We start from the raw sequence: 115,343 nt of genomic DNA on the forward strand, positions 1-115,343 counted from the left end.
AATGATCTACTTGTCGTTTGACGACTTGATATATACTATAGTAATTAAATCACCTTGTCAACACCTGTTTTATTAAATCTTTTTACCAGGTATTTGTATATATCTTTGAAACAACTTAATTAATATTACAGAAGTTATCTCAATTTGTCAACAAGTAATTTATTTGCCTTTAAATTCAAATATCTTGCTTGTTACGACTTGATATACATTACACTTGATTACTAATATGTGCAATTCCTTTTACCATTTCTTAACTACTTATCATGACAAGCCTGCCTTATCATGATATTCTAAAATTAATCTATACGAATATAATTAAAGAAGGCAAGTTACTATGAGTTCAAAACCAGAAAAAGTTGCCGGCGAAACATTTCTAGCAATGCTATTACAATACAGCCGGGACTTCCATTACAATCACATCAATTTCTCAGTTCGTCTCAATCGCAATCCAGCCTATACTCGGCAAGTAATGAATGTAACCTTGAAGCGAATTTCAAAAAAATATGGTAATGATGAGCGCCTATATGCATCAATGAATGCTGACCAAGCTACTGCTATCTTAGCTTTAGTCAACCAACTAAAAGAAGCAATGTTTGCTGATTCAGCTAAAAAAATCAGTTGGTCAACTGATTTACTTGCTCGTAAGACCCAAGAGTTTGGCTATCATCAAATTCGCGAGCGTGACCAATACAATAATTTAGAGTTTGAATTATTGCTCTAACAAAAAACGCCAACCATTATCTGGTTGGCGTTTTTTGTATTTTATCACCATTGAGTTTAGTTATTTGTGCTGTTATCCTTATTTCTTCGCCTGAAAAGCAAGATGATTAACCCAATTATAATTAAAATCAAAAGAGCAATTAGTGAGTACAATAACCAATTAGGATTAGTTTGACCAACCGCCTTGCCATTGTAGTACTTGGCATCCTTAGCTGTGATTGTAAAGTCCTTACTAAAATGCCACTTACCTTTATTTGAATCGACAGTCATATCTAGATGATATTTACCAGCCTGAATCGCTTGATCCTGTAACCCAATTGAATAATTGAAATTTGAATTAGGTGCAATTGACATATCGCTATTTGAGCTTTTAAACAAAACTTTCTTTTGGTCAGCGCGCCTAACCTCTGTCTTAATCTTTACCTCACCAATCGTATTAGCTTTAACATTTTGTAAGTTAGCTAAAAGTGCTGTATGACCATTACGCAAACCTGCTTGGACTTGGTTTAACTTTAATTCAGGTGCTGGCATTGTATCAGAGCTAGTTAATTGAATCCCAGTAACGTATGAAATTTGGTTTGTTATACCAACTGCTTTATCCTTTTGCAAAGGAGTGTTTGTTTGCTTATCTAATTGAGTAACATAAAAGCCACCAAGAATTTGTCCGCTAAACGTTTCTTGTGGTGCTTTCAAGGTGAAGCTAACTATTTTTTTACTATTTGCATCAACCGTAATTGTTTGTGCTCCTGAAAAAAGTTTATTCAAAGGGTATTGCAAAGTCTTATCTGGCTTCTTGGTACTATTACTATAATCAATATTACCGTTGTCATTTGTAATGGCCGCATTTGGTGTAATTTTCAACCGGATTTTTTTATTATCCGTATTTTGAATTGCTAGTTGGACTTGTTCTTCCATTCCAGGCGTAACCTTGAGCTTATAGTAACCAGCGGCTGAATCAATCTGATTACTAGGATAAATTGGCGTAACTGAAAACTTTACATCCTCAGCATGCACCAGACTGGTCGTTTTTAAAAGTAATCCCAAAAAGGTGACCAAACTCAATATTCCAAATAATACATACTTTTTCAAATTCTTTGTCATTAATTATTACCCCATTTTAATTAAGGACTTGGTACGCTAGCCAAAGTCCATTTAATTGTCCCAGTGTATTCACCTGAATAGGCACCCCCGCTATATTGCAGCATAATACCCGCATCCTTTGACCAATTAACCGCAGTCTCATCAAAATCTGTCGTTGTGACTTTATTAGCAACGACTGTCGCAGTATTTGTAATATTCGCTGTTTGCTTATTTGCTACGTAAACCAGATTACCATCGAGTTGTTTATTATCACTTGTTCGTACTAAAGGACTGGCCTGCGCCATTAAGGTCCAGCTAGAACCTTTCCCCCGAGTGTCGCGAACTGTTGGTGCCCAATTATCACTGTTACGGCCTAATAACTGATTCTGTCCAGTTATCCCATCTGAAAAACCAATATCTGAATTTATTTGACTAAAACTTAAACTACCACCAGTAACATAAGTCGTTACTACATTAGATTTTTCATTATAACCAGCATTTGAAATATAGGCTGATACTTTATGGACTTGACTCATAGAAACACCACTTAGGTCTATTTTTTGCGTAAAGTCGCCTCCAATACTATTCAAGGCCACCGTTTTATTTGGTCCATCATCGATACTATAGTTCAAAGTACCAACTGCCTTGCTATCATTACTAGGCTGCTGCCACTTACCACTAAGTGTTAAAGTATTATCACCAGTTATAATTGTGGGACTATTTGCAGTTGCTTGACTGTCAAGACTCATTGTTGGCACACTCGTTACATAAGCCTTTAGCATAGTTTCTTCGCTCGCCGTAGTACCGTCCAATCTAATGTCCATTTCTGAACCTAAATTACTCTTACCATCCGTTGGCGTTGGACTTCCCGCTTTGAAATTCACTTTAGTAGTAATTGTGGAGCCCATAGCAATGTCACCTAAATTAATACCAGTGCCATAATCACCCAATTTCGTACTAAATAAATCTGTATCCTTAGCATTACGCACTGTTTGTGCATTGCCATTTAAATCAACTGCTGGTGTTTGGTAATTACTACTACCATCAAGTTTCTTACCATTGATTGTTATCCCAGCACCACTATTATATAAATAACCTTGATTACTATCAGTCCCCATCTTCTTTCCACGAATTGCAACAGACTTCCAGCTTGTATCCGTCGTATTTGATGTATTCGTACCATTAATCACACCCAATAGGTCTTCATTTGGTTTTGCGGGATTAGCTTGCGTAACTTCATTACCTTGTGAACCATCAGCATTTTTATGGTAGGTCTTGAAATCTTGTTTCGTGGTTGGAATATTTGAAATTGACTGAAAGGCTACTGCATTACGTTCAAAAAAGGTTCCTGTTTTACCCGTAAAGCCCCAATATACCGAATTTGAGCCAAAGGTTTGCATTGGATTAATGCTAACTACCGTTGGCTGGGCTTGATTATCGAAACTGTAAGTTAAGGTTTTATTTGCCGCTGACCAGGAAACTTTAAACGTATGCCAACGTCCATTAGATATGGTACTTGAAAAGGTCTGTAGGCCTTGATGCTTTAGAGCACTGGAGTATTTGGTCGTCAAACCAAAAATCCCTGATGATGTCTGGCCAACATAATAAGATGAAGTCTGGCTTGGAAAGCCATAGGCAATATGACTTTGTCCTGAAATCTGCGTCTCATTAATACTATAACGTCCCCACGACTGTTCTTGTGAAAAATCACTGACGTCCCAGTTATTATTTTGATAAGTATCAAATTCAACAGCAAAGCTGTTTTGAATCGCTTTGTTTACCTCAACATTACTTGAACTAGCATCAGTTAATTGCGGTGCCCATACCCCTAATTGGTTACCCGGAGTATTACTGGGCTGAATTGCACCGGTTTTACTACTATCATTATGCATAACAAAGGCCATCCCATCAGCTGCTGAAGCTGCTGAATCACCAAAATTCAAAAGCATTGTTGATGTAAAATCCTTGGTTAGATCAATTTTATTAGCCTCCTGAGACCATATCGCTCCTGATTGATTTGGCAAAGCATTATTAACCACCGTTACACCTTTATCCGGTAGGACACTATCAGATCCGCTAGGTAAAGCAAATAAATGGTCAATATTAGCGATATGATCTGGCACTGGATCAATTGTCGCAAAGGCCACTTGTCCACTAAGGGTAACTGTTCCCAAAGTAATCGCAATAGATATAACTGGCCTTAGCCACTTTTTTACTAGGCTACGAATTTTCAACCTCATCCCCCCCTTGTATATCCATTCATAATTAAGCTGTTACATTCACAAACTTACTCGCACAAATTTTCAAATGTAACAGCTCATTGAAGAGCTGTCCAAGCTAAACTAATTATGCCTTTGGTGTTGAAGCTAAAGTCCAAGTAAGTTGTCCTTTGTAGTTGCCCGCATACATACCTGGCAATACATGCAAGTTAGAACCGCTAATTGTATAATTCCAGTTACCCAAGCCTTGATCCTTAGCAGCTGTAATGATTGTTTGAGCTGAACTATCAGTCAAAGTTGCACTTGTCTTATTCGCAATATCAGCACCGCTATCAGCACTCATTGCGTCAACATTATTCAATGTTAAAGTTGAACCGGCTAAGGTATGTGAACTTGCATCCTTAAAAGCACCGGTCAAGGCTACTGTGACAGTGTAGCCAGCACCAGTTCCTCGTGAATCAGAAACGGCTACCTTACTATCACCTACCTTGGTTGTTTGAGCTAAATCAAGCGCAGATGCTGTAATTTCTTTTGTACCAAAGTCTAAATCAGGAACCTTATTTAAGGTAAGAGTTTGATCTTCTGGCTGCTTTGGTGCTGTCAAACTAGCCGAAACATTTGAAGTTCCCACCTGTGTGCTTGTTGCTGCAAAGACTGAACCACTAGCCAAGATAGCAAAGCTTGTTGAAACTACCAAACTACCCGTTAAAATTGTTGCGATTTTCATTCACTTATTTCCCCCATGTATTTGAGATTACATAACAGTATTTTTGACGTTTGATTAATTGAGTAAAATAAGACTGAAACTCTCTCTTAGCTTAGAATGACTAATCTAACTAAATTGCACAAAGCAGCAATTAAAATCAATTAGTCGATTTCTTTCAAACTGGCTAAAGTATTCACTTACTATTTCTCAGCTATCTCAAGGCCAATGATATTTTATATCATACAGGCTATACTTTACAATCTTTTTATTTGACTAATTTTTATTATTTTTAATAGCTATTTGCATAATATGCACAATTCTTTATACATACATATTTTTTTGTCCTATTCAAGCCATTAAAATGTACAAATTTATTATTTAAAAATATTTATATATCTTTGGTATACTCCAATTACCAAAAGAATTAATTTTTAGTAGTCCTAACTGAAATTATTTTATTATTTATAAAATAGAAAAGCCCCGTAAGCTAAATCAACTTACGGGGCTTTTCTATTAAGTTTTAATTATTCGCCAATAATCTTCTTATCAGCAACTTTCATATCAGCATCAAAATCATAAATCCAAGGTTGACCATTGGCAATTTCAACCTTCAAAATATCATCATCAGAAATATTTTCAATATGCTTTACCAAAGCACGCAATGAATTACCATGGGCTGCAATAATTACGTTCTTACCAGCCTTCAAATCAGCTTCAATATTTGAAGCCCAGAAAGGCAAGACACGCTCCAAAGTAACCTTTAGGTTCTCACCGAATGGTAGCTCACCTTCAGGTACATCTGCGTAACGACGGTCAAAGGCAGCATAAGTCTTACCTAAGACTTCAACTGTTTCTGTTTGCTCAGTCAACAATGGAGGCAAAACATCATATGAACGGCGCCATTGCAAAACTTGATCAGCGCCCCACTTTTCAGCAGCATCAGCCTTGTTCAATCCTTGCAAAGCACCATAATGCCGTTCGTTCAAACGCCATGACTTAGCTTCAGGGATGAATAGTTGGCCAGCTTCTTCAAGGGCCAAGTGCAATGTTGTGATTGCACGAGTCAAAACAGATGTATAAGCTTGGTCAAACTGGATTCCTTCAGCAGCTAACATCTCACCAGCTTTACGTGCTTGTTGGATTCCTTGCTCGCTCAACTTAGTATCAACCCAACCGTTGAATAAGTTCAATGCATTCCATTCAGATTGTCCATGACGAATCAAAACTAACTTTGCCATTGAAAAAGTACCTCTTCTTTTATAAATATTGTAAGTTCATTGTATCACTTTTTTTCTTTAGTGGACTTCCTCTATTTGATTGTATCCGCTTTCATACACAGAAATCAGCGTTTAACCTGACCTTCTTCAATAACAATGCTTGAAGAATGCTCTGGTGCCGTCTGCCGTTCTGGATAGAGCCGACGAATCACAGCATTAATTGCCGTAGGAACTTCACCAAAGCCCGTTGCAATTAATTCGGCCTTACCGCCATAACCAGCTACATCACCCACTGCAAAAACCATTGGCTCCGAAGTCTCCTGCTCAGCATTCACAACAAACTTTAATCGTTCAGTTGATGGCTGAACTTCCCAACCATCAATAATCTTATTTTCTGAAATGAAGCCGTAGGAAACAACAATATCATCAACGATAATTGTCTTAAGCTCCTCAGTCCGTACCTTAAGTAAATCAACAGCCAAGGAGCCATCTAAATTCTTTTGAATCGCCTTTATATTATATGGAGTTTGTAAAATAATATCAGATTGCTCTAAAGTCGTTACTGCACTTTCCATGGCTCTAAAGGTTTCACGCCGGTGAGTTAAATGAACTTCACTAGCTAACTCATTCAACATTAAAGCTGTATCTACTGCTGAATCGCCACCACCAGCAACTAAAACTCGCCGGCTAGCATATTGCTTTAAATCACCCAAAAAGTAGTGGATTCCTTTTCCCTCTAAATCTTGTTCAATCTCAGCCGGTAGTCGGCGCGGCTCAAATGCCCCACGGCCAGTTGCAATCAAAATCGCAGCTGAATGGAAACTCCCTCGGTTTGTTTGCACAATAAATCCAGTTTCTTTTGCGATAACATTTGTTACGGTTGTTTTTAAATATAAATGCTGTGGAAATTGCTCCATTTGCGTTTTTAGACTTCCAACCAAATCCCGCCCAGAAGTCTTCACATAACCAGCTACATCGAGAATATTTTTTTCTGGGTACAAATTAGCGACCTGACCGCCAACACTGGCCAAAGACTCAATTATCACAGTATCTAACTCTCTTAACCCAGCATAAAAACCAGCAAAAAGGCCAATTGGTCCAGCACCTATAATCGTTAAATCTGTATCCTTTAGCTCGCTCATTTTTCTACCCCATCTCTAAAACTTTAAAGGTTTCTAGTGTATTTAGCTCTAAATTCTGTCAAATCAAGACCCAGGTCACTTTGCAAAATCATATCAACAGCTGATTTACCTTCAGGTGCGAAGTTACCAAAAGCCCGTGCGAATTCAGGGAAGAAAGCTCTAAGCTTCTCTGCATCCGGACCATCAATTACCAATAAATAATTAGCCACTTTGGTTTTGTTGTTGGTTAGCCAAAGCAAATACATCGTTTGAATTTCACCATAACTATCGTCAGCAATACCAATCAACTCGGCCATTAGTGGCGTTGGCAGACTCTTGTCATCAGTATCTTGAATATCTAACTCGGCATCCTCAGACCCTTGAGCTGCAGTTTGTCCACCTGGCTGTGGGCTATGCGTACGGTCAGCAAACAAATAGTTGAGATTCTCACGTGAAATTGGCATTCCATTAGTAAAGGGATTTAGGGCTAAGCCGGCTAACTCATCACCAGCTTGATTTACAACTGGTAAATATTCTTCTAAAGTCATTGGCCAAGTATATAAATCCTCATCTGCCGCCATGTCGCCGGCTGCCATGGCTTCCATATCAGTAAAGATTGGGAAGACGCTTTGCCCCTCTTCGGTCTGCAAGGCTACTAAGCGTGTTTCGGTGTTTTCAGCTAAAGCCACTGAACCGTCATCATTAGTAATTGGCGCTTGGCTAAAATTAACTGGTGCTAAAAAGGTCGCCGCTTTTAACTCAGCAACAAAATTAGCTTCATTTTCAGGATTTTCTTCAATTCTAAATTGCTCTAAAGCGCTTAAAAGAGCACTATTTTCAAATTCTTCTGGATTCATATTATCTCCTCTATACGTTCTATCTAATTAATCAGTCTAGCAAGGTAAGTCTCAGAAACAAAGCCTTTAATTCCATTCATAATCCGTTTAGCGCGGGAATGCTTATCTGTAATGCCAAAAACCGTTGGACCAGTTCCTGACATTTGTGCTGCATCTGCACCAAACTGCAACATTTTTTCCTTTAGCTTAATAATCTCTGGAAAACGCGTTGCAGTTAGTGGTTCTAAGACATTAAACATTGCTTTATAAGCTTGATTAAAGTGGCTTGTGTTCACTGCTTCCATTAGTTTGTCCATATCACCATGTTCAACTTGTTCGTAATCAATCAACCTTAAAATTTTCGGTGTTGATACAGAAATTGCTGGTTTGGAGACAACTAACCAAAGGGGCGGAAGCTTTGCTGTCAACGGTTCAACGCGCTCCCCCCGTCCAGTAACCCGTGCTGGCCGCGAATATACACAAAACGGAACATCTGCATCAATTTGCAAGCCAAGCTGTGCCAGCTCTTGTTCAGATCGGTTTAATTTCCATAAACGGTTTAAACCGCGTAACACAGCGGCCGCATCAGAGGAACCGCCACCCATTCCAGCAGCAACTGGAATGCGCTTATCAATATGAATTTCGACACCTTCACTTACTTGCGCTTCATTCCGCATTAGCATGGCTGCTTGAAAGGCTAGATTTTTTTCATTCAATGGTAGAATCCCGCTTGTTGACTCAACAATAATATCATGGTGTTTAGTCGTGGTACGAATTGTTAGGGTATCCGCTAAATCAATTGCAACCATTAACATGTCCCATTCTTGATCACCATTCGGATGAACAAAAGGTGTATCAAGACTGATATTTAATTTTGCATAGGCACGTTCCAATACTTCCATTGGCTTTTTCCTTTCATGATAATCTTAAGTCATATTATACCAAGGTTAGGCTAAAGAATAATAATCTATCTACTAAAATCTTCGAGCAAAATAAAAAGACCCAATGATGTCAAAAGTAAATTGACATCATTGAGCCATACTATTTGTTATTGACCAAACTTACTGGTTTTCCTAAAGCCCACTGCCATAACAATTGCAATACCGATTAACGCAACAAAAGACATTCCTGCGGCTGTATCAAACAGTACTTTATACCCGTCTAATTCAATTAAAGCCCCACCGGCAACAGGTCCGATTGCCCGACCTAAACTAGGCGCTGCTGACAATACGCCTTGATAACGCCCCTTTAAATCCATCGGGGTAATCTCATTAACTAAGACGGGAACCATTGGAAAGGCAATCGTTTCACCCAATGTCGTAATTGCCATTGCCACTGCAAAAGCTGCAAAGGTCTTTGCAAAAGGTAAGACTAAGAAAGCTAAGCCAAATAGGCCAAGTCCGACTAAAATCTGCATAATCATTATTTTCCGACTAGCCGACACATTCAAAACGTTAATCATTAATTGAAATACACCAATCAAAACGCCATTAATGGTCCACAGAATCGAATACTGCCAGAGTGGTAGTCGTAAGATACTAGACATATAGACTGATAAGTTACCTTGCCACTGAACATAAGCCGTATGCAAAACGACCAAGGCGACCACCAGCGTATAGATAATGATTAAGTTCCAAGCTGGCATAATTGACTTAAACTTGTGATTACGCCCTTCAACGTGTTCCAACTGTGGAAACTCCATTCCTAAGAAACGCCAGGCGACAATTAACATCACTGTATATAAGATTAAGGCTGAGATAAATAGCCATTGCACACCCCAACCATAGATAAAGCCGACTAAGGCCGTACCAAAGGCCATTCCAAAGTTCGCAATAAAGTAGAGCATGTTAAAAACAAACCGACCATCATGCGAGTAGACCCTTGTACCATAAGAATTTATTAGGGCTGTCAGCCAACCAAATAAGAAACCAGTTGCTGATAAAAGCACTGGAAAAATTGGCCAACCGTGCCAAACAACCAATAATGATAAAAAGACCATCATGGCTAAAGCGCCAGCGCGAAAAAGCTTATAGGGCTGAAATTTATCAAATAATCTTCCCGCCAAAAGGGCTCCAATCATTTGCAAAAGCGCATTTACAAACAATACCCAACCAACGGTCACCATATCTTGACCCAGTTGCTCATGAATATATACTGATGCCAATGGCCAAAGAAAATCAAATCCAAAACTATTAATAAATGAAACTGTTAGGAGCCACTTCAATGGTAGCCCAACTCGTCTTGCTTGCATTCCAACCCTCCTAAAAGAAAAACAGCTGAAAGGTTGCCTTCAGCCATCTTATTTTTGTTTTTACCCAAATCCAGCCGTCATATCAGGCCGGTAATCAATACTAGAAAACTTATTATATGATTTTACAAATAGCAGTCGCGCCGTTCCCCGCGCTCCCCGTCGGTTTTTCTCTAAAATTATTTCGATTTCGCCGACATCTGCATCCTCACCTTCACGAGGATCACTTTGGTTATCTGTGTCATCATTATCTCGTTCGTAGTAGTCTTCGCGGTACAAAAAGGCAACAATATCCGCATCTTGCTCAATTGATCCAGATTCACGAATATCTGACATCACGGGGCGTTTATCTTGACGTTGCTCAACGCCACGCGATAGTTGCGACAGTGCAATGACTGGCGTGTTTAATTCCATTGCCATTTTTTTAATTGCTCGTGAAATCGCTGAAACTTCCTGTTGGCGACTCTCCGAACCAGAACCTTCAATTAGTTGCAAGTAATCAATAATGACCATACCTAACTGACCTTCTTGTTTTTCTAAGCGTCGCAATTTGGAACGAATCTCTGTTACTTTAATTCCTGGAGTGTCATCAATAAAAATTTTGGTATTAGCCAATGACCCCATTGCAATGGTCAATTGCTGCCACTCATTATCGTCTAATTCACCAGTTCGCATATGTTGTGAATTAATGTTTCCGGTTGAGGCTAACATTCGATTAACTAAATCAGTATCACCCATTTCTAAAGAAAAAATCACAACCGGCAAAGCGGGATTATTAATTGCTACATTCCGTGCAATATTTAAGACGAAAGCCGTCTTACCAACCGCTGGTCTGGCAGCCACAATAATCATTTCACCGCCACCAAAACCGGTTGTCATATTATCCAAGGCCGGGTAACCGGAAGCTAATCCCGTAATATTTCCCTCAGTTCGCGCATTTAACTCTAACTGTTCAAAAGAGCGGTTTACTACATCGGCAATCCGTTTAAAATCACCACCAGCACGGTTGGTGGTAATTCCATCTAAGCCTTGACTAATCTTGGCTAGCGCATCTTCAACTGCATCAGTTTCACCATAAGCTTCTTGCGTTGCGCCCTGCAAAAGGTCAATCATACTGCGCCTTTGCGCCTTATCTTTAACAATTTTTGCGTAGTACTCTGCATTCGATGCGATTGGTACAGCCAAAGCTAAGTCAACTAAATAGGCCTCACCACCAGCATTCTCTAATTGATTCATTGCATTCAATTGATTGACTAGTGTTACCTGATCAATTGGCTGTTGTTGGTCATCTAAGGCTAGCATCGCCGCAAAAATCACCCGATGAGCCGTTCTAAAGAAATCATTGGGTTGAATAATTGGGCTAATTGTTGCCATTGTGTCAGTTGGGTCGGTCGAAATCAAAACAGAACCTAAGACTGACTGTTCAGCAACATTATCTTGTGGAGCTTGTAAACTCATTGTTTGCGTATCGTCTGCCATATTAAATCTTCCCCTTTAATTAGAACCGACCCGCTTTGCTGTCAGTCCTACCCTTTATTGCTCCTGGAGCTATTGTAAACAAAAAAGGACCTGCATACAACACAGGTACCTTGTTTTTTTAATGCTTGTGCTTATTGTTCATCCGTATGGATACGTAATTTTGCTTCAACCTGACGATGAAGCTTAATCGTAACCGTCCGGTAACCTAGGGCCCGGATCGGCTCTTTCATGTCCATTTTACGCTTATCAAGTTTCAATCCATACTGCTTTTCAGCAGCTTCAATCACTTGTTTAGAAGAAATTGCTCCAAATAAACGACCATCTGTTCCAGCTTTAGCCTTCAACTCGATTACTGTATCGTCAGCTTCAACTTTTTCTTTCAAAGCTTGTGCTGCTGCCAATTCTTCAGCAGCCTCACGTTCAGCAGCCTTCTTTTGACCGTTTAGAGCGGAAATGTTGGCGTTAGTTGCAACCTCGGCTTTATGATTTTTAATCAAAAAATTATTTGCATATCCATCGGGAACATTCTTTATTTCCCCTTTTTTACCGCGACCCTTAACATCCTCTAAGAAAATCACCTTCATTTTCCAAGACCTCCACTATTCTATATTACTATTTTTTGCTTTAATTTCTCTGATGGCCTCAACTAACTGTAGGTAAACCTCATCAGTTGTTGCATCAGTTATCTGCGTTGCCGCATTGCTCAAATGACCACCACCGCCCATGGCTTCCATCACCAGCTGAACATTTTGTGCGCCAGTTGACCGTGCAGAAATACCAACCGTATGGTTATCACGCCGAGTAATTACGTAAGAAGCATCAACACCAATTAACTGTAATAGTGCATCAGCCGTCTGAGCGGTTACGACACTATCATAGTTGACATTGTTTTCACCAATCACAATTGCTGAACGATCATGAATCTGTACTTGTTCAATTAAATGTGAACGATCACGATAATCTTCAACCGTTTCTTTCAAGAAATCCTGAATCATATCGCCATCAGCACCAACTGAACGTAGATACGATGCAGCATCAAAGGTACGAGTCCCAGCTCTGAGCGTAAATGACTTAGTATCAATTTGAATTCCAGCGAGTAATGCTGAGGCTTCTAAGCGTGTCAATCCCTTAGTTCTTCTTGGCTGGTATTCAAATAGTTCTGTAACCAACTCCGACGTTGACGACGCATAAGGTTCAATATAGGTCAACAGCGAACTCTCTGGGAACTCTTCACCCCGCCGGTGATGATCAATGATAATTAGCCGGTCTTTCAGACGGTCATAAAAATCCCGGTCCTCACTCAAAGATGGTTTGGAATGATCTACCATTACCAAGAGCGAATGATCTGTTGCACGCAACATCGCTTCATTTGGCGTCAACACCACACCATCACCTTGTTCATTAACAATTTGATTTAGTAACAGCTTAATATCCGTGTGTGCCTTACCTGTATCTTTATAGACAACCCAAGCTGGCTTATCCATCATCATTGCCAAACGACGGATACCTAAAGCTGCACCAAATGAATCCATATCTGGCCGAGCATGGCCAATAATGAAGACTTGATCAGCCTGGCGAACTAGTTCAGCCAAGGCTTGTGAAATCATACGAGCCCGCACTCGAGTTCGCTTAACCATTGGATTAGTATTCCCACCATAAAAGCGAGCCCGACCTTGTTCAGAACGTACTACTACTTGGTCGCCACCACGTCCAAGGGCCAAGTCCAAATTAATCTGAGCGTTACCAGCCAACTCAGTAATGTTTGCCTCATCATATGCGATTCCAATTGATAGTGATAGTGGCGTATTTTGCGCTGAGGTCATCTCTCTGATTGTATTTAAAATATTAAATTTATCATTTTCGGCTGCCCGCAAACCACTGCGGTAACCAATTAAAAGATAGCGCACTGAAGTTAAGCGTCTCACATAAATATCACGTTCTTGCATCCAATCAGACAAAGTTCGCGTTACGTAAGAGCGCAAAGATGATGTATCAGCATCAGACATTCCTTCAGTCACTTCATCATAATTATCAATTGAAACCTGACCTAAGAATAGCCGATGAGTTTCATAATTAGCCTGGATTTGTGCACTCTTGGTCGCATCTTGTAGATAAATTACGCCAAGTTCCGGTTGAACTTGTACATCAAAAACGCGATGAAGCCAGTTTAAGCGCGTCACCCGACTCTCCTCATCATACCAATTCTTAACCAAGGCCGCTAAATTCTTATTTACTTCACTAAGCTCTTTATTAATAATGATTTCATCAGCCAAAATCCCTTGAATAAAAGGATTGACCCATTCGACTACATTATTGTCATTATTATATAAAATCACTGCAATCGGCATTTGCACGACTGCTTCTTGCTCCGCTCGGTTTATCCGTGTTGTTAATCCCCGAATATAGGTTGTTGTTTCCTCACCAATTGCGCGTAAAGTTCTAAAAGTAACTACCAAAGCAACAATTACCAATAAAACCCAGATTATTCCAATAATCCAATGAACTAAAAAGGCTACAACCGTGCCAATCACAGCCATTAGCGATACGATAATGGCTACGCCGCTTAATTGTTTGTTATGAAAAACCGCGGAGAAGGAATTTTCACCTTCCATGTGGTCACCTACTCTCCAATAATTTTATGCACTGCCTAAATTATACCATGAATTCAACGCTTCCTAAGATTGATAAAGAATTAAGTCACATCCCCGCGTCTGCAAGAAAAAAACATAGGACTAATTGGGCAGATCCCAAATCCTATGTTTTTAAATAAACTTACTTACGTTTATATGCAATTTCAACATGCAAGCTGTATGGTTTACTTTCTTCCGTTAGGCCTGCCCTTCCTCGAACATGACCTAAACCACCTTGCAAAACCGCAGTTGCAATAAAGAGTTCATTTTCCTTTAGTGCTTCGCTAACCGGCATTAAGCCCACTGTTGCAATACGTCCCAAACGCTTAGCAAACATTTCATTAACTCCACCATAAAGAGCTAAACCACCACGTTCGGCTTGTAAGTGTGAGTAAGGTAAGGCCGTTCCAGGATGATTAGCATAAATAATTGGTTCATTTGTCAAATAGTTCAGCTGCTCTGCTTCACTTAAACCACCAAAATCTTTTTGCATTAAACCATTAGCCTGTAGTTGCTGTGCAACCAAGTCTAATTCGGCTTGCATATCTTCATCTGAAATAATGCTAGCCGGCAAAACATCCTTTGGATTATAAATTCCATTTGCAGGTATAAAAGTGCGCTGATTACGGCGACTATTATCTTTGACTTCCTGTGTACCCAAATATTTTTCAATTTTTGGTGAAATGTCCCATTTGACCGTCTTATTGGTAAAATAGTAAATCACATTTAAAATGGCAAAATACAGAATCACTAGGAAAGCTAATACAATTGAACTACCACGCAGATAAGCTGCGTTTTTGAAAAATTGAGTTGCCAAATATAATAGATAAAAATCACCTACCAAGGCTAAGAGTGAATAGACGCGGCCTTTCCAACGTGTATTAACATTAAAAAAGCCAAGATAATGATTTAACATATCAAGAATTGTTAACATAATTACTCCCTCCTAGCTTAATTATTATTAGCACTACTTGCACCACTTGAACTAGCAGCTGAGCTGCTAGTAGTAGTCGCTGCCGAGGAAGCATTCGTGTTATTATTCGTGTCGTTTTCCCCACTAGTTTTGTTCGTATCATTATTATTGGTTGCTGAACTACTTTGTGCATTGGTATTAGTAGTATTATCACTTGTTGCTGCTGAACTCATCGTATCAGTTTTAGTTGTACTGGTAGCTTGGCTATCAGACGTACTCGTTTTATTTGTTACCGGCCTATCCTCACTACTTACTGAGCTAACTAATGAAGATTGCGTTTTTGACCTACCATTATTAGTCCCTGTTGAAACATTTACAATTGCATTTGTTGCACTTAAGGCCAAAATTAATGAAACTAATGCTACTGGCGTAATAATTGGTGGTGTTCGATATGCCATAAAGCCCCTCCTATTCTTCAATTGCAGCCTGTACCACTTGATTTATTGCTGTACGGGTTTCCTCCCAGTCATCATTTGTAACGACAACTGCTTTACCTACTAAAGCTTTTGGCAAAACATTATCCCGTTCAAATTCATTTGAGGCTAAGCGCTGCTTCATCATGGTGACATTATCCCCACGGCGCTCCAGCCGATTTAACAATTCATTAGGTCGGCTAACCGTCAGATAAATCACTACTGCCTTATCGGCCAATTCTTCAGCGTAAGTAATTGCCCCTGCCGTATCTAGAACAATTGTAATTAGCGGATTTTTCTCCCAAGCCCGCTCCAAACCTTCCCAAGATGAACCATACTGTTGTCCATCATAAAGAACTGTCTCTAAATAATGATTATTTTTAAAACTATCGGCATTTTCAAAATAATAATCAATTTGATCCATCTCGCCATCTCGCGGTAGGCGTGTCGTATGAGTAATTACTCTTGGCATCTCATAAAAATCCTGCAAGTAATTGGCAACTGTCGTCTTACCAGTTCCCGTATTACCTGTTAAAACAAAAACTTTCCGCTTCATTATAATCAAACCGTCCCAGTTCCGGCACATTTTGTCGACCGGTTCTTTTTATATTTTTAACCCCAGTGGGAGTGCTAGGCGATGCTTGATTAAAATCACTAATAAGCTTACCAAAGCAACCTTAATCAAGGCTGGAATTAGAAAGGCTACAAACCCAGCTAAAAGACCAGCGCTTAGTGTCATATTGGCCACGTGAGCCAACCATAGCGCTCCCACAAATAATTGTAAGCCTGCGGCAATAAAATTTAAAAGCGTCAACCAAATAATTGATTGATTTTTTAACATTCCAAAAGATATTACCAAAGGAAAAATTAGCATTCCCACTAAATATCCGCCGGTTGGTCCCAAGAAAGGCGTCAAACCACCTTGCCAGCCTGCAAAAACGGGTAAACCAAGTAAACCTAATACTAAGTAAACTAGGACCGCAGATAAACTAATTCTAGGTAAGGTAATACTAGCAATCAATGGAATGATTAACGTTTGTAGGGTTAATGGGATTGGACCTAAAGGAATTGATATTGGGGATAATACAGCGATAATAGCCGCGAAAACTGCTGCTAAGGCTAATGATTTTGCTCTCATGATACCGTCCAATCTGTCATATATAATTTAGTGATTTCACCCGCATAAAGCGTTTTTTCCTGACCTGTGCTCGTTTCGATAACTAAGCCGGCTTGATCATTAATTGCCTTGACCCGACCTTTTAATTTTTCCTGACCCAATAATAGCTCAACGTACTCCCCAATCACTAAAGAGCGAGCTCTATAGCGAGCTAAAATAGCACTTGAATCACTTTCAAAATAACCGATAAAAGCTTCAATCAAGGCCGCAGTTAGACTGGCCCGATTGACTTCAACATTTGTCAGCAAAGCACCAGCTTTATTAGCAAGGCCTTTAGGAAAGGTATTAGTTAATAAATTAAGGCCAAAACCAATTACCAAATAACTAGTTGTTGCATCTTCAACTTGTTCAACTAAAATTCCAGCAACTTTTCGTTCTTGATAATATAAATCATTGACCCACTTGATTCCAACTTCAACTGCTAATTGATTGCTCAATGTTTCAGCCGCAACTGTGGCAATCCCGGTCGTAATTAATCCAGGGCTAGCTTTTATTTGCTTTAATGGCTGAATAACCGTTAAATACAAACCAGTCGCATCTGGTGAATAAAAAGAACGCCCATGCCGGCCATAGCCAGCACTTTGCTCATTAGCAATTAATGCATTAGTACCGGTAATTTCACCATTTGCAATCAAACGTTTAGCTGCGGTATTTGTAGAATCAATTGTATCAAAAGTTAATACTTCAATGGCTGGTGTTGTTAGATATGCTGTAATTTCTTTTGCATTCATTTTACTAGGTCATATCGGCTAAAGATACCTAAATATTATTATCGATTAACTAACATTAAGCCAAGCCGCTCCTCTTAAGTTTTAATTCTTTGCTAATAGCTTTTTCTGCGTCTTAATTACTACTTTGGCCAAAGATACTCTGGAACCAACTTACAACCGGGTTCCATACATTAGCAATAAACCAGTTTGCAGCTTGTTTTACGTCTGCTGAATTTGCAAAGTCCTTTGCTTGGGCCATGATATTACCAACTGATCCGCTTAAACGCCCAGCCAAGTTTTTAGCCTGTGATACGAACGCTGATGAATTTGAAATTGGTGCATCAGCAACTCCTTGTAGCGCGGTTGCAATGCTTTGCACCTGAGCATCTGAAGTTTTATTCGCAATCCCTTGCTTTTGCAGATTGATATTTAATTGATTGATAATAATGTTTACATTGATTGTTTGTCCGTCTTGTTTCTTTTGAGCAACCTGCCCCGCAGTTTGTGTAACCGCTGAAGTCAACTTTCCTGCATAACTCTTATCGTTAGGATTTGCGTTAATAGCTGATTGGGTTGCACTCATTACATTATTTGCAGCTGTCGTATTAGTTGGATCGATGGTAGCCCCATCAGTTGATAACGCTTTATACACACCAGCTAAGGCTGCCTCACCTGAAACTGGTTGATTAGCTGACACCGTAATAATGACATCTTTTACACCGGCCATTGTTGCAGCCATTGAATATTGCTGTGATGTTACCTGTGTAATATTATTTTGACCGTTAAAATCTTTGATATTAACTAAAATTCCCGTACCAGGTTCAGCCGGGGCAACCGCTACGGATGAAATCATTGCAGAATCAGCAACACCACTTAAACCTAAGTATTGGGCCGCATCAGCACCAGTCGTTGTCAATTGTTGATAATTATTAGTCACACCTAAAATCGTACTCAACGTACTTTGTTGTGATGCGCCTGCTCCATATACTACATAAGATTTCGATAGCGTATGCACCTGACTACTTGTGGCACTCGTGGCGCTACCTGTGTCTTGCGTGGTCGTATTTGTGTCTGCCCAAGCGCTTGTTAGCGTTGGCTCACTAATGGTTACGACTGTTGTAACTGCAGTCGTTACTGTACCTATAACTAAGATACTCGCAATTAAATTTTTACTTTTCATTTTAAGCTTCCTCCGCTATGCCTTCATTATAAAGAAAGGGAGCTCAGGTTACCATAAACGAACCCTAACTCCCTCGCAATTAAATTTGTGCTTCAAGCCTATTTTGTCGATAAGTAATTACAAACATAATAACTATCCAACTACTTAGTGCCAACCCTGCAATCAAAAGCATTGCGGGATTCCAATTGATATGATAGATGTCCGAATTAGGTAGCATTTCAGCTAAATTCTTCGCCTTCACATACCTTTTATTTTCCGTCTTATAGATTATTGCCGACTGATTCTCACCACTTATAGTGCTACTTGGTGTCCGCAATAAGTTGGTTTGTGTTTCGGGATTCGTGACTGTTGTGTCTGGACTAGCAATGACCGACTCAATCCCGGCCGTTTGTACGCCTGAACCCACTGAATTACTAGCCAAACTAGGTGTAGTTGCAATTACATTATCAGCTTGCTTAGTGGCTGAAGTCGTATTAACTGTACTTGATTCACTAGTGGCAACTTGATTACTACTGCTTGCATTGTCGGCTGGATCAGGAATTGGAGCAATGTTTCCAGATGCTTGCTCTGCTGATGAACTATCAGCACTAGTTGCTTCATTCGGGTCTGATATTGGTGTAGTATCCCCGGATGTTTGACTAGCTGATGAGCTAGCACTGCTAATCGCTGGGTTTATTTCTGCTGTACTAAGACTTGCATTTTGAATAGTAGCGTCTTGATTTTCTGATGGTTGCGCCATTTCTGGTAAATTAGTGCTTGCTACTGGTGCACTAGCCACGCTAGCAAGGTTATTAGCATAACTAGGACTCAAACTCAGTAAGCCTAGCGCCAAGCTAAAGAATAATAAGCTTATTCCTTTAAATTTAACCATATTTCTCTCCACTTATTTCATTAACTGTGTAATTTACTTAAGCGATTATACCCTAAATTATCTGAAAAAGTGCAGAATTGGTCTAGTTTGGGTTATTATTCACAGAATTATCTTTTTTTGTTCGTAATATCCGAACAAAACCATACTAATTCCCAGTAAATAAAAAAATCAATTTACCTGCGGCAAGTAGCCTAACAAGTAAATTGATTATCATTAATTACTGTTTACTTTAATTGTTTGCTAAACGTTCCATTGCATCCGCAAAGATTGCCATTGAACGAGTCAAATCAGCAACTGGGTAGAACTCGTTAACTTGGTGCATTGTATCAGGTACACCCTCAAACATTGCGCCAAAGGCTACTCCACGCTTCAACAAACGACCAAAAGTACCACCACCGATAACTTGCTCAGAAGCTGGCAAGCCAGTGTGATCACGGTAAGTTTGCAAAAGCGTTTGTACTAGTGGATCATCACCTGACACATAGTGAGGTCCCATTGCATGGCCTTCGTTGACTGCTTGGGCATCAAAGCCAGCTGGCAAAGCGGCCTTAACAAAGCCCTCAATTGCCTCAGCAGTTGTATTTTGTGGGTAACGGAAGTTCAAATTAATGAAGCCGTCTTCGCCAGCTGTGAAGCGTTGAATACCAACGTTCATTGATAGATCACCCATCAAATCATCGTGCTTAGCTGCCCCAATCTTTGTAGCCTTTGTATCATCATGAGCAGCATCACCTAAGAATGCCAAGTAACCCTTAGCATTAGCAGCAAAATCAAAGCCCATCAAGAAGTTAGCCAAATACGTTCCAGCATTTAGACCGCTTTCTGGGAAAGCACCGTGAACTTGCTTACCATTCAAAGTGAACGTTACTTGGTTGGCTGAAATTGTAGCACTTCCACTGATTTGTGGATTTTCAGATAAGTATGCATTAAATGCTTCCACTAAATCAGCTGCAGCTTCAGTTTCAACAACTGCGGTTGCAACACCAGGTACCATGTTTGGTCGCTCACCGGCTTCAAAGTTGACCAACTTGTAAGTTCCACCATTAGTTCCGGCAAAACGTACAACCGTTGAAACATTACCCTTTTCACCGTTAATGATTGGGAACTCTGCATCTGGTGAGAAGCCCATTGTTGGCTCACCCATTTCAGCAAAGAAGTCATCCATTCCAGTCCAGTCAGACTCTTCATCAATTCCCATTACAAAGATCAACTTACGCTTCAAAGGAATATTTAATTCCTTGAGCATCTTCATTGCATAGTAACCCGCAAATGAAGGTCCCTTATCATCAGATGCACCACGTGCATATAGACGACCATCTTTAATAGTTGGTGTGAAAGGATCAGTATCCCACTTTGTAAGATCACCCGCTGGCATTACATCCAAATGACCAATAATTGCAACTGATTCAGCTGCATCTTCTGGTCCAATCTCAGCATAAGCGACTAAGTTTTTGTAATTTCCTGTACGGAAACCATCACGCTTTGCAAACTCTTCAAATTTTAGCAAAGCTTCCTTTGGTCCAGGACCCAAGGGCGCGTCAGTTGTTGCTGCTGCATCGTCACGCACAGACTTAATTGCCAACATTTCCTTTAAATCCGTTAGCAAAGCATCCTCATACTTTAATGCTTGTAAACGCCATTGTGTCATATTCACGGCCTCCGATTAATTAAAAATTATCACTATTATACAACTCTAATCACACTACAAGCAAAGATTTCTTGTTTTCTCATAATTGTTTAGGCTATCAGCCGACTTGTAAGGTCTTACAATCAAGTAACTCTTTGTTTATTAGTAACGCACTTTTTCTCATAATCTTTTAAAACTACTGCTTTATTGAATTTGCCTGATTAATTTAATAATTAAAAACCGCCGAGTCAATTAAATCCTCCGCGGTTGGTTTTCACTAAGCCACTACGACTCAGCTAGGGCTACCAGATGGCCTCCCTAATATTCAATTGTTAAAGAATTTATCAGAAGTTTAGTCTGCAGGCCTAAACGTCTGTCACTGATAAATCCGACCAAATCATCTATATTAAACATTAACAAACGTTACCCACATTATCCGTTCATGACTGAAAGTCACCGCGCTTATCACTAAGCCCTGAAAAAGCGAATCGTGTCGGGTTAGGTAAATAGCTAAGATTTCTGCTTTCATCACTGAATTACCGTGACTATCAAATCTTGTACTTACACTAATTGCTAATAACACCAAGAGTTGTCAACATCAAGACATATGTTTATCGAATAAAATTCAGATACTTTCGTAGATCTTGGGTCATTACTGTGACACGCCCATGTAGGTTAAAGTGTGCAATGTAATAGCTGAAGTTGAGAATGAATTTTCTACCAAGCTCATTACCACCTTTCCTTTGGTACACCATTATACTAACACCAATTGTAATCGCTTACAAGATAAAGGTATCGAAAATTTGCTTAGTTGATACTTAATCGATTATTGATTAAATTTGTTATGCTTACCAAAGTGCCTTTTAGGCTTATAATAGAAGTATCTAGCAAAATAGGGAGACACCAAATATGACTGAAGAACTTACATCAACCATTGTCCATGAAATTATTCAAAAAAGGCCAGTAGCGGCCCATAAGGGAAACTTTGGTCGAGTTTTGGTAATCGCTGGGAACCCCCAATTTGGGGGCGCCGGCATCATGGCAGCAACCGCGGCAATTAATGCGGGTGCTGGCTTAGTTACTTTAGCCACTGATCCAATTAACTTCACCGCTTTACATAGTCGTACACCAGAAGCTATGGTTATTGATTGGCATGATGATGCTCAACTAGCTTTAGCAATTGAACAAGCCGATGTAATTCTAATTGGGCCTGGCCTAGGAACTGACGAATTGGCCGTTCATTTAGTTAAAAAAACCTTTACGACAATTAAAACCGCTCAAAAGCTAGTTGTTGATGGTTCAGCCTTAAAAGTTATGGCCGAGAACAATCTAGTTTTCCCCCTAAATATCTTCAGCGTGGCCACCCCGCACCAAGGGGAGTGGGAAGTGCTTTCTGGCATTAAGTTATCTTATCAAGACAACCTATCACTCAATAATGTTCAACGTTCAATTTTAAATATCAATGTGCTTGTATTAAAACAACATCACACTTTAATTATGTCTGAACTTGGTGAATTTCACTTAGGCATTGGTGGACCTTATATGGCAGTTGGCGGTATGGGTGACACTCTAGCTGGTATCATCGCCGCCTTCATCGCTCAATTTCCAAATGCAATTAAAGCAACTGAAGCCGCTGTCTATGTCCATTCGGCAATTGCCGATCAAATGGCCCAGCACTCTTACATTGTCAAACCAAGTATTATCGCAGATTTCCTACCAAATTATATGGCACGGATTAAAAATAATCTTGTAGAACCTGAAAACCCAACTAATTAAAGTTAGCGGGCTGATTTTTTCAAATAAGTAAATAATGGAGGTATAAACATGAAAGCATTAATTACAGGTGCAAATAAAGGTATCGGCTTTGGTATCGCCGAAGCACTTGGTAAGCGTGGAATTGAAATTTTAGTTGGTGCACGGAACGAACAATTAGGTAATCAGGCCGTGACAGAGCTAGAAAAGACTGGCATCACTGCTTCATTTATCAAAATTGATCTAAATGATTTTACAAGTATTCATCAGGCAGCTGATCAGATTAGTGATTTAGATTACTTGATTAACAATGCTGGCATAGCTGGTAATCTTGCAACAGAACGTGGGCCATTAGATATGGAAAAATCACCTTTTGACTACACAACCGCTGATTTACAACAAACGATTGAGACAAACTTTTTAGGTACGCATGAGGTAATTAAAAGCTTTTTGCCTAAGTTGACTCCAACCGCAAAAATTTTAAATGTAACCGTCCCAGTTACTGCTACTTACTGGCAGCCACTGGCTTATGTAACTTCAAAGGCGGCCCAAAACGTAATGACGATGGCGTTTGGTCGTGAATTTGAAAAACAAGGTAGTCAGCGTCAAATTTTCGGTGTAATGCCTGGTGCCGTTGCAACTAGCTTAAATGGTATGACAGCTACCAATGATTATAATAAGTTGGCAATCAAAACTCCTGGTGAAGCTGCTGAAAATATTGTTAGTTTCTTATTTGATGGTAAAAATCATAACGGTCATATCGTTGAATTTGATGGTAAAGAAGTTACCACATATGAAGGCCAACTTTTTGACTAATAACTGAACCACAGCTTTTAAAAATTAATATTATAAAAAAGGTAGGTCAACACTTCTTTGGAAATGTTTGCCTACCTTTTTTGAAAATATATGAATCACTTATACCTAAAACCGTTTATGACCAATAAATGGCACCTCAATGTTCAAAATGTGCTAACTACCATTTATCTAGCTCAGGCTTACCAACAATTTAGTTCGCGTAAGATTTTTACCAAGCTTGTGGATTTTCACGCCAACGATGCAATAATGCCAACTCTTCAGCGTTAATATCACCGTTTTTCTTGGCAACTTCAATCAAAGTCGAATAGTTTGTTACCACATAAAATGGTACTTGCGCACTGGCAAAGTTGATTTCTGCTGCTGCTAACTCATATGAAAAGATTGCAACGACACCCAAGACTGTTCCACCAGCGGCACGTACCGCCTCAACGGCACCCAAAACTGAACCACCAGTTGAAATCAGGTCATCAATTAAAACCACAGCCTTGCCAGCTACATCAAGCCCTTCAATTTGCTTACCAGCACCATGATCTTTAGGTTTCGAACGAACATAAATCATTGGCTTGACCATTACATCAGCCACCCAAGCTGCATGCGGAATCCCAGCTGTAGCCACGCCACCAATTATATCAACCGTTGGAAAATGCTGATTAATTAATTCGCTTAGTCCCTTGGCAATTGCTTGCCGGACTTTTGGGTAGCCAATGGTTTGACGATTATCAGTATAAATTGGGCTCTTGATCCCTGAGGCCCATGTAAAGGGCATCTTTGGTTGTAGTTTCACCGCCTTGATGGCTAATAAATTTTCAGCAATTTCACTTGCAACTGTCATCATATTCCCTCACTAAATTCTTGAATCACCCGCTCATAAGCAGCAACCGGGTCTAGCGCTTGCGTAATTGAACGACCAACAACCAAACCGGTTGCACCCATTTGCGCAGCTTTACCCGGCGTCATTACCCGGGCTTGGTCATTCGCATCATCGCCAGCCAAACGTATTCCTGGTGTAATCGTTTCAAACCCTTCTCGCGTCAATGTTTGAATTGCTTGGGCTTCATGTGCTGAACTAATGGTGCCAGCCACGCCAGCAACATCCGCTAATTGAGCCAAATGTTTAACTGAATCCAACAAGGAAACTGCCAGTTGTTGGGTTGCAATTAATTCGGCTTCCCCAAAAGAGGTTAACTGGGTCACAGCTAAAACATGTGGCGTTGGATGCCCGGCCTCTTGGGCACCAGCCTGGGCACCACGTTGAGCAGCCTCTAACATTTTTTGACCACCCGCCGCATGGACTGTAAAGTATGTCACCCCTAAACGCCCCATATCACGGGCGGCAGCTTCAACTGTATTAGGAATATCATATAGCTTTAAATCTAAGAAAATATCCGTGATTCCCTGAGCGTGCAACTGGTCAATTAAGACCGGCCCGGCTTGATAAAACAATTCCATACCAACCTTAACCGCCGGTTGTTCATCAACATTTGCAAATTGATTTAAGAATTGCGTCATTAAGTTTGCATTTGCAAAATCTAGTGCAATAAATATTGGTGCTTTCATTAGAAGTTCCACTCCAAACTACCTGTGGCGGCCTGAACTGAATCAAAACCATACCGTTTTAGCGCGGCTGGAAGTTCATCAACCAATTCTTCCATAATCTTTGGATTAACATGGTTCATCCGACCAACCTGAATGGCACTGGCCCCACAAATTAAGAAATCAATCACATCATCAACGTTTTCAATTCCACCAACCCCAATTACAGGAATGTCGACTGCTTGACTAGCTTCATAGGTAAAACGTAGTGCAATTGGCTTCATCGCTGCACCAGACAACCCACCAATCCCACGATACAAGAGTGGACGGCGACTATTACGGTCAATGGCAAGTCCTTTGACTGTATTAATCAAGACAATTCCATCCGCCCCTGCTGCTTGTGCTGCTTGCGCAATTGGTGCAATCGCCGTGACATTTGGCGTCAACTTAGCATAAATTGCCTTATCTGTGACGCTTCTGACGGCACTAAGCACAGCAGCTACTTGGCTTGGTTCAGTCCCGAATTCTAGTCCGCCATGTTCAACATTAGGACAAGATAGATTAACTTCAATCGCACTAATATTTGGCACCTTATCAAAGGCAGCCGCTAAACTTTGATATTCAGCCACGGTTGTACCAGCAATTGAAATCATCTGCGGTAGGTCTGGCAATGCACTTGCCAAAGCTGGCATAAAATCATTTACAACATTTACAACGCCTGGATTGGCTAGCCCAACTGAATTAAATACTGAATCGCCTTCAACCGTTAGAATCGTTGGTGCCGGATTGCCTTGCCGTGCTTCTACCGTCGTGGTTTTTAGGACCAAGGCACCTAATTTGTTCAAATCAAAATCATCTAGGTGGTCTAAACCATAATAGAAAGCCCCTGATGAAGGCATAATTGGGTTTTTCAAGGCTAATCCAGGCAGTTGTACTGCTAATGTTGCATCCATTTTTGTTATTCTCCTACTATTTTTTAGCTTGGTAGACAAGTTGTCCGTTGACAAAGGTAGCTTTGGTCATCCCGTAGACTTCACTACCGATAAAGGGAGTATTCTTACCTTTTGATAAAAATTCATCAGCCTTTATTTCATGCGCATGTTCTAAGTCAAAGAGGGCCAAATCGGCAATCATCCCGACCATGATTTGACTAGGTGCATTCAAATTAAAACTATCAATGGCATTGCGATTCATCCAATTTAACAATTGTTCTAAGGTCGCGATACCGGTCTTAACAAATTTGGTGTACATCAATTGAAAACTGGTTTCAATTCCTGTAATTCCAAAAGCTGCTCCCACAAAACCACCTTGCTTCTCGCTTTCACTATGTGGCGCATGGTCGGTTGCAATCATATCAATTGTCCCGTCTAATAGACCGGCCAAAACAGCTGCTCGGTCTGTGGCCGTACGCAATGGTGGATTCATCTTAAACAAGGCATTGTCAGCCGTAATCATTGATTCATCAAGCAATAAATGGTGTGGTGATACTTCAGCCGTCACATTTACGCCTTGTGCTTTGGCAAGCCTAACTAAAGCCACCGATTCCTTAGTTGATAAATGCGCCACATGATAGTGCACACCTGTAGCATAGGCTAACATTAAATCACGTGCTAATTGTGCTGACTCGGCTAAAGGCTCAATGCCAGGTAGTCCCAATTTTTGTGCTTGCGTCCCCGCATTCATCACCCCGCCCTTGACCAGACTTTCATCTTCCAAATGAGCAACCAACGGTTTGCCTAATTTTGCGGCCGTTTGCATTGCTAGCAACATCGTACTAGCCTTTTGTACCCCTTTACCGTCATTTGAAAAAGCAATTGCCCCCGCTTCAGCTAGTGCAGTTAAGTCGCTAACTTCAACTGAAGTTAATTCAGCTGAAATTGCCCCATATTGTTCGATGTGTACCTGCCCATCTTCCAAATTCTTAGCCTGCACAAATTTAAAAGCTTCAACAGTCGCCGGTACTGGATTTAAATTGGGCATTGCTAACACGGTGGTAAAACCACCCCGGGCAGCCGCTTGTGACCCAGTTAAAATTGTTTCTTTATAGGCAAAACCGGGCTCACGGAAGTGCACATGCACATCGACTAATCCCGGTGTGAGCAAAGCGCCATCCGCATTGATTACTGTGTCCGCAGTTTCTTGTAGCGTTTCAGCCAAGGCAACTACACGGCCTCCTTCAATCAAGACATCAACTAATTGTGTTTGATTGTCCCTGATTAAAATACGCGCATTCTTAATAAGCACGGCCATAATGCACCTCAGCTGTATCAACTTCTTCCATTGCATCGTCATAAAGCTTTGTCAAAATCGCCATCCGCGCATAAACCCCGTTTGTCATCTGTTTGAAAATCCGTGACTTAGCTGCTTCAACCAAACGATCGGCAATTTCTACATCACGATTTACTGGTGCTGGGTGCATAATGATTGCATGGTCATTCAAGCGGCTATAACGAGCCTCACTTAACCCAAAAGTTTCGTGATACTCTTGCTTTGAAAATTGCCCATTTTCACGGGGCGCCATCCGCTCATGTTGTACCCGTAGCATCATCATTACATCAAGTTGTTCAATATCTTCGTCCATATCAACCCAGTGACCAAAACGGTTAAATTCCGTTGGATACCATTCGGCTGGTCCGGCAAAAGTTAAGTTTGCCCCCAGACGTTGTAGAATTTCGGCATTTGAATGAGCTACTCGTGAGTGACTCAAGTCACCAACGATTCGGATATTCAAACCTTCAAAGTGACCAAATTCTTCATAAATCGTAATCAAGTCTAATAGTGATTGTGAGGGATGCTGTCCAGAACCATCCCCACCATTAACTAACTTTGGCAACAATGCTGAACGCTCGGCTAGGAGTGGTGCATACCAGTCATTTTGTGAATGCCGCATTACGACCACTTCAACGCCAATTGCCCCTAAGGTCTTAAGCGTATCAGCAATGGTTTCACCCTTACTAGTTGATGAAGTTGATGGATCAATCTGGATTGTATTCCAACCTAAACGTTGCTCGGCCATTTGGAATGAACTCTGCGTCCGCGTTGAATTTTCAAAGAAGAGGTTCGTTACATAATGCCCCTTCGTTGGTAGTTCAATTTCGCCATGCTTGTATGCCAAGGCCGTATCAATTAAATCAGCGAGTTCCTCATTTGATAGTAGGTTCAAGTTAGTAAAGTTTTCCATGAATATATCTCCTCTTACAGATGCAAGCCGATATTTGGACTACCTACGCATAAAAAAATCCGGAATACCAAAAGAGTACTCCGGAAGTCACACGTATTTTTTGATTTCTAGCACCCCCAACGGGTGAAAATCAGCAGGTGTTCCTTTCAAGTCTCTCGGACTCAATTAAAGGGCTTTAGTTGTTGTTAACATAATACGCTTTTTTACCAAAAAAGCAAACTGTTATTTTGCAAATACATCAGTAAAAGCCGAATAATATTGATGCTTGCCTTGCAATTGTTAACATGCTATTGTGAATAACAGTAAATTAAGCCAGCCTGTGATCTGGCATTTGGAGGATAATTTAATATGGATTTAGCAAGTAGTAACTTAGCTCAGCAGCGTGGCTACCAAACCAAAGCGGTGTCGCTAACCGCGTCTGGCTTTGGTTTAGAAATGATGGACGTGATGTTTTTATCATTCGCCCTATCATCAATCATCGCTGAATTGCATTTAACTGCGACCCAAGCTGGTTCAATTTCAACCGTTACTAACTTAGGGATGCTCTTGGGTGGTGTAAGTTTTGGTATTTTAGCTGACCGCGTTGGCCGCGTTAAAACCTTTGCCTTGTCAATCTTGATTTTCGGTATTGCGACTGGCATGATGTTTTTTGCCCATAGTTTAACTAGTATCTATGTTTTCCGCTTCATTGCCGGCATTGGTGGTGGTGGTGAATATGGGATTGGCATGACGATTCTAGCCGAAAGCTTCGCTAAAAAATCTCTCGGCCGGGTTTCTTCTTGGGTTGCCGTTGCCGGTCAAGTTGGTACCTTGGTTGCTGCAATGTTAGCAATGATTATCCTACCAAAACTTGGTTGGCATTACCTCTTCCTCTTTGGTTTTATTCCGGTAATTTTGGTCCTCTTTATTCAACGGAATTTAACAGAAAGCATCCCCACTCAAACAACCAGTAAGGTACAGCCTGGTAAGTTAAGCGCTTTGTTCCAAACCCCTGGGCTTGCCTATCAAACTGTTGCTTTGATGTGGATGGCAATTGTGCAAATTGCTGGTTACTTTGGCCTAATGAACTGGCTACCAACTATTATGCAAACCAAGCTTCATCTGACTGTAGCTGGTAGTTCAACTTGGATGATTGCGACAATCATCGGGATGTGTGCTGGAATGCTAACCTTTGGTCAGATTCTCGATCGCATTGGCCCACGCGTTGCCTACGGAATTTTCTTATTAGCTTCTGCTATCTCAGTTTATGTGCTAACACTACCAACTAATATGGTTGCTTTACTCTTTGCGGGTGCTCTAGTTGGCTACTTCTCAAATGGAATGTTTACTGGCTTTGGTGCCATTGTAAGCCGGCTCTACCCTGCTGAGATTCGTGCAACGGCCAATAATGTAATTATGAATACTGGCCGTTGTATTGGCGGTTTCTCATCACTAATCATTGGCTTTATTCTAGACCGTTACAATATCATGACCGTCATGCTTTTCATCTCTGTATTGTATATCCTAAGTTTCTTAGTAATGTTGACTATTAAAAACTTGCGGAATAAAAATTACTCTGCACTTTAAAAACTAACAAAAAAAGGCTAAGTCAAAACTCATCTATAAATGAGCATTGGCTTAGCCTTTTTAATATCATTAATGCTTTTGTAACTGATATTCTCGTAAAATACCTTCACGAACACCCGATGCTGAAAAAATAATTTGTTTAGCTCCGGTTTGTTTGATTAATTCAACCAATGGTAGTAGTCCCGAGATGATAATATCAGCCCGATTAGCTTCGGCACCCAAGAGTTTAGCTCGCTCAGCCTTAGTTAGTTCGACCATTTCATTAAAGGTTGCTAACACTTCACTTGCTTGCATTTCATAGCCATGAAAATTATTTGTTGCATCAAGCTGATGTTGTTGCCGATTTAAACGTGCTAAAGACCGGTTAGCCCCACCTAAAACAATAATTGGTAAGGTTAAAGCCTCGTCTAGCCAAGGCAAGCGCTCAAATTGCTGGCGGACACACTTTTGTGCTCGCATAATGTTGGCTGGTGTGATGAGTTCGTCACAATTTAAATTGAATTTCTCAGCCAAATTGACCGCACCAATTGGCAGAGAAATAAAGTTAGCGGCCATACAATCTTCGATACCGACTAATTCAACTGAAGCGCCACCAGTATCCAGTAGCCAAGCATCGTTAATTTCTAGTGCAGAAAGAGCTCCTAAATAATCGTAATAAGCCTCTTGATCACCAGTTAAGACCCGGATTTCAACCCCAACTGTATGATAAATCCGATCTAAAAACTCAATTTGATTACTAGCTTCACGCACAGCCGCAGTCGCAATTCCCAAGACTTTAATATCAGCATACTCAATATAATCAGCTTGAAATTCGACTAAAGCAGCCAGTACTCGATTCATCGCAGCATCAGTGAGAGCACCATCATTTTGTCCCATCCCCTCAGCCAAACGAGTATCTAATTTACGTCGCTTTAATTCTTGATAGCTACCATCGGCTTGCAATTCTTCAACTACCATCCGAGTTGAATTAGAGCCTAGATCAATAATTGCTAAATACTTCATAATTTTCCCTCAAATTAACGCCAGTAATTAATGCCCATTGCATTACGCACTTCATCCATGGTTGCTTGTGCTCGCTGACGTGCCTTAGCAGAACCATCGGCTAGCATTTGCAAAACTTGATCACGGTCAGTAGCAAACTCAGCCCGACGCTCTCGCATTGGTGCAAATTCTTGGTCAAGCACTTCAAAAAGGTACTTCTTGATTTTCATGTCACCAAGGCCACCAGCTTGATACTGCGCCTTCAAGGCTGCAACTTGCTCTTTATCCTGGTCAAAAATATCCAAATAACTAAATACCATATTGCCTTCAACGTGGCCTGGATCAGTTAATTTAATATGGGTTGGATCAGTATACATTGACTTTACCTTAGTCCACAACGTATCAGCGTCATCGCTAATATAAATTGCATTACCAAGTGACTTTGACATCTTAGAATTTCCATCAAGGCCTGGAATACGTCCCTGACCCTTTGGTGGGAAAACGCCCTGTGGCTCAACTAAAATATCTTTATCATCCCCATAATAACGATTAAAAGTGCGAATAATTTCGCGTGTTTGTTCCAACATTGGTTCTTGGTCATCACCAACTGGCACAACCTGCCCTTTGAAGATTGCAATATCAGCCGCTTGCGATACTGGGTAAGTAAAGAAGCCAGCTGGGATACTCTCACCAAAGCCCTTTTGTTGAATCTCAGCCTTAACCGTAGGGTTACGTTGTAGGCGCGCAACAGAAACTAGATTCAAAAAATACTCAGTAAGTTCTGATAGTTCTGGTACGGCTGTTTGTACAAAAATGGTCGACTTACTTGGGTCAAGGCCAACCGCAAGATAGTCCAATGCAACTTCAAGTAAGGAGTTGTGAATCTTTTGAGGGTCACGGGCATTATCCGTAAAGGCTTGCTTGTCGGCAATCATGATAAAAGGATCATATTCGCCAGAATTCTGCATTGCCACCCGGTTTTTCAAAGAACCAACATAGTGACCAATATGTAACTTACCTGTTGGTCGATCACCAGTTAAAAGAACCGCTTTATCTGTCATAATTAACTCTTTCTAGCAGCTAACACATCTGCTCTTGTTTAATGCCTTTAGCATTTGATTTGTCGATTATTATTGTAAGCATTTTTGACCTTTATAACAACCTTCTTCGCTATTTCCAAACCAAGGTTTCAGCAACCCGGTTAATTGCTTCGGTAGCCGGACCAACACTTAGCAAAACTAATTCGTGCATTGCTCTTGATGCTAAGGTATAGAGCAGGCCATTCGCAATTTGATTTGGATAGTTAGCTTGCGAAACATCAAAGCCAATTACGGCATCAAATTCTAAGCCCTTAGCTAGATAAATTGGCATAATCAACACTGGTGCAGTTCGCGTCCGATCATCAGCACTTAACAATTGATAATCAAGCTTGCTATCAGCCAATAGTGTAGCAACTTGGTTTGCTTGAGCCTGGGTCTTGGTTAAAATTGCCACTGTACCCCAATCATTCATAGCACTATCAATTGCACTTTCAAGCACACTCGCCTGATTTACATGATTCGTTACTAAGATGCTTGGCTGCTTACCTGAACGTGTAAAGGCGGTAATCTGCTGTCCATCAGGTAAGAGTGCTTTTGCAAAAGCCATAATTTCCTGAGTTGACCGGTAAGCTTTATTCAACACAACCATGGCTGGATTTTTTGCAGCAAAAGCCCGGCTATACTTAGTTAATAAGGCCTGCGGTTGTTCAATCTCACGAAACAATGCTTGTTCGCTGTCACCAAGTAGCGTGAATTTAGCTGTCGGGAAGGCATGTTGTAGATACAGTAGTTGTGCCATTGAATAATCTTGCATCTCATCTACAAAGACATAACGCATTTGTTGGTTTGTTCCTGCACCGCTTAATAAATCACGTAAGTATAGCAAGGGGCTAGCATCCTCTAAATCAATTCGGTGATACTCTAACTCTCGCAAAAAGCGCTCTTGCTTAGCTAACCACCAGTCGGCTGGTAACTCACTGTGCTTTGCCATATAAGCAAGAAAATCACTGTATTGTTCATAAATATCAAAGAAAAAGCCATTATAGATTGCATCAGCTACACTTTGCAGACTACGCTCTAAGAAATGGTGGCTGGCAATTGCCATTGTTGCTGGCATATTTTCTTCGTCAGCAATCGTTTCATCTAATTGACCAGCCAATAAATCATTATATTGATAACGATCCATATTATTCAACGCTTCCACGACCCAATCATCATTAATCATGCGATTAATTCGCCGTAATAAGCGTTCATCTAATCGCTTTTGCGTTTGCGCTACTCGCTCACGGACTGAATAAGCCTGTGGTAGTTCACTGAAAATTTTAACCATTGCTTCCCGCCCGAAAAACACATTGCCTTGAAAATTAATATCTGTAAAATGAATGGTTTCGGCCGTTAATTGGTCAACATATGCAGCCAAGTGTTTTAAAATACTTGCCGCCTCTAATTTAGTTTGAATTGCCTGACTGGCATGCCCACCTTGATGATTGCCCTGTTCATAACGTTCAAAGATGGTTTGTACTTTTAAGCCTTCTAGACGAGCCGACAAGAATTCAGCTAAGGTTACTTGCCGCATATTGCGCTCGCCCAAAGATGGCAAGACATCCGCAATATAACTTGAGAACAGCCGGTTGGGTGAGAAAAGGACAATTTGATCACTGTTTAATTCTTCCCGGGCATGAAAAAGGAGAAAGGCAATTCTTTGCAAAATTGCCGATGTTTTTCCTGAACCTGCAACTCCTTGAACTACTAATAAGTCACTATGGGTGTCACGAATAATCATATTTTGTTCTTGTTGAATCGTTGCAACAATGTTACGCATTGTGCTATCGCTAGCCTGACCTAAAGCGTATTGCAGCATCTCATCTCCAACTGTTTCATCGGTATCAAACATATTTACAATCTGACTATCTGTAATATTAAATTGACGTTTCTTTAAAAGCTCCACAGTTTCTTCACCGGCGGGTGTTTCATAGTTGACCGGTCCCAGCGTTCCGTTATAATAAATCCCACTAATTGGTGCACGCCAATCATAAATTAAAAAGCCCTGCTTTTCATCTTGTAAGGAAGCCAAACCAATGTATAGTGTGTCCCTATCCTCTTCCATAATATCGATTCGACCAAAATAAGGACTTGGTCGCAAATTGGTCAGTGTTTCGACATTTTTTCGCATAATGGTTTCTGTTTCAACCACACGAGCAACAATATTACGCTGTTGCTGCACTTCAGCGTTGGTTTCCATGGCATCATCAAGTTCAATGGTGTTAATCGAAATATTATCTAAATAGTTCCCCTCAACAGCGCGGGTTTCGGCATGTGCATCAGCATAGACCTCTTTGGCAGTTTCTAGCTGATCATCAATTACAGCTACAACCTTGTCTAAGCGCGCCTGTTCTTTTACTTTTTCTTCATCCATCTTATTTTCCTAGTTTCTAATTTAATTTGGATAGTCAAAATAAACTACGCCCGTTAAATGACTTTCACCTTTTTAAAGATATATTTCATCACTATTGTACAGGTTCAACTCTGATTTACTCAAACAAAAAAGTGACCGCTAATATTATTCCTAATATCAACAGTCAGCTTAAATTCTTAGTCCATTGCTGCCCCTAAAAAGGTCGTTATATCCGAACCAAGTGAGGGATAAGCATACATTTCACTACGCAAATCTTTTTGATTTTGCCGCCGATTAATAGCGACTGTCAGATAATTAATTAACTCATCTGCATGACTAGCTAAGACACTTGCTCCAACAATCACGCCGGACTCATTCAACACAATGTGCGCTTGCGCTAATGGTTCAAGATTTCGGTAATACCCCATCCACCTAGTCATATCAAATTCTGTAACTTGGTAGCCTTGTTCAATGGCTATATCTGGGTTCACCCCCACTTGGGCTAGCTTTGGTGCACCAAAGACGACTACTGGTGTCGCTGGGAAATGAATTTGCTCAGTATTAAGGCCTAAAATATGTTGGGCAACATAGCGACCTTGAGTCGAAGCCGTTGGCGTCAACTTTGGCACTGCTAAATTAGTTACATCACCCGCAGCGTAAATATTGTCAGCTGTTGTCTTTAAATAACCATCAACTTTAACCAGACTATCTGTAAGCTCAACATTAGCAGCTGCCAGATTTAGAGCATCAGTATTTCCACGACGACCAATCGCGACAAACCCACTATCAGCACTAACAATCCGACCATCATTGGCAAGTAGCTCAATTCGCTGACCCTGCTTTTGCACGGCTTGCGTCATAAAATTATCATGGAACGTGATACCTTTAGCCTGCATGGCCTGCTTCAATTTTTGAGTCAAAGTTTGATCAAACTCAGTTAAGATTGCCGTCCCTTTTAAAATAATATGCACTTTTGTCCCAACTGCGGCCGCTAAATTAGCAAATTCGATTGCGATAAAGCCACCACCAACCAAAACAATTTCGGCTGGCATCGTTGTAAGATTTAAAAAGTCTTCATTATCTAATAGGTATTGATCCCCAGGCACATCTAATCTAGCCGGCTGCGTACCAGTAGCAATTACCCAGTTATTTGCCGTAATTGTCTGCTCGGATAATTTTACAGTTTGATTATCGATAAAGCTCGCATGACCATAACGGTGAATTATGCCAGCTTCATCTAGACCGACAATTTTACGTGCTGCAACTGGTTCAGTAAAAGCCATTTTATGGCGCATCAAAACTGACCAGTCCAAGTCTAAACTACCTGTTAAGCCAGCGGGCACTAATTGTTCAGCCTGTTGTTTGGCTTCAACGGCCCCTAATAACATTTTTTTCGGATCGCAGCCATAATTAGGGCAAGTACCACCCCAAAGATACTCTTCAATGATAACAACTGACTTACCAGCTGCTTTTAATGCAAAAGCGGCTGATAAGCCGGCTGGACCAGAACCAATAATCCCTACATCAAAGTGTTCATTCATCATCGTTCAATCTCCCTTAGTTCTTTAGTAAATGATGCTGCGTTAAATATGTTTTGGCAACTTGATTTGCGGAATGATGCTTAACGTTCACCAAATAATTCATTTGCTGCATCTCTTGGTCCGTAATTTTTCCAGCTAAACGATTCAAGGCTCGCACAATCTCTGGGTGGTCCTTGGCAAAACTCGTTTTCATCATTGGTACTGCTTGGTAAGCTGGGAAGAAATGTTGATTATCCTGAAGTATTTGCAAATGATATTGCCTTAATTGCGAATCTGTACTATAAGCATCAACTAAAGCAACCTTGTCTTGCGCAATCGCTTGATACCGTAAATCAGGATCAAAACTAGTTGTGTTGATATTTGTAAGTCCATAGGCTTTAGCCACCCCGGGCCAGCCATCCTGGCGATCCAAAAACTCAGCTGTCATCCCACCTTGCATACTTGGTACCTTAGCTAAATCACCAATGGTTACTAAATCATATTTTTTAGCTAAACTTTCTTTAACCGCCAATGCATAGGTATCATTAAATTGACTTGGTTTACCTAACGTTAAGTCTAATTTTTGGGCTACCTGTTGTGCTTTATAATAGGTCATTTTAGCTGAAGCACCCGCCGGTAAAGTCACTGGTTTAGGTGCTATATCCGATAATACAGTACCAGTAAATTCTGGGTAGATACTAATATCATTATTTTTTAAAGCTGTATACAAAAAGGATGTTGTCCCAAAATTATCCTTAGTTACAATCTTAAGATTGGGTTCTTCTACCTGAATCAAATCCTTATACATGGCAATCAAAATTGCTGGTTCAGAACCCAACTTTCCGGCAATAATAACCGTATTATTCGTCCGATGAATTAGCATTGGCGTAACCGTACCAATTGTTATACCACCTAAAAGGACTGCCAAGATTGACCAACGAAAAAGTGCTCGTAATTTACCAATCCATTGAATACCAAGGGTCACAACAATTGCTAATAAAGCTGAGGTTAGGGCACCAATAATTAACAAACTGTTATCATTGCGACTGATTCCTAACAGAATAAATGAACCTAAACCACCAGCACCAATTAAGGCCGCCAAAGTTCCAGTTCCGACAATCATTACTGCAGCCGTTCGTAAACCAGCAATAATACTATCCTGTGCTAGCGGGAATCGCACATGCCAAAGAATTTTATTTCTTGGTAAGCCTAATGCTTGCGCTGAATCAATCAATTCAGGTTCAATCTGAGATAGCCCTAAATAAGTGTTTTGAAAAATTGGCAATAGCGCATACACAACCAAAGCAGTTAGTGCTGCTGGAAAACCAATCCCTACTAGGGGAATCATAATTGCTAAAACTGCTAGGGAAGGAATGGTTTGTAAAATCCCCGTTACTTGCAAGATTATTTCCGCAGACTTTTTATGCCTTAAGGCCCACACTGCTAATGGAATTGCTAAAAGTGCTGCCAACAATAGCGCACAAGCGGTTAATTGAATATGCTGCCATAGTGCTAATAATAAATCAGACCAGCGGCCCGTAAGTGAACTTATCATGGTGGAGTTACTCCTACCTGCCTTCCTCGCGAACCAAACCTAAACTAATTATCAAGGCTTGGTCAACTTTATCCATTAATGACTTGGGTAATATCCCAAGCTTATCTTGTAGTCGTCTTTTATCAATTGTTCTAATCTGCTCGGCTAGAATAACTGAATCGCGCGCAACCCCAGTAACATTAATCGTAGATGGCATTGCAACATGTGTAGGTAATTTACTTTTTGTTAGCTGAGCAGTTATGGGGGCAACGATTACCGTTGGCGAAAAATTATTGCCAACATCATTTTGAATAATAATTACTGGTCGTTGTCCACCTTGCTCTGAGCCTTTGACTGGCGATAAATCTGCAAAATAAATATCACCACGTTTGATTGGCTCATGTGTTTTTTTTGTCATGCTTAATCCTCAATCAACTAGCCGTCTTGGTAAGCGTACCGCTAGGCTGGTTGCAATCTCATATGGAATTGTTGCTCTTTTATCAGCTAAATCTTCTAAACTAATCGCTTGATCACCAACTTGACCAATTAAGGTAACGACCGTACCAACTGGTACTTCATCCGGTAGGCGTACCATCATCTGATCCATTGCAATCCGACCGACAATCTCAACTTTCCGGCCATCAGGCAACAAGCCAGTCATACCTTGTAAACTACGCGCATACCCATCAGCATAACCGATTGGCAAGGTTCCAATCCATTCGGCCGATTGAGTAGTATAAGTTGCCCCATAAGAAATTGATTCACCAGCCGCAACTTGTTTAACATGGACTAGTTGAGCTTTCAAACTCAAAACAGGTTGCAAAGCTCGGTGCTCCAATGTCCCTTGTGATGGATCAATCCCATACATAGCTGCACCAACTCGTACCAAATCCAAGCTGGGTTGTTGGTGCCATAGAGCTGTTCCCGAGTTAGCCAAGTGCAAAAGTACTTTTTGATCTAACTGCAAGTCAGTAATTAAATTTTGCCAACGAGTAAGTTGTTTTTCAAAATATGCTTTGTTTGGTCCATCCGCTGTTGCAAAGTGCATCCCAATACTATGCAAGTCCAGTTGTTCATTCGCATCAATTAATTTAATCGCCGCTTCTAAGTCATCAGTCTCTCGAAAACCAATCCGACCCATACCTGTATCAATCGCTAACCAGACTGATAGCTTATCAGCTGGTTGCAAAAATTCACTTGCAGCGGTCAACCAGCTCGTTGTTGCAACAACTGGAATCAAAGCATACTTAGCCAACAAGCTCGCATCCTCAGCGGGACTAATTCCCAGCACCAAAATTGGTAAAGTAACATCTAAATTACGAAGACGAATACCCTCATCCAAAGTTGCAACTGCGAATCCATCAACCTTTGCGGCCAAGGCGGCTGTAACGACTTGGTTCATCCCATGTCCGTAGGCGTTTGCTTTAACAACCGCAAAAAAGCGTTTTGCTTTTGTTAAGTCGCGTACATACTTAACATTATGGGCCAGCGCTTTAGCTGATATTTCAAGCCAAGCTGGTCGGTGTGAGCTAACCAATTGATCAAAATTTTCTCGTTGCTCTAAGATAACCGAACTATGTACTACATTACCAGTATGTGAGATTGAAACGTGTGCAACTAACTCACCTTCTTTAGGATGTTTGGCTAAAAAGGGTTGTCCCGCCGCATTAGTCATAATTTCTAAATCTTGCCAAGAAACTGCTGCCCCAATTCCAGTTCCTAATGCCTTTGAATAAGCCTCTTTAACTGAAAAACGACCAGCCAAAAATTCGTCCTGATGTTTCCCTTGCTTTGTTAAATAAAGGGCTTTCTCCCCAGGAGTTAAAATTACATCAACAAATCGGGGGCGGCGTTTAGCAATCTTGGCCACTGCGTCAATTTCCTGTGCATCAATTCCATTCCCAAAAATCATAATTTAACTTTGCTCCCTCAAGATATTTATCTTTTCATTATAACAACCCTGTAAAGATGGTGATAACTTTTATTGAGAACTTAAACTTATAATAAGTTAGTTCATAAAACAAAGAGCCTCAAACCGTTAGATTTGAGACTCTTTGTTTTAAATTTTAATCATTATTACGGATTACGAAGTCACGTCCTGAACGACGTGGAGCTCCTGAACGTCCGCGTTGTGACCGATCACCTGAACCGGTACGTGAACCACGATCGTATGAACGACGTTCACGACCACCGCGATCACCACCGCCACGACGATCGCCGCCACGGTAGCCACCACTACGGCGACCGCCACCACCATTACCGCCTTCACGACGACCACCAAAGCCTGAACGCTTACGTGGTAATGGACGCTCATGTGACAAGCTAAAGCTCTCGTCCATTAGCGCAACATTTGCCACAGCACTCAATAGCGCAGCAGCCAATGTCTTGGCATCATACTTCTCAACTAATTCTGCGGCTGCATCCGCAAAGATTGATGAATCAACTGCACTAACCGCAGCTTCAACATCAGCTGCTGCAACTGACAAACGCCCTGCAATAGCTTCTTCGCGAGTTGCTGGCTTAAGTGGTTGCATCCGCTTCTTAGTCAACTTTTCGATATCCTTCAAGTAATCCATCTCGGCATTTGTAACAAATGTTACTGAATTACCATGGGCACCGGCACGACCTGTCCGGCCGATACGGTGAACATATGATTCTGGATCTTGTGGAATATCAAAGTTGTAAACATGAGTAACACCAGAAATATCCAAGCCACGAGCAGCAACATCAGTTGCCACCAAAATGGTAATTTCCTTAGCCTTGAATTGCTTCAAAACTTGTGTCCGCTTTTGTTGGGTCAAATCACCGTGAATACCAGCAGCCTTAAAGCCACGTAATTCCAAACCGCGTGTCAACTCATCAACACGGCGCTTAGTGCGACCAAACAAAATTGCTAATTCAGGTTGTTGTACGTCCAAAATCCGTGTCAAAGTATCAAACTTCTCATTCTCACGAACGCGAACGTAATATTGATCAACCAAATCAGTGGTTAATTCTTTAGCAGCAATTTGGATATGCTCTGGGTCAGTCATAAACTGAACACCAATCCGCTTAATTGCTGGTGGCATTGTTGCTGAGAACAACAATGTTTGACGCTTGTCTGGCACAGCCTTCAAGATAGACTCAATGTCTTCCAAGAACCCCATGTTCAACATTTCATCGGCTTCATCCAAAACCAATGTCTTAACATGACCCAACTTAATCGTTCCGCGATTAATATGGTCAATCAAACGTCCTGGAGTTCCCACAACGATATGAGCTCCATGATTCAAGTTTGTAATTTGGCGACGAATATCTGATCCACCAAAGACCGCTTGAACTCGTACATGCTTATCGCGTCCCAACTTGAATAGCTCTTCTTGAGTTTGAATTGCTAATTCACGTGTTGGTGAGACAATCAGCGCTTGTACATCGCGGTTATCTGTGTCAATCATCTCCAAAATTGGTAAACCAAAGGCAGCTGTTTTACCAGTTCCTGTTTGGGCTTGACCAATCACATCCTTCCCAGCCATTGTCAAAGGAATTGTTTTTTCCTGAATGGGGGTTGCCTCTACATAGCCATGCTTTTCAATGGCCGTCAAAAGATCTTCACTAAGACCTAGTTCTGAAAACTTCAAAATATTTCCTCCACTGCGTCCCTCGGGCGAGGAACCAAAAAGTCTTGAACAGTTTTATTAATCATACTTGAACGGGGCACAATCCGGCGCCCTCTCCCATGTTCAATTTAAATACCATTCAATTGTAACTTATCTATAATACCTTGCATTATCCTAATTAGCAAGTCATAAAAAGACCAGGTAATCAATGTAATCGTTTACTAACAATTAAAAAAATGACACGGCTCGCCATGTCATTTTTCATTAGTCTTCACTATCAATAATTTGAATATCACCATTAAGGAAGGTCAGCTTGTGGATTAAGCGATCATAACCACGCAAAATATGCTCAGCATCTTCAATTACTGTAACGCCATCGGCCATCAAACCAGCAATTACTAAGGCAGCGCCAGCACGGATTTCCGCAGCTTTAACTGTGTCCCCATGGTGCTCTATTGTTGGGTTAATTTCAATCGTCCCTTCGCTAATTACCTGAATATTCATCCCCAATTTATTTAACTCTGGGATGTGACGTGTTCTGGCTGGATAAATTGTCTCAAAAATCTTTGATGCACCATTAGCCTTAGCCAATAATGGTGTAATTGGCTGTTGCAAATCTGTGGCAAAACCTGGGAATGGCGCCGTCTTAATCGAAATAGGTTTTAAAACGTCGGTTTTGGGCACATAGATTGAATCTTCACGAACATCCAAGGCAACTCCAGCTTCGATTAACTTAGCTGTGAAGGCCTCCATATGCTCAGGAATGATATTTTTCACCAAAACACCCTCGCCTTGTGCAGCTGCCATTGCCAAATAAGTTCCAGCCTCAATGCGATCAGGAATAATGGTATGTGTATTATGTGCTTCTAAGCGCTCCACTCCAGTAATCCGAATAACATCTGTACCCGCACCACGTACTTGTGCCCCCATGTTATTCAAAAATGTTGCTAAATCGATAATTTCTGGCTCTTTAGCCGCATTCTCAAGAATGGTAGTACCAGTTGCTTTAACTGCTGCTAAGATGATGTTCATCGTAGCACCAACTGATACCATATCTAAGAAAATCCGTGCCCCTTTTAATCCGTCGGGAGCATCAATAAAAATTGTATCGTTTTCTTCGTGTACTTGAGCCCCTAAAGCTTCGAAGCCTTTAATATGTTGATCAATTGGTCGCGGTCCAATATTGTCTCCACCTGGGAAAGTCACTGTAGCCCGTCCAAAACGGCCGAGTAATGAACCCATGAAATAGTATGACGCTCGCAAAGATTTAATCGCCGTACTTGGCAACTCTGCCTCAATAATTTGTGTTGGGTCAATCGTTAATTCGCCGCCTTTAAATTCAGACGACACGTTCATTGATTGCAAAATCAATTGTAAGTTTTGCACATCCAAAATACCTGGCACACTATCAAACTTAACTGCGGTATCAGCCAAAATCGAAGCTGGTATCAAGGCAACGGTTGAATTTTTCGCACCACCGATTGTTACTTCACCGCTCAGTCGCCGTCCGCCATGGATTAACAACTTTTTCATGACAATTATCCTTCTCAAATTAAAGCCGGTAAAACCCCCGTAGCTTACCAGCTTCATTTTCTTTCTAACATTTTAAATTAGCAATGCCATTCATCAGACATCGTCAAGCTATTTAGCTTTTCCATTTATGAGTGTAACCGAAATGACATATTTAAACAAGAAATGTCGGTTAATTTTATTGACCTTTTGCAATTACTTATAAATTAACGCTGTCCACCATAGTCTGCTAATCAATTCAACAAATTTAGCTACAAAAAAACTGCGCCAAAAGGTTAGCGCAGTTTTTAGAACTATTTGCATTACTAAGCGTCACTTAGTTCATACAGATACTTATTTTGCTTCTTTTTGCTCCAAAGCAGCTTTAATAAAGGCCGCATAGAGTGGTTCTGGTCGATCAGGTCGTGATAAGAACTCTGGGTGATACTGAGCAGCAATGAAGAAATCATTAGCTGGCAACTCGATAATCTCCATTAGGCGATCATCAGGTGAAGTTCCTGCAAAGACCATCCCAGCAGCTTCAAATTGAGCTCGGTAGTCAGTATTAAATTCATAGCGGTGACGGTGACGTGCTTCAATTTCCTTTTTACCATAAATTGCCAGCGTCTTTGTGCCATCTTTCAAATCAGCTGGATATAGACCCAAGCGTAGGGTTCCACCACGATCAGTAACTTCCTTTTGATCATTCATCAAAGCAATCACTGGTGCTGAAGTTTCTGGATCTAATTCAATTGAGTTTGCATCAGCATAATGCAAAACGTTGCGCGCAAATTCGACCGTTGCTAATTGCATTCCCAAGCAAATTCCTAAGAATGGCCGGTTGTTCTCACGAGCATACTTAATTGCTGCAATCTTACCCTCCGTACCACGGGAACCAAAGCCACCTGGCACGATAATTCCGTCTGCATCAGCCAATAACTCTGCTACATTGTCTTCATTGACATGCTCTGAATTAATTGCGTTAATTTCAACATCAGTATCAACTGCATATCCACCAGCACGCAAAGCTTCATTCACAGAAATATAAGCATCTTGCAAATCAGCATACTTACCAACCAGAGTCACCTTTAAGGACTTCTTTAAGGTGCGAATGTGTTCAATCATTTCTGACCAACTTGTCATATCAGCTTCAGGCGCGGTTAGGCCTAGACGCTTCAAAATAACATCATCCATTCCTTGTGCTTGCATATTTAATGGAACTTGATACAAGATATCTGCATCCAATGACTCGATTACCGCTTCAGGTTGAACATCTGTAAAGAGAGCAAGCTTTTCACGCATTTCTTGCGTAATTGGTTGTTCTGTCCGTACGACCAACATGTCAGGCTGGATTCCATATGAACGCAACTCAGCAACTGAGTGTTGCGTAGGCTTTGTCTTCATCTCACCAGCTGCTTTCAAATATGGAATTAATGATGTATGAATATAGGCAACGTTTTCAGCCCCCACCTCACGCTTCATTTGGCGAAGCGCTTCGATGAATGGCAATGATTCAATATCACCCACCGTACCACCAACTTCAGTAATCACAATATCAGCACCCTTCGTCTCAGCTGCCAACATCATCTTCTCTTTTAAAGCATTTGTAATATGTGGAATCACTTGAACGGTTGCCCCATCATAATCACCACGGCGTTCTTTAGCAATTACTTCTGAGTAAATCCGACCAGATGTTACATTTGAATACTTATTCAAATTGATATCAATAAACCGCTCATAATGGCCTAAATCAAGGTCCGTTTCCAAACCATCATCAGTAACAAAGGTTTCACCGTGTTGATATGGTGACATGGTACCTGGGTCGACATTGATATATGGATCAAATTTTTGCACCGCAATTTTAAAGCCCCGTGCTTTTAGTAGTCGGCCAAGTGATGCCGCGACGATTCCTTTTCCTAATGATGAAACTACACCACCAGTAACGAAAATGTACTTTGTTGCCATGTATAAATTCCTCCATGTTTGCGCTTGAAAAACCATTGTTAAGCGGGGACAGTGTTGGTTAAAACACTTAAAAACAAAAGAACTCCCAATGCCAGTACTGACCTTGGGAGCTTAATTTAAACTTGTATCCGTTCAATAAATACTTATTGAGCCCGGAACTATATATTACATAACTTTTCTGAGTTTGTCAAGGCACCTCTAACCTACAGCGCACCATTCATATTCAAAATAAAGTCAGTAATAAGCCAAGTTCTTATAAACAAAAAAGAGCGATGCTAACCCACCACTCTTTTTAGCCCTTGATAATGTTAGCGTTCAATATCACCGCTACCATAGTCATCATCAACATTGGTAGCAATTCCACCAATATCTTCACCAATTCCGGCTGAAACTTCATCTTGATAATTGTCATCATCATCGTCAGCGTCGTCGTCAGAATCATCAGCATCATCTACGTCCTTCGTAGCAGCTGTTTCATCCTCTTCAACTTCATCGAAATCATCATCTTCGGGATCATCATCGTTGTAATCGATAACATCGTCATCGTCAGCAACATCGGCCAAGAAGGCATTGATCTTCTTACGGCGCTTCTTCTTTGGTGCTCCATCCTCTTCTTCGAGATCCAAATGGACGGCCTCATCGATTGAGTCAAACGGATACCATGAACGAAGTCCCCACATGTTTTCACCTAAAGAGATGAATGAACCATCAATATTTAGGTCTGTGTAGAACTGTCCCAAGCGCGCACGAATTTCTTCGTCGGTCTTGCCAGTAAATGTTTGCACCTCATTCAACAAATCACTAAACGCCATTGTTTCGTGGTTCTCATTCAAAATTGCACGAGCTACCTCGATCATTGAAAGCTCAGCCTTATCCTGGCCGTCAAACTGTGTTAATGCCAAATCACGCACGTCCTTTCGCGGTCTTATAATCAATACTATATTCTAGCCTATTTTGTCCAGTTAAACAAGGTAACTAATTTAATTCTGGCACGTTTTTCCCCAAGACCCATTTTTCAATTGCTAGGCCAACCCCGTCAGCATTTTGACTAGTTGTTTGCATATTGGCAGTTTTCTTAACTTTTTCAACTGCATTTCCCATTGCAACACCCAGACCAGCTGCTTTTATCATGGTCAAATCATTTTCTTGGTCACCTAAAGCCATCGTTTCATCCATTGATAGGTTTAAATGCTTGGCTAATAGCTCTAAGGCAGCCCCCTTGCTGGCCTTGGGATTCATAAACTCCAAAAAATTGGCAGTTGAGCGAACCACATAATATTTATCTTGAATTGCTTGAGGTAATGCAGCTGTATCAGCATCAATCTTTGCTGCATCACCAATCATCATTACCTTAATATAAGGCAAGTCAGCTGGCATTTCTGCAAGCGGTACAAACTTAAGGGGCATTTTAACAATGAAGTTCTCCCGACTAGCATGGTAAGGCACAACATTATCGCTAGTATAGGCAGCATCATCGGCTTCTACCTGCATATAAACATTCAAATCATCAGCAACCTGACGTAATTCTTGATAAGCGGCTAAATCGAGCTTTCCGCCACCAAGCACCTTACCACTTGTTGTTTGAATCATGCCACCGTTATAGTTAATAACAAATTGGTCATCCTGGTTATTTAGGCCTAACTCATCTAGATAATCAACAACTCCGGTTAATGGTCGCCCAGTGGCTAAAACAATTTTCACCCCCGCAGCCGTTGCTGCTTGAATTGCCGCCTTAACTCGTGGCGTAATCTCCCGTGCTGAATTTACCAAAGTATCATCAATATCAATTGTCACTAGCTTAATTGTCATCTTCACACTCCTAATCTTCTGTCGGCCGGACCAACTCCATATTATGCACATACCGCTGAAAGTCGCCATAAACTGGTGCCATCACATCATCAATTGCTTGCTCTGCTAACATCTCTCGTGGGAAAAAGAACCGAGCATCCCCATAGTAGCGTCCCGACATCGCTTCAACCAAAGAACTTTCAGCAGAAAGCTCAACTAAACTGCAATCAGGTCGGACCAATTCAATCTGCGTCTGCGGTTTCTTTGAACGTGGCCGATAAATATCATACGATAAATCATAACTATCATTTTCAGCCGTATAATATTCTGGGCTAAAGCCAGCCATTGCGATAAGCTCTCTTAACTTAGGCAAAAGATCTTCCATTCCCGCCGTGATAACAATCGACTTGAATTGGCGTCGATCCAAAAAACGGTTTGCCAAATCAGCTAAAATTGAATCATCGGCATAGCGCCAGGTATTAATCGCCGCCAACAAGACTGCATCATCTAAGGTCAAATAGTAATTAACATCGATTCCCCCGGCAAAGAGGGGCTTTAGTGCTTCAGGGATAAATGCACTTGAACGCATAGTATCCTTTTGACTCAAAGCATAGAGATGCTTTACGCGAGCTAGGAGCGCTGTTAACATAACTTCCATCGCCCGTGAAACTGGGTGGAAGTACACTTGAACATACATCTGATAGCGCGAAATAATATAATCTTCCACTGCATTCATCGAACGCACGTCAAAGGCGATTCCATCTTGATAGGGACGCATCATCTGCATTAATCTAGACAGATCAAAGCGCCCGTAGGTAGCTCCTGAATAGTAGGCATCGCGCAGAAGATAGTCCATTCGATCTACATCAATCTGACTTGATATTAGCTGAACAACTTGCTGATTATCATAAGTTTTGGCAATCACAGCTGCTACTTTAGCTGGAAAGTCTGGTGCAACCTGCAACAGAACCTGATGAATTTCTGTATCTTCTGATAAGATAATCGCCTGAGTGTAAGCTTCATGATCAGTCCCAAAGATATGTTCAAAAGTATGTGAATATGGACCATGCCCCAAATCATGTAAGAGCGCTGCGGCTAGTAAAACTAACCGCTCACTCGGATCCCATAAACCATCGCCTGGGACTTTAGTTGCGTAATAATTTTCAAGATGCTCAGCAAACCGCCGCGCAATCTCATAGACTCCCAAAGAATGCGCAAATCGTGAATGTTCTGCACCATGGTAGACTTCCGAAGTGATTCCTAACTGTTTAATCCGGCGCAAACGCTGAAATTCACTAGTATCAATCAAGTCCAAAATAACCTGGTCTTGAACCCGAATAACGTCATGTACAGGGTCACGAAAAACTTTTTCATTTTTTAGCTTTTGTGTTGACATGATTTGCCTCCTCTGAATTTGTTAAGAATCAATTTTAAGGTCAATTATACCTTATATAATCGGTTGTATAAATAGACCCTCCCTGCTCAGTTAAAAGATGCGTTATAATATTAGTTAAAAATCCACTTGAAAAGGAAGAATCATGAGCAAGCCTGAAATAAGTGTCCCCGTGACCGTAAATATTAAAACTAGCATCAACCAAGCTGATGAATTCGAAAGCTTTTCGTTTACCGAGAATGGTAAAATCGTTAAAATTGGCAACGTCCAATACCTGCGCTATGTTGAACACGGCCAAGATGGCACTGCCACCCCGGTAACTTTCAAAATCTCACCTAATGGCAATATTCAACTAAGTCGCCATAGTAGCAGTGATGTTCACATCAATTTTGTACTAACCGATGAAACACTTACCCGCTATCCTTCACCCGCCGGTAATATCATCCTCAAAGTTAATACCACTGCCATTAAGCAAGTCTTAACCAACAATCCGCAAACTGGTGAGATTCACATTAAATATACTCTCGCCAGTGATGATGATGTTCTCATTGGTAACTACGAGGTCAACCTGACCTTTGTAGAAAACAATTAGAATATAAACAAAAGCAGACCAGCGCTCCAAGGGGCAATGGTCTGCTTTTATTATTTCAAAGTTATTTTTAGATAAATTCAAGATAATTATATTGATAATCAACCAACCACACAGCTAAGAAAGCGCAAATACCTCCAAGAACTACATATACTTAACCAATATTTTTTACACAAAAAAAGACCACCACGCAAGAGGGGGAACGCGATGGTGGTCTGCCACCGGCTACTAACGCAACCGGTAACGGGGGGTGTTATTTAATTTAGGGAACTAAATAACATTTCATGTACTTTGGGGAGTAATGAAATCCACTAGGAATAGTGGACAACTATTAATATACATATATTATTTGACATTTTTGTAAACAAAAGGTTTCATTTTGTTTACAAAATATAATTATATATATTATTAAATACCTTAATTCTCTTTGGTTTCAGCCTGTTGACTCGTTTGGTCCAGTTTAATTGAAGCAGTTTGTACCTTGCCTCCACGATAATAAGTTATCTCAACTGTATCTCCTACTCGATGACTGTAAATTGCGCTCCGTAAATCGGACGCATTAGTAATATCAGCATCACCAAACTTAGTGATTACATCATACTGCTTCAAGCCAGCGCGAGCAGCTGGCGAACCGTCACTGATAGTCATCACAACTGCCCCTTTAGAAATATCAGTTGGTAATTTCAAAATGTTTTTCTGATCATTTGCCGAAACTGACGCAAGGTCTAGCATGCTAACACCCATACCTGGTCGTGTGATTGAACCGTTCTTCTCAAGCTCATTGATAATTTTTACAACCGTATTAGCAGGAATTGCAAAGCCCATGCCTTCAACTGACGTTCCATCCTGTGACGATGCTAATTTCATAGAATTTATTCCCACAATTTGACCAGCTAAATTAACCAGCGGACCACCTGAATTTCCCGGGTTAATTGCCGCATCAGTTTGAATTACGGTTTCATTTCCCAATGAATTACCTTGTTCGTCAGTTGCTTTAACTGTCCGATTAGTTGCCGAGATAATTCCTTCTGTTACTGAGGTTGCATATTGCGTACCTAAAGGCGAACCAATTGCCAACACACTTTGTCCAGGTTCGAGCTTATCAGAATTAACAAAAGAGGCTACTGTATCAACTTTATCAGCGCTAATTGATAAGACCGCCAAGTCGGTGTAGGCATCTTTACCTACTAATTTAGCCGTAACTTTCTTCCCATCTGCTAGCAGTACCTGCAACCCATTTGCACCAGCCACCACGTGATTATTCGTCACAATATAGGCCTCACCATTATTTTTCTTATAAATAACACCTGAACCTTCAGAAGCAGTTGATAAGCCACTTGTATCACTTGTATCATTAGTCGTTTGTCCACCAAAAAGCGTTGTATTGGACGATTTTTGCAAGTTAATAACCGATACAACTGCACCAGATACATGATTAAAAGCCTTAGTTGCTAAGGATTGGCCTTCAACTTTAGAGTTATTAACACTCACTTTTTGACCAGTACCCACAACTGTTGTACCAAAATTAGTATATTCATTGAGCAAATAGTTACCACCCAAAGTCACCCCACCACCAACCAAGCCGGCAGCAAAAGCAATTGATATAATTTTTAGATTTTTATTTTTGCCTTCTGTCATATTTCAGCATCCCTTCTTAAGTTCTTAACTTCACTTATACACTAAAAAGATAAAAAATAGCTTCAAATTAAGTTCTTTAGATTATCTGTAACGACGTTGCTTCTTGTGGATCCGTATCATGCAAGAAAAAATCATGATCAACAGCAAAATCATGCTCTGCTAAAATCGAAGCAACCGTTAAATGCGCTAATGCTTTTTGATTATTTTCTTGACTCAAATGACCCAAATAGACGTGTTTAGTGTGATTTCCTAAAACATTCGCTAAAGCTAAGGCACCATCTTCGTTCGATAAATGGCCTTGATCGCCCAAAATCCGTTGCTTCAATGGCCAAGCATAACTACCCATGCGTAACATCTCATAATCATGATTTGCTTCCATTAATAAAACATCAGCATCACGAATCAAACCTTTAATGCGGTCCGAAGCATAACCTGTGTCAGTCAACATTGCAAAAGTTTTATTATCATGATGAAAAGCATAAAATTGTGGATCAGCTGCATCGTGCGAAACTGTAAAACTCTCGATATCTAAATCACCCATGAGTTTAGTTTCTCCCGGAGCAAAAAGTTGAATTTGCTCTGGCTTGACCTTGCCAATCTTGCCATCCATTGCCGCCCAAGTCTTTTCATTTGCGTAAACATTCATACCATATTTACGTGCTAAAACACCAACCCCAGCAATATGGTCACTATGTTCATGTGTAACAAATAAACCATCAACATCCTTCAATGAACGCCCAATTTGTTGCATCAAACCTTCAATTTTTTTACCTGATAAACCTGCATCAATTAAAACCTTATGTTCTGGTGTTTCAACATAGGTTACATTTCCAGCACTACCCGAAGCCAACATTGAGACCTTAAAATCACTTGCCATTTTTTCACACTCTTTTGCATCTAAAATAAAAAGCTAGTCAGCTGACTAGCTTTCCTAATATATATCATAACACGAGGTCTTAGCCTAAAATAAGAACGAACTGTTCTTATTTTAGCAAGGTTCCATTAAAAGCATTTACATACTCTTCACTAATATTGCTATTAATATCTTCGATGCTGAGCTGCCAACTCGGTACATAAATTACATCGCCATCGACTTGCGTTAATTCACTATAAACCAAGTTCACATCTAGAACTTTTTGGTTATTTTCAATTTGATTGTATTGATACGCAACTCCTACTGCTCGAGCTTGCGAGATTAAGTTATCAGCATCCCTTAACCTAGTCTTTTGCGCTAAATAACGCTGACTATAACCTATCAGCTCATTATCATCATTAAGATTAAATCGTAGCTGTCCAGCAGTGGTATTAAATAGTTGATTATCAACTGCCTTTTGCGAAAAGACGAGTACATTATTTTTACCATTAGCTTTTGCCGCATAGCGGCTAGCCACCTGATTATAACTGTACTCTTGGCCATTAATTACCATTGATTTATGCTTAAGCAACTTTTGTAAACTTGCAACTTGTTCATCCGTTGTTTGACCAAGCTTAAGTGGCTTTGATAGATTCACTCGTAATAATCCGTTATTAATACGGACACTAAAATCACTTTGTAATTGCGTCCGTTTATCTAAGAGTACATTATTATTCGTCTGTGCTGAAACATAACTACCACTTCCTCTAACATCAGTTAAAGAAGGTAGTGTAATATTATCATTTTGCATCTCATTGACAACATCTAACGCTGAAGCTGGTTTCGTCACTGTTTGTTGGGTTTGCAACCAAGCATAGGCCAAAAAAATGTCTAAGGTAATAAATATCCCTAAAAAAATCAGAATAATCTTGCGGAAATCCATCACTTGCCCCCCGTCCGGTTAGCTGGATTCGTCCCTAAAATCTGCCAACTTCCAGCATACTTATAAAACCACTCAGGTTGCAAAATAACCGTATCAGTATCTGTGGTTTGCCAATAATAACCAATTTGTAGTCCTTCTATTTTAGTGGTGTCAACGCCAATCTGCCCAGCCCACTCTAAGGCCCCCGCCGTACTAGGTATCGTCACAACATCATCGTCATTAACCGGCAAAGGAACTTGCAGAGTTGTACCAGAAAAGGCTACCTCAAGATGCCCACTATTTACCATCTGAACTTTAACAGTACCTAAATTATCTGAGTTAAAGATTGGTAAACCATCAACGTTTAGTCGATATAACAAAGTTTTTCCATCATCCTCACTAGCAAAATAATTCATATTATCACCAGTTTGCTGAATTTCATTTAGTGTATTGTAGCCAGTTGTCATCATCTTTGTTAAGCTAGGAGTCGCTTTTTGACCGTTAAAAACATCAAAAGTTGCCATCTTAGCAGTTGGATTAATTACCAAACGCTTATTTTCACCATCAGCATAAACTGTATCACCACTAGCGTCTTGTGAACTATCAACTTGTTTACTATCTGAGAAAAGGCTACTTGCATAGGCTTGCATATTTGCGTTACTAATCAAATAACGGTATCTTTGCATCGGAACCGCCTGTTCATAGGATAAATTAATTTTTCCGGCTAGTTTTGTCCATTTTACAGGTGTTAAATGCGTTTGCTTCTCTATAGTTGGCAAAGCAACGCTCTTTTCGAGGACTTTATATGGATAAATTGCATGTTGCTCAGTACTATAAAAAGTAATTTGGTCTTGCTTATGGTCAAGTTGAACATAGTTAATACCTACGTTATTGGGTAAACGATATTGTTTCCCTAAAATATCGTTTACAATCCCCCCAGCAACTTGATCTGGAAAAGCCAAGACCACGGTTCCCTCTCTCTGTAAGTTATTTAAGTAATCACTCTCTGCCAAGTTTTGCTTATGCAAAGCTTTCACCTTATGGTCATTAACTTGTTTAACAATTTCATCCGTTAATGGCCTGAAATCACCAACACTTTCCATACCATTCTTTTGATTTAAAACTAAAGCTGAAAAATCATAAATATCGCCAGTCGACCGGTTTGTTAATGTTTGTTGCTTTGAATTTGTTGGTTTAGCATCTAAGACCCTTTGTGGTGACTGCCAAAGCGCTAACGAAAAGATTAAGGACATCAAGATTGCAAGGCTCAAAAGTAAATACAACCCCAACTGTCTAACGATACGCCAACTACGCACCCAAAAATCCCTAATCATCCCATTCATCCTCATCATCAAATGCTGTAAATGGGAAAGCAACGTAGAAGGTTGAGCCTTTACCTTCCTTTGATTCCACCCAAATTCGACCGCCTGATTGTCGGACAATTTCGCGTGAAATTGCCAATCCTAAGCCGGTACCGCCTTGCGCCCGTGAGCGCGCCTTATCCACCCGGAAAAAGCGATCAAAGATATGAGCAACATCCTTTTGTGGAATCCCCAAACCTTGATCACGAATACTCAAAACCAATTCGGCTTCCTGTTCGTGCATTGCCACATGAATAATCCCACCATCAGGTGAGTACTTAATTGCATTATTCATAATATTATCAATAACTTGCGTAAACTTTGATGGATCAACCTCAACCCACGCTGGCGTTTTAACAATGTCGCGCTCGATTGTATAATGCTTCTTAGGTTGCTCATCATTGGCAATAATCATATCAAACCGATTTAATATATAATTGACCAATTCAGTCAAATCGACAAATTCAGCATCCAAACGCATTGTTCCAGAATCCATACGAGATAGCTCTAAGAGGTCGTTAATCATCCGAATCATCCGACCAGTTTCATCCTGTGCTACCCGCAAAAAATTAGGAGCTATCTCAGGATCATTAATCGCTCCATCTTGTAGTGCATCAACATATGATTTAACTGATGTTAAAGGCGTACGTAATTCGTGAGAAACATTGGATACGAAGTCGCGCCGTTCCTGTTCAATCTGTTGTTGCTCCGTAATATCATGCAAAACAATTACCAACCCTGAAATGAACCCTGATGCTCGTTGAATCAAACTAAAATATGCCATAATAATCAACTGCTCATTGCCATGGCTAAAATCAAGCATTAACTCTTCATGTCCATCAAGCAGCTCACGTAGACTATAATCTCCCCGAATATTTAAAACATCCAAAATCGAGCGCCCTTGTGCTTTTTCAGCATCTTCTTGCCCTGTAAACTGTAAGGCCATCGAATTAATCAAATTAATCCGGCCACGGCGATCAGTTGCAATCACGCCATCAGTCATATGCTCCAAAACCGAATCCAACCGTCGCCGTTCAAATTCAGTTGAATTCGTCGTTTCTTCAATCCGGTTAGCCAAAGCATTAACATTTTCTGCTAATTGTCCAATTTCATCGCGACTTTGAATTTGAATTTCACCAGAATAATCACCTTGAGCGATACGGACTGTACGATCCTTAATTGCAGCAATCGGCTTAGTTAATGCACGTGAAATCACCACCGCCATCAACGCACCTAAAATAATAGCTAACAATGACGCAACAAAATAAATCCGTGAGATATTGTCTAGGTTCTCATAAATCGTCTCTAAACTGGCCCTAACAACCACTACTCCCACTGTCTTATTTGTACCATTAACTTCTGTAACTAATGGTTTTACGACAATCTGATAGCGTGTTTTACCACTACTTTCAATTGGGTTTTTAGCGTACTTTTGACCAGCTAAAGCGTCCTTAACATTTTGATCCGTTGTTTTTTGTCCAATTGTATTTTGTGTATTAATATCTGTCGTACCACGAATGATACCACTTGCATCAATTACCTCAGCATCAGAAATACTGTTATTATTTAAATTTGATAAAACAGTGTGAATCGTACTATTCGCTTGATCAGTATTACTATCCCCAAGTAAAGTTTGCGTTAACGAGTCACTAACATATGCCGGTAAGGCAATTTGATCTCGGAACGCTGCTAAATTTTGTCGTTCAAGTTGCTTAACAAAAAACGCTCCCACCAATTCCAAAGTCGCTAAAAGTGTGAGTACGAAAACAACGGCAATTTTAAAATGAATTGATGTTAACAATCTTCTTAAACTAAATTTCTTCATAGTCTACTTTCCAAAAATAAAGGCTGGGGACAGAAGCACTATCCCCAGCCCCTGGGCCGAATTTTTATTTATATTTTTTAATACATACTAATCATCCGAAACCTTTAAGTAATAACCCACCCCACGTCGAGTCATTAAAATTTGTGGATGGCTAGGCGTTTCTTCAATCTTTTCACGAATTCGTCGAACCGTTACATCAACTGTCCGAACATCACCGAAGTAATCATAACCCCAAACAGTTTGCAACAAATCATCGCGCGTCATTACTTGTCCGATATGTTTAGCCAAATGGTGTAACAATTCGAACTCTCGATGGGTTAATTCAATATCTTCACCATCTTTAGATACAATGTATGCATCTGGATGAATAACTAAAGAACCAACTTTAATGTCACTACTATCATCGATTGTCGTTTGCGAACTATTTGTGGAGCTTTGCCGGCGTAAATTAGCCTTAATCCGTGCTAGAAGCTCCCGATTTGAAAATGGCTTAGTGACATAGTCATCTGCACCCATCTCCAAACCCAAGACTTTATCAATTTCTGAATCCTTAGCAGTAACCATAATTACAGGAACCTGAGAAACTGCACGAATCTGACGCAAAACCTCAGTCCCTTCAATTTCTGGCAACATCTGATCCAAAAGAATCAAATCAGGTTCAGTTTCTTCAAACATTTCTAATGCGGCACGACCGTCCATTGCAACTACGACGTCATACCCTTCTTTAGTTAAATTAAATTTTATGATATCCGAAATCGGCTTTTCATCGTCAACAACGAGAATTTTACTCATATTTCATATCCTCTCGTAAATAAACTAGTATGTTAAATTATATCATGAATCCGGGTCACTCTAAATTAATGATACATTAAAGGGGAATAAAAACAAGTGGCCCTACTTTTCTTGAATAAATACCGCGCTTCTACCAGCCTAATAAACTTAAAATGCGTTTTTATCACCAGAGTGTATTCCGCTGGCTAAGCATACATTTCTAAAGATTAAAAAAAGCACCTGGCTATAAAACTAACCAAGCGCTTTTATAGATGGGCAGTCAGGGGCTCGAACCCTGGACCCACGGATTAAGAGTCCGTTGCTCTACCAACTGAGCTAACTGCCCATATGTTATTTCTCAACAACAGATAATAATATACTGCAAATCACCAGGCATTGCAAGCATTAAACAAATAAAAAGTGCTTAGTAGTTAAAAACTACCAAGCACTTACTTATGGGCAGTCAGGGGCTCGAACCCTGGACCCACGGATTAAGAGTCCGTTGCTCTACCAACTGAGCTAACTGCCCATGCGTTATCTTTTAAACAACGAATATAAATATAGCATATTGAACCAAAAGGAGCAAGTCATTTTAATAATGCGTACAAAAAAAGCCGAATAAAAATTCGGCTTTAATCATTTTAAAGATCTTAGTCTTCCGCAACGAAAGGCAAAAGACCCATGATACGAGAGCGCTTGATAGCTGTCGTAACTTTACGTTGGTTCTTAGCAGATGTACCCGTAACACGACGAGGCAAAATCTTACCGCGTTCTGAGATGAAACGCTCCAACAATTCAGTGTCCTTGTAGTCCACATATTCAATGTGGTTGGCTGCGATGAAATCAACCTTACGACGACGGCGAGGGCCGCCACCACGACGTTGTTGTGCCATGATATATTCCTCCTGATAGACTTTTATTGAACGATCTGTTAATTAGAATGGTAAATCGTCATCAGAAATATCAACTTCTTGACCGCCACCAAATGGATCATTATTTACTGGGGCTTGTTGGTTAGCGTTACCACCAAACGAATTGCCACCATTTGATGCTGGTGCACCAAATGGATTGCTATCCGTCTGAGAATTATAACCACCATTGTTACCAGCAAAATTATTGCTTGTTCCTTGGCTACCACGACGAGCTTCACGATCAGCACGACTCTCAAGGAAGGTGAAGTTATCCACTACCACTTCCGTAATATATCGACGTTGACCACTCTGATCATCATATGAACGGGTTTGAAGACGTCCCTCAATTCCAACTAAAGAACCTTTACTAAAGAAATTAGCAAAATTTTCTGCTGGTTTACGCCAGATAACGGCATTTATGAAATCGGCCTCACGCTCTCCATTGGCGTTCGTATAAGAACGATCAACAGCTAACGTAAAAGATGCTACAGCTGCGCCTGATTGTGTATAACGCAATTCAACATCACGTGTTAAACGTCCAGTCAAAACAACTCGATTAATCATTGAGGTACTCCTTTCTAATGATAAAAACCACTAATTTCCAGTGATTTAAACTTACTTAGCTGATGCAAAATCGCGCTTAACGATCATGTGACGCAAGATATCAGCTGAAATCTTTGCCAAACGATCAAATTCGTTAATAGCAGCATCGTCAGTTGCTGTGAAGTTTACCAAATGGTAAGTACCCTCACGGTAACCAGCAATTTCGTATGCAAAACGACGTGATGACCAGTCTTTTGACTCAGCCACCGTTGCACCGTTGTCCGCCAAGATAGTGTCGAAACGCTCAACCAATGCCTTTTTAGCATCAGAATCCATGTCAGGGCGAATAATGTACGTTAATTCGTATTGTGTAGGCTCCATTGTATTTTCCTCCTTTTGGTCTATGGCCGAAAATTTCGGCAAGAAGTATCACCGAGCCAAAACTCGATATTACTCACAATTAAATATTTTACACGTCTAGCATCGAATTAGCAAGAAATTAAACTAAACCATATTGGTCCCCTTGCTATAATATGATACAAAGAAAGCCACAAGCGACTAATCGCTCTGTGGCCTTCACACATCTTTTACTTAGGACTATGGAAACGGGTCTTAAATAGGGTTGAAACTGCTTTATTTTCATTGATGCGCTTAATTGCTTCACCAATTAAATCAGCCGTTGTAACCTGCACTAGCTTAGGAAACTTCTTCTCCTCAGGTAGGTTGATTGAATCAGTTACAATAACTTGTTCGAAAGCTGATTCTTGCAAGACTTCCTTAGCATGCCCTGAGAACACTGCATGAGTTGCAACAACATAAACTTCAGCAGCCCCTTCATCTTTAAGCTTTTGTGCCCCTTTACTAATCGTTCCACCTGTATCAATCATATCATCAATCATAATAGCTCGTTTACCTTGCACATTTCCAATGATATTCATAATTTGTGCGACATTAGCTTTTGGACGACGCTTATCGATGATTGCAATTGGTTCGCGTGAACCCAGTAACTCTGCTAAAGCACGTGCCCGTGTTACACCGCCATGATCAGGTGATACAACCACCGTATTTTCATTGGCAATACCACTCGTTAATAGATAATCCGCCAATAAAGGTGCGCCTAGCATGTGATCAACTGGAATATCAAAGAAACCTTGAATTTGCGCGGCATGCATATCCAAAACTAAGACCCGAGTTACGCCAGCATGCTCTAGCATATTTGCCACTAACTTAGCCGTAATTGGCTCACGTGACCGTGCTTTACGGTCTTGTCGTGCGTAACCATAATAAGGCATAACAACATTGATTGTTGCCGCACTAGCACGACGTAAAGCATCAATCATAATCATTAATTCCATCAAATTATCATTTACCGGTGCTGACGTTGGTTGAATGATATACACATTGTCACCACGTACTGACTCTTCAATATTAATCTGAATTTCACCATCAGCAAAACGAGCAATATTTATCTTCGAAAGTTCAACGCCAATTGAAGCTGCAATCTTTTCTGCCAAAGGGATATTACTACTTAGTGAAAAGAGCTTCAAATGTGGATCCGCGTAGGTCGCCATAGTGTCCTCCAATTTATGCCAGGCTTGTCCGGCCATTTCTATTCTTACTACCCATTGTAACAAAAAAAGCAAACAAAAAGCCACCGCAAGCGGTAGCTTTCTGTTGGATATTTTGAAACAAATCATCAGAGCTTAATATAAGTCGTTCAAAAGTTCCTTAATTTCGCTCAAACGTGGTTGGCGTGGGTTACCAGGCGTGCATTGATCATCGTAAACCAAGTCAGTTAGCTTATCGATTGAGTTAGTCAAAGCATCCTTAGTAACACCGTTACCTGACAATGTAGTATTAACATCAAGCGCAGCGGCCAAATCCTTAATCTTTTTCAACAAAGCATCAACCAAAGCTGCATCATCCTTACCCTCTAAGCCAATATGGCGGGCAATATCTGCATAATCCTTTTGAGCTGTGTATGTCTCATAACGTGGGAATGGCGTACGCTTAACATTACCAGTTACCGCATTAAACTTAATGACATGTGACATGGCAATTGTAATCGCCAAACCGTGTGGCAAACCGAACTCACCACCAATTTTGTGGGCTAATGAGTGATTCAAGCCCAAGAAGGCGTTAGCAAATGACATACCTGCCAAAGTTGCTGCATAGTGAACCTTTGCTCGGGCAATCTGACCTTCCTTAGTTGGATGTGCTGGATCGTAGTGATATGACGTCTCCAAGTTATCAAAGATGCACTTGATTGCTTGGAGTGCCCATGGACGAGTGAATTGTGATGACATCACTGAAACATATGACTCTAAGGCGTGTGACAAAGCATCTAGACCGGAGAAGGCCACAGTACGCTTAGGCACCGTCATTACAAATTCAGGGTCAACAATCGCAACTTGTGGTGTCAACTCATAGTCAGCCAATGGGTACTTAACGTGAGTTTCGTCATCAGTAATAACCGCAAATGGTGTTACTTCTGAACCAGTTCCTGAAGTCGTTGGAATCGCAACCAACTGCGTCAAAACTTGGTGGTCAAACTTAACGATTCGCTTACGAATATCCATAAACTTTTGGGCCATTTGTTGGAACAATTCCTTCAAAGCACGGTCATCATCCAAGATACCTTCATGACCAGGTTGTTGTGCATATTCATAGATAAAGCGACCAACCTTACCAGCATCAAGGGCTGATCCACCACCGATAGTAATCACAGTATCAGGTTGGAATTGAGCCATTTGACGGGCAATATCGATTGCTTGCTTCAAAGTTGGATCTGGTTGAACCGTACCATACAATGACGTCTTAATCACTGTCTCGTGCAAGGCAAATTGATCCAAGACCTTGTCAACGAAGCCAAACTTAACCATACCAGGGTCGGCAACGATAAAGGCACGATCAACACCTGGTAATTCTTGTAGGTAAGTAATTGCATTACTTTCGTAGTAAATATTGTTAGGAATCCGAACCCACTGTGGTCGGTTACGACGACGGGCAACAGTCTTAATATTTAGCAAATCGTAAGTAGATAGATTATGTGACAATGAATTCTTCCCCCATGATCCTGTTCCAAGCGTCAATGATGGGCGCAAAGCATCCGTGTAAATATCACCAACACCACCAATTGAGTCTGGTTGGTTAACCAAAATACGAGCAACACCAATTGCATCTGCATACTCTTTGACAAATGGATCGTCTTGAGCACCGATTTGAATTGCTGCATTGTGCCCAGCACCTTGATAGTTCAACAAACTTTGAACAATTTCGATACCTTCTTGTCGATCAGCTGCTTTATAAACTGACAACAAAGGACTCAACTTTTCAGATGACAAAGCTTCACCGATGTTCTTCTTATCCAACTCAAAAAGCAAAACATCTTTGTCAGCTGGAATCTTTACGCCAGCATTCTTAGCAATCCATTGACCTGACATTCCAGCAACTGGTCCAGCGACACCGAAACCTTCGGCGTTTGGCTTAAAGACAAAGTTAGCAATCTTATCATAGTCGCGCTTTGGTGTTAGATAAGCACCTTGGGCTTGTAATTTAGCCATAAATTCATCATAAACAGAAGCATCGATTACAACTGAGTTTTCAGTCGCACAGATCATACCATTATCAAAACGCTTTGATAACAATAAATCTTCAACAGCCCGGTTAATATTGGCAGTCTTATCAATGTAAACAGCTCCGTTTCCAGCTCCGACACCCATTGAAGGGTTACCAGAACGTAGGGCGGCATTAACCATTGAAGGACCACCAGTTGCCAAAATTGAGGCAATCTTTGGGTTTTGAATCAAAGCACTAGTTCCATCAAGTGATGGTGTCTCAATCCATTGGATAAAGTTCTTAGGTGCACCAGCTGCAACGGCTGCTTCATACACAATCTTTGCAGCATGTGATGATGACTTTTGTGCTTGTGGGTGGAAGGCAAAAACAATTACGTTTCGTGTCTTAGCTGTAAGCATTGACTTAAAAATTGCCGTTGAAGTTGGATTAGTTGTTGGTACAATACCAGCTAAAATTCCAAGTGGTGCGGCTAATTCAACCTTACCAGTTACACGATCTTCATTGATAACGCCAACTGTCTTATCTTTTTTGATTGCATTGTAAACTGATTCAGAAGCAAAACGATTCTTTGTATCCTTATCTTCAACAACCCCACGGCCTGTTTCGGCGTAAGCCTCATGGGCCAATAGCAAAGAGTTCTCTGAACCTGCTAGAGCCATTGCTGCGACAATCTTATCAACTTGTGCTTGACTATAAGTTGAGAATTCTTTCAATGCAATTTCAGCCTTGTCGACCAAAGCTGAAGTCATTTCCTTGGCTGCTTCAAAGCGAGCGGCCTTCTCTTCTGCTGTTAAAACTTTCTTCTTAGGTGCGGTAGCTTCTGCCATGAAAATTTCTCCTTCGATTTTCACTATATTTGTTTGCTCATTTATTAACATGATTAGTATAACATTTCACAACATCTTGTCAATACCTCTTATAAAAGAGATTAAATCTCTTTCAAACACCAATAAAAAGCATATGAATGCGTTTCCATAAGAGTGATAACAATCACAATATCAAATATATTTTAAAGAAATGAAAGAATCGGTTACCTTTTTCAAAAAAAGCTAGCTATTTACCAAATTTGAAGCCGCTTTTCTGGTGCTAACCACATACCATCTCCTGCTTTTACATCAAAAGCAGCGAAAAAGTCATCAAAATTCTGCACTTGCAGATTAACCCGGAGCTCAGCCGGTCCATGGACATCTGATTTAGCCAATAGCTGCATATATTCTGGTCGCGCCTTCATCCGCCAAATCTTTGCCCAACTTTCAAAAAATGCTACGGCAGAAAAGTCGGCATCCTGTTTGGCCGCCGCTAAAGCTGCTGCCAACCCACCAAGATCAGCAACATTTTCAGAAACCGTTAGTTTCCCATTAACTTTTGCCCCATAAGAATCTTGTCCATCAAACTGTTCAACCATCAGCTGAGTCCGCTCTTTAAACGCAGCATAATCAGCTTCTGTCCACCAATTATTTAATGAACCATTCTCATCAAAGGAAGCACCATTTGTATCAAAAGCATGTGAAATTTCATGGGCTATCACTGCCCCAATTCCACCGTAATTGGCTGAGGATGACTGATCTAAGCTATAAAAAGGCGCTTGCAAAATTGCAGCTGGGAAAACAATCTGATTCTGTTGTGGGTCATAATAAGCATTAACTGTATGTGCTGCCATATGCCATTCACTACGGTCAACTGGCTGATGCCATTGCGACCAATGATAGGCTAGTTCCTTTTGACGCAACTGCATGATATTGTCAAACAATCCTAGTTCTAAATTAATGACCTTATTTGCATACCGAGCAGGTAATTTATCAGGATACCCAATGTGAGGGACAATCGCATCCAATTTAACAATCGCTTTTTGCCGGGTCTCAGGTGCCAACCAGTCTGTTGCTGCTAAGCGTTGCTTGTAAACATCAATCATTGTTTCAACCTTGGCTTCAACATCTTCTTTAGCTGTAGATGAGAAATACTGCTTTGCGTACCAAAGTCCCAATGCCTGCTTATATGGCCCGGCTGCTAGATAATAAGCTGCTTTACGTGAGCTCATTGCCACTGGTGTACCACTCAAAGCACGACCATAAGCACCGCCTAAGACCCGCAATTCATCGGAAAGTAAACTGGTAAAACCGGTCATCACGCTAACTAGCAAGTAAGCTTTCAATAATGGCCAAGCTGCTTCTGAGTAAAACTCTTCGGCTGCTTGCCAAAAACGTTCCTCTGGTACCACAATCATATCTGGTGTCGAACCCAATAAGCTAGCAACTATTTCTTCAAAGGGTAACATGGGAGCCAAAGCGGTAAATTCATCCCATTGATATGGATGATATAGCTTTGCGTATTCAGAACTCTCTTCATTACTCAAAACAACTGTTGCAATCCGCGCATCAAAAGCTAGCGTTTTATCCAAGAGGTCTGCAATTTCACCAGCCGTTAGCTCATAGTGTTCAAGAATCTGGCGTTGACTCTCACGCCATTGCTCCAATAAAGCATCACCATCAGCAGTACCGTAATAGCTAGTATCTGGCAAAATTGTTCCTAAGCCCTCAGCCCAAAGAACATTGGTCCGTGCATCCTTAAAATCTGGTGCAATTCCAAGAGGCAAAGCATTTGGCAAAGCAGCTTGTTCAAGTTCAACCATATCAGCAGCAAAATCAGCAAATGAATTATAGGCCTGATAACGTTTGATTAAGGGTAATATCGGCTTAACACCCTCGGCATTACGTTTTGGATAATCACTAGCTAGTTTATGCAGTTTAATAAAATTCTCAATGTATGGATCTTGGTTAACCAAGGTACCAGCTTGCCATTGGTCTGTTGTCGTCAACATTAAGTCTTCAATGGCATCAGCTAGATCAGAAAAGCCACCAGTCCTTGGCTTATCATCTGGAATAACAGCTTGACTCGCCCAATTGGCATTAATTGCTTGATAAAAATTCTCGTTTTTCCTGTTCATCGGATTTTTCCCCTTTATCATTATGTTTTTGTGTTATAATCGTATGGAAGCTTTGGTTTAACTTTCGTAAACACATTGTATAAACTTAATCTTCTAAAACAGATAGTCTAACCAGCTATCTGTTGGGTCTAACCAACCCCTAACCTACTCCTAATTCTACTCTCCCAAGTAGAATGCTAAAGCGCCTAGCAGTAATTTGCTAGGCGTTTTTTGCTTAATACATAAATCCTAACTTTAGAAAAAAGTTGAAATAGAATCTCTATTTCAACTTACAATCCAACTATTTAATTGTGGTAATTAATGTTTTCTTTCATCAATGGCACCAAACTTCTCAAATAATGGTGTTCTTTGCCAAAAATCAGGTTTGGTTGTCTGTCGAGCACGAGCAATCCCCATTGCATGCAGCGGCAAATCGTCAGTAATCGTTGATCCAGCTGCTGTGATTGTTTCATCTGCAAGATGTACAGGAGCAATCAACTTCGTGTTTGAGCCAATAAAGGCACGATCGCCAACTGTTGTTGCATGCTTATGAATACCATCATAATTGACAAAAATCGTCCCAGCGCCAATATTTACCTCACGGCCAATTTCTGCATCCCCCGCATATGACAAATGACCCATTTTTGAATCTTTTCCTAAGCGAGCATTTTTCAACTCAACAAAATTACCAACATGTGCCCCAGCTTCCAAAATTGCCTTTGGCCGCAAATGAGCAAATGGTCCAGCATCACTATTAGTTTGCATCTGTGCTTGATCTAAACGGCTAGCGTCAATCACAACATTATCCTCAATGACTGAATCAACAATTCGTGACCCAGTTGTAATCGTTACGTGCTTGCCAATGACACTCTTACCTTTAATGTAGACGTTGGGTTCAATTATTGTATCTGAGCCAATCTTTACGTCAACATCAATGTAGGTATTGGTAGGATCAATCATTGTTACACCATTTCGCATATGCTGTTCATTAATGCGTTTGCGAATAACAGCGTTTGCTTGTGCCAAAGCAACCCGATCGTTTACTCCCATCGACTCATCAAAGTCAGCCATCGTAAAGGCACCAACAGTATGCCCAGCATTACGTAAAATTTCTAAGGTATCTGGTAAATAATACTCGCCTTGAGCGTTATCATTTTTAACTTCTCTTAATGCTGTAAATAATAGCTGATTATCAAAAGCATATACCCCAGTATTAACTTCATTAATCGCTTGTTCTGCTACATTTGCATCTTTTTGTTCAACGATTCTGAGCACATCACTACCATCAGCTGTCCGAACAATTCGCCCATAGCCCTTTGGATTAGGCGCTAAGGCTGTTAAAACAGTTACAGCATTACCGCTCTGCGCATGGTAATCAAATAAACTGTTAATCGTATCAACTGTGAATAATGGTGCATCCCCAGACATAATAATCGTTGTTCCAGTGCTATCACCAAGAATTGGCTCAGTCATCCGGATTGCATGAGCAGTTCCTAATTGTTCTTTTTGTTCAGCAAATTCTGAACGACCAGCCAATAGCTCAGCAACGGCGGCCCCACCATGGCCAACCACAGTCACAATTCGATTAGCACCAGCAGCCACTGATGTATCTAAGACAAGCTCAACCATTGCCTTACCACCAACTTGATGTAAGACCTTTGGTAAGTCTGACTTCATCCGAGTCCCCTTGCCAGCTGCTAAAATAATCACATTTCTGTTCATGCTTCTCTCCCACTAACTAATTGATTGAATTACCTTGGAAAATCTCGGTGTGGTAATTACCAGCTTGAACCTTAATGACACCTTCATCGGTATTCGTATCAACATGGATTAACGAAGTATATTTATCGATTACTCGTTGATCCACACGTCCCTCAGCTACAACCGCTACACCGACCGTGGTTCCTTCAAATTCCTTGACCAAAGAAGCCATTCCACGAATTGTACCACCGGCCTTCATAAAGTCATCGACAATTAATACCCTTGAGCCCATTGGCAAAGAGCGTCGTGATAACTCCATCTTTTCTAACCGTTGTGATTGGCCTGTAACGTAGTTCACAGACATTGTTGGTCCTTCAGTCACCTTAGTATCATTTCTGACAATCACAAAGGGAACATTTAGCTGTTCAGCGACTGCTTGCGCTACCGGTACACCCTTTGTAGCAGCTGTCATTACTGCATCAATTGGTTCATGCAGGTATTGGGTCGCAATTAGTCGACCAATCCGTTGCAAAAACCAAGGTTGCCCCAACAAATCAGATAGATATACATATCCACCAGGCAAAACCCGTGTCTCATCATCAATCGCATTAACCAAAGAAGCCACAAACTCTCGAGCATGCTCCTCTGTCATATATGGTGTAAATCGTGTTCCCCCTGTAGCACCGGGGATTGTTTCGAGCAAGCCAATTCCCCGCTCCTGAAAAGTCCGCTTCAAAATCGTTAAATCTTCCGAAATTGATGACTTTGCACTTTCATATAATTCAGCAAATTGCGTCAGCGACACTAAAGTCCGTGGTCGCTCTAATAGGTAACGCGTCATGTCCACTAATCGATCACTTCGCCTTGTTTTCATACCTTAATCCTCGAACGTTCGTAAATTTTTATAATAATGAGAATATTATAGCACAATCGTTCAATTTATTATGATTTTAGACCTGATAACCCGAAATATACTTTTACAAAGCGAATAATTTACTGCAAACTTTAAATTTTAAATCCACAAAAAAACAGCCTGGTAAGTAAAATACCAAACTGTATCACTTGCTAACGATTTTTCTTGCCAATATTTAATTAGCGCAAAACATTATTTTTCTTTTTATAGTAGTAAAAGACCGGTAATCCTAGCAAAACCATGACCAAAGAAATTGAGACTCCTAAAAAGTCACTAACAATTGTTGAATATAAAACAAAAATTGCTCCAAAGATTGCAATCAATGGTGTTAGTGGAAATAAAGGTACCTTAAACAAGGTATCGTTAGTTGCCAACGGATCCTTTTCCGACTTCTTCCGCAAAATAAACACCCCAAAGAAAGCAGCTGTATAAAAAATCCAAATTGCAAAAATTGCCAAATCAGATAGTCGATCAACGCCGTCAGTATAGAAAATTGCTAATAGAATAGCTAAAAGGCCAACGGAAACAATTGAATTTGTTGGCACTTGCGTCCGCTTTGTTAAACGTCCTAAATACTTTGGAAAAAGACCATCTTGTGCCATAGCATAAGCCATTCGAGGAAAGGCTAACATCTTACCATTTAATGTACCCAACATTGAGATAATTATTCCCAAACTCAATGCTCGACCACCAAAGTCACCAAAGGCAGCTTGAGCAACTGCAAAGGTTGTGTTGTTTTGCAATTTTACAATTTGATTGGCTGGTAGTGCGTGGAATACCCCATAAGTAACACCAACATAGGCAACTACGACAATTGATACTCCAAAAATTAGTGACCGTGGTAAATCACGGCGTGGATTCTTCATTTCACCAGCAATATTTGCTAGCAAGATCCAACCATCATAAGCAAACAATGTCGCCAAGATAGCTACACCAAAACCACCATTTGTACTAGCTGAAACTTGATGAATTGTTTGACCTAAAGCATCAACTTTACCAAAAAAGAGGCCGTAACCAATCAAAACAGCGATTGGGATTAACTTGATTGAGGTTGTCAAAACTTGGAAAGCGGCTGACACTCGGTTTTCCAAGGTATTAATCCCAACAATGAAGGCAATATAAATTACGGCAATCCAACTCGCATCGCCAGTAGATAAGCCAAAAAAATTAGCCGTTAGAAAAGCCGCGTAGCCGGCAATTGCCGCAATAACGGCTGGTGCATAAACAATTACTTGCATCCAACCTGTCAAAAAGCCAGCAGTTGGTCCATAAAGTGATTCAATATAGGAATAAAGTCCACCTGTTTTAGGCAAACGTGCCCCCACTTCAGCAATTGATAGCGCAGCAGCTAAGGTAATCACTCCACCTGCTAACCAAGCTAGTAAGGCAGTTGTTGAGTTTCCAGCATCCTGTAATACTCCAGCCTGCTTAAAGAAGATTCCCGAGCCAATTACTGTCCCAATTACCAACGCTAACCCGGACCAAATGCCCATTGAGCGTTTCAATTCTATCTCTTCCTGCATATCACACACTCCTATATATAATGTCTACAAAATAAAACCACCCTACCGCTGTTAGCGATTAGGGTGGTTGAGAACCAACTCCTGATAAGCGTTACACGAAAACGCCCAATCACTAACATGTGAATGAGTATGAACGATTATCATCATTGGTATCGACTAAAATTGCATATTCAAAAATCATAATCGCGCTCCTTTTTCGTGTAATTAATTATAACATGATTAGAATTTATCATATTTATCCGCTCATTACAAGGGGTATTTATTAATAGCTCGATTAATTATCGAACATTAACCTGTAATGTGTCATAAAAGTTCGTCAAATAGTCAGTTGAAACAAATCACTTACTATTTTTTATAATTTTCTCATAGTTTTCTAAAATATTTTCTAAGACTTCAGTTTGCACTTTATGGGGCAAAAACCGCCCCATGGGCACAAAATCATGCCGTTGTTTGAAGGGTAAATCCTGACTTGCCAGCAAGACAACCGTAAGATTATTTTCGGTTAGAAATAATTGTCCTGGACCAGATAAACGTCCCTTAGTATGTTTACCTATTCGCCAAGTGTGAAAATCACTTGCCATCAATTCCGTCTTACTTGGTACAAAGTTTCCAGTGTTATCTTGTTGTACAACAAGACCAACCAAGCTAGCCGTTTTATATTTATCAACCATTATCTAACTTCCTTACAAAAATTTAATCAAGCCAACGCCCACCAACATAATAATTATTCCAATAATTTGAGCTGGTACTACTCGTTTCTTAATTGAATGCCACCAACCAAATTGTTGAACTAAAATTGAGCCTGTGATTTGCCCTAACAACCCCATCATTATCGTCATACCAGCTCCAATGTGCGGTAACGCAATAACTGCCGTTAGCACAAATAGAGCACCTAAAAACCCGCCTAACCAATTCCAAGGTCGTGTCTGCTTTAACTCCTGCCAACTTACCATACGACGTTCAACTAGATAGGCAAGTATTACGATCAAAATCGAACCTAACCCAAATGAAATTAAAGTTGCTTGGACAGGTGACGCCAAAACCACTCCTAAGTGTCCATTAATCGCTTGCTGTATCGCACCAAAACCACCAATGATAACCGCCCATACCTGCCAAAGCCAAATTTTAACATCTTTTGCTTCATCATTCAAAACTACTACTCTATTCCCTAGGTTTGGTACAACTACCGCAATGATAACGCCTAAAAATAGAGTTACTATTCCGGCTAACCGCCAAAAGCTCAATGCTAAGACTGGACTGTTAAACCAACCAAAAGTATCAATAAAAATTCCCATAACAATCTGGCCTAGCATAGGCAAGATAACAGTTTGAATCGCCCCAATTTTTGAAAACAAAAGAATATTTGATGTTAAGTAAATAAGCCCTAATACACCACCCAGCCAAAGCCACCATGGTAACTTAGCTAAAACCGTCCAGCTTGGGAGAAGCTGTCCAGTCTGTATCCAAGCAATCACCGCTAAAAAAACTGTACCAACAATAAAGGAAATTGCAGCAGCAATAAAAGGTGAATGAACAATCCCCCGTAAGTCAGCATTAATTGGGCTTTGATTTGCTAATAAGAACCCCGCAATCATCGCCATACTCATAAAGATTAACATAAAACAGTTCACCTTCCCTTACTATATATAAGCAATTATACCAAGTGACAACTTATTGGCAAAGAAAAAGACGTACATAACCATACTCGGTTATGTGCGCCTCAGGCTCAAATTGTTTAATTCGTGTAAGTTAAACTTTTAATCACATTGCCATTGGTATCAGTTACATTAATAACCACTTTAGGATTACTTGTTCCTGCATCTTTCATTGATGTTAATAACTTATCGGCCATTTGTTGTACCTGGTCACCATTAGTCGTCATTGCCGTGCTAACCAACAAAGGGCTCAATTTTGATGAACTAACATCATAGGTTACCGTTGATCCATTCACATTAGCTGTTGCATCATCAATTAAACCATTACTAGCACTAATCAAAGTTTCTTTTCCACTGTTCAAGCGGTCAGCAATCTCATTTGGTGTACTTGGTGCTAGTTTAACATCAGCTAACTTACCTGCCTTAGTCACTGGAGCTGCTTTGGCAACAATCGAAGCAGCCTTATTAGCAATGATATGTCGCTCAAGCTGTACCCCTGCAAAGGCTACCAAAGCCAATACTACAACAAAGACTCCAAAGCCACTCCAAAAATGGCGATGCTTTTTTTGTTTATTCTTATCGCTACTCATATTCCCTCCAAAATCAAATAAAAATATCTATTATCGGTTAAAAATATATATCCTTCTACATTATACTAACATTTTTATTTAAAGGTAATTTAAAGTCCCAAAATTGGATTGTAAAAAAATAACGATAAATTAGCATCTGCTAATTTATCGTTTTTGTAAGACTAGGATGCTAATTACTTAGCTTCCAACTCTGCCTTACCCTTGGCCCATTGTTGAATGTTAACAACTTCTGCCGTACGAGCTGCACGTGCTGAATCGTAAGATACAGGACGCTTCTTAGCCCATGAATTGTATGGTGACTTAACAGCCATGTCATTTACCTCCATTATGTTATCGATAACTGTAATAGTATACCGGCAATCCTACCCCACGTCAAATTTGCCTAGTTAAAAATTAATTTTTACGGTCCAAAACCTTAATTTCTTCGCCAGCAACAATTACGTGGTTAGCAATATTAATAAATAGACCATGCTCAATTACGCCAACTTGTTGCGCTAACCAATCTGCTAGCTCAACTGGATTTTCAATCTGATCCAAGTGCAAATCAATAATATAGTTACCATTATCAGTAACAACGGTTTCACCAGCTGCATCCTTACGCAAAACTGGGTGCAAATCGGCCTTGGCAAAAAGTTCAATCAAATGACCCACACCATAAGTTACCACTTCAACTGGTAGCGGGAAACCACCAAGTGGATCGGCCAACTTTGTTTCGTCAACAATCCAGATGTTTTGCTTAGAATTAATTGCAACAATTTTTTCAAAGAGTAAGGCTGCACCACCACCCTTAATACCATCAAGCTGTTGGTTAACTCGATCGGCACCATCAATTGTTAAATCAATATTCTCAACCGCATCAAGGTCAACAATCTTAATTCCTAAGCTAGTTGCTTGCTCAGCAGTACGGTTTGAAGTCGTTACCCCGATAATATCAAGACCTTCATTCTTAACGCGTTCTGCAAGTGCATCAACGAAGAATTTAACCGTTGAACCAGTTCCTAGGCCAACTGTCATTTTGTCCTCGACTAAACTAGCCGCATACTTACCAACTTGCTTTTTTTGCTCAACAATATCCATATTATTCACTCCAACTTTAGATTTTCGCTTAACTAATTTAACTTTCTGTCCTTATATTTTAAATTTTATCACAAACTAGCACTCCACTAAAACGTTTTACTCAAATTTTATTCCAACAAATTAATTTAATTAAATCTATAAAATAATAGCCCCCTAAATTATATCCAATTTAGGGGGCTATTATTCTAATTAGCTTAATCGCTTAAAACGATGTTCATATAATTCATGAAGCGTTCCAGATAACCAGGAACATCAACCTCAACGGCGGCAAAGTTCGTCTTGTGTGTATCACGCAAACGCTCTGGGTCACCAATCGTACGACCATCTTCGTGCGTTACTTGCATATTGATTCCAAGTAAGGTCACTAACTTTGGATCAACGGCAACACCAACCGCAAGTGGGTCATGCAAAGCTGCCCCATCATGATTAATATCCAAACGATCGTAAGCATCGATATAGTAATCAAAGATATCGGCAAAAATTTGCCCCTTCTTGCTTCCTAAATCACGCCAAACTTGTGTCTCCTTCTTTGTCAAAAGGGTCTGCAAGGTTACGTCCAATCCAACCATGACTAAGTGCTTAGCATGTTTGAAGACATAGTCAGCTGCTTGTGGATCTTGATTAATATTTGCTTCCGTATATGCTGTAACATTCCCTGGAACAACTAAAGCACCACCCATCAAGGTAATATTACCAATCAAGTCAGCAATGCTTGGATCTTTTTGCATCGCCAAAGCTAAGTTAGTCAAAGGACCTGTTGGTACGATGATTAAATCTTCACCATATTCATGTGCGGCCTCAATGATAAAATCAACTGCATGTTTTGCTTCAACTGGTCGCGCCGCCTTTGGTAATTCAACTTCACCAATTCCGTTACGACCATGAATTGCCATTGAAATTTCCATGGTTGCAAAGTCATCTGTTGTACTAGAATGACTCTCACCCAAGAAAACTGGCACATCGCTAGCATCCAATAGCTCAAGCAATTTCAAACTATTCTCAGCGGCAGTATCCACCAAAGTATTTCCATAAGAAGAAACAATACCAATTAAATCTGCATCTGGGGTTGCCAAGGCATAAGCTAAGGCCAAGGCATCATCAACTCCCGTATCCAAATCCAAGATCATTTTTTTAACAGCCATTATCTGTCTCCTATTAAACTGGCATATTGCCAACTTGCTCAATGAACCACTTATTAAAGAATTCAGCATCAATATCAAGTCCAATTGCTACATTGCTTGTATTTTCATCATGCCAACGATTCTGAAAATCCCAAACAGTTGCGCCAATAGCTGGACCGTCAACCACAACATCGATATTACCGGCCTCAGTCTTAATTGCAGCTGGATTCAACGCATACAAAATCGTATTGACATCGTGCATTGGCTTACCGCCAGCAGCTTGATCTGAATACTCACCAATAATCGCTTTTAACATTGCACCAGAACGGCCCATCTTAGCAATTGTGTCCAAGGTTGCCGGCGTAATTAGCGCCTTCAATGTCACGTCCAAGCCAATCATTACCTTAGGCAATGAACTCTCAAAGACAATTTTAGCGGCATCTGGATCTGTAAATACATTAAATTCAGAAACTGAGCTAGTATTACCAGCTGAGACCGTACCACCCATCATAATTAGCTGTTCGATTTTAGCAAAATCCTCAGGGTATTTTTGAATAAATTGGGCAATATTCGTATATGAACCAGTTGCAATCAAAGTGACCGCTTCATCGGCAGCTTGTAGCACCGTGTGAATTGCTTCGACCGCATCTTGCTCAATTGGCTTTGTCGTAACTGGTGGGAAATCATAACCAGGCATTCCAGAAGCACCATGAATATAAGAAGCATCTTCGAATTGTTTCTTCAGAGGTGCCTTCGCTCCAGCAGCGACTGGAATGTCCTTACCAAAAAACTCTAACAACTTCAGAGTGTTGTTGGTTGTCTTATCTACAGAAACATTTCCAGCAACTGTCGTGATCAACTTTACATCCAAATCCGGGTTATTAACGGCGACTGCAATTGCAGCAGCATCATCAATTCCTGGATCCATATCCAAAATAATCGACTTCATTTTCGACTCCTTCAATTAGCTTGTTCAGCTTACCAAACAAATAATCCAGCAGCGGCAGCTGACAAAAGTGATACCAAAATACCTGACAAAAGCATAAATGGTACGCGCTTTGAGATAAAGTCACTCTTTTCCTTGGTAACAAGACCCTTAAAGGTTCCGATAATCATTCCAACAGTTGAGAAGTTAGCAAATGATGTCAAAAAGACTGACAAAACAACTGCGGCGTGATGATTAGCAAACAATCCCTTACTTGCCATAATATCCTTTGAAATCTCACCCATAACAACGAATTCATTCGTAACAAGCTTTGTTCCCATGAATTGAGCAAGTTGGAAGGCATCATGTACATTGAACCCAAGCAACCAAGCAAATGGGAACATGATAACTCCGAAGATATTTTGCAAAGTCAACCAGTCTAGACCAGTTAGTGAGAACAATTGGTTAATCAAAGCAGCCAAAGCGACGAATGACATAACAGTTGCGGCGATGATTAGAATTAGCTTTCCACCACCAAGGATTGAATCACCCAAGAATGAGAAGAAAGGCTCTTTTTCACCATTTTCGCTACCAATTGAGGCAATTACATCTTCTTCTGCACTAACCTTAACTGGGTTCAAAATTGAAGTAATAACAACTGCACCCAAAACATTCAAAGGTACCGCCATCAAAACATAATCCCCAGGAATCATCTGAACATAGGCACCAATGATAGCAGCCGTAACACAGCTCATTGACATCATAGCCAAAGTATAATTACGACGATCTGACATTGTGTCCAATTGGTGCTTAGATACGGCCAAAACTTCGGTGTTTCCCAAGAACATCATTTCAATTGCGAAGAAAGACTCATACTTAGGTTGTCCAGTAATAAATGACAAACCACGACCAATCCACTTGATGATCCAAGGCAATACTCCGATATAAGTCAAAATATCAAACAAAGGAACAATCAACAAGATTGGTAGCAAAGCAGACGTAACAAAGTTAGGTCCACCATGATTAGCTGTCAACCAATCTGGTAGAGCAAAAGCAATACCTTGATTAGCAACTGCGACTAACCATGTAAAACCATCAGCGGCTCCCTTAACAATCGCTTGACCAGCTGAGAAATGGGTAAAGAACCAAGCTAGTACTAGTTGTAAAACAACCACCACACCAACAGAACGCCAATTGATGTTTTTCTTATCATTTGAAAATAGATAAGCAATACCTAAAAATATAAAAATACCAAGTATATTAATTGCAATGTACATATCGTTACTCCTAAACATAACTTTACTAAAACGTTTTACTCTGATACTATAACATAGTAATAATGCTATTGAAAGCGGTTTACGATATTTATTTTATCATGTTTTATGTACAAGGTGGTCTACCATGAGAAAAACTTTAGTATTTTGTTCTTCTATCATTGATGTAATTCAAAAAAGGATTTACCCAGACAAAGCGACACCTTTATCGAAACAACTATTGCCAATTTGGTGACTGATTATTTAAATATCAAAGCAACAATAGAAATTGCCTAACCCAGCAAATTCAATTGTGATATCTTAACCTGTTGCAATCCCTGCTAACCCCATAGCAAGCAAAGCCCAGGCTAGTATTAATGCTTAAAAATATCTAATCTAGGAGCAACCCCCACATTATGTCTTATCTACTAACGCTTTTTGCTGGACTTCTTTTAGCAGCCCAAAGCCCCCTTTCTGTCAACCTCGGTCGTAAGTTGGGCTCACCAGTTTTGGCAAGCCTGATCACCTATATTCTAGGTACTATTGAGTTCGTCATCTTACTGTTATTTATGCACGTTGACATCCCACAGCTAATTACTAATGCCTTCACTAAGGGCTTTCCTTGGTCAACCGGTGGCCTTTTGGGTGCCATCTATATCACTAGCATTATCGTATTATTTCCTAAACTTGGTCCCATCAAAGCGGTTATCTATCCAACCCTGGGTCAGATTTTATCAGGAATATTAATTGATTCCTTTGGGCTCTTCAAAATGCCAACTTCTCCCATGAACTTAATCAAGTTCTTTGGTTTGTTATTGTTAGTCGCTGGTGTGATTTTTTCAGCCTACAGCCCAAAACAAGCTCAAAGTAATCACCCGGTTCAAGACCGGCTATACTCAGCTTGGGCTTTCATTGCCGGAATCCTTTCAACCTTGCAAAGCATCTTTAATGCTAATCTAGGGGCTAAATTAGGTAGTCCAATTGGCGCAACCTTTATTGCCTTTCTCTTCGGAACTGTTTTATTAATTCTAGTCGTCTTAATCATGCGCCAGGTTACACCTAAAACTTTGCTAATGGGGGTTACTTCACCGCTGGGTTGGACTACGGCCACTTTAGGCGCAATCTTTGTCTTAAGTATGACAATCCTCACTCCGCTGCTTGGCCCTGGTCTAACTGTATCAATCACCCTAATCGCTACAATGATTGTGTCCGCCGCCATTGAACATCTAGGGTTATTACAGGTCATGAAAAACCGCATTTCTCGCCAAAAAGTCATTGGCATCATCATCTTTATTGTTGGTATTATCCTAATCAAAGTAATTGGTTAAATTAGTGCCTAAATCAAAGCGATTGCAAATTTTTGCAGTCGCTTTTTGATTATCCCAACTTGTAATCTTGTAAAAATATCATAACTTATTTATACTTGAAGCATTATGATAATAACAAATAATATTTTTCCAGCCTTCACTTGGTCACAAATCCACGAAATGGATGAAGCTGATCGAAAATGGCTCCATACTGACCAAGAAATTCCACATACAATTTTAAATTATGCAATTGATCCCTATGAAAGCGCCCGAATGGAATATGCCGAGCAATCTAATCTAGCTTTAATGATTTTTGATGTTGTAACCCCCACCTCAAATCGTGCGACAACTGAGCCAGTTAGTTTCCTTTTTAACCACGATGGTAAACATCTTTATACTTTTACCCGCCGAGAAACCGCCTTTGTTAATCCATTAATCACAAATTTAGCCAGTGATAGTGAACACCCAATCGACCAACTCCAACCTTTAGATGTAATTTTGCAAATTGCTAATCAACTCACTAAGCAATTCATGACGACTGTTTTAGATATTAATCGTCGGCGCAATCCCATCCAAAGTGAAATTCGCCGGGTAAAGCATACCCAACGAATGATTGATAATCTAATGGACCTGCAAACTGCACTAATCTACCTGGGCAATTCTATAACAACCGATTTAGACTTAATCAATAATTTAAGTAACCACGAAGCAAAATATCTAACCGTTGAACAACAAAAACATCTTAATGATCTACAAATCGAGCTAAAACAAGCACTTGATGTTGTAGACCTTTCACATCAAGTTACTGATTCAGTTTCGAATGCCTATGAAAACGTTGCTAATTCTAACCTAAACTGGACGATGAAAATTTTGACGGTTTGGTCAATTATCCTAACCGTTCCAACTATCGTTTCTGGTTTCCTAGGCCAGAATGTCCCTTTCCCCCTGTATAATGTAAATGGCGACTTTGGTTGGATTTTCTCAATTATTATTACGCTGCTCTTAATGGGCCTGACCACGTTCATTCTTTGGCTAACTGGCTTCTTGCGTAAGTAAAATACTAATTGCATATAAAAAACCGCTTGTCTTTTAAGACAAGCGGTTTTATTTTAACGACCTAAAATACGCTTAAGGCCAGTATATAAAGCATAACTAAATGGTTTAACTGGTAAGATGAATTGACCATAACGCTTTTCAACTCGTCCACCAAAGCCAACCTTAAAGTTCAAGACCCCATCACTACCATCAAAAATCCCTGAAATTCCATAGAAATTATAGCGAGGGATTTTATGTTCAAGGGCAAGCTGCATCATATGATCTTGCAAAGCATAAGGACCATAATATTGCTTATACTCATCATATGTCCCTGAATAGAGATAGGTCATTTCATTTGGTGTTTCTAGGAAGACCGCCCCAGCAACTACCACTTTGTTGGCCGCTGCCTGAGTTTGCATTATCTGCGCCTCATCAATTCGTTTAATGTGCTGGTTCATTTGGTCGGTAAACTCACGCTTCTGATTTGCCGCTTTTTTATTATTTGGATTATGTGCCAAACGTTCATCTAACTGTGCCAGCTTCTCTGCTAACTCATCACGACGCTGCTCTTGCCCAGCAATAAAGGCAGAAAAATCCATTTCGACAAAATAAAAATGAACCTGATCGCCAAAAGCATCGTAAAGCCTTTCATAAAAATCAAGACTCTTATCATGGTAATTTAATCGATCAGCCGTATGTTGGGTCAACTGCTTAAAAGCTGGCAAATCAGCTTTTTGTAGTGGTCGTATTGTAATCCCAAACTGCACAGTTTTCTTTAGATAATACTTACCATCTTTTTCATAGCTCTTGCGTAGCGCAGCAACTGGATCTTCCGCATGTTCAATTGGCCGTAAATCTTTTGCAAACTGCCACATTGGCGCTGTTGCCGTTGACCAACCCTGTTCGACGGCTTGGTGTTGATAACCTAGACTTTTAAGTTGTCCTAACAAATGAGTTTCTTGCTCATAGTCAGTCAACATTTCACCATCACTTGTGTAGGTTTGCCAAATATTATTAGGCATTACCGATAGATAAAGCGCACCTTTTTGGTGGGCGTATTGCTTTAATTCAGTGAAAAAGGCTGTAACCAGCTCCGGCTTACCAAAATCAAGTAACGGTCCACCGTCCAATTGCATTAATTTCCCAAAACGGACTGGGATTGAAGTCACAATTGCTGCTGCAACCACTTCATCGTCTAAACGCAGTCCAATCATCTTAACTTCCCAATCACGCCCTGATAATAATTTGACGTAAGCACTGGTCAAAGTAAAATTTCCTTCAACGTGTTGCAAAGCGAAGGCATCAAATTCTTCTGCTGATAGTTCTAAAAATTCATAATTATCCATTTTTTGTTTCTGCCCTCTTATTATTAATTAAGCTAGTCTAATTCTAGCACAAACCACCTAATAAGCACCTTGACTAACTTATACCATAAAAAAATTCTTGAGCAGTAAAGCCCCTTACTTTTACATTGGCCTTACCACTCAAGAATTTTTCTATTTAAGATGCAAGCGTTGCGCTAAAGCAGTTGCTCGTGCACCAAACATTTCATAGCCTAACTTTGTTTTTAATGTTGCGATTCCATAGATTAACAATCCAATAAAACCACCAAACAAGGTAATCAACAAGTTGCCTAGACGATCTGTATCAGCCACAAAATAAGCTAATGTACCTACAACCGGCCAAACAACTAAGTATAGAACCAAACTCCAGGTTAGCATCGTCATCAAAGGATAACTAAATTCTTGCCAAGAAATTGGGTACTTTTTAACTAAGCGCCGTACAGCAAAGAACAGACCGACTGCAAAGGCAAAAATTGTCGCCATCAAGGGGCCAATTCCAGCCAACCAGATGGTTAACGGAACTTGCAAGACTAATTTTACAACTATAATAATTGCTAACAAACGTAACGTATACCGTAAATCACCAACACCTTGTAAAATTGCCAAGATAACCATGTACATCCCCAAAAATATCGCTGTATAAGAAGCATATTGTAAAATCAATACGCCGTTAGTCACATCACTGGCTCCGTAAAATAAGATATAAAGTGGTCGTGCGACAGCTGCCATACCTAAAGTTGCCGGCAACATGACAAATGCCAATAACTTTAATGCGTATTCAATTTGTTCGGCAATCACTTGTTTATTTCCAGCCGTCCGAGCCCGTGCAAGCATCGGTAAAGCTGTTTCAGACATTGCCACAGCTAATGATACCACTAGCATTACTAACTTGTTTGAATTGAAAGAGAACTGCGCAAACATATTATCAATCAAATCATAACTAATTGAGGTAAACGAGCGCATGATATGAAAGAAAGTATATTGATCAATTACCTGCACCAATGAAATTGCCGAACCGGCCAAAACAATCGGTAGGGACTGACGTGCCATGCGAGCCAAAATATTGGCACTTGGTACAACAGTATCATCAGCATTATCAATAGTCCTTAAACTCTTACGACGTAAAACAATCCCAACTAACAAAACGATAATCCCAGCCAAAGCTCCCCAGAAAGCTGCCAAGGTTGACTGGACCGTAGCATCAACCCAATTTCCATGACCCACAACCATAATCCAATAGGTCATACCAAGCATGTAAGCCACGCGAATCAATTGTTCAATAAACTGTGATAATGCCGAAATTCCCATAAACTCAAAGCCTTGAACATAACCACGAAGCATTGACAGAATTGGAATAATCAAGACAGCCGCTGCTAGAGCATGCAAGACCGGCACAACATTGGTATGTCCTTGTGAAAGCAGGGGCGCTAATACATAGAGCAGCCCACCAACCACTAACCCTAAAATAGCACCTAAAACTAAGGAAGAATGGTACACCTTGCGCACCATACGCAATTGCTTTTTAGCATGGTATTCAGCAACCAACCTAGATAATACATTTGGTAAACCAGCCGTTGCAATAATTAGAAAGACGCTATAAATTTGATATCCTTGTGCATAAAGTGAATTCGCACTAGTTGAATAGGTAGCACCAATCATTGCTACCCAAGGAATAATATAGAGCGCACCTAAGATTCGTGATGCAATTCCACCAATCGTCATCCAAAGCGACCCGCGCAACATCCGACTGCTTGCTGATTGTTGCTTTTTTAACTCATGCCGTTCTTCTTGCCTCCGAATTGTCCCCTGCTCAGTACCCACTTCATCCGGCGCATAAGTTGCAAGAGAAGCCTGGGCAAGCAATTGTGCTTGTTCCTCTAAGCTTGTCGCTTCTTGCTCACTAGGTATTTGAGCTGAGTGTTCAGCAAGTCCTACTTTATTTGTTGGATTAGTCAAATGGGGAATTGGCTTAGCAAATGGGTCTGGTACTTCGACAACCTCAATTTTTGCATCATCTGTCTGAGGAACTGCTGTCCTATCACTTTTAATTGCATGGTCAACGATTCCATCCGGCTTCGCACCAATAATTTCATTTACCGGCACCCCATCAAGCAAAGCACGTAACTCTTGATACGTTAAATCACGGCGAAAAGGGGCTTGTTCCGATTGCGGTTGGTGTTCATCATCTGCCATTTTCCGCTCTCCTTTACTAAAACATAACCTTAAATGACGCTACACAGACTCGAACTGTGATCTAAGACTTAGGAGGTCCTTGTTCTATCCTGTTGAACTATAGCGCCGATAATCATATCTTGTAATTATCTATTATATGTGAATAAACTGCAAGGGCTCCCCTTAAAAACTTAGCCTTCCTTTATAACTTTAATCTCTAACAGAAAGTACCCACAACACAAAAAAGGCGTTGATTAAATTAACCAACGCCTTTAAATATTTAGATAACTACATTGACTAGTTTACCTGGTACGGCGATTACCTTTTTAGGTTCTGCCCCAGCTAGTTGTTTGATAATTGCTTCTTGTTCTAACGCCAAACGAATCATTTCTGAACGGTCAGTATCTGCTGCAACTACCATCTTACCGCGTAGCTTACCGTTGACCTGCAAAATAATTTCCAACTCATCGGAAACCAAAGCAGCTTCATCATATTCTGGCCAAGCAGCATAAGCAAGCACTACATCCTTATGCAATAGACTCCACAATTCTTCGGTCATATGTGGCGCAATTGGATTCAATAGCTTGATAAAGCCTTCCATGTATTCAACTGGTACGGCATCAACCTTGTACAAATCATTGATGAAAATCATCATTTGTGAAATTGCGGTGTTAAAGCGCAAGTTCTCATAATCATCAGTAACTTTCTTAACCGTTTCGTTATAGCTCTTGGTTAACTTACCGTCATTGACCGTCGTAATATGATCACGAAGCTTACCTTCATCGTCAACAAAGGCTCGCCAAACACGATCCAACCAACGACGTGATCCAGATAGGCCATCAACTGACCAAGCAATTGATTGTTCTAAAGGCCCCATAAACATTTCGTAAAGGCGCAAAGTATCTGCCCCATACTCTTCAACAACGTCATCTGGATTAACAACATTACCCTTAGACTTTGACATCTTCTCATGGTTTTCACCCAAAATCATACCTTGGTTGGCAAGCTTTTGGAATGGTTCCTTCGTGTGAACAATGCCCAAATCATACAAGACTTTATGCCAGAAACGAGCATATAGCAAATGCAAAACCGCATGTTCCGCACCACCAACATATAGATCAACATTCTTCCAGTAAGCTTCTGCCTCAGGACTAACTAAATTATCTTCGTTGTGTGGATCCATGTAACGTAGATAGTACCAAGATGAACCAGCCCACTGTGGCATCGTATTGGTTTCGCGCTTACCCTTACGACCGTTTTCATCAACAACATTCACCCAGTCGTCAACATTAACCAATGGTGATTCACCGGTTCCTGAAGGCAAGATGTTATCAACATGTGGTAGACGCAATGGTAATTCATCCTCTGGAACTAATGATTTAGTACCATCTTCCCAGTGAATAACTGGAATTGGTTCACCCCAGTATCGTTGTCGTGAGAAAATCCAATCACGAAGTCGGTAATTGACCTTTTTGTGACCAACGCCCGCCTTTTCAACCCAATCAAGAGCCTTAGTTAGTGCATCGGCCTTATCCAAGCCATCAAGGAAGTCTGAATTGATATGCAAGCCGTCTCCCGTGTAGACTTCCTTACTAATATCACCACCAGCCACTACTTGACGCATTGGCAAATCGTACTTTGTGGCAAATTCATAATCACGTGAATCATGCGCTGGTACTGCCATAACTGCACCAGTACCATATGAAGCCAAAACATAATCAGCTACCCAGATTGGTAGCTTTTCGCCATTAATTGGGTTAATTGCATAAGCCCCAGTAAAGGCTCCAGACTTGTCTTTATTTAAATCAGTCCGTTCAAGATCTGACTTTGAGGCAATTGCTTGCTTGAAAGCTTCAACGGCTGGCTTTTGCTCAGCTGTAACAATCTTTTCAACTAATTCATGTTCTGGTGCCAAGACTAGGTAAGTAACCCCAAATAAAGTATCTGCACGCGTCGTAAAGACCTCAACTGCTTGGTCAGCTTGTCCTTCTACCTTAAAGTTAATTGCTGCCCCCACTGAACGACCAATCCAGTTACGTTGTTGTTCTTTAATCGCATCTGGCCAATCCAAATCATCCAAATCGTCTAATAAACGGTCTGCATATTCGGTAATTTTTAAAGCCCATTGACGCATTGGAACTCGATAAACCGGGAATCCGCCACGCTCAGTCTTACCATCAATAATTTCTTCATTAGCAACCACGACACCACCATTGTAATCTGGTGCCCAGTTAACCATAATTTCATCTTCATAAGCTAAACCGCGCTTATAAAGTTGTTCAAAAATCCATTGGGTCCACTTATAGTACCTTGGATCAGTTGTGTTTACTTCTCTCGACCAGTCATACGACAAGCCTAATGTTTTCATTTGACGACGGAAATTTTTAACATTCTCGCCAGTAACTTCTCGTGGATCTGAACCAGTCTTGATTGCGTATTCTTCGGTTGGCAAACCAAAAGCATCAAAACCCATGGGATGCAAAACATTAAAGCCTTGCATTCGCTTCATTCGAGCGACAATATCCGTTGCGGTGTAACCCTCCGGATGACCAACGTGTAGCCCTTGACCTGATGGGAAGGGAAACATATCCATCACGAAAAATTTTTCTTTATCCGTTGCTGTTGATGTCTTAAATGTCTGATTTTCTTCCCAGTAATGTTGCCACTTTTTTTCCAGTTCTTTGTGTTGATAAGCCATACCTAGTTACCTCACTTTAATTATTTAATGCTAACAAAATTATTTGATACTTTCAAGCCGATTTAGCCTGTACAAAGCCGGGCAAATTAGTGTTTTATGCTACAATAAGTTAAGTTTATTTTTAGGAATATAGGTTTCTTATTATGCGAAGATTTGACTACTTTCAGTTGGGCCTTGCGTTAACTGGCTTGTTAGTCTTTATTACACTAGCCGCTGGCCTTTACTTGCAACTTCCCTACGTCAATTACATAGACCAATTAGGCTTCCACTTAATCTACCAGCACCATAGTCCAGAGGCTACTTGGTTTTTTTACAATGCTACCCGTGCTGGCAATCCTAAGTGGACTAGTCTGGTAATGATTGTTACAACGGTAATTTCCATCATCATCAAAAAATATGATGTTACCGCCTTTATCGTTTTAAACGTTGGTGTTTTCGGTCTTGGCGTTATGGCCCTATTAAAGATTCTTTTTGAGCGTGCGCGACCAGCTCTCTTTCAGTTAGTTCCAGCTCATGGCCCCTCTTTTCCATCTGGCCATTCAATGAACGCTATCCTATTATATGGTTCAATTATCATTTTGCTCCACTACTATATGGAGAAACGACCAATTCGCTTAGTTTTAATCTGGTTCTTTGCAATCTTAATTATCATTATTCCAATTAGTCGTGTTTACTTAGGTGTACACTACCTAAGTGACATTCTTGCCGGCATGGGGCTTAGTGGTTTCTTACTAATTATGTCTAAAGAATTCATTTTTAAATATCGTACTCGGGAGGTTTTTGAACATGCGTAGCCCACAAGACTTAATCCAGATGATTATTGGTGAGTATTTACAGGCCGGTGATTTGGCCATTGATAGTAATATCAAAGCTGGTGATATTACCCGTTTCCTTGCGGCGCGGGTTGGCGATGACGGTCACGTTATCAGCTTTTCACCTGATAAAGCAGCCATTGATGCAGTTGCAAGTTCACTCTTTTTGAGTGGTTTAACCGCACGGGTCGAATTAATCCATCGTGACATTAGCGCCTTGGCTGAATATCTTGATCCAACTGAACCGATTGGCCTTATCATGACCCAAACCGATGAGCATACTGATTTTGACCAATTAGCTCAAACAATGCGTACAGCCTTATTGGCACTGAAAAAGAATGGTTTATTGGTAATTATTGGTTATCAGCCGGCAAAGTTCGCTTCGCTCAAAACTTTTGCCGCCAAACTGCCTAGTGAAAGTTTTGATGCCCAAATTTATCAATCCCTACAAAGCGATGAAACAACTCTAATCATTCAAAGACGCTAAATAATAAAAGGACGGACAAGTTTGTCCGTCCTTTTTTATTATTTATTTGGTTCAAACACAGCAATTGACTCAACGTGTGCTGTTTGTGGAAACTGATCAACCGGCAAAATATCACCTTTTAAGTGGTACCCATGATCTAATAGATAGCGGGCATCGCGAGCTGCGCTTTCCGGATTACAAGAAACGTAAACAAACCGACTCGGCCGCATCATAATCACTGCATCCATTAGTTCAATTGTTAAGCCCTTGCGTGGCGGATCAACAAAAATCACATCGGCAGGCATTCCGGCTTTGGCCCATTCTTGCATTTTAGCTGGGGCATCGCCAACTTCAAAATTAGCATTGGTAATATGGTTTTGCGCTTTGTTTTCTTGTGCATCCGCGACGGCACGTTCAACAATTTCAACACCTAAGACCGCTTTCACCTTACTGGCAACCGTCAAACCAATTGTACCAATACCAGAATAAGCATCGATCACTGTGTCGCTTGGCTTCAACTCTGCTTTTTGGGCCGCTAGCTCATACAAAACTTCTGTGGTCTGTGGATTAACTTGATAGAAAGAATTAGGCCCAATATTAAACTCAATTCCTAGCAAAGTATCACTAATTGAATTCTTTCCCCACAACGTTCGGTTATCTCCAGATAGCTGCGCATGTAATTTACGTGGATTATGATTCAAAATCAAGCTCTTTAAGCCAGGTACATTTTTTACAATATCAGCCACAACCCCGGCTTCATTGGTAAAACTAGGGCTTTGAGTTACCAAAACCACCATAATTTCACCACTATAATAGCCACGACGTACCATGATATATCGGAACTCACCCTTATGCTCATCATCCATATAAACACTAATATGATGTTTATCTAAGACCTCTCGCACCAAACCAATCGTGCGATCAATCTCTGGATCATTTACATAATAATCGTTTAATGGCACAATCTCGCCCCGCGTCCGTCGCCGAATAAAGCCAGTTAATAAATGTCCTTCAATGTATTGCAAGGGCACAATCGTTTTATTACGGTAGTGGTGCGGTTCATCCATCCCAATGGTTGGCGCAACTTCAACTTCAATCTGTTCTTTGGCATAAAGCCGTTTAATTTGCTGGCGCTTTAAGGCTAATTGCCCGGCATAACTCATATTAATGTAGGGTGCGATCCCAACCTCTAACAGATAGGCATGATCAGAATCAATCCGATTTTTTGAAGCCTTAATTACCTCAATTAACGTTGCTCGGCTAAAATAGCGATTCACTTGTGTTATTTCATAGCGAATTTCTTCACCTTCAAAGGCATTGGGTACCAAAACTTCGTAGTCATTTAAATTAATTACTCCCTGACCCGAATACCTAACTTCTTCTACGGTGCCCACATACTGTTGATGTAACTTCACCGGTATCATTACTTTTTTCACTAGGCTTTTACTCCTCACTGCTTGATTATTTTACTGACCTACTAAGCAGTATGCTATGTTTTTATTTCATTAGTTAATTAGTCTCGTACTATCCTACCACATAGTTATTATAGCAAAGTCACTAAAGTGTTTAGCGTTGACATAATCTTGCAGATTTAACCAGTTAAAACAATGATTTTACCTGACTTAAATCACGATTGGTTTTGAGTTTAATCAGGCAAAGCCTTTACTTTCTAAATATACACATTTTATTTTAATCTATCATATAGTATCAAAAACTTGAAATTTAATGTAAAACGTTTTACAACATAGATATGGCTATTATAAATAGTTGCCAGGCCATCTAAATATACAGTAATATTTTACGTTACCCGGGGAGAATGACATGGTAAAAGAACTAAAAACTGACGCGACTGTCCGTCGTGCTGTCAATAATTATTATCGTAAGCTAACGGCTTATGACCGTACTAAACAACAATCACACACTTTTGTTCGTAAACATGCTCACTTAGAAGATATTGAAGAATTAATCAGACTATACAATGAAGCTCATAATAGTGACTTGGAATTATTGAATATTAATGATTAGTTTTTTATTGATAAAATCTTTTCATCTGCCAATTTTGACGCCCAAGAGACTAATGTAAGCGCTTATTCACATTAAAATCACATTTATGTGCTAAGTTAAAATTAGGCTTTAAAAATACAACCACCATTACTTTCTTAGTCTAAAAGGAGTTAGCAATGAGTAAATGGAGCATCTTTGGCTATTTTTTTATCATGTTATCTAACATTGCCGGCGTCCTCTCGATACTATCTTCTGGGGATGCATATAGTATTAACTACAGTTTTATTATGGCCATTACGATGGTTATCATGTTATTCTTAGCTCTACTCTTATTTTTAAAAAGTAGTAATGCTTCTTATATTGAAATAGAGCATTAAATTAACTGTTAGCCCATTTTTATGTTGTGGGTTACTTTTGTGGAGGCAAATAATGTTTGCATCGTATAAACGTTTTTGGATTAATATTTTTAACTTTTCTGGTGTATCTAATCGGGCTGACTATTGGTGGCCGATTATCATCAACTACATTATCGGCGGTGTAATAATCGCTATCGTACAGGCAAGTATTGGCCATTCAATTGATAACATTTACACCATTGGTGACCTATCAATCGCTTGGGAACGTAATCTAATTGTTTTAATCGTCTGGATTGCAACTTTATCGGTTCGTTTCCGTCGGCTACATGACACTAACCGGACTGGTTGGTGGGTTCTACTAGACCTAATTCCAGTTGTTGGTACAATTTGGTTTTTCATACTAATGGTCCTACCTTCCAAGCCAAATCGCTGGCAATAATAACCACAAAAAACCGCTGTAAGTATTAATTATGCTTACAGCGGTTTTTGTAATGTCAATAAAATTCTTTAATTTAACTTAGCTGTTTGTACGCTTTTAGTAATAACATAAGCTAGCAACCATAAGACAATAAAAGTACCCACTAAGATATAGCCAAATGAACTATAGTCAATATTTTGTAGTACGTTTAAAATCGAAATACTTGTTTTAAGTTTATCCGGTAAGAAATGAATTAACTCAGTCAGGCCAATCATCAAAGCCGAAAGTACCGAAACCGTTGTCACAATCAGATTGTAATACAATTTGCTATGTTCACTGGAGAAAGCCCAGCGATAAGCACCTGACATCATAACTGAATCGGTGGTATCCATCAAACACATTCCGGCTGCAAAAGAAATTGGTAAGACCAATACTGAGAGAAAATTGGTGTTAGCTGCAACTGCATTGGTTGAAAGGGTTAATAAAGCAATTTCTGTTGCTGTATCAAAGCCCAAGCCAAATAATAAACCAACAAAATACATTTGCCGAGCATGCTCAACAAATTTAAAAACTGAACTAAAAATAAAAGTCAGCGGTCCATTCATTGTCGGTAGTGGACTTGTACCTGGCTTTTTTTGTCGCATGCGCTTAAGTAAATTAATCAATACGACCAAGTTAAAAATCGCAATTCCAATTAAAAAACCACCCGATACAATCGTACCGATAATACTTCCAGTACGTTCAAAAAAAGGCAACTTTTGACTCGCCCATTTAACCGAAACAGCAATCAAAATTGACATCAGTAAAACAATTGTTGAATGCCCTAGCGAGAAATAAAAACCGGTTCCCATGGGGGCTTTATCCTGGTGCACTAATTTCCTAACAGTATTATCAATTGCTGCAATATGATCTGCATCAAAAGCGTGGCGCAAGCCTAAAGTATAGGCTAGAATTGTTAAGCCCACAATTGTATGGTTACCTTTTATTTCCATTAAAATCAGCCCTAAAAAAAGGCCGTGCATAGCTAAAATAAAGCTATAATATCCCCATGATTTTTTTATAAGTTTAGTCATTCTTTATAACCCATCCTTAACTAATAACTTCTTGCTAATAAATATAAAAGTCCTTAGTCAATAAAAACACGCAATATCTAGGCTACATTTGTTACGAACATTTACAAGGTAAAATATAATTCGCTAAATATAGGCTGACTTTATCAAACAATCTGTCATAAAAGCTTCGTAAAAGTTCAAAGCTGTTATGTTACTCTCCTATTAATAATATGTCGGATTAGCGATATAAAAGTTTCTGCAGTTTTATTACTCTTAATTCTATAAAGTCGTAAACAAAAAGCCCTATCAGTTCAAATATGACTGATAGAGCTCGTTCAATAAATTAGGACTAGTCCTTATCTATCCAACACTTGGCAATGTAGCTTATTAGGTTTACTGCTAAACCAGCTAACACTGCGATTATGAAGTTATGCATATACTGGAAACCTCCAGTCTGTACCTATTTTTCGCCGTGGTACAAACTGAATCACACCACAAATTAAACACAAAAAAAGCTATCCTCGGCGGCGAAACCAAGAATAGCTTAGACATGCAGGTATTCCAGCATGCACAACTTCATGCTCAAATTATAACACTCAATTTATCATCTGTATATGTATATACAAATGTACTTACAGTTATACCCTTGCAAACCCTATAACCTTTTGTGTGCAACTATCTATAATTATATGCTGGGGTCTATTCAACCAAAAACAGCCAATGTATTCACTTCATTAGTAAACTTCTAGCACTCACAAAAATATAGCAAAAAATACACACTAAAATAAACAGTTACTTGATTTTCGGTGACTTTTCATAACTTTCTATGACCTTTTGAAAATCTTGAAAACATCAGAAAACCCCGCCAGACTAGTGAAAACGCTAATCTGACGGGGTTTGATAAAACTACTGACTGCCCAGGTAGGATTCGAACCTACGACATTCGCATTAACAGTGCGGCGCTCTACCACTGAACTACTGAGCAATGAATTACCATGTACTTATATTATCATCATAATAAGAAAAATACAATCTTTTTCTTATCTTTTTCTTATCTTTTTTTAATATTATTTCAAGGATATTAAAAACAACTATTTTAATGAAATGCTGTTTTATAGCAATCTATAGGCTATAATCATACTTATATTAATAAGATAATGCAGTTTTAAATATTTAGAATCAATTAACTTTGAACAATCCTCGTAATAAAGCTTATCATTATTTAATTTAACACATCTAATTATAATTAAACCACCTAGTAAACATTGCTACTAGGTGGTTTAATTTCTAACGATTTTTAAAATAATCATTTAAACGTTGGCGATACTTAGCCTGCCAATCATAGCGGTCCTCACCAATTAACTCATCAACAAAGGCTGCAACATCGTCCCCAACAATCATCTTTACTGGTTTTTGCTCAGCTGCACCAAGCTCTAATAAATCAATTACATCATCAAAAAGGTGCCAATCTATCGTTCCCATTGTAAAAGCGTATGACTGAATTGCCTTAAAAGCATGAAAATAATCAGCCGGCAACTTTTCGGCTCGCTTTACCATTGCTCGGTACTCTTTTTTCTCATTTAACTGCTTAGTAAATGTATTCATCAAATTCATTTTTTATCTCCTGATTTAATTTTACGATTCAAACGCTCCCGGTACTTATGCTCCCAAGATTTACCGCTGTCCCCACTAGCAATTAAGTCATCTAAAAAGGCTGCAACGTCTTTGCCAGCAACATCGGTTACTAACCGCTTCTCTGCTGCTAACTCCTCTAATAAATCAATTAAATTTTCAAAGATGAATTTTTGGCTAGCCCAATCACTAGGTCCAACTGTAAAAAGATATTTTTTCAATACCTTGAAGTCTTGTTGATAATCTGCCGGTAACTTTTCTACTCGGGCAGTCATAATCCGCCAAGTTTCCTTTTCTTCTAAGCCAATTACTCGATCAATAATTCCTCTTGCCATCTTACTTTTCCCCTTTAAGCTTTGCCATTTGTTGTGCAATAAATTCCCAACGCTGCCAAAATATTGATAATTCCGCCTGCCCAGCTTGATTCAAGCTGTAAAACTTACGCATCGGACCAACTGCCGACTTACGTTTAACAACGTCTACCAGTGCCTTCTTTTCAAGGCGAACTAAAATAGTGTAAACCGTCCCTTCAACAATATCATCAAAACCTGATGCTTGTAATGTCTGTGTTATTTCATAACCATAAGTTTCATGGCGGTTGATAATCTCTAAAATCATACCTTCTAAGATGCCCTTTAGCATTTCCGTAGTTCCTTGCATTACTAACGACCTCCATCATTAGCTACTTTGTGTTAATTAGTAGCCGTTGACTATATAGTAAGACAGAGTACCCGAGAAGTCAAGTCATTGAAAGCAACTTTTCCATTAAAAGGTAAAATTCATTGGCAGACATTGTTGTGGCAGATACTAATCACGTCTATAAAAAAACACCTTTCAGCTCACTAGCCAAAAGGTGCTTAAATGTTTTAATCTATCCTAATTTACCAAAATAAGCTTTCAACTCATCAACCTTGTCCAAACGCTCCCATGGCAAGTCTAATTCAGGGCGACCAAAGTGACCGTAGGCAGCAGTTGCTTCATAGCGAGGCTTACGTAAATCTAAGTCTTCGATAATTCCAGCTGGTCGTAATTCAAACAAATCACGAATTGCTTCAGTTAGTTGGTCATCAGACACCCGACCAGTACCAAATGTGTTTACGTTAACTGAAACTGGGTGGGCCACACCAATTGCATAAGCAACTTGGATTTCAGCCTTGTCAGCCAAACCAGCTGCCACAATGTTCTTAGCGATGTGACGAGTAGCGTAGGCAGCCGAACGGTCAACCTTAGTTGCGTCCTTACCTGAAAAGGCACCACCACCATGACGGGCATAACCACCATAAGTATCAACGATAATCTTACGACCAGTCATTCCAGCATCACCCTTTGGACCACCGATAACGAAGCGACCAGTTGGGTTAATGTAATACTTTGTATCAGCATCTACCATTTCAGCTGGCAAGATTTCATCCAAAATATGGGCACGTACATCTTTACGTAATTGTTCAAGCGTTACATTGTCGCGGTGTTGGGTTGATAAAACAACTGCATCAATCCGCTTTGGCTCGTCATGCTCGTCCAATTCAACCGTTACCTGCGCCTTCGCATCAGGCAATAGGTAAGCCAATTCACCTGTCCGACGTAACTCAGCTTGCTTTTTAACCAATTTGTGTGACAAAACAACTGATAATGGCAAGTATTCGTCAGTTTCGTTGGTGGCAAAACCGAACATCAAACCTTGATCCCCAGCCCCAATCTCATCTAGTGGATCAACGCCACCTTCTTCACGTTGTTCAATCGCTGAATTAACTCCCTGCGCAATATCAGGTGACTGTTCATCAATCGTCAAACCAACGTGCACATCAGAAGCTAGGAAACCAGCATCTGGATCATCGTAACCAATTCTTGCCAAGGTCTTACGGATAATTTCATCCATATTAACATAAGCGCTGGTTGAAATTTCACCAAAAACATTTACGTAACCAGTTGTCACTGAGGTCTCAATTGCTGTATGGGCCATTGGGTCCTTAGCCAAAATTGCGTCTAAAATTGCATCGGAAATCTGATCAGAAACCTTATCTGGGTGCCCCTCGGAAACTGATTCTGATGTAAACAAACGTTTCTCTACCATAGTATATCTAAACTCCTCATTTCTATTGAATTAAGCAAATAAAAAACCAATATATCTCCATCCCTGGTGACATATTGGTTTTGCCTAATATGCCTATCTGCTAGAAAGTACCACATCGCCTTAATAACTTAAGGTAAGTTGGTGTCAGATCATCGGGTCTAGTCCCTCGCTGAACTCTGGATAGGAAATCTATATTAATTTTTTAATTGCGTAATTTAAAGTACCTAAACAATTCTATCATATTCTAAATTACTGACAAGCTTTTTATTTTGACAAAAGCAACCTACTTGGTACGTCTAAGATTTTAGTTTCCCACTGTTAATTGCTCTGCCACATATTGTGCGTACAATGGATGGCTAGCAACGAGGTCACTATGCTTTCCTGAACCGGTCACTTGGCCATTTTCAATAAAGTAGATATTGTCTGCATCCACGATTGTTGATAGACGGTGTGCAATTACTAAGGTTGTCCGGCCTTGCATCAAAGTATCTAAGGCCTTTTGGACCATTGCTTCACTCTCTGAATCCAAGCTAGCCGTTGCTTCATCAAGCATCAAAATCTTTGGATCACGTAAGAAGGCCCGCGCAATTGCGATTCGCTGACGTTGACCACCAGAAATTTTTACTCCACGCTCACCAACTTGCGTATTTAGCTTAGCTGGCATCTGCTCGACGAAGTTACGGGCAAAGGCCAATTCCAAAACGTGCCAAAGTTGGTCGTCACTAAATTCACCATCTAATCCATAGGTTAGATTATCACGAATCGTTCCGGCCATAATGGCTGAATCTTGTGAAACGAAACCAATTTGCGAACGCCAGTCATGTAATGAGACTGCCTCGATTGGTAAGTCACCAATCGTTATCTGGCCAGCGGTTGGCTCATAGAAACGTTCTAGTAGACTAAAGATGGTTGACTTACCACCACCTGAAGGACCAGCAAAGGCAACGATGGTGTTAGGCTCGGCCTTAAAACTGACATCATGCAAAATTTGGTCACCAGTATCATAACTAAAATCAACATGTTCAGCGGTAAGGCTTTGACCTTCAACGTCAAACTTTCGACCGTCGTTCAAGTGCTCTTGGTCCTCAACTAATAATTCATTAAGGCGCTCGGTTGAACCAGCAGCCTTAGACAAATCAGTAAAGAACATACCCAAAACTGGTACTGAACCAATCAAATTCATCAAGTACATCAAGAAACTCATCAAAGTTCCGATTGCCATCGCACCAACTGCGACACGATGAATTCCATAAGCCAACAAGCCAAAGATGGTTGTCATCATCAATAACATCATAATTGGCTGCATTGAACCATCAAAAATGGCCTCTTTTAGACCAATCCGGTAAAGCTTTTGAATATTTGTGCTTGCCGTCATACTAGCTTGCTTCTCACCATTAGATGACTTGACCAAACGGATTTCAGATAGAACTTCGTTCGCATTTCCTGAAAAATCAGCCAAAGCGTCTTGGCGCATCCGACCAATTCGACTTCCAAAAATTGCCAAAGGCGTAATTAGTACGGCGGCCACTGGGACAACTACGACCATTGCGACAGTCATATGCCAGTCCATCCGCCACATCATTACAATTGAACCTAGCAAAAGCAGTAAGCTCGAAAGGGTCTGTGGCACCGTCTTAGCTAAGAAGTCCTTTACCTGAGAAGTGTCATTAACTAGCCGACTATTAATCTCACCAATTTTAATTTGGTCAAAATATTTAACATAGAGATGAACTAATTTATCCCAGATATTTTGCCGTAAGTTTTTAACAACACTTTCACCAAAGAAGCCTAAAATTGCAGCACCAACTGCACCAAGCAACATGGCAATAATGTAAACTCCAACTACTTTACCTAAAATACCGTAGTTAATGCCCTTACTAAATCCATCAATCAAAGGGCGAATCATCTTAGGCACAATTAATTGTAAGATTGTACCAATAATTCCCGCCGTAAGTCCGATAACAAATAAACTATACTTTGGCTTAGTTAATCCAATTAATTTAAAAAATCCGCTAAATGATAGCTTCCCTGTTGGTCGCTTCATATTTTGCCGTTGCTCCATCATGCTATTCCTCAATCCTAAAATCTAATCTTCCGTTTTTGTATCGTCACGCTTGCCTGAACGCTTACCAAAGCCCCAACCAAAATCCTTACGATTTTGCCAAGCTTCACGGCGCATCTCGCGGCCCATTTCTTGCATCTCATGCCGCATAATTTGGTGTTCATGATGCTTTTGTGGATTAAACTTCCACATCCCATCAAGGTCACCATCAAATATGTTAAAGACATCTTCATCATCACTATTAGCGACTAATTTTTGCATCAAGACTAGCAATTCAGCTTGTTCTGCCTGATCTAAGGTTGCAAACAGTTCTTCTGATTTCTCATCATGTTGTTCACTGCGTTGGCTCTTAAGTTCTTTACCAGCTTCTGTTAAGAAGACTCGACTTACTCGCTTATCAGCTTCATCAGTCTTGCGTTCAACTAAACCACGTGATTCCAAATTTTTAACTTGATTGGTTACACTAGAAGGCTTAATATCCAACAATTCAGAAATTTCTGTGTTGGTTAACCCATCCTGCTTCCATAGCTGGACTAATAAACCTTGTGCTCCGTTACGTCCTTGGCGTTGTTGCAAACGTGCGCTAACTAATTCATTACGCAAAGCTGCTAAAACCTTTGGATTCCGTAGAAATTTTGAGAATAGTTGAACTAAGTTATTTGTTTGTTCTGACATTTTAAATTACCTCTTTTAAAGTATTTAGTTTTCTTTATTATTAACTAACGAAATATATTCTAAACCTTTATTTAGCTTTGTCAACAACAAACTAAATAAAAAATCAGAGTTATCCCCTGATTTTTTATCCTAGCTTTTAAATTCAATCAAACCTACATTATACGTTGGATTAACCAATCAAAAATTCGATCACCCAAAAACTTCTGAATCAACACTGCTGGCCAGGCACCATAACCAATTAAATAACGTGTTCTTGGTCGCTTAGCGCTAACTGCTTTGAGGATGATCCTAGCAATTACCGTCGGTGCCGTCAAAGCTTTATTTTGATACAAGCTCCGCAAATTAGTTGCTTTTTGTTGCGCCGCTTGGGCGTAAGGGCCTTTTGCAGACGCTTTTTCAAAATTATCAGCTGCTATAATTCCCCACTGCGTTTTAATTGCACCAGGTTCAATCAATACGACCTTAATCCCGAAGGGCGCCAGTTCTAAACGTAGGGCATTTGAAAAACCTTCTAAAGCAAACTTACTGGCATGATACCAAGCACCAAAAGGAGTCCAAACCCGGCCAGCCATTGATGAAAGATTGATAATTTTACCAGTGTGTTGTGCTCGCATAGTCGGCAAAACCAACTTAGTTAAATCTGCTAAGCCGAAAAGATTAACATCGAGCTGGCGGCGCGCTTCTTCGATTGGCACATCTTCAACTGCACCATAGGAACCATAACCAGCATTATTAATTAAAACATCAATCCGACCCTCATCTGCTAAAACCTTAGTTACAACCGTAACCATTGCAGCATGGTCAGTTACATCCATAGCTAAAACCTTAACTCCAGCAAGGGCTAAATCATCCATTAGATTTACCCGCCGTGCTAAACCATACACGGTATAGCCAGCTGAATTTAAAGCCAATGCAGTTGCTTTACCAATACCTGACGAAGCACCCGTTACTAATGCTACTTGTTTGTTCATGTTTAAGCCTTCATTCTAATTGTTTTTTACTATTATACGAGTTGGTGGGTTGTATTTATACCCAAACAAAAAGTCCCTAACCTAAGTTAGGGACTAAGATAGTGAGTGCTCAACATTCTAACTAAACCGTTTGAATTTCATAAACATTAAGCTAACGGATATTGTTCTTTACTTAAATCAATCTTAAATTCTTCTATATAACGATAATCAATATTATATTCATCAAACTTATCATGCATGCCTTTAGGTGATAATCCTTTTGATGTATTTGCTGCCGCAACTGGATTAATGTCACATAAGACTTGATAAACAGCCAATTTTTTTAATAAATGCTTATATTTAGTTCTATCTCCATTTTTGAGCACATAATGCCACTCTGAAATCATAGTCATGTAGAGAATGCAAAATGTTTTTAATGCATGCCAGGGGTTACTCTTATATTTCCTAGCAATTATAATAATATCATCAAAATCCTCCTGTACTGGTACCGGATTACCACTGGTGCTCCTTGCTCGTTCAAGAACTTTGTCAAAAATCTCATCAAAATCTCTTTTGACAATTTTTTTGGAATCAGTATTTTGAGAAAATGATGCCAAATCTGACAAATAATCTTTATCCAGTGGTGCTCCATCTTGAAAATAATTTTTCATACCATTTGATTTATATGTAACTCGCCATGAATCAAATTTTCCTTTTTCATAAAAAATTTCAGAATCATCTGGTAATTTTAACGTCCTATCCTTAGGAATCCATTTAATTTTGCGATTCATTCTTAAAACCTTTCTAAATTCTTACCTCTGTATTTTAATTAACGACCTATACAATTCAAAATAATCATATGGGGTTAACTATAATTGATAGCTAAGCACCTTTAAAAAAGGTTGCTAGCTTTCGAAATAAACAATCAAATAAAGCAGTACCTCAATAATGTATTCCCTCGATGATTACTAATAATCGATGTTATTAATTTTTTCATTTAAAAAAATTATCACTATAAATTCAAGCTACAAAGTATATCCTTCATACCTTTCAATAAAATCTCATCGTTTTAATTACAGATCCACAATTTCTTTCAAATAACCTAAATTAACCATCGTTAAATTAATTATATACGGAATTACTTCAAACGCCTCGGTCAAAGGCAAACGCGCCGTATTCCATCCAGGGCCATCAGAGATCCAGACAAAATTTACATTTTCCCCCGATATATATGTATTTAAATCCCGAAATTCACCAGAAACAGCTTTTAGTTTTGAACCACCGCCACCATAAAAATTAGTTTCAATTATCGTTACTTTGTTCGTTTTTGGATTGAACACTACTCCATCGAACCGTCGTGAAGATTTATCTGTTGGAACGTCAATTCCCCATTTCAGCTTAATATCTTTCACATAAGTTTGTGTTGAAAACTCTAAATCTGTACCCTCCGTTAACTTAATTAAATCAATCTCCAAAATACTTTCATTTTGCTGCCCGGAACGATTCTTACGACCATTAGAATCCAGACCTACTTCAACACCATAACTAAAATCAACAAGCGACTGATGAATATCATTTTGTAAAAAGTTCATCAATCCAGTTTCTTCAATAAAATCAATATACTGTTCAAGTTTTTCAATTTCGATTTCTTCAAAATTCAAATTATAAAATTTAAAATTTTTATCTTCATCAATACTCAGAACATCTAAAACTTTATCGCGCGCTGCAATTAATGTTGGAATAGCCTTTAACAAATCTGGTTGAGCAGTAAATAACTTAACCATTTCAGACTTAATATGAGGCTTACCAATCAAATAATTAAGCGTATTGAGCTCTAACTCATATTTTGCAACATTTTCCTGTGCCTTATGCCAATTAACATAATAACTAGCAGTCCGATTAGTAGCCAATCTTGTATTCATAAATTCATTTAATTTATCATCCAAAGGTAATGACATATACTCACTAAAATTCATAATACCCATCTCTCATTCTCAAAACAATTTAATATCACTTTCCACATCTAATATCCGAGCCCTTGCGATTTCCAAGTATTCATCCGATAAATCCATACCAATGACAAAGCGATCAAGTTTTATTCCTGCGACTGCTGTCGTACCACTACCGACAAAAGGATCCAATATAACATCCCCAACTTGGGTACTAGCTTCGATTAATCGTTCCATAATCCAAAGCGGTTTTTGTGTTGGATGCTTACCAAATTTTTTCTCAGATTTCTTAACAGTTGATGAGGTCCAAACATCTTTCATTTGTTTACCGTTATTATATTCTTTCATTAACTCATAATTGTAAAAATGTTTACCTTTTTTGGCATTTTTCCTAGCCCAAATAATATTTTCAGTAGAATGTGTAAACATTCTTCCGCTTAAATTTGGGGCGGGATTTGACTTCTGCCAGGTTACATTATTAAGAATCTTCCAATCATTTTTTTGAAGTAAATAACCCACTAAAAATATATTGTGCATCGTCCCGAATATCCATATTGTTCCATTTGGTTTGAGGATACGTCTGGCATGCTTAATAAAGGTCGTGTAAAACTCTTCTGGTGTACCATCATTTATCTTATCCCACTCGCCTTTATCCACCTTCACTTGTTTGCCAGCATGAACACTTATACCTCCATTAGATAGAAAAAAAGGCGGATCGGTCATTATGACATCAACGGATTCATCCGGTAACGTTGCCATTAACTTTAAAGAATTTCCTTTCAAAAGACGAACTCGCTTATCTTCAAAAAATTTAGACATCATAGTCCTCCGCGTTCATTCTATTATTAGTCTCTCTTACGTAGTCCAGCAGTTATTATAACTTCACCCACCTTACCTCGTGCTGAGCTTTTTGAGTTTATAGCTCTCGTTGCCTGAACATGATGTATCTCAAATAATGAGTCTGAGTATAATTCTTCAATTAACGGTACATCTGCATTTGATAACATAACTCTCACGCCTCGTTTTGCTAATTTAAGTGCCGTATCTCTTAATTGTTCCTGTTGCACAAGGCCAAAACCATTAGCTGTATAACTTGTAAATACTGATGTTGAACTTGCGGGGATATATGGCGGATCAAAATAAACGAAGTCCCCCGTTTCAGCAGTAGTCACTACTTCTTGGTAATCTCCTGTCTTTATTTTCACATTTTTTTCAGACAAGTACTTATTAATCGGAATAATCATCGGTGAAACAATTGTTGGGTTAGCATACTTTCCATAAGGAACATTATTTTGTCCTTTAGAGTTAACACGCCAAAGTCCATTAAAACCAGTCTTATTCATATACATAAAACGAGCAGCTCGTTCAACCTCACTCATCGACACTATTCTTCCGTCACGATCCATTAATCGCAAATCTAAATAATATTCCTTACTATTATTTATTTGATGAGTTCTAAGTAACTCAACTAATTCTTCGGGTTGTGATTTAACCACGCGCCAAAGGTTTGTGAGTTCTGGATTAAAATCATTGATTACAGCCTTGTCGGGCTGAAGATTTAAAAATAAGGCTCCACCGCCTATAAATGGTTCATAATACGTTCCAAAATCATCAGGCACATATTTCTTCAATTCATTAAGTAATTGTCGTTTCCCACCTACCCATTTAATAAAAGGAGTTAACACTTCTTTTTCAGCAAGTTTTTTTATGTCTGTAGCTAAAGCTTTTGATACAGCATCTATATATTGGCTTTTCCAATCCAGTATAGAGCTATCCTTCATTGACATTAGAGTAGTATATGCAATATTAGAATCAGCCGATAATTGTTTTAAAGTTAAATTATGTTCTTTTGCAATTTCATCTATTAACATAAAAAAGCTCTTTTCGTATTTAGTTACTGAATTATAACACTAAATACAACCCAATAACGCCTACTATATAATGAAGAATTTATAACTCCTTTTTAACCAACACTTTTAAAAAGAGTTATACCCAAACAAAAAGTCCCTAACCTAAGTTAGGGACTAAAAAGACCGTCGAAGCTAAACAACCTTAACTCACCAGCAAAACTAATATTTCATACACACAACGCTTTTATTCACCAACATGTTCAACAGCAAGCCCATACTCAGTGACACCGCTAATCAAATCATTGATTCTTTGTTCTTTTTCCAAGATAAAGCGTTTGTTATAAAACACATCCGCGTATTCGATTACCTTTTTCATTTCTCCGGTATCGATAAGAGCACTAACGCCAGCACTAACGACCGGCACGCCTCGCTGTATAAATTTCAAAGTTAATTTTCGCCCGATTTGATTAAAGGCTTCTTTGAAAACACCAAGTTCGACACTTTTTTGCCCCGCCTTAGTGAGCGCTTTTTGAGCTGCTTTGTTTGCTACAGCCCGAATATTCGCTAACGCAAGTGGCAGTCCACCTTTTTCAATCATTGCTGCCCAACCTTTAGCTGCCGCTTGTTTTGCTCCAGTTAACTGTGCTTGGCTTAAAATCTTGATGATATCAGAACTCAATTCACTATTACCACCTCGTGCACTTGGGTTCATTGCTTGAGTAAATATCTCACCGGCAATTACCATCTCAGCATTATCTTGCTTAACATCGTAGCCATAGAACATCGCCACATTTTGCACAGCTCTAAAATACAAAAAATTACTTAATGCTAAATTAGCTGGAATCCCTGCGAAACCAAAAAATCCTGTTCCAAAACCTTCCAAAGTCGCACTTAACACGTTTCTGATTTTTGACGTTCTAACGGCTGATGAAATCTCATAGCTCCGCATCAAAGGTAATTCTTCAAGCGAATTTAGTGGATTTTGACTATTCTGCTTGTTGATACTATCTAAAATAAATTTCTCGTTGATTGTAACTTTAGCTGCTTTATCTTGCAGTGTTGAGTAGCCTTCTGAAATATATTTAACCGTTTGATTGAATATCTCCTGCTCAGATATTTGTTTGACACCACTTTGCACAGCTTTACTGGCTTTTGAGACTGAACCTTTAACAACCGATGGTAAAACACCAGCAACTGTAGTACCAGTTTTGTTAATAAATTGCCTGGTTTTACTAGGTTCAAGCATTTTTTCATATTGTTTAGTTAATGAATCCAATAATTTTTGCTCTTTAGTATCGATAATTGGATTTGGAATATTATATTTAATATCCGTCACTAGCATAAGTCCTACTCCCCTAAATATAATCTATCAATATTTGTAATTTAACTCTAAAATCTCCAACTTTATCATCCGGATCAATATTTATATTTTTGATTTCCGTAAAAGCCATTCATAATCGTGCGCTAGTTACCTTTGAATACTTTTAATTTCTTTTAATATGATATTGCCAGGTATTATACACATTATTTTAATTTTAACAAATACAAATAAGCAGGCAAAGCCAAACAAAAAGTCCCTAACCTAAGTTAGGGACTAAATAATGCCGTCGGTGGGGGTCGAACCCACACTCCCTTGCGGGAACTGGATTTTGAGTCCAGCGCGTCTGCCTATTCCGCCACAACGGCAAATGATTAATTTAGGTAAAGGCCATGCCTTGACGTTACTCAGTCTAGCGACTAAGCAATGCCGTCGGTGGGGGTCGAACCCACACTCCCTTGCGGGAACTGGATTTTGAGTCCAGCGCGTCTGCCTATTCCGCCACAACGGCATTACCTAATTAATCGTGAAGTCAAATACTGACCTCGAGGGCGGTAGATGGGAATCGAACCCACGCGTGTCGGTACCACAAACCGATGTGTTAACCACTTCACCACTACCGCCATTATCAAAAAGCAGGGGTAGAGGGAATCGAACCCCCACCAACGGTTTTGGAGACCGTCGTTCTACCGTTAAACTATACCCCTATGGATTGGATATTTTGTTATCATCCAATGGCGCGGGACGGAATCGAACCGCCGACACATGCAGCTTCAATGCATTGCTCTACCGACTGAGCTACCGAGCCATAAACGGTCACAACGGGGTTCGAACCCGTGATCTCCTGCGTGACAGGCAGGCGTCCTAACCAACTAGACCATGCGACCAATGGACGTTACAGGGATCGAACCTGTGACCCCCTGCTTGTAAGGCAGGTGCTCTCCCAGCTGAGCTAAACGTCCATGTTATTGTATTGATTGTATCGCAACAACAAGATTTATAATACAGGAGGCCCAGCTTTTTTGCAACCCTTTTAGCTAACTTCTTTTAACAGTTTGCCAGCGACTAACTTTTCCGCTATAATTAATCTTGTTCTGTATTTGATTTGGTGGTGTAGCCAAGTGGTAAGGCAACGGTCTGCAAAACCGTCATCGCGGGTTCGATTCCCGTTACCACCTTAATTAAAGAAAAGAGCTCGTTGAATCAATCAACGAGCTCTTTTTCTTTTAGATTGTATTTTCCCATACTTTAATCATATTTTCATTTGAATAGATTTTTGCATGCTGCCAAGCAGCCCGACTCATATCAAGCCAGAGATTATCATCACTTAGCAATAACAAGATTTTATCAGCTAAGTCTTTTGTGGCATCGGGCTTAACTAGATAACCGTTCTTCCCATCTTGGATAATATCTGCTGGGCCATAGTTTACATCATAAGCCACACTTGGCAAACCATAAGCCTGTGCCTCAACCAGTGTCAGGCCAAAGCCCTCACTTCGGGATGTATTCACGATAACACGGGCATTGCTATAAATGGTCGCTAACTCATCTGCCGCTACATAATCACCAAAAATAACGTTATCCGCAATCCCCTCACGTTGAGCTAATCCTTGTAAATCCGTTAGCATTGCTTGATTAGCCGGATATCCACGAAACTCTAAGGTTGCCTTCGGCATTGCAGCAACTACTTTAGCAAAAGCACGAATTGCTTGGTCGGGCCTTTTTTCCGCTGATAGCCGACCAACAAAAATCACCCGTCCCGCAGTTCGTTCCGCTAATGGCTTAGGTTCTTGTGCCAGTAATTCAGGTGCAACATAGGTATCTGGCGCAACCTGCACATTCATATTAGGAAAGCGGCTTTGTAAATCACGCTGTTGCTCTGGCGTTGCAACCAATATCCCAGTAAATTCAGCATTTCGCTCAAGCAACACCATTTTATATACATCAAACAACTTACCCTTAACCGGATTTTTCGCCTGTGCCGTATGAATATCATGCAAATACGCCCATTTATCAGCTGCATTTTTAATATCTGCAACGACGCCGTCCAAACTACGACGATCAGAAATAAGCGTTGAATTTGGACTAAGCAGGGTCAATTCATTCAAAAAGAAGCGAAATAATTCATCCTCACTATTGAAACGGTAATCAGCCCCCTGATGCCGCAACAAAGTATAAGTTGTTGGGTACATCTGCCCTTGAATTGCCATATAACTAACTTCCAAGACTGGTACACCTTGCAGATTTAGAAACTTCTGTACAGCCAAGCTACCGTCTGGATTAAAGTATTCTACTGATGACTTAAAGCCCCGCCAATCATAATTTTCACGCACCGTCGTATTACCAAACCGGTCATACCAGGTCACCATATTTACTAGGCCTACTGTCCCTGGTAACACATCAATTCGACCAATTTCACGACCTGCATGATTAATGGTTGAATAGTTAGCCCCTTTGCTAATCAGGTGATACTCATCTAGAGGTAAGCTATCTAACGTCCGCAATGGTTGATCTTGCCGCTCAACGTCCGTTGTTTCCTGATAAAAATCATACATATTTAAGACATCACTGGCGGTCAAACCGATTGCCTGACGGTCACGTTCTAAAAAGCGATTATAATTACGCGTTACATAAAGCGCACCATAGCCAAACGCATTAAATAATTTGGTCCGTTTAGCCTGCGCATGTTCAGTTCCTGAATTGAAGGTAAAAATATTTTCACTAACAAAAAAATACATAAACGCTCCTTTAATGCTGTCCGGCCATTGCTGCTAATTTTGCCGGCCACTGAGTCTGTGCCGCATCTAACAAGCTCTGCCAAGCTTGCCAGACATTCTCAGCAGAATAACGTTTGGCAGATTCATATGCGCCATCTGAGTAACTTTGCGCCAACTGTGGATTTTTCAATACGGTAATTATCCGTTCTGCTAGCGCCTGATAGTCACCATAAGGCACAACTGCACCGTTAATACCATCTTGCACAATTTCATTTGGCCCATAATTAACATCATAAGAAAATGCAATTAAACCATGCGAAATCGCTTCTAAAATTGCTAAATTGAAACCTTCCATCTTAGAGGTTAGCCCATAAAGCATAGCAGTATTTTCAACCTGGTCAAGGTCAGTCGTATACCCTTTTAATGTCACCACTGACTCTAAACCATTTTCAGCAATTACTTTTTCAATCTCTCGACGAGCTTGATAGTCATTAGTCGGATCAGCATAGCCATATAAGTCTAGCGATACTGCCGGCACTTCTGCATGCACTAAGGCAATCGCACGAACCAAATCAGCTAAATTCTTTTCCCACGCTAAACGGGCAAAGACAACCATTTTACCAAATTCCCGTTCTTTTACCGGTACTGGAGTAGCCTCAAGTAAACGATCTGCGGCAACCCCCACGGGAATTGTAAATAGCTCTGTACTTGGTTTAAAGCGCGCTTTTAAATCAGCCGTTTGCCGGTAGGTGGCCGAAATTACAGCATCATACCGATTAATATTAGCTAATGCAAACTCATAGTGATTATTCACTAAGGCATGCAGTGGATCCTGCGGGTCACTAATATGTGAATTATGTAGATGCAAGACTGTATATGCTGGCTTTTTGAGTTGCAATAACCCCCAATCTCCTAAGTGTGACCGGTCCAGAATAAAGACGTTTGGTTGTTTGGTTGACCAAAAATCAGTATTTAGACAATCAAAGAAATGTAAGGTTAGCTCTTCAATCGTATCGAACAGATAAATCTTGCCCATTTTATCAGTCAACCGCCATGCAGCTTTTTCTAAGTCACCATGGATATTTTTTTTATTAAAGCTTTCCAAGACTACTCGCCCATCAAGGGCTAACCAAGTTTCGGTACCAATTTTATTATCAGGTGTATACCACTGAACCATTGATAAGAAGCCCCGTGAATCATAGTGGTTCACGCGATACAAGTTACCAAAGATATCGAATAGTTCGGTTGAACGAATTCGTTGCTTGTCAGTCGCATCAAAATTTGCCCGAGCCATTAACTTACCAGCTAGACTCGTTACTAAATAGCGATTATTTTCAGCATCTAACTCTAATTTTAAATTGCTCTGCCCAAAATCTAAATCAGTCACCTGCAAATGCTTTGCTGGAACCGTCATTGTTCCTTGAAAATAGTCAAACATATTAATTAAGTCCGCATCAGCGATGCCAGCTGCCTGTGTATTTACATGCGCTACTGGGTCCCAATCACGCAATACAATCCGGCTTGCAACTTGATGCTGTTTAAAAAGGGCCAAACGCTTTAATTGCGCATGTTCAATCCCGGATTTTTGTTTCGGCATTGTTGCATTTATGAAAAAGTTCATCATATCACCTCCCGCCAAGTTACTTTTATCTAAATTATACTGTACCTCAAGCTTAAACAAAGCGATTTACCCTTTTTTATTAAATTAATTCACAAAAAAGGGCGCGCCCACTATTAAAGTGAACCGCGTCCAAATATCGCTTAATTAAATTGTGACCATAGCTTTACAATTGCCTGGGTTCCTTCACTACCAAGTCCCATCTCTTCAGAAAGCTTAGCATATAACTTTTCAGCTAAAGTAGTCGCTGGTAAATCAATTCCCAAATGCTTAGCTTCATCCAAAGCAATCCGTAAATCCTTTAGTAAGTGCTTTGCATAAAAACCAGGTTCAAAGTCTTGTTGTAAAATCCGCGGCGCTAAATGGCCCAAAGACCAATTTTGAGCACCACCAGCATTTAACGTATCAATTACATCTCGTAGGTCAAGGCCGGCCGCTTTAGCATAGGTTAAACTCTCAGCCATCCCCAACATCGTGCTAGCAATCATAATCTGATTTGCCATTTTCGTATGTTGACCACTACCTGGACCACCAAAGAGGTTAATATTTTTACCAATAACCTCTAAGAGCGGACGAATTTTACTATACACGTTAATATCGGCACCAACCATAATTGATAGCGTACCGTCAATTGCCCCGATATCACCACCAGATACCGGCGCATCAACTACCGCAACTCCATACTTTTCCCCGTCTTGAGCTAATTTTTGTGCCAGACTAGGAGTTGAAGTGGTCATATCAACAAAGATTTGTCCAGGTTGTGCCTGTGAAAACAAGCCAGCCGTACCATAGTAAACTTCCTCGACATCTTGTGGGTAGCCAACCATTGTAAATACAATTTCAGCTTGCTTAGCCACTGCCGCTGGAGTCGCAGCCCAAACGGCACCATGTTGAATTACCGCCATCGCACCTGTTTGATGCCGATTGTAGACAATCATTTCATAACCGGCCTTTAAGAAATTATCAATAATCCCCCGACCCATTACGCCAGTACCCACAAAACCGATCTTCATCTGCATGCCCTCACAATCTAAGTTACTTGCTACTAGTAATATCCTGCCGCTTATGGCAAATCATTGCCTGCTGCAAAATAAATGTCATACCACTCTTGATTAGTTAAGCTAACTTGGTCTGCCGCCATCATCTCAGCCAAACGTTCTGGATTCATTGAGCCCAAAATTGCTTGCATCTTTGCTGGGTGGTAAGTAATAAAGGCAACTGCAATTGCATTCTTACTTACACCATACTTATCTGCTAGCTCAGCAAGTTTATCATTCAACGTTGCAAACTTAGGATTATCAATAAATGGTCCCTCAAAGAAACCATATTGGAATGGTGACCAAGCTTGAATCGTCATCTTCTTTAACCGTGAGTACGCTAGGATACCACCATCATGGTCAATTGAACGCTCATCTGACATATTAACGTGGAATTCACTATCAATCATGCCCGTGTGCATAATACCAAACTGTAGTTGGTTAGCCACTAGTGGCTCATCAATTGCTGATTGCACTAGTTCAACTTGCCAAGGATTCATATTTGATACTCCAAAGTGGCGAACCTTACCAGCTGCTTTTAAGCTGGCAAAAGCCTCCGCCACTCCTTCTGGATCTAACAATGTGTCTGGACGGTGCAAAAGGAAAACATCCAGATAATCCGTTCGCAAACGCTTTAGCTCGATTTCAGCGGCTGCAATCAGGTGTTCCTTTGAAAAATCATACCTTGGCCCCTTAAGACCATCGCCATTAATCTGGCCTTTTTCAATAATGATGCCACCCTTACTCTGCAAGATGATATCTTCACGCTTAACGTTTAAACGCGCCAAACTATCACCAAGGGTCGTTGATGACCTACCACCTGCATAAATATCAGCCGTATCAAAAAAATTAATCTGATGATCTAACGCAGTTTGAATGACTGCATCAGCTTCCGCCGCGGTCTTATCCGCAATGCGCATCACACCCAAGGCAACATCTGGTACTTGTAACCCTGTCTTACCAAGTTCAACATGCTTTACCATTATGATTCCTCCATCCGTTAATCACATTCATTACACTATCAATTTTACGCCTATGTAAAAGTAAGGGCAAAAAGATTGTTCAAGCTTAAAATAAATTTGCTATTAAGAATTACAGCAAATATCCTAAATCAGATGCTAGTGATGGGTATATATAGAGATGCTTTTGAATTGTCACATCACTTTCATGTCGGTTAATTAAATCAATAAAGTAATTAACTAATTCATCAGCATGACTACCTAACACAGTCGCACCAACAATTTCACCGGCTGCATTTAAAACAACTTTTGCCAAGACTTTACGCTCAGCTAAGCGGTAATAACTATACCAGTTAGTCATATCAAAATTCTTTACTGTATAACCTTTGGCTTCTGCTTGATCAGCTGGAATACCAACGGCCGCAATTTTTGGTGTACCAAAAACCGTTATTGGAACTGGTGGGTATGCAATTGCTGCTTTGGTCTGCCCATTAATAAATTGTGCCACATAACGGCCTTCAAACCCACCGGTACTAGTCAGACGAGCGACTGGCGTGTTAGCAACATCCCCGGCCGCAAAAATATGCGAATTAGTAGTCTGCAAGTATTCATTAACATTGACCCCATGTTGATTGTAGTCCACACCCGCCTTTTCAAGCGCCAAGCGATCACTATTAGCCTGCCGACCAACTGCACGCACAACAACTCCAACCTCTAAGACAGTACCAAAGCTCAATTCCACCTTTAAGTTTGTACCAGCCTTAGTGATTGCTGTGGCCTCTGTATCAAAGTAAAAATGTACGCCGCGATCACTTAATTGTTCAACTAACTCTTCTGCAAAATCAGCATCGAAGCCTTTCAATACTTGTGAACCACGAACCAAGACATGGACCTTGCTACCAGCGGCGGCGGCAATTGAAGCAAACTCTAAGGCAATGTAACCACCCCCAATAATTACCATCTCATCAGGCATTTCGGCCAAAGAAAGGAAGCGTTCTGAATCAATCGTTAGCTCTGCTCCTGGTATCGTCATTGCATTGGGGCGTTGACCAACTGCCAAAACATAATCACTTGCCTGTACAAGTGTTTCAGTATCGCCATCGGTTACTTTTAATTGCTTTGCATCAATAAATTCAGCTTTCCCATATAAATGTGCAATACCGCTTGCATCTAAAGAAGCCACCGTCCTGGTAGGTACAGTCTGTGTATAGCGATTTTTTCGTTCCATCAATTTAGGCCAGTCAATTTCAACCGTTGCTTGCAACCCATCATCTTGAAATGCTAAGGCTGCCTCTCTAGCCTCGACACCAGCCAATAATAGCTTCTTTGGATCACAACCGTAGTTAGGACAAGTACCACCCCAAAGATACTGTTCAATCACCACAACCTTTTTCCCAGCAGCTTTTAAACCGTTTGCAGCTGCCAAACCCGTTGGTCCAGCACCAATTACAGCGACATCAAATTTCAGACTCTCCATCATACATTCCCCCTAAACATACCTGAGCAATACTTGGGCAAAGTTCGTTAAATCTTGCTCATCTTGCTCACTAAACCGATTAAGCATCGTTGAATCAATGTCCAATACACCTATTTTGGCCCCGGTTGCGGTAACCAAAGGCAACACAATTTCGGCGTTAGAATCCGAATCACAAGCAATGTGACCAACAAACTCATGTACGTCTGCAACCCGAATAGTCGTACCCTTTTTGAAAGCTGTCCCAACGACCCCATTACCATTTTTTATCCGTACCGTGGCCGCCTTACCAACAAAAGGCCCCAAGATTAACTCGTCTAATTTAGCGTCATAAAAATAGAAGCCCGCCCAGTTAATTGCTGTCAAATTCTCGGCAATAATCGCCGCTGCATTCGCATAATTAGCTTGCGCCATGCCTTCACTTTCTTCACCGCGAATCCATTCTAATAACAGTTGACTCAACAATGGCAACCCAACCTCTGCTTGCGTTTCATCCACATCCATCTGCATTCTCCTCATCTTTGTAAACAAAAACCACTAGTCCAAAAAACTTCGAACTAGTGGTTGTTAATTAACTGGGTCATCCAATTTTCCTGCTAGCTTGATTATGTTAAATCAAGTCACTTATTGGGTGTTGCCAATTGACCGTAAGTGAAGCTAGTAAAAATTAAGCTATATTAGTAATAAGCGCTGACAATCTAAGCTCAAGCCTAAACTCTAATATAATTTTCATGGTAACGCTCCCAATTATTTATGTCAAACGTCTTGTCTAGCTTCTAATAATCCACAAATCATATTAAACGAACACAGTTTATTTTTGCTTTGCTTGCTCAAAATTCTCAATATATTGATATAGCAATAACTCTAATAAGGCAATGCTAGAAATTCGTGATGAGATATTGTGTTCGTTTAAACTCAGCGAATCTGTAAAGATATAAAAATTATAAGTACTCAAACTCTGTAAGACATTTTTATTTGCTTCGGTAATCGAAACAATTGTTGGTTTGATTAATGCTTGGTCAAATTTATTAAGCATTTGCAACCATTCAGAGTCGTTACCATCGTAAGTCAAAATAAAAACTAGGGAATCTGTCCGCACCTGCTTAGCAGCTAACGTGCGGTAGTCATAATCCGTTGGAAAGACCACATTAAATCCCGCCATACTATAAATATAGTTAATATACTCAGCGGCATGTTTACTTGTCCCCTTAGCAAATAGATAAATGTCTGGATGTTTGGCTAATTTAGCAGTTAGTTCCTTTAGCTTCTCAATGGGAATCACCCGGACACTCTCATAGACGTTTTTAAGATACTCTTCGCGATAGTCAATCTGTTCATCAACAAAATTTGCATGTTCATCATCTTCTTGGTTTAGCGTTGTGTACTTAATTACCGTCACAAATTCACTATAGCCGGTAAAACCAATCTTTTTCACAAAACGCAAAAACGTTGCCGTAGATGTAAAGGTTGCCGTAGATGCCTCACGAATTGTCATCCCCTGAATGAGATTCATATTTTTTACTACATAATCAAATAAGTCCTGCTCGTTAGTTGTTAAAGAACTTAGGTGGTCCGTTACAATCTCAAAAAAATTCATCATATCTTACCCATCCTTATAAAGCGGGAACAGTGCTTATAACGGTATGCAGTCCACCACCACCACTCAAGAATTCACGAGCTGGTAGCGTCAACACCTCACGTTCAGGATATAAAGCTTGTAGCTGTGTCTTAGCAATGTCATCTTGTGGATCATCAAAACTTGGCATAATAATTACCTTAGTAAAGGTCAGGTAATTAACATAGGTTGCCGTTAGCCGTTGACCTGCAATCCTGGGCAGACGACCATTAATTGGATCAACTCCATTGGCCTCCTCAACGGTTAAGTATTGCGGGCTAGGGATTTGCATTTTATGAATTTCTAATTTACGTCCTTTAGCATCTACAGCCTTCCTTAAAATTTCGTAGGCTTGGTGACTAATGGCATACTGTGGGTCAGCTGGATCATCGGTCCAAGTGAGCACAATTTTCCCCGGTGCTACATAATTAAGCATATTATCAACATCACCACCGGTTTCATCCATAAAGTAACCTTCTGGTAGCCAAATTACCCGTTTAATGCCAAAGTATTTTGCAAAAAGGGCCTCAACTTGTTCTTTGCTGGCATTAAGGTTGCGTCCTTCAGATAACACAACTTCTTCGGTTGTAATTAAAGTCCCCTCGCCATCAGTCACAATGGCACAGCCTTCAAGGATAAATTTATTTCTAAGGTAATCCAGTCGCTGCAAATCAAGCAACTTTTGAGCAACTAAAGCATCTTGGTCCCAAGGGAAATAAAGGCCATCTAGTAGCCCTCCCCAGGCATTAAAAGCAAAATCAACGCCATATAAAGTCTGATTATTTTCAACGTAAAATGGGCCAATATCTTTGAGCCAGATGTCATCAAAACTCATTTCAACTACCCGCATCTTTTGGGCTAATTGAGCCTGCGCATTTTGATATTGTCCGCGTGAAACTAACATCGTAACTGGCTGATAACGAGCAATTAATTCAGCCAGTTGGCGGAACATCTTTTGCGCTGGTTTCCCTGCATTCCGCCAATTATCACGGCGCTCAGGCCAAGCAATGTAACTTTCCTTGGTTGGTTCAAATTCCGCCACTAAACGATACCCTGCGTCTTGTGGCTTATCTGTAAGTTGCATATTTATCCTACTCTCAACATTAATTTTTATACAGCAAAAGGGAGGTGACCAACTAGTGATCGCACTCCCAATTATTTTACAACTTAATTCTGTGGTACTTGTTGCGTAATGCAGTGAATATTTCCACCACCAAGTAGAATTTCACGCGCCGGTACACCAACAATCTTACGATCTGGATACAAAGTTTGTAGCTTTTCTGCAGCCTTTTGATCCATAGGGTCGCCAAAGGTTGGATAGATAATACCACCATTAGCAGTGTAGTAATTAACGTACGAAGCGGCCAAACGCTCATCCTCTGTTCGTGGCTGACTGCCTTCAATTACATCAACACCCTCACTCTCTTCTTTGTTAATCAAAACTGGCTTGGGCAGATAGATCTTTTCAACTTGAATCTTACGTCCCTTAGCATCGGTCGCATGCTCAAGAATCTCTAGATTCTCTTGTGAAATTTCGTATTGTGGATCATTCTCATCATCAGTCCAGGCTAATGCAACAACCCCTGGCTTAACGAAGTTAGCAATATTATCCACATGCCCATTGGTTTCATCCAAGTAAATCCCCCGCTTCAACCAGATAATCTTTTCAAGGTTAAGGTGTTCTTTCAAAACCTCTTCGATCTGTTCCTTAGAAAGCTGAGCATTACGACCATCTGATAGTAAACACTCTTCAGTTGTAATCAAGGTTCCCTCACCGTCAACATGAATCGAACCACCTTCAAGAATAAAATCATCTAAACGATAACGGTCTACCTGCTCCAATTCACTCATCTTTGCAGCAACTCGATCGTCTTTATCCCAAGGGAAGTATAGTCCGTCAACTAAGCCACCCCAAGCATTAAAGGTCCAATCAACCGCCCGTAAGTCACCCGCATCATTTTTCACAAATGTTGCCCCTGAATCACGCACCCAAGAATCATTATTTGAAATTTCAACGACACTAACCTCAGCTGGAAGCATGTTACGTGCATTTTGATACTGCTCGTCGCTAACGCCAACCGTAACATGTTCAAATTCACTGATTGCCTTGGCAACATTTACAAAAACTTTTTGGGCAGGCTTGGCTCCATTACGCCAATTGTCAGTCCGCTCGGGCCATAAAATGTAAACACCCTTGTGAGCTTCAAACTCACCTGGCATCCGAAAACCATCTTTTTTAGGAGTTGAATGTAACGTCTTCATTTTTCTTTCCTCACTTCTTTTTTTCAGCCATTCTAACAACAACTTCACCAATGCCAAATGTGATAATTGCGCCAACTAAAATTGGTAACTTTGTTGATAATTCTGCTGGTGCAGTGCTGAATGGTACTGCTGTTAAGATAATCGTAAATATCAAGAGTACTTCTGGCACCCAAGTCATTAAGTTAATCATTACCTTACCACCTGGTACTTTAAAAGGTCGCTCAGTGGTGGCATCACTTTGGCGAAGCTTCCAAAAGGCTGGAAACATCATCGTATATGATACCAAAAGGGCAATAACGTTCAATGAGAAAAAGGCCCAGAAAATATCAGGATTTGGAATAAACGGTGCCACAATTACTAATACGGTTGCGACAATTCCGTTCAAAATCCCCGTACCGACTGGCATCCCATTTTTGTCCTCATGACCATAGATTGCTGGTAGTGCATGATCCTTTGCTGCATAATTGGCAACATAGTTGACCCCCAAAGCCCAAGAGATCAATTCTGAAGCTAAAGCGTACATAAACAAAATTCCAATCAAAATTACAAACCAATTCATCCGACCAACTAACATTATAAAGCTATCAATCAAACCACTTGAAGCCTGCAATTTAGCTGTTGGAATTGCCACACTCATACCAAAGGAAGCAATTAAATAGAAGACGGTAATTAACAAACCACCATAAACAATTGCTTTTGGTATCTGCCGCTTGGGGTCATCCATATCATCTGCCATCGTGGCGACAACTTCAAAGCCTAAGAAGTTAAAGATAATGACTGACAAATTACTCATTGAACTCAAATTCATTGATGGCAACAAATTATGTGGTGCAAAGCTATTAGCAACCCCCTTAGTTATAGCGGTATAGATTCCTAGCACCGCTAAGGCAACAATCATCAAAATCTTACTAAAGGCCGCCAGATTCATAATCCACTTACTCTCAGAAACAGGCCGGTTACCAACCAAAACGGTAAACCAGACGAACAGTAGTTGAATTAGGACATTTTCCAGGGTTGTAAGATGTAAACCAAAAATTTGTTCGCCCACTTGGACGAATAGTACTGCAAGGGAAGCTACCCAGATTGGATAGTTGACCCAGTAGCTCCAAGCCAAGCGACCACCCCAACGGGACCCAAAGGCCTGCTTAACCCAATCATATAAACCACCATCACCGGCGTATGTTGTCCCTAATTCGGCAGAAATTAATCCATACGGAATAAAGAACAACAACAATAGGAACATCCACCAAAAGAACTGTTGGACACCGATTGCGGCTGCTGGGGCCACAGAATCAACAACCATGACGACAACAACTGACATTAATACGGCGTCGAACAAGCGAAACTTTTTCTTGCCTGTCATGTTTTTCTCCAATCTACTCCCAAAAAGTTTTAGCCGATTTGGTTAGCTAACATTGTATCAATTTCACTTTGATACTTGGCAGCAGTTTCTTCATCGGCTTCTTTCATCAAAGGATTTAAGAGATAAACAAAGATTGCGCGCATTGCCGTCTTACGGTTTTCAGCTTCATCCCAAACAATTGAATAGTCTGAATCAATAACTTCATCGGTAACTTCTTCATTACGGGTTGCTGGCAAGCAGTGCATAAACTTAACGTGGTCTGAGGCTTTAGCAACAAGCTCTGCATTAACCTGATACTTTGGATAGAAAATACCCATCCGCTCTTCTTCTGAAAGCTCAGCCTCATACAAACCATACCAAACATCAGTATAGATGAAATCAGCATCCTTCATTGCTTCATCAGCATCTTCAGTAACTAAGACGCTACCACCGGATAACTCAGCGTTTTTACGCCCGATTTCAAGTGACTCTTCTGGAATTTGGAAGCCCTTAGGTCCAAATTGCACAAAATCCATGCCCATCTTAGTTGCAATGAACATCAAGGAAACGCAGACTTGAGTTGCATCACCAACGAAAACAACCTTGGCGTCGCTCAACTTCTTACCAGCAGGTAGATGCTCCGTCATGGTGATAATGTCACCTAATTCTTGAGTTGGGTGGTTGTAATCACTCATAAAGTTGACAACTGGCACCTTAGCATACTTTGCCACGTCCGCGACCGTCTTATGACGCTCAACACGCGCTCCAACAATGTCTAAAATCCGTCCCAAAACTTGAGATGTATCTTCGATTGACTCATGGCCACCCAATTGAATTTGGCCAGGTGCAAGATATTGGGCATGACCACCTAATTCTGTCATTGCTGCCTCAGCTGATGTCCGAGTACGAGTTGATGATTGTTCAAAAACCATCCCTAATGTCTTGTTCTTCAAAAGTTGTGGATAATAACCATGCTTGATTGAATCTTTTAGCTTTAAAGCAAGGTCAATCATATATTGCATTTCTGCCTGAGTAAAATTATTAGTATCAATGTAATCACGCTTAGTCATGGTGATTTCCTCCTGAATATTTATTACTTTTTCAGGTTATAGCAATTTTTACTTTTTAGAAAGCGTTTTCATAGCCGTTGTAAAAGCGTTAACTGATATGAACTTTGTTACATTTGACGAAACATGTGCCAAATTAATCGCCCACGACCAAACTACTATACATTTAATTCATATAATATGCATAATTATTTGATTAAATCAAAAATGGTGCTGAGATTACTAAACATCCCAGCACCATTTTTCAGATTACTCTGTCTTACTATTTTGCAATCACACCGATTGCCCACTTCTTTTTTCCACGCTTTACAATGACATATTCACCATCGAACTTATCTGCTGGGTTAATCTGCGCGCTTTCGTCCTTAATTTGTTCACCATTAACCCGAATTGCGCCACTAGTTACCGCTTCGCGTGCTCGTGTCTTAGAGCTTTCTAGACCAGCTGCCACCACTAAATCAAGTAAGCCAAGCTCACTTGCTGCTAAGGTAAAAGTTGGTACATTTCCAGCTAGACTAGCAACTTCGGCCGTCGTTAATTCAGCTACATCGGCATTACCGAATAAGACATTTGTAATTGTTTGTGCTAGTTGCAAAGCCGCCTTACCATGCACAAAAGTAGTCACCTCTTCTG

100 protein-coding genes and 12 tRNA genes (1 of these 112 running past the window's edge) are annotated in these 115,343 nt (G+C 40.2%); 12 read left to right on the forward strand and 100 right to left on the reverse strand.

Going from position 1 to position 115,343, the window contains the following annotated elements:
- Positions 1 to 334: 334 nt before the first annotated feature.
- Positions 335 to 721, forward strand: a complete 387-nt coding sequence (locus TT13_RS04790; protein ID WP_027698946.1) for a hypothetical protein — start codon at positions 335 to 337, stop codon at positions 719 to 721.
- A gap of 56 nt (positions 722 to 777) precedes the next feature.
- On the opposite strand, the gene TT13_RS04795 is transcribed toward TT13_RS04790, so the two are convergent.
- The 19 genes from TT13_RS04795 to pepV form a co-directional block, all read right to left on the reverse strand.
- Entirely contained in the window at positions 778 to 1,821 is a 1,044-nt protein-coding gene (locus tag TT13_RS04795; RefSeq protein WP_052348540.1) for a WxLIP family cell surface protein, read from the reverse strand.
- Between the two features lie 20 nt (positions 1,822 to 1,841).
- Positions 1,842 to 4,034 (reverse strand): L-type lectin-domain containing protein, encoded by a 2,193-nt coding sequence (locus tag TT13_RS04800; protein ID WP_027698947.1) that lies wholly within the window; start codon positions 4,032 to 4,034, stop codon positions 1,842 to 1,844.
- A 112-nt stretch (positions 4,035 to 4,146) separates the two neighbouring features.
- Complete coding sequence (locus tag TT13_RS04805; protein ID WP_052348541.1) at positions 4,147 to 4,746, reverse strand: WxL domain-containing protein; 600 nt, start codon at positions 4,744 to 4,746, stop codon at positions 4,147 to 4,149.
- A gap of 503 nt (positions 4,747 to 5,249) precedes the next feature.
- Positions 5,250 to 5,963 (reverse strand): 2,3-diphosphoglycerate-dependent phosphoglycerate mutase, encoded by a 714-nt coding sequence (gene gpmA / locus TT13_RS04810; RefSeq protein ID WP_027698948.1) that lies wholly within the window; start codon positions 5,961 to 5,963, stop codon positions 5,250 to 5,252.
- Positions 5,964 to 6,067: 104 nt separating this feature from the next.
- Complete coding sequence (locus TT13_RS04815; protein WP_027698949.1) at positions 6,068 to 7,084, reverse strand: NAD(P)/FAD-dependent oxidoreductase; 1,017 nt, start codon at positions 7,082 to 7,084, stop codon at positions 6,068 to 6,070.
- 23 nt (positions 7,085 to 7,107) lie between these two features.
- Positions 7,108 to 7,920, reverse strand: coding sequence for an SseB family protein (locus TT13_RS04820; RefSeq protein WP_027698950.1), 813 nt, complete (start codon positions 7,918 to 7,920; stop codon positions 7,108 to 7,110).
- A 23-nt stretch (positions 7,921 to 7,943) separates the two neighbouring features.
- Positions 7,944 to 8,801 carry a 4-(cytidine 5'-diphospho)-2-C-methyl-D-erythritol kinase gene (gene ispE, locus TT13_RS04825; protein WP_027698951.1) on the reverse strand — a complete coding sequence of 286 codons (858 nt, stop codon included), beginning with the start codon at positions 8,799 to 8,801 and terminating at the stop codon, positions 7,944 to 7,946.
- A gap of 146 nt (positions 8,802 to 8,947) precedes the next feature.
- Positions 8,948 to 10,150, reverse strand: coding sequence for an MDR family MFS transporter (locus TT13_RS04830; RefSeq protein ID WP_027698952.1), 1,203 nt, complete (start codon positions 10,148 to 10,150; stop codon positions 8,948 to 8,950).
- A gap of 60 nt (positions 10,151 to 10,210) precedes the next feature.
- Positions 10,211 to 11,626, reverse strand: coding sequence for a replicative DNA helicase (gene dnaB / locus TT13_RS04835; RefSeq protein WP_027698953.1), 1,416 nt, complete (start codon positions 11,624 to 11,626; stop codon positions 10,211 to 10,213).
- A gap of 131 nt (positions 11,627 to 11,757) precedes the next feature.
- A complete protein-coding gene (gene rplI / locus TT13_RS04840) occupies positions 11,758 to 12,210 on the reverse strand; it encodes a 50S ribosomal protein L9 (RefSeq protein ID WP_027698954.1) in 453 nt (150 codons plus the stop codon).
- A gap of 15 nt (positions 12,211 to 12,225) precedes the next feature.
- Positions 12,226 to 14,238: a DHH family phosphoesterase gene (locus TT13_RS04845; RefSeq protein ID WP_027698955.1), complete on the reverse strand. Its 2,013-nt coding sequence runs from the start codon at positions 14,236 to 14,238 to the stop codon at positions 12,226 to 12,228.
- A 160-nt stretch (positions 14,239 to 14,398) separates the two neighbouring features.
- Entirely contained in the window at positions 14,399 to 15,190 is a 792-nt protein-coding gene (locus TT13_RS04850) for a DUF6681 family protein (protein WP_027698956.1), read from the reverse strand.
- A 17-nt stretch (positions 15,191 to 15,207) separates the two neighbouring features.
- Entirely contained in the window at positions 15,208 to 15,627 is a 420-nt protein-coding gene (locus TT13_RS04855; protein ID WP_027698957.1) for a hypothetical protein, read from the reverse strand.
- A 10-nt stretch (positions 15,628 to 15,637) separates the two neighbouring features.
- A complete protein-coding gene (locus TT13_RS04860; protein ID WP_027698958.1) occupies positions 15,638 to 16,198 on the reverse strand; it encodes an AAA family ATPase in 561 nt (186 codons plus the stop codon).
- 48 nt (positions 16,199 to 16,246) lie between these two features.
- Positions 16,247 to 16,780 (reverse strand): biotin transporter BioY, encoded by a 534-nt coding sequence (locus TT13_RS04865; RefSeq protein ID WP_027698959.1) that lies wholly within the window; start codon positions 16,778 to 16,780, stop codon positions 16,247 to 16,249.
- Positions 16,777 to 17,550, reverse strand: a complete 774-nt coding sequence (locus TT13_RS04870; protein WP_027698960.1) for a biotin--[acetyl-CoA-carboxylase] ligase — start codon at positions 17,548 to 17,550, stop codon at positions 16,777 to 16,779. Before TT13_RS04870 ends, TT13_RS04865 begins: the two co-directional genes overlap by 4 nt.
- A 112-nt stretch (positions 17,551 to 17,662) precedes the next feature.
- The gene (locus TT13_RS04875) at positions 17,663 to 18,709 is read right to left on the reverse strand and encodes a DUF1002 domain-containing protein (RefSeq protein WP_027698961.1); all 1,047 of its coding nucleotides are present in this window, start codon (positions 18,707 to 18,709) and stop codon (positions 17,663 to 17,665) included.
- Positions 18,710 to 18,788: 79 nt separating this feature from the next.
- On the reverse strand, positions 18,789 to 19,580 hold the full coding sequence (locus TT13_RS04880) for a RodZ family helix-turn-helix domain-containing protein (RefSeq protein WP_027698962.1): 792 nt from the start codon (positions 19,578 to 19,580) through the stop codon (positions 18,789 to 18,791).
- A gap of 229 nt (positions 19,581 to 19,809) precedes the next feature.
- A complete protein-coding gene (pepV, locus tag TT13_RS04885) occupies positions 19,810 to 21,228 on the reverse strand; it encodes a dipeptidase PepV (RefSeq protein ID WP_027698963.1) in 1,419 nt (472 codons plus the stop codon).
- Between the two features lie 888 nt (positions 21,229 to 22,116).
- Between pepV and TT13_RS04890 the strand changes: the two genes are divergently transcribed.
- Positions 22,117 to 22,983 (forward strand): NAD(P)H-hydrate dehydratase, encoded by an 867-nt coding sequence (locus TT13_RS04890; RefSeq protein WP_027698964.1) that lies wholly within the window; start codon positions 22,117 to 22,119, stop codon positions 22,981 to 22,983.
- A 48-nt stretch (positions 22,984 to 23,031) separates the two neighbouring features.
- A complete protein-coding gene (locus TT13_RS04895; RefSeq protein ID WP_045476677.1) occupies positions 23,032 to 23,775 on the forward strand; it encodes an SDR family NAD(P)-dependent oxidoreductase in 744 nt (247 codons plus the stop codon).
- Between the two features lie 208 nt (positions 23,776 to 23,983).
- On the opposite strand, the gene pyrE is transcribed toward TT13_RS04895, so the two are convergent.
- From pyrE to TT13_RS04920, 5 genes are read right to left on the reverse strand one after another with little or no spacing between them, the layout of a single operon-like run.
- Entirely contained in the window at positions 23,984 to 24,610 is a 627-nt protein-coding gene (gene pyrE / locus TT13_RS04900) for an orotate phosphoribosyltransferase (protein ID WP_027698966.1), read from the reverse strand.
- A complete protein-coding gene (gene pyrF, locus TT13_RS04905) occupies positions 24,607 to 25,332 on the reverse strand; it encodes an orotidine-5'-phosphate decarboxylase (protein ID WP_027698967.1) in 726 nt (241 codons plus the stop codon). Before pyrF ends, pyrE begins: the two co-directional genes overlap by 4 nt.
- Positions 25,332 to 26,261 (reverse strand): dihydroorotate dehydrogenase, encoded by a 930-nt coding sequence (locus TT13_RS04910; protein ID WP_027698968.1) that lies wholly within the window; start codon positions 26,259 to 26,261, stop codon positions 25,332 to 25,334. The genes pyrF and TT13_RS04910 overlap by 1 nt, the downstream gene beginning before the upstream one ends.
- A 16-nt stretch (positions 26,262 to 26,277) precedes the next feature.
- Positions 26,278 to 27,558 carry a dihydroorotase gene (locus TT13_RS04915; RefSeq protein WP_045476680.1) on the reverse strand — a complete coding sequence of 427 codons (1,281 nt, stop codon included), beginning with the start codon at positions 27,556 to 27,558 and terminating at the stop codon, positions 26,278 to 26,280.
- A complete protein-coding gene (locus TT13_RS04920; RefSeq protein ID WP_045476682.1) occupies positions 27,542 to 28,489 on the reverse strand; it encodes an aspartate carbamoyltransferase catalytic subunit in 948 nt (315 codons plus the stop codon). The genes TT13_RS04915 and TT13_RS04920 overlap by 17 nt, the downstream gene beginning before the upstream one ends.
- 348 nt (positions 28,490 to 28,837) lie before the next feature.
- Between TT13_RS04920 and TT13_RS04925 the strand changes: the two genes are divergently transcribed.
- On the forward strand, positions 28,838 to 30,055 hold the full coding sequence (locus TT13_RS04925; protein WP_027698970.1) for an MFS transporter: 1,218 nt from the start codon (positions 28,838 to 28,840) through the stop codon (positions 30,053 to 30,055).
- Between the two features lie 69 nt (positions 30,056 to 30,124).
- On the opposite strand, the gene TT13_RS04930 is transcribed toward TT13_RS04925, so the two are convergent.
- From TT13_RS04930 to TT13_RS04990, 13 genes are all read right to left on the reverse strand, one after another.
- Positions 30,125 to 31,057 carry a Ppx/GppA phosphatase family protein gene (locus TT13_RS04930; protein WP_027698971.1) on the reverse strand — a complete coding sequence of 311 codons (933 nt, stop codon included), beginning with the start codon at positions 31,055 to 31,057 and terminating at the stop codon, positions 30,125 to 30,127.
- A gap of 14 nt (positions 31,058 to 31,071) precedes the next feature.
- Positions 31,072 to 32,097, reverse strand: coding sequence for a tryptophan--tRNA ligase (gene trpS, locus TT13_RS04935; protein WP_027698972.1), 1,026 nt, complete (start codon positions 32,095 to 32,097; stop codon positions 31,072 to 31,074).
- A 109-nt stretch (positions 32,098 to 32,206) separates the two neighbouring features.
- On the reverse strand, positions 32,207 to 34,492 hold the full coding sequence (gene helD, locus TT13_RS04940) for an RNA polymerase recycling motor HelD (protein WP_027698973.1): 2,286 nt from the start codon (positions 34,490 to 34,492) through the stop codon (positions 32,207 to 32,209).
- 176 nt (positions 34,493 to 34,668) lie between these two features.
- Positions 34,669 to 36,015 carry a dihydrolipoyl dehydrogenase family protein gene (locus TT13_RS04945; protein ID WP_027698974.1) on the reverse strand — a complete coding sequence of 449 codons (1,347 nt, stop codon included), beginning with the start codon at positions 36,013 to 36,015 and terminating at the stop codon, positions 34,669 to 34,671.
- Between the two features lie 13 nt (positions 36,016 to 36,028).
- A complete protein-coding gene (locus TT13_RS04950) occupies positions 36,029 to 37,546 on the reverse strand; it encodes an ABC transporter permease/substrate-binding protein (RefSeq protein WP_027698975.1) in 1,518 nt (505 codons plus the stop codon).
- Positions 37,547 to 37,559: 13 nt separating this feature from the next.
- Positions 37,560 to 37,943, reverse strand: a complete 384-nt coding sequence (locus TT13_RS04955; protein WP_027698976.1) for a type II toxin-antitoxin system PemK/MazF family toxin — start codon at positions 37,941 to 37,943, stop codon at positions 37,560 to 37,562.
- A 9-nt stretch (positions 37,944 to 37,952) separates the two neighbouring features.
- Positions 37,953 to 39,437: an alanine racemase gene (gene alr, locus TT13_RS04960; RefSeq protein WP_045476686.1), complete on the reverse strand. Its 1,485-nt coding sequence runs from the start codon at positions 39,435 to 39,437 to the stop codon at positions 37,953 to 37,955.
- A 154-nt stretch (positions 39,438 to 39,591) separates the two neighbouring features.
- On the reverse strand, positions 39,592 to 41,142 hold the full coding sequence (gene cshA / locus TT13_RS04965; RefSeq protein ID WP_027698978.1) for a degradosome RNA helicase CshA: 1,551 nt from the start codon (positions 41,140 to 41,142) through the stop codon (positions 39,592 to 39,594).
- 243 nt (positions 41,143 to 41,385) lie between these two features.
- The gene (locus TT13_RS04970) at positions 41,386 to 42,654 is read right to left on the reverse strand and encodes a UDP-N-acetylglucosamine 1-carboxyvinyltransferase (RefSeq protein ID WP_027698979.1); all 1,269 of its coding nucleotides are present in this window, start codon (positions 42,652 to 42,654) and stop codon (positions 41,386 to 41,388) included.
- Positions 42,655 to 42,984: 330 nt separating this feature from the next.
- Positions 42,985 to 44,595 carry a CTP synthase gene (locus TT13_RS04975; protein ID WP_027698980.1) on the reverse strand — a complete coding sequence of 537 codons (1,611 nt, stop codon included), beginning with the start codon at positions 44,593 to 44,595 and terminating at the stop codon, positions 42,985 to 42,987.
- 308 nt (positions 44,596 to 44,903) lie between these two features.
- A complete protein-coding gene (gene rpoE / locus TT13_RS04980; RefSeq protein WP_027698981.1) occupies positions 44,904 to 45,497 on the reverse strand; it encodes a DNA-directed RNA polymerase subunit delta in 594 nt (197 codons plus the stop codon).
- Between the two features lie 73 nt (positions 45,498 to 45,570).
- Positions 45,571 to 46,404, reverse strand: a complete 834-nt coding sequence (locus TT13_RS04985) for a Cof-type HAD-IIB family hydrolase (RefSeq protein ID WP_027698982.1) — start codon at positions 46,402 to 46,404, stop codon at positions 45,571 to 45,573.
- 10 nt (positions 46,405 to 46,414) lie between these two features.
- Entirely contained in the window at positions 46,415 to 47,779 is a 1,365-nt protein-coding gene (locus tag TT13_RS04990) for an HD domain-containing protein (protein ID WP_027698983.1), read from the reverse strand.
- A gap of 142 nt (positions 47,780 to 47,921) precedes the next feature.
- On the opposite strand from TT13_RS04990, the gene TT13_RS04995 reads away from it, so the two are divergent.
- Positions 47,922 to 48,368: a YwiB family protein gene (locus tag TT13_RS04995; protein ID WP_027698984.1), complete on the forward strand. Its 447-nt coding sequence runs from the start codon at positions 47,922 to 47,924 to the stop codon at positions 48,366 to 48,368.
- A gap of 414 nt (positions 48,369 to 48,782) precedes the next feature.
- Here the strand turns inward: TT13_RS04995 and TT13_RS05000 are convergent, their stop codons facing one another.
- The 25 genes from TT13_RS05000 to TT13_RS05115 form a co-directional block, all read right to left on the reverse strand.
- On the reverse strand, positions 48,783 to 50,003 hold the full coding sequence (locus tag TT13_RS05000; protein WP_027698985.1) for a S1C family serine protease: 1,221 nt from the start codon (positions 50,001 to 50,003) through the stop codon (positions 48,783 to 48,785).
- Between the two features lie 76 nt (positions 50,004 to 50,079).
- Positions 50,080 to 50,880, reverse strand: a complete 801-nt coding sequence (locus tag TT13_RS05005; protein WP_027698986.1) for an MBL fold metallo-hydrolase — start codon at positions 50,878 to 50,880, stop codon at positions 50,080 to 50,082.
- A gap of 106 nt (positions 50,881 to 50,986) precedes the next feature.
- A complete protein-coding gene (gene yycI, locus TT13_RS05010; protein ID WP_027698987.1) occupies positions 50,987 to 51,799 on the reverse strand; it encodes a two-component system regulatory protein YycI in 813 nt (270 codons plus the stop codon).
- On the reverse strand, positions 51,799 to 53,112 hold the full coding sequence (gene yycH / locus TT13_RS05015; RefSeq protein WP_027698988.1) for a two-component system activity regulator YycH: 1,314 nt from the start codon (positions 53,110 to 53,112) through the stop codon (positions 51,799 to 51,801). The genes yycI and yycH overlap by 1 nt, the downstream gene beginning before the upstream one ends.
- On the reverse strand, positions 53,105 to 54,964 hold the full coding sequence (gene walK, locus TT13_RS05020) for a cell wall metabolism sensor histidine kinase WalK (protein WP_027698989.1): 1,860 nt from the start codon (positions 54,962 to 54,964) through the stop codon (positions 53,105 to 53,107). Before walK ends, yycH begins: the two co-directional genes overlap by 8 nt.
- Positions 54,965 to 55,051: 87 nt before the next feature.
- Entirely contained in the window at positions 55,052 to 55,756 is a 705-nt protein-coding gene (gene yycF / locus TT13_RS05025; protein ID WP_027698990.1) for a response regulator YycF, read from the reverse strand.
- 252 nt (positions 55,757 to 56,008) lie between these two features.
- A tRNA-Lys gene (locus TT13_RS05030) sits at positions 56,009 to 56,081 on the reverse strand.
- A 110-nt stretch (positions 56,082 to 56,191) separates the two neighbouring features.
- Positions 56,192 to 56,264 (reverse strand) — tRNA-Lys (locus TT13_RS05035).
- Between the two features lie 121 nt (positions 56,265 to 56,385).
- Positions 56,386 to 56,628 carry a 30S ribosomal protein S18 gene (gene rpsR, locus TT13_RS05040; protein ID WP_027698991.1) on the reverse strand — a complete coding sequence of 81 codons (243 nt, stop codon included), beginning with the start codon at positions 56,626 to 56,628 and terminating at the stop codon, positions 56,386 to 56,388.
- A gap of 42 nt (positions 56,629 to 56,670) precedes the next feature.
- Complete coding sequence (gene ssb, locus TT13_RS05045) at positions 56,671 to 57,210, reverse strand: single-stranded DNA-binding protein (protein WP_027698992.1); 540 nt, start codon at positions 57,208 to 57,210, stop codon at positions 56,671 to 56,673.
- Positions 57,211 to 57,261: 51 nt separating this feature from the next.
- Positions 57,262 to 57,570 carry a 30S ribosomal protein S6 gene (gene rpsF, locus TT13_RS05050; RefSeq protein WP_027698993.1) on the reverse strand — a complete coding sequence of 103 codons (309 nt, stop codon included), beginning with the start codon at positions 57,568 to 57,570 and terminating at the stop codon, positions 57,262 to 57,264.
- Positions 57,571 to 57,776: 206 nt separating this feature from the next.
- Positions 57,777 to 58,760 carry a ribose-phosphate diphosphokinase gene (locus TT13_RS05055; protein WP_027698994.1) on the reverse strand — a complete coding sequence of 328 codons (984 nt, stop codon included), beginning with the start codon at positions 58,758 to 58,760 and terminating at the stop codon, positions 57,777 to 57,779.
- Between the two features lie 132 nt (positions 58,761 to 58,892).
- Positions 58,893 to 61,595, reverse strand: coding sequence for a bifunctional acetaldehyde-CoA/alcohol dehydrogenase (gene adhE / locus TT13_RS05060; RefSeq protein WP_027698995.1), 2,703 nt, complete (start codon positions 61,593 to 61,595; stop codon positions 58,893 to 58,895).
- 230 nt (positions 61,596 to 61,825) lie between these two features.
- The gene (locus TT13_RS05065) at positions 61,826 to 63,712 is read right to left on the reverse strand and encodes a M13-type metalloendopeptidase (protein ID WP_027698996.1); all 1,887 of its coding nucleotides are present in this window, start codon (positions 63,710 to 63,712) and stop codon (positions 61,826 to 61,828) included.
- Positions 63,713 to 64,009: 297 nt separating this feature from the next.
- Positions 64,010 to 65,413, reverse strand: coding sequence for a bifunctional UDP-N-acetylglucosamine diphosphorylase/glucosamine-1-phosphate N-acetyltransferase GlmU (gene glmU / locus TT13_RS05070; RefSeq protein ID WP_027698997.1), 1,404 nt, complete (start codon positions 65,411 to 65,413; stop codon positions 64,010 to 64,012).
- Positions 65,414 to 65,429: 16 nt separating this feature from the next.
- Positions 65,430 to 66,266: a pur operon repressor gene (purR, locus tag TT13_RS05075; RefSeq protein ID WP_027698998.1), complete on the reverse strand. Its 837-nt coding sequence runs from the start codon at positions 66,264 to 66,266 to the stop codon at positions 65,430 to 65,432.
- 218 nt (positions 66,267 to 66,484) lie between these two features.
- Positions 66,485 to 67,828, reverse strand: coding sequence for an APC family permease (locus TT13_RS05080; RefSeq protein ID WP_027698999.1), 1,344 nt, complete (start codon positions 67,826 to 67,828; stop codon positions 66,485 to 66,487).
- 338 nt (positions 67,829 to 68,166) lie between these two features.
- The gene (locus tag TT13_RS05085; protein WP_027699000.1) at positions 68,167 to 68,499 is read right to left on the reverse strand and encodes a DUF7671 family protein; all 333 of its coding nucleotides are present in this window, start codon (positions 68,497 to 68,499) and stop codon (positions 68,167 to 68,169) included.
- A 12-nt stretch (positions 68,500 to 68,511) separates the two neighbouring features.
- Positions 68,512 to 69,447: a DMT family transporter gene (locus tag TT13_RS05090; protein WP_027699001.1), complete on the reverse strand. Its 936-nt coding sequence runs from the start codon at positions 69,445 to 69,447 to the stop codon at positions 68,512 to 68,514.
- A gap of 116 nt (positions 69,448 to 69,563) precedes the next feature.
- Complete coding sequence (locus TT13_RS05095; RefSeq protein ID WP_052348542.1) at positions 69,564 to 70,073, reverse strand: hypothetical protein; 510 nt, start codon at positions 70,071 to 70,073, stop codon at positions 69,564 to 69,566.
- A gap of 173 nt (positions 70,074 to 70,246) precedes the next feature.
- Positions 70,247 to 70,384: a hypothetical protein gene (locus TT13_RS11280; protein ID WP_190279624.1), complete on the reverse strand. Its 138-nt coding sequence runs from the start codon at positions 70,382 to 70,384 to the stop codon at positions 70,247 to 70,249.
- 82 nt (positions 70,385 to 70,466) lie between these two features.
- Positions 70,467 to 71,150, reverse strand: a complete 684-nt coding sequence (rpiA, locus tag TT13_RS05100) for a ribose-5-phosphate isomerase RpiA (protein ID WP_027699003.1) — start codon at positions 71,148 to 71,150, stop codon at positions 70,467 to 70,469.
- Between the two features lie 194 nt (positions 71,151 to 71,344).
- The gene (locus TT13_RS05105) at positions 71,345 to 72,292 is read right to left on the reverse strand and encodes a nucleoside hydrolase (RefSeq protein ID WP_027699004.1); all 948 of its coding nucleotides are present in this window, start codon (positions 72,290 to 72,292) and stop codon (positions 71,345 to 71,347) included.
- Between the two features lie 13 nt (positions 72,293 to 72,305).
- Positions 72,306 to 73,220 carry a ribonucleoside hydrolase RihC gene (gene rihC, locus TT13_RS05110; RefSeq protein ID WP_027699005.1) on the reverse strand — a complete coding sequence of 305 codons (915 nt, stop codon included), beginning with the start codon at positions 73,218 to 73,220 and terminating at the stop codon, positions 72,306 to 72,308.
- Positions 73,221 to 73,249: 29 nt separating this feature from the next.
- Positions 73,250 to 74,473, reverse strand: coding sequence for a NupC/NupG family nucleoside CNT transporter (locus TT13_RS05115; protein ID WP_027699006.1), 1,224 nt, complete (start codon positions 74,471 to 74,473; stop codon positions 73,250 to 73,252).
- Positions 74,474 to 74,865: 392 nt separating this feature from the next.
- Between TT13_RS05115 and TT13_RS05120 the strand changes: the two genes are divergently transcribed.
- Complete coding sequence (locus tag TT13_RS05120; RefSeq protein WP_027699007.1) at positions 74,866 to 75,777, forward strand: DMT family transporter; 912 nt, start codon at positions 74,866 to 74,868, stop codon at positions 75,775 to 75,777.
- 105 nt (positions 75,778 to 75,882) lie between these two features.
- Complete coding sequence (locus tag TT13_RS05125; protein WP_027699008.1) at positions 75,883 to 76,812, forward strand: magnesium transporter CorA family protein; 930 nt, start codon at positions 75,883 to 75,885, stop codon at positions 76,810 to 76,812.
- Between the two features lie 53 nt (positions 76,813 to 76,865).
- On the opposite strand, the gene TT13_RS05130 is transcribed toward TT13_RS05125, so the two are convergent.
- From TT13_RS05130 to leuS, 4 genes are all read right to left on the reverse strand, one after another.
- Entirely contained in the window at positions 76,866 to 78,137 is a 1,272-nt protein-coding gene (locus tag TT13_RS05130; RefSeq protein WP_027699009.1) for an aminoacyltransferase, read from the reverse strand.
- 150 nt (positions 78,138 to 78,287) lie between these two features.
- On the reverse strand, positions 78,288 to 80,327 hold the full coding sequence (locus TT13_RS05135; protein WP_027699010.1) for a putative polysaccharide biosynthesis protein: 2,040 nt from the start codon (positions 80,325 to 80,327) through the stop codon (positions 78,288 to 78,290).
- A 34-nt stretch (positions 80,328 to 80,361) separates the two neighbouring features.
- A tRNA-Arg gene (locus TT13_RS05140) sits at positions 80,362 to 80,434 on the reverse strand.
- 152 nt (positions 80,435 to 80,586) lie between these two features.
- On the reverse strand, positions 80,587 to 83,004 hold the full coding sequence (gene leuS / locus TT13_RS05145) for a leucine--tRNA ligase (protein ID WP_027699011.1): 2,418 nt from the start codon (positions 83,002 to 83,004) through the stop codon (positions 80,587 to 80,589).
- A 143-nt stretch (positions 83,005 to 83,147) separates the two neighbouring features.
- Between leuS and TT13_RS05150 the strand changes: the two genes are divergently transcribed.
- Both TT13_RS05150 and TT13_RS05155 read left to right on the forward strand, forming a co-directional pair.
- Positions 83,148 to 83,798, forward strand: a complete 651-nt coding sequence (locus tag TT13_RS05150; RefSeq protein ID WP_145912348.1) for a phosphatase PAP2 family protein — start codon at positions 83,148 to 83,150, stop codon at positions 83,796 to 83,798.
- Positions 83,791 to 84,303: an rRNA methyltransferase gene (locus tag TT13_RS05155; RefSeq protein WP_027699013.1), complete on the forward strand. Its 513-nt coding sequence runs from the start codon at positions 83,791 to 83,793 to the stop codon at positions 84,301 to 84,303. The genes TT13_RS05150 and TT13_RS05155 overlap by 8 nt, the downstream gene beginning before the upstream one ends.
- Positions 84,304 to 84,341: 38 nt before the next feature.
- Here the strand turns inward: TT13_RS05155 and rlmD are convergent, their stop codons facing one another.
- Positions 84,342 to 85,718, reverse strand: coding sequence for a 23S rRNA (uracil(1939)-C(5))-methyltransferase RlmD (gene rlmD, locus TT13_RS05160; RefSeq protein ID WP_027699014.1), 1,377 nt, complete (start codon positions 85,716 to 85,718; stop codon positions 84,342 to 84,344).
- Between the two features lie 385 nt (positions 85,719 to 86,103).
- Here rlmD and TT13_RS05165 point away from each other — a divergent pair, with 385 nt between their 5' ends.
- Together TT13_RS05165 and TT13_RS05175 are read left to right on the forward strand one after the other, a co-directional pair.
- Positions 86,104 to 86,307, forward strand: coding sequence for a hypothetical protein (locus tag TT13_RS05165; protein ID WP_027699015.1), 204 nt, complete (start codon positions 86,104 to 86,106; stop codon positions 86,305 to 86,307).
- Between the two features lie 408 nt (positions 86,308 to 86,715).
- A complete protein-coding gene (locus tag TT13_RS05175; RefSeq protein ID WP_027699017.1) occupies positions 86,716 to 87,081 on the forward strand; it encodes a DUF805 domain-containing protein in 366 nt (121 codons plus the stop codon).
- 68 nt (positions 87,082 to 87,149) lie between these two features.
- Here TT13_RS05175 and TT13_RS05180 read toward each other — a convergent pair whose 3' ends face one another.
- The 21 genes from TT13_RS05180 to TT13_RS05280 form a co-directional block, all read right to left on the reverse strand.
- A complete protein-coding gene (locus tag TT13_RS05180; protein ID WP_242868522.1) occupies positions 87,150 to 88,052 on the reverse strand; it encodes a HoxN/HupN/NixA family nickel/cobalt transporter in 903 nt (300 codons plus the stop codon).
- 973 nt (positions 88,053 to 89,025) lie between these two features.
- Positions 89,026 to 89,097 (reverse strand) — tRNA-Asn (locus TT13_RS05185).
- A 302-nt stretch (positions 89,098 to 89,399) separates the two neighbouring features.
- Positions 89,400 to 89,726 (reverse strand): DUF1048 domain-containing protein, encoded by a 327-nt coding sequence (locus tag TT13_RS05190; protein WP_027699019.1) that lies wholly within the window; start codon positions 89,724 to 89,726, stop codon positions 89,400 to 89,402.
- The gene (locus TT13_RS05195; RefSeq protein ID WP_027699020.1) at positions 89,723 to 90,079 is read right to left on the reverse strand and encodes a DUF1048 domain-containing protein; all 357 of its coding nucleotides are present in this window, start codon (positions 90,077 to 90,079) and stop codon (positions 89,723 to 89,725) included. Before TT13_RS05195 ends, TT13_RS05190 begins: the two co-directional genes overlap by 4 nt.
- 1 nt (position 90,080) lies before the next feature.
- Entirely contained in the window at positions 90,081 to 90,404 is a 324-nt protein-coding gene (locus TT13_RS05200) for a PadR family transcriptional regulator (RefSeq protein WP_027699021.1), read from the reverse strand.
- Positions 90,405 to 90,615: 211 nt separating this feature from the next.
- The gene (metK, locus tag TT13_RS05205; RefSeq protein WP_027699022.1) at positions 90,616 to 91,815 is read right to left on the reverse strand and encodes a methionine adenosyltransferase; all 1,200 of its coding nucleotides are present in this window, start codon (positions 91,813 to 91,815) and stop codon (positions 90,616 to 90,618) included.
- 304 nt (positions 91,816 to 92,119) lie between these two features.
- Positions 92,120 to 93,880, reverse strand: coding sequence for an ABC transporter ATP-binding protein (locus TT13_RS05210; RefSeq protein WP_422821961.1), 1,761 nt, complete (start codon positions 93,878 to 93,880; stop codon positions 92,120 to 92,122).
- Between the two features lie 21 nt (positions 93,881 to 93,901).
- Positions 93,902 to 94,552 (reverse strand): MarR family winged helix-turn-helix transcriptional regulator, encoded by a 651-nt coding sequence (locus tag TT13_RS05215; protein WP_045476697.1) that lies wholly within the window; start codon positions 94,550 to 94,552, stop codon positions 93,902 to 93,904.
- Between the two features lie 152 nt (positions 94,553 to 94,704).
- Positions 94,705 to 95,523: an oxidoreductase gene (locus TT13_RS05220; protein WP_027699024.1), complete on the reverse strand. Its 819-nt coding sequence runs from the start codon at positions 95,521 to 95,523 to the stop codon at positions 94,705 to 94,707.
- Positions 95,524 to 95,669: 146 nt separating this feature from the next.
- Positions 95,670 to 96,293 (reverse strand): DUF7004 family protein, encoded by a 624-nt coding sequence (locus TT13_RS05225; protein ID WP_027699025.1) that lies wholly within the window; start codon positions 96,291 to 96,293, stop codon positions 95,670 to 95,672.
- 282 nt (positions 96,294 to 96,575) lie between these two features.
- Positions 96,576 to 97,478: a type II restriction endonuclease gene (locus TT13_RS05230; RefSeq protein WP_027699026.1), complete on the reverse strand. Its 903-nt coding sequence runs from the start codon at positions 97,476 to 97,478 to the stop codon at positions 96,576 to 96,578.
- An 18-nt stretch (positions 97,479 to 97,496) separates the two neighbouring features.
- Entirely contained in the window at positions 97,497 to 98,273 is a 777-nt protein-coding gene (locus TT13_RS05235; protein WP_027699027.1) for a DNA methyltransferase, read from the reverse strand.
- A gap of 23 nt (positions 98,274 to 98,296) precedes the next feature.
- The gene (locus TT13_RS05240; protein ID WP_082816184.1) at positions 98,297 to 99,322 is read right to left on the reverse strand and encodes a DNA adenine methylase; all 1,026 of its coding nucleotides are present in this window, start codon (positions 99,320 to 99,322) and stop codon (positions 98,297 to 98,299) included.
- Between the two features lie 223 nt (positions 99,323 to 99,545).
- Positions 99,546 to 100,643, reverse strand: coding sequence for an EcsC family protein (locus TT13_RS05245; RefSeq protein ID WP_052348543.1), 1,098 nt, complete (start codon positions 100,641 to 100,643; stop codon positions 99,546 to 99,548).
- A 260-nt stretch (positions 100,644 to 100,903) separates the two neighbouring features.
- A tRNA-Leu gene (locus tag TT13_RS05250) sits at positions 100,904 to 100,987 on the reverse strand.
- A gap of 59 nt (positions 100,988 to 101,046) precedes the next feature.
- Positions 101,047 to 101,130 (reverse strand) — tRNA-Leu (locus TT13_RS05255).
- Positions 101,131 to 101,169: 39 nt separating this feature from the next.
- A tRNA-His gene (locus TT13_RS05260) sits at positions 101,170 to 101,242 on the reverse strand.
- Between the two features lie 13 nt (positions 101,243 to 101,255).
- Positions 101,256 to 101,326: transfer RNA gene (locus TT13_RS05265), tRNA-Trp, on the reverse strand.
- A gap of 28 nt (positions 101,327 to 101,354) precedes the next feature.
- Positions 101,355 to 101,427: transfer RNA gene (locus tag TT13_RS05270), tRNA-Phe, on the reverse strand.
- A 5-nt stretch (positions 101,428 to 101,432) separates the two neighbouring features.
- Positions 101,433 to 101,506, reverse strand: a tRNA-Asp gene (locus TT13_RS05275).
- A gap of 2 nt (positions 101,507 to 101,508) precedes the next feature.
- Positions 101,509 to 101,581 (reverse strand) — tRNA-Val (locus TT13_RS05280).
- 145 nt (positions 101,582 to 101,726) lie between these two features.
- On the opposite strand from TT13_RS05280, the gene TT13_RS05285 reads away from it, so the two are divergent.
- Positions 101,727 to 101,797, forward strand: a tRNA-Cys gene (locus TT13_RS05285).
- Between the two features lie 48 nt (positions 101,798 to 101,845).
- Here the strand turns inward: TT13_RS05285 and TT13_RS05290 are convergent.
- The 12 genes from TT13_RS05290 to tyrS form a co-directional block, all read right to left on the reverse strand.
- Positions 101,846 to 103,357: a glycosyltransferase gene (locus tag TT13_RS05290; protein WP_027699029.1), complete on the reverse strand. Its 1,512-nt coding sequence runs from the start codon at positions 103,355 to 103,357 to the stop codon at positions 101,846 to 101,848.
- Positions 103,358 to 103,367: 10 nt separating this feature from the next.
- The gene (locus tag TT13_RS05295; RefSeq protein WP_027699030.1) at positions 103,368 to 104,957 is read right to left on the reverse strand and encodes a glycosyltransferase family 4 protein; all 1,590 of its coding nucleotides are present in this window, start codon (positions 104,955 to 104,957) and stop codon (positions 103,368 to 103,370) included.
- 140 nt (positions 104,958 to 105,097) lie between these two features.
- On the reverse strand, positions 105,098 to 105,967 hold the full coding sequence (locus TT13_RS05300; RefSeq protein ID WP_027699031.1) for an NAD(P)-dependent oxidoreductase: 870 nt from the start codon (positions 105,965 to 105,967) through the stop codon (positions 105,098 to 105,100).
- Between the two features lie 50 nt (positions 105,968 to 106,017).
- A complete protein-coding gene (locus TT13_RS05305) occupies positions 106,018 to 106,974 on the reverse strand; it encodes an aldo/keto reductase (protein WP_045476698.1) in 957 nt (318 codons plus the stop codon).
- Between the two features lie 109 nt (positions 106,975 to 107,083).
- A complete protein-coding gene (locus TT13_RS05310) occupies positions 107,084 to 108,430 on the reverse strand; it encodes a dihydrolipoyl dehydrogenase family protein (protein ID WP_052348544.1) in 1,347 nt (448 codons plus the stop codon).
- A gap of 9 nt (positions 108,431 to 108,439) precedes the next feature.
- Complete coding sequence (locus TT13_RS05315; protein WP_045476701.1) at positions 108,440 to 108,928, reverse strand: GAF domain-containing protein; 489 nt, start codon at positions 108,926 to 108,928, stop codon at positions 108,440 to 108,442.
- Between the two features lie 307 nt (positions 108,929 to 109,235).
- Positions 109,236 to 110,021 (reverse strand): MurR/RpiR family transcriptional regulator, encoded by a 786-nt coding sequence (locus TT13_RS05320; RefSeq protein ID WP_027699035.1) that lies wholly within the window; start codon positions 110,019 to 110,021, stop codon positions 109,236 to 109,238.
- A 16-nt stretch (positions 110,022 to 110,037) separates the two neighbouring features.
- Complete coding sequence (aguA, locus tag TT13_RS05325; protein ID WP_027699036.1) at positions 110,038 to 111,123, reverse strand: agmatine deiminase; 1,086 nt, start codon at positions 111,121 to 111,123, stop codon at positions 110,038 to 110,040.
- An 83-nt stretch (positions 111,124 to 111,206) separates the two neighbouring features.
- Complete coding sequence (gene aguA / locus TT13_RS05330) at positions 111,207 to 112,301, reverse strand: agmatine deiminase (RefSeq protein WP_027699037.1); 1,095 nt, start codon at positions 112,299 to 112,301, stop codon at positions 111,207 to 111,209.
- 10 nt (positions 112,302 to 112,311) lie between these two features.
- The gene (locus TT13_RS05335; RefSeq protein ID WP_027699038.1) at positions 112,312 to 113,664 is read right to left on the reverse strand and encodes an APC family permease; all 1,353 of its coding nucleotides are present in this window, start codon (positions 113,662 to 113,664) and stop codon (positions 112,312 to 112,314) included.
- 29 nt (positions 113,665 to 113,693) lie between these two features.
- Positions 113,694 to 114,713: a putrescine carbamoyltransferase gene (gene ptcA / locus TT13_RS05340; protein ID WP_027699039.1), complete on the reverse strand. Its 1,020-nt coding sequence runs from the start codon at positions 114,711 to 114,713 to the stop codon at positions 113,694 to 113,696.
- Between the two features lie 259 nt (positions 114,714 to 114,972).
- On the reverse strand, positions 114,973 to 115,343 hold the 3' portion of the coding sequence (tyrS, locus tag TT13_RS05345; RefSeq protein WP_027699040.1) for a tyrosine--tRNA ligase. Its footprint extends 892 nt past the window's final position; only the last 371 of its 1,263 coding nucleotides appear in the window; its start codon lies beyond the right edge, outside the window; its stop codon occupies positions 114,973 to 114,975.

The sequence above is a fragment of the Weissella oryzae SG25 genome, from assembly GCF_000691805.2.
GTDB classification, from domain to species: Bacteria; Bacillota; Bacilli; order Lactobacillales; family Lactobacillaceae; genus Weissella; species Weissella oryzae.

Excerpts from the sequence above, each read along its gene's own strand:
- leuS (WP_027699011.1), bottom strand. The coding sequence starts at position 83,004 with ATGGCTTATCAACACAAAGAACTGGAAAAAAAGTGGCAACATTACTGG.
- gpmA (WP_027698948.1), bottom strand. The coding sequence starts at position 5,963 with ATGGCAAAGTTAGTTTTGATTCGTCATGGACAATCTGAATGGAATGCA.
- TT13_RS04865 (WP_027698959.1), bottom strand. The coding sequence starts at position 16,780 with ATGAGAGCAAAATCATTAGCCTTAGCAGCAGTTTTCGCGGCTATTATC.
- metK (WP_027699022.1), bottom strand. The coding sequence starts at position 91,815 with ATGGTAGAGAAACGTTTGTTTACATCAGAATCAGTTTCCGAGGGGCAC.
- TT13_RS04995 (WP_027698984.1), top strand. The coding sequence starts at position 47,922 with ATGAGCAAGCCTGAAATAAGTGTCCCCGTGACCGTAAATATTAAAACT.
- TT13_RS05235 (WP_027699027.1), bottom strand. The coding sequence starts at position 98,273 with ATGATGTCTAAATTTTTTGAAGATAAGCGAGTTCGTCTTTTGAAAGGA.
- rpsR (WP_027698991.1), bottom strand. The coding sequence starts at position 56,628 with ATGGCACAACAACGTCGTGGTGGCGGCCCTCGCCGTCGTCGTAAGGTT.
- TT13_RS05230 (WP_027699026.1), bottom strand. The coding sequence starts at position 97,478 with ATGAATTTTAGTGAGTATATGTCATTACCTTTGGATGATAAATTAAAT.
- TT13_RS05215 (WP_045476697.1), bottom strand. The coding sequence starts at position 94,552 with ATGTCAGAACAAACAAATAACTTAGTTCAACTATTCTCAAAATTTCTA.
- TT13_RS04990 (WP_027698983.1), bottom strand. The coding sequence starts at position 47,779 with ATGTCAACACAAAAGCTAAAAAATGAAAAAGTTTTTCGTGACCCTGTA.
- TT13_RS04890 (WP_027698964.1), top strand. The coding sequence starts at position 22,117 with ATGACTGAAGAACTTACATCAACCATTGTCCATGAAATTATTCAAAAA.
- TT13_RS05180 (WP_242868522.1), bottom strand. The coding sequence starts at position 88,052 with ATGGAAATAAAAGGTAACCATACAATTGTGGGCTTAACAATTCTAGCC.
- TT13_RS05095 (WP_052348542.1), bottom strand. The coding sequence starts at position 70,073 with ATGAGTAGCGATAAGAATAAACAAAAAAAGCATCGCCATTTTTGGAGT.
- TT13_RS04975 (WP_027698980.1), bottom strand. The coding sequence starts at position 44,595 with ATGGCAACAAAGTACATTTTCGTTACTGGTGGTGTAGTTTCATCATTA.
- TT13_RS04910 (WP_027698968.1), bottom strand. The coding sequence starts at position 26,261 with ATGGATGCAACATTAGCAGTACAACTGCCTGGATTAGCCTTGAAAAAC.
- TT13_RS05295 (WP_027699030.1), bottom strand. The coding sequence starts at position 104,957 with ATGAACTTTTTCATAAATGCAACAATGCCGAAACAAAAATCCGGGATT.
- aguA (WP_027699037.1), bottom strand. The coding sequence starts at position 112,301 with ATGAAGACGTTACATTCAACTCCTAAAAAAGATGGTTTTCGGATGCCA.
- TT13_RS04830 (WP_027698952.1), bottom strand. The coding sequence starts at position 10,150 with ATGCAAGCAAGACGAGTTGGGCTACCATTGAAGTGGCTCCTAACAGTT.
- rplI (WP_027698954.1), bottom strand. The coding sequence starts at position 12,210 with ATGAAGGTGATTTTCTTAGAGGATGTTAAGGGTCGCGGTAAAAAAGGG.
- TT13_RS05120 (WP_027699007.1), top strand. The coding sequence starts at position 74,866 with ATGTCTTATCTACTAACGCTTTTTGCTGGACTTCTTTTAGCAGCCCAA.
- rihC (WP_027699005.1), bottom strand. The coding sequence starts at position 73,220 with ATGAAGTCGATTATTTTGGATATGGATCCAGGAATTGATGATGCTGCT.
- TT13_RS05310 (WP_052348544.1), bottom strand. The coding sequence starts at position 108,430 with ATGATGGAGAGTCTGAAATTTGATGTCGCTGTAATTGGTGCTGGACCA.
- TT13_RS05240 (WP_082816184.1), bottom strand. The coding sequence starts at position 99,322 with ATGTTAATAGATGAAATTGCAAAAGAACATAATTTAACTTTAAAACAA.
- TT13_RS04945 (WP_027698974.1), bottom strand. The coding sequence starts at position 36,015 with ATGATGAATGAACACTTTGATGTAGGGATTATTGGTTCTGGTCCAGCC.
- TT13_RS05200 (WP_027699021.1), bottom strand. The coding sequence starts at position 90,404 with ATGCAAGGAACTACGGAAATGCTAAAGGGCATCTTAGAAGGTATGATT.
- TT13_RS05125 (WP_027699008.1), top strand. The coding sequence starts at position 75,883 with ATGATAATAACAAATAATATTTTTCCAGCCTTCACTTGGTCACAAATC.
- helD (WP_027698973.1), bottom strand. The coding sequence starts at position 34,492 with ATGGATGAAGAAAAAGTAAAAGAACAGGCGCGCTTAGACAAGGTTGTA.
- TT13_RS04805 (WP_052348541.1), bottom strand. The coding sequence starts at position 4,746 with ATGAAAATCGCAACAATTTTAACGGGTAGTTTGGTAGTTTCAACAAGC.
- TT13_RS05300 (WP_027699031.1), bottom strand. The coding sequence starts at position 105,967 with ATGAAGATCGGTTTTGTGGGTACTGGCGTAATGGGTCGGGGGATTATT.
- TT13_RS05210 (WP_422821961.1), bottom strand. The coding sequence starts at position 93,880 with ATGATGGAGCAACGGCAAAATATGAAGCGACCAACAGGGAAGCTATCA.
- TT13_RS05135 (WP_027699010.1), bottom strand. The coding sequence starts at position 80,327 with ATGGCAGATGATGAACACCAACCGCAATCGGAACAAGCCCCTTTTCGC.
- TT13_RS05175 (WP_027699017.1), top strand. The coding sequence starts at position 86,716 with ATGTTTGCATCGTATAAACGTTTTTGGATTAATATTTTTAACTTTTCT.
- TT13_RS04930 (WP_027698971.1), bottom strand. The coding sequence starts at position 31,057 with ATGAAGTATTTAGCAATTATTGATCTAGGCTCTAATTCAACTCGGATG.
- TT13_RS04955 (WP_027698976.1), bottom strand. The coding sequence starts at position 37,943 with ATGACAAAAAAAACACATGAGCCAATCAAACGTGGTGATATTTATTTT.
- TT13_RS04860 (WP_027698958.1), bottom strand. The coding sequence starts at position 16,198 with ATGAAGCGGAAAGTTTTTGTTTTAACAGGTAATACGGGAACTGGTAAG.
- TT13_RS05305 (WP_045476698.1), bottom strand. The coding sequence starts at position 106,974 with ATGGTAAAGCATGTTGAACTTGGTAAGACAGGGTTACAAGTACCAGAT.
- walK (WP_027698989.1), bottom strand. The coding sequence starts at position 54,964 with ATGAAGAAATTTAGTTTAAGAAGATTGTTAACATCAATTCATTTTAAA.
- ispE (WP_027698951.1), bottom strand. The coding sequence starts at position 8,801 with ATGGAAGTATTGGAACGTGCCTATGCAAAATTAAATATCAGTCTTGAT.
- ptcA (WP_027699039.1), bottom strand. The coding sequence starts at position 114,713 with ATGACTAAGCGTGATTACATTGATACTAATAATTTTACTCAGGCAGAA.
- yycH (WP_027698988.1), bottom strand. The coding sequence starts at position 53,112 with ATGATTAGGGATTTTTGGGTGCGTAGTTGGCGTATCGTTAGACAGTTG.
- TT13_RS04790 (WP_027698946.1), top strand. The coding sequence starts at position 335 with ATGAGTTCAAAACCAGAAAAAGTTGCCGGCGAAACATTTCTAGCAATG.
- TT13_RS04925 (WP_027698970.1), top strand. The coding sequence starts at position 28,838 with ATGGATTTAGCAAGTAGTAACTTAGCTCAGCAGCGTGGCTACCAAACC.
- TT13_RS05090 (WP_027699001.1), bottom strand. The coding sequence starts at position 69,447 with ATGTTAATCTTTATGAGTATGGCGATGATTGCGGGGTTCTTATTAGCA.
- TT13_RS04920 (WP_045476682.1), bottom strand. The coding sequence starts at position 28,489 with ATGGAAAACTTTACTAACTTGAACCTACTATCAAATGAGGAACTCGCT.
- TT13_RS04970 (WP_027698979.1), bottom strand. The coding sequence starts at position 42,654 with ATGAAAAAGTTGTTAATCCATGGCGGACGGCGACTGAGCGGTGAAGTA.
- TT13_RS04820 (WP_027698950.1), bottom strand. The coding sequence starts at position 7,920 with ATGAATCCAGAAGAATTTGAAAATAGTGCTCTTTTAAGCGCTTTAGAG.
- TT13_RS04895 (WP_045476677.1), top strand. The coding sequence starts at position 23,032 with ATGAAAGCATTAATTACAGGTGCAAATAAAGGTATCGGCTTTGGTATC.
- TT13_RS05000 (WP_027698985.1), bottom strand. The coding sequence starts at position 50,003 with ATGACAGAAGGCAAAAATAAAAATCTAAAAATTATATCAATTGCTTTT.
- TT13_RS04815 (WP_027698949.1), bottom strand. The coding sequence starts at position 7,084 with ATGAGCGAGCTAAAGGATACAGATTTAACGATTATAGGTGCTGGACCA.
- TT13_RS04870 (WP_027698960.1), bottom strand. The coding sequence starts at position 17,550 with ATGAATGCAAAAGAAATTACAGCATATCTAACAACACCAGCCATTGAA.
- pepV (WP_027698963.1), bottom strand. The coding sequence starts at position 21,228 with ATGACACAATGGCGTTTACAAGCATTAAAGTATGAGGATGCTTTGCTA.
- TT13_RS11280 (WP_190279624.1), bottom strand. The coding sequence starts at position 70,384 with ATGGCTGTTAAGTCACCATACAATTCATGGGCTAAGAAGCGTCCTGTA.
- TT13_RS05055 (WP_027698994.1), bottom strand. The coding sequence starts at position 58,760 with ATGGCGACCTACGCGGATCCACATTTGAAGCTCTTTTCACTAAGTAGT.
- TT13_RS04855 (WP_027698957.1), bottom strand. The coding sequence starts at position 15,627 with ATGGCATATCGAACACCACCAATTATTACGCCAGTAGCATTAGTTTCA.
- dnaB (WP_027698953.1), bottom strand. The coding sequence starts at position 11,626 with ATGGCAGACGATACGCAAACAATGAGTTTACAAGCTCCACAAGATAAT.
- TT13_RS05115 (WP_027699006.1), bottom strand. The coding sequence starts at position 74,473 with ATGTACATTGCAATTAATATACTTGGTATTTTTATATTTTTAGGTATT.
- trpS (WP_027698972.1), bottom strand. The coding sequence starts at position 32,097 with ATGACAGATAAAGCGGTTCTTTTAACTGGTGATCGACCAACAGGTAAG.
- yycI (WP_027698987.1), bottom strand. The coding sequence starts at position 51,799 with ATGGATTTCCGCAAGATTATTCTGATTTTTTTAGGGATATTTATTACC.
- TT13_RS04985 (WP_027698982.1), bottom strand. The coding sequence starts at position 46,404 with ATGACAATTAAGCTAGTGACAATTGATATTGATGATACTTTGGTAAAT.
- TT13_RS05220 (WP_027699024.1), bottom strand. The coding sequence starts at position 95,523 with ATGAACAAACAAGTAGCATTAGTAACGGGTGCTTCGTCAGGTATTGGT.
- TT13_RS05130 (WP_027699009.1), bottom strand. The coding sequence starts at position 78,137 with ATGGATAATTATGAATTTTTAGAACTATCAGCAGAAGAATTTGATGCC.
- glmU (WP_027698997.1), bottom strand. The coding sequence starts at position 65,413 with ATGAACAGAAATGTGATTATTTTAGCAGCTGGCAAGGGGACTCGGATG.
- TT13_RS05320 (WP_027699035.1), bottom strand. The coding sequence starts at position 110,021 with ATGAATTTTTTTGAGATTGTAACGGACCACCTAAGTTCTTTAACAACT.
- TT13_RS05085 (WP_027699000.1), bottom strand. The coding sequence starts at position 68,499 with ATGGTTGATAAATATAAAACGGCTAGCTTGGTTGGTCTTGTTGTACAA.
- TT13_RS05190 (WP_027699019.1), bottom strand. The coding sequence starts at position 89,726 with ATGAATTTGATGAATACATTTACTAAGCAGTTAAATGAGAAAAAAGAG.
- TT13_RS05065 (WP_027698996.1), bottom strand. The coding sequence starts at position 63,712 with ATGAACAGGAAAAACGAGAATTTTTATCAAGCAATTAATGCCAATTGG.
- TT13_RS04950 (WP_027698975.1), bottom strand. The coding sequence starts at position 37,546 with ATGATAAGTTCACTTACGGGCCGCTGGTCTGATTTATTATTAGCACTA.
- TT13_RS05080 (WP_027698999.1), bottom strand. The coding sequence starts at position 67,828 with ATGCAGGAAGAGATAGAATTGAAACGCTCAATGGGCATTTGGTCCGGG.
- TT13_RS05195 (WP_027699020.1), bottom strand. The coding sequence starts at position 90,079 with ATGGCAAGAGGAATTATTGATCGAGTAATTGGCTTAGAAGAAAAGGAA.
- pyrF (WP_027698967.1), bottom strand. The coding sequence starts at position 25,332 with ATGAAAGCACCAATATTTATTGCACTAGATTTTGCAAATGCAAACTTA.
- TT13_RS04875 (WP_027698961.1), bottom strand. The coding sequence starts at position 18,709 with ATGAAAAGTAAAAATTTAATTGCGAGTATCTTAGTTATAGGTACAGTA.
- rpsF (WP_027698993.1), bottom strand. The coding sequence starts at position 57,570 with ATGGAGCCTACACAATACGAATTAACGTACATTATTCGCCCTGACATG.
- rpiA (WP_027699003.1), bottom strand. The coding sequence starts at position 71,150 with ATGGATATTGTTGAGCAAAAAAAGCAAGTTGGTAAGTATGCGGCTAGT.
- TT13_RS05155 (WP_027699013.1), top strand. The coding sequence starts at position 83,791 with ATGCGTAGCCCACAAGACTTAATCCAGATGATTATTGGTGAGTATTTA.
- TT13_RS05165 (WP_027699015.1), top strand. The coding sequence starts at position 86,104 with ATGGTAAAAGAACTAAAAACTGACGCGACTGTCCGTCGTGCTGTCAAT.
- yycF (WP_027698990.1), bottom strand. The coding sequence starts at position 55,756 with ATGAGTAAAATTCTCGTTGTTGACGATGAAAAGCCGATTTCGGATATC.
- purR (WP_027698998.1), bottom strand. The coding sequence starts at position 66,266 with ATGAAAACAAGGCGAAGTGATCGATTAGTGGACATGACGCGTTACCTA.
- TT13_RS05225 (WP_027699025.1), bottom strand. The coding sequence starts at position 96,293 with ATGAATCGCAAAATTAAATGGATTCCTAAGGATAGGACGTTAAAATTA.
- TT13_RS05150 (WP_145912348.1), top strand. The coding sequence starts at position 83,148 with ATGCGAAGATTTGACTACTTTCAGTTGGGCCTTGCGTTAACTGGCTTG.
- TT13_RS04880 (WP_027698962.1), bottom strand. The coding sequence starts at position 19,580 with ATGGTTAAATTTAAAGGAATAAGCTTATTATTCTTTAGCTTGGCGCTA.
- TT13_RS04845 (WP_027698955.1), bottom strand. The coding sequence starts at position 14,238 with ATGGAAGGTGAAAATTCCTTCTCCGCGGTTTTTCATAACAAACAATTA.
- alr (WP_045476686.1), bottom strand. The coding sequence starts at position 39,437 with ATGATTTTTGGGAATGGAATTGATGCACAGGAAATTGACGCAGTGGCC.
- ssb (WP_027698992.1), bottom strand. The coding sequence starts at position 57,210 with ATGATTAATCGAGTTGTTTTGACTGGACGTTTAACACGTGATGTTGAA.
- aguA (WP_027699036.1), bottom strand. The coding sequence starts at position 111,123 with ATGCAACTTACAGATAAGCCACAAGACGCAGGGTATCGTTTAGTGGCG.
- TT13_RS04850 (WP_027698956.1), bottom strand. The coding sequence starts at position 15,190 with ATGTTAACAATTCTTGATATGTTAAATCATTATCTTGGCTTTTTTAAT.
- adhE (WP_027698995.1), bottom strand. The coding sequence starts at position 61,595 with ATGGCAGAAGCTACCGCACCTAAGAAGAAAGTTTTAACAGCAGAAGAG.
- TT13_RS05315 (WP_045476701.1), bottom strand. The coding sequence starts at position 108,928 with ATGGATGTGGATGAAACGCAAGCAGAGGTTGGGTTGCCATTGTTGAGT.
- TT13_RS04795 (WP_052348540.1), bottom strand. The coding sequence starts at position 1,821 with ATGACAAAGAATTTGAAAAAGTATGTATTATTTGGAATATTGAGTTTG.
- TT13_RS05335 (WP_027699038.1), bottom strand. The coding sequence starts at position 113,664 with ATGACAGGCAAGAAAAAGTTTCGCTTGTTCGACGCCGTATTAATGTCA.
- TT13_RS05005 (WP_027698986.1), bottom strand. The coding sequence starts at position 50,880 with ATGGCAAGTGATTTTAAGGTCTCAATGTTGGCTTCGGGTAGTGCTGGA.
- TT13_RS05290 (WP_027699029.1), bottom strand. The coding sequence starts at position 103,357 with ATGTATTTTTTTGTTAGTGAAAATATTTTTACCTTCAATTCAGGAACT.
- TT13_RS05105 (WP_027699004.1), bottom strand. The coding sequence starts at position 72,292 with ATGGCTGTTAAAAAAATGATCTTGGATTTGGATACGGGAGTTGATGAT.
- TT13_RS04915 (WP_045476680.1), bottom strand. The coding sequence starts at position 27,558 with ATGGCCGTGCTTATTAAGAATGCGCGTATTTTAATCAGGGACAATCAA.
- pyrE (WP_027698966.1), bottom strand. The coding sequence starts at position 24,610 with ATGATGACAGTTGCAAGTGAAATTGCTGAAAATTTATTAGCCATCAAG.
- TT13_RS05245 (WP_052348543.1), bottom strand. The coding sequence starts at position 100,643 with ATGCTAGTGACGGATATTAAATATAATATTCCAAATCCAATTATCGAT.